The organism is Amycolatopsis sp. NPDC024027 (assembly GCF_040638975.1).
GTDB lineage: Bacteria > Actinomycetota > Actinomycetes > Mycobacteriales > Pseudonocardiaceae > Amycolatopsis.
The window spans coordinates 330,348-443,312 of record NZ_JBEZYY010000001.1 but is presented as its reverse complement, the minus strand read 5'-3'; the positions used below and the strand labels follow the sequence as shown (position 1 = coordinate 443,312).

Genomic DNA, 112,965 nt, shown 5'->3' with positions numbered 1-112,965 from the left:
GCGAGCGGCCGCAGCCGCTCCTCGGCCAGCTGCCGCACCTCGGCGGCGAACGCCTGCTGGGCGGGGTTCAAGGCGAAGGTCATGACGAAGCTCCCGGTCGCCAGCGGGCGTGGGCGGTGCCGGCCGGACCGGACCGGACGAGGTCGAGCCGCGGCTCGGGACCGTCGGAGCGGCCCGTCTGCGGCTTGCGGCTGCCCGCGGCGAACGGCTTCGGCCACGGCATCGGATAACCCTGGTCGGCCGCCGCGTGCAGCGTCCACTGTGGATCATAAAGGTGGGTCCGGCCCAGTGCGCAGAGGTCCGCGCGCCCGGCCAGGACCAGCGAATTGACGTCGTCGTAGGACGAGATGGCACCGACGGCGATCACCGCGATCCCGTACTCCTCGCCGATTTCGTTGCGGATCCGGTCGGCGTAGGGGGTCTGGTAGCTGCGGCCGTACTGCGGGCGTTCCTCGCTGACGACCTGCCCGGTCGAGACGTCGATGCCCGCGGCGCCGTGGGCGGCGAACGCGCGCGCGATCTCGACGGCGTCATCGGCGTCGATGCCGCCCTCGCACCAGTCGGTCGCCGAGATCCGGACGGTCATCGGCCGCTCCGCGGGCCACGCGGCACGGACCGCGTCGAAGACTTCCAGCGGGAAGCGCAGCCGGTTCTCGAGCGAGCCACCGTAGGCATCCGTGCGCTGGTTGGTCAGCGGCGAGAGGAACGACGACAGCAGGTAGCCGTGCGCGCAGTGCAGTTCCAGGACGTCGAACCCGGCGCGGGCCGCCGCGCGAGCGCACGCGACGAACTGTTCGCGGATCTCGTCGAGGTCCGTTGTGGACAGTTCGCGGGGGACCTGGTTGCGTTCGGAGTACGGCAAGGGCGAAGGGGCGCAGACTTCCCAGTTGCCGGCCGGGAGCGGCTCGTCGATGCCGTCCCACATGAGCTTCGTCGAACCCTTGCGCCCGGAGTGTCCCAATTGGACGCCGATCCGGGCCGGCGTCCGCGTGTGCACGAAGTCGACGATCCGCTGCCAGGCTGCTTCCTGTTCCGGCGTGTACAGCCCGCCGCAGCCGGGCGTGATCCGGCCTTCGGGGGAGACGCAGACCATCTCGGTCATCACCAGCCCGGCCCCGCCGAGGGCCTTGCCGCCCAGGTGCACCAGGTGGAAGTCGCCCGGCACGCCGTCTTCCGCCGAGTACATGTCCATCGGGGACACGATGATCCGGTTCGGCAGCTCCAGTTCGCCGAGCCGGAACGGCTGGAACATCGGCGGCCGCGACGTCGTCCCGAGCGAGCGCGCGAACCAGTGGTCGAGCTCGGCCGCGAACTCGGGGTCGCGCAGGCGGAGGTTGTCGTAGGTCACGCGGCGGCTGCGGGTGAGGATGTTGAACGCGAACTGCGACGGTTCCTGGTGGGCGTACTGCGCGATGTTTTCGAACCACTCCAGGCTGGCCTGCGCGGCGCGCTGCGTCGACGTGACGACCGGCCGCCGTTCCAGCTCGTACGCCTTGAGCGCTTCCGCGACACCGTCGTTTTCGTGTAGGCACGCGGCCAGCGCGAGCGCGTCCTCCATCGCCAGCTTCGTGCCGGAGCCGATCGAGAAGTGCGCGGTGTGCGCGGCGTCGCCGAGCAGGACGACGTTCTCGTGCACCCAGGTCTCGCAGCGGACCGTCCCGAACGAGACCCACTTCGAGTTGTTCGCCATGACCTGGTGGCCGTCTAGGACGTCGGCGCACAGCTCGCGGATCAGCGCGATCGACTTCTCGTCGCTCTCGCCGGGCTTCAGCGACGTCGCCGCGATCGGCCCGAACGTCCGCTGCCAGACGTCCTCCTGGACCTCGAGGATGAACGTGCTGCCGTCGCGGCCGTACGGGTAGCCGTGGATCTGCATGATTCCGGCCGGCGTCTCGAGGACGTAGAACTTGAAGGCGTCGAACACCAGGTCCGTGCCCAGCCAGATGTACCGGCACCGGCGCGTCTCGACGCTCGGCCGGAAGGACTCGGCGTACCGGGCGCGCATCGCCGAGTTGACGCCGTCGGCCGCGATGACCAGGTCGTAGCCCGAAAGGTCGGCCGGCGCCTCCTCCCGGAAGTGCAGCCCGACGCCGAGTTCGCCGCAGCGGCTCTGGAGGATGCCGAGCAGGCGCTTGCGGCTCATCGCGGCGAAGCCGTGGCCGCCCGAGGTGGTGACCGTGCCGCGGTAGTGCACGTCGATGTCGTCCCAGCGGGCGAATTCGGCCGTCATCGCCTCGTGCACCGCCGCGTCGGCGTGCTCGATCCCGCCGAGCGTCTCGTCGGAGAACACGACGCCGAAGCCGAAGGTGTCGTCCGGCGCGTTGCGCTCCCAGACGGTGATTTCGTGGCCGGGACCGAGCTGTTTCGCGAGCGCGGCGAAGTACAGACCCGCCGGGCCGCCACCGATGACCGCGATTCGCACGCCGTCCAGGGTATGTCGTGACGACTACGACCGTCAATAACGCGAAAGATGGCGTACGGTGTCCCGCATGGAACGCATCAACCCGCCGGAGCTGGGCAAGCCGTCCGGGTTCTCGCACGCGGTGGTGGCCGAGGGGCGCGTCGTCTTCCTCGCCGGCCAGACCGCACTGGACGCGTCGAACAAGATCGTCGGCGACGGCGTCGTCGCGCAGTTCGAACGCGCGCTCGCCAACCTGCTGGCGTCGCTGCGCGCGGCCGGCGGCTCCCCGGCGGACCTCTGCAGCGTGACGATCTACATCGTCGACATGGTCGATTACCAGGCCCACGCGCGCGAAATCGGCGCGGTCTGGCGGCGGCTCGCGGGCTCGGAGTACCCGGCGATGGCGGGCATCGGCGTGTCCCGGCTGTGGGACGACGAGGCGCTGGTCGAGGTCCAGGGGTTCGCGGTGCTCAGCCGAGGTTGATCGCCTTCGCCGGATCCGGAGGGCCGGGAACGCGCGTCAGGCGGCTGCCATACCGGCCATGATCGAATCCAAGGTCCGCGCAGCGTCGGCGCGGCTCTTGAGGTGGATTCCGCGGTGCTGGACCGTCGCGCAGAGGCGGTTGATCACGTGGTGCATGGCGAGCATCGCCGCCTCTTGTGGCTGAATCGGGCGGTCGTTCAGCCGGAACTGCTCGGAGTAGTGCGGCTCGCCGGCCGAACTGTCGAAGGCGGCCTCCTGGAGGTACCCGGTCGGGTCAAGCTCGCGACAGCGTGAATGACACCACGAACCGTCATTTCACTTCCCCGCGTGGCGCACTCCGAGATTGCCGATGGCCGCCGATCGAGGGCCAGGTCACCCGAAGTTGATCGCCTTCGCGACGAACGCCCGGGCCGGCGTCTCCAGCTTTGCGTGCAGCTGGAAGAACAGCTCGGCCGCGCGGATTCCGGACCACCCGGCGGGCAGGAATTCCGCGGGCAAACCCGGGTCGAGGTAGGGCATCCGCCGCCAGCCGGTCAGCACGCGGACGTAGTCGGCGAAGGCCTGCTCGTCGGTCACGGACTTGCGGCGCAGCGCCGGGCCGTGCTCGTCGAGGAACGTCGTGTACAGCTCGTCCAGGCGGTCGAGGTCCCACCAGTCGCGGACCTTCGCCGCGACCTCGCCGAAGGCCAGGTGGTCGGCTCGGAACAGGTCCGCGTACCCGGCCAGGCCGAGCCGGGTGAGCGCTTCCTCGGTCGCCGCGTGGAGGTGGGCCGGGGCGATCCAGACGCCGGACGCCGCGGTGCCGAAGCCCATCCGGGCGAGCTGGGTGCGCAGGAGGTGGCGCTTGTGGCGCTCGGTCTCGGGCACCGAGAACACCGCGAGCAGCCAGCCGTCGGCCGCGGTCGCGCGCCCGCGGCGGAAGATGCGCTCGTCGCCCTCGCGCAGGATCTCCCGGGCTTCGTCGGACAGTTCGTACCCCGCCGTCGCGTCCCGCCGGACCGCTTCGAGGATTCCGCGGCGCTTCAGCCGGGAGATCGACGAGCGCACCGCGGGCTCGTCGACGCCGACGGCGGCGAGCAGGTCGATCAGCGAGGCGACCGAGAGCCACCCGCCTTCGGTGCGCGAATAGAGGCCGTACACCGTCACGATGAGCTGGCGAGGCTGGGCGGACCGGCCGGAGCCGTCCAGTTCGGTTGCCTCGGGTACGGCCGTCATCGCGCCACGATAGCAACTCCCGCCCGGATCGCTCCGCTACGATTTCGCCGCGATGCTGCCAGCCACCAAGGGGATCTTCGACCGGCTCACCCGCCGCGGCCGCCTGATGTCCAAGCGGACCTGCGACCGGCAGGGCCACGTGCTGCGCAGCGGGCGCTTCCTCTTCCGCACCCCGACCGCGTGGGAGTACGCCGCCGCCGTGGCCGGGGGCAGTGATCCGGCCGCGCAGCGGTGGCTCGGCTGGCAGCGCGATTCGATCGTCGCCGAACCCGTGCGCGCGGACGCGCTGCGGGTCGTGCCCGGTACCGGCCCGGACTGGACGTCCCCCGACCCGCAGTCCGTCGACCTGGTGATGATCGACGTCGAGGCCAACCGCTGCATCGGCCTGGTGAGCGTGCACACCGGCGAGGACGGCGGCCCGGAGACCGGCGGCTACCTCGCCCCGGGCTACCGCGGCCGCGGGCACGGGCGGGTGCTCTTCGCGGCCGGGCTGACGCTGGCGCACGAGCACCTCGGCCTGGCGCGGGTGCGGGCCGGCGCGGAAGTCGGCAACGTCGCCAGCGCGCGGTCGCTGCAGGCCGCCGGGCTCGCCCGGGTGGCCGGCCCGCCGACGTACCGGCTGCCGGACGGCCGGATCACCGAGGCGTGGTGGTTCCAGCACGACGTCCCGCGCCCGACGCGCTGCGGTGGGCCGCAAGCGACGTGGTTCCCGGTGTCTTCCGCGTGGTGAAACTTCGGCCGTCGCCGACGCTTTCCGCGGCTAACTTCGCCGCATGACTTCGCTTTCCGCTCCGGTTCCGCCCGTGCCCCTCGACGTTCCGCCGGGGAGCGTCGCCTGGCTGCGTGCGTCCGTGGCCCGCTTCAGCAACGGTGCCGACCACGTCCGGCGGCGCGCGCTGGCCGTGGACGCGCTGGCCTCGGTCGACGCGGATTCCCTGCAGGAGAAGGCTTTTCTCCGCACTCAGGGGATCGTCTCCGGCCTCGACGTCGTCGACGTGATGGCCGAGATCGCGCGGCCGGTGCCGGTCGGGGTGCTGGCCGAGGCGCTGGGCCTGCCGGACGTGTCGGCCGACGTCGTCCCGGTCGCGGCGGCTTACCACCCGCACGTGGAGCCGGGCGAGGCCGCCGAAGCGGCGTTGGGGCGGCTGGTCGCGGCCTGCGGCGGGCCGGCCGAACTCGCGGCGGCCCGGATCGGCCTGCTCGTCCAGGCCTGCGACGCCACGGCCGGCCTCATCGGCAACGGGCTTTTCGCGTCGCTGACCGGAAAACCCGCCGAGCAGCCGGTGCTCGCCACGCGCCGCCGGATCGGCGGCGAGGACGTCACGGTGTCCCTCGCCGGGACGCCGTTCGGGGCCGGGACGCGCGCGTGCCCGGGGTCGCGGCACGCCCTCGCGCTCTCGGCCGGCGTTCTCGAGGCGCTGCGCGGTTTTCGCCTGACAGAACCGGAAACGAGCTGGGTTTCGTCGCCGAATCTCCGGATGCCCTCGGTGCTGAGGGTGACCCGCGGTCGAACCGCCGGTGGGTTCTGCTAAGACTTACCGCGTCCATTCCTGGGGGAAGGCGGGGAATTGCTGTACTTCGACGGCCTGCTCGGCATCGTCACGTTCGGGTTGTGGATCTTCTGCTTGGTCGACGTGATCACGACGGACGAATCGTCCTGCCGCAACCTGCCCAAGGGACTGTGGTTGCTGCTCGTGCTGGTGGTGCCGCTGGTCGGCTCGATCATCTGGCTGGTGGCGGGCCGTCCGGACCAGGTGGCGCGGGCGCGCGGCCGGTACGAGCGGCACGCGCCGGCGTTTCCGGAGTACGACCGGCCGGGCCGGTTCGCGGCGACGAGCCCGGAGGACGACGAGGAATTCCTCCGCAGGTGCCGGGAACGCGCGGAAGCCCAACGCAAGCTGGCCCGCGAAAAGCGCGGCGACGAATAACGCGCGATCAGCAGGCGGGGCCTTCGCAGGTGCCGCGTTCGTAGGCTTCCAGCGTCGCGATCACCAGCTGCCGCTCGGCGGGGGTCAACGGCGTCAGTGCGTCGCTCCAGGCCTTCGCGCCGCGGGCCAGCCAGGCGTCGACCGCCGGGCGCTTGTCCGGGGCGATGCTGACGATCGTGCGGCGGCGGTCGGCGGGGTCCTCTTCGCGGTTCAGCACGCCTTGGCGACTGAGGTCGCCGACCATCAGGCTCGCCGTCGTCGGCGCCACCTGGAGGCGGGTGGCCAGCTCGGTGACCGTCATCGGGCCGTCGAAGAGCAGGTACGACAGCAGCGAAAGGTGCCTCGGCGCGAGCGCGCAGCCGTCCAGCTCCGCCGGCACCGGGGTGCGCTTCGCCCGGCCGACCAGCCGTGGCATGAGCAGCAGGAGCTGCCGCACGCCGTCCTCGACACTCGGTCCGGCCTCCGTTGACACCACTCACCTCCCATCGGTAGCTTTGCTTGCAAAGCAAACTCTTCGCCCGAGCGTACTCGCGCCCGGTCGAGCGTACCGGCCAGAAACAGGGGATCCCCATGACCGCGCCAGCCGACATGAACGACTTCAACAACCAGGTCGTAGCGGAATTCCGCGCCAACGAAGGCAAGGTGGGCAACTACTTCGAGGGCAAGAACGTGCTGTTGCTCACCACCACCGGCGCGAAGAGCGGAGCGGAGCGCCTGTCCCCGCTCGTCTACACGCGGGACGGTGACCGCTACGTCGTCGCCGCGTCCATGGGCGGCGCGCCGAAGAACCCGGCCTGGTACCACAACCTGGTCGCCAACCCGAAGGTCACGGTCGAGGTCGGCACCGAGAAGTTCGAGGCCACGGCCACGGTGATCGCCGACCGCGCCGAGCGCGACCGCCTGTACGCGGGCATGGTGGCGCACGCCGAGGGCTTCGCTGAGTACGAGACGAAGACCGACCGGGTCATCCCGATCGTGGTCCTGGAGCGCTAGGAAGCCACCGGCGCGGGCTCGGCGCGCGTCTCGGCGGGGCGTTCCGCTTCCCGCCGTTCCGCGCGCCGGGCTTCCTTGCGGGTGATGAGCTGCTTGCCGACGTCGATCAACGGCTTCTCGACCCAGCGGTGGATCAGGTCGGCGATCGCCAGGCCGACCAGGAACACCGTCAGCGCCGAGACCGTCCGGTGCGTCCCGAGCCCGGGCACCGCCTGCACGACGACGAAGTGCACCGGCCCCTGGAGCAGGTACAGCGAGTACGACCGCTCGCCCACGAACCGCATCGGGGCCGTGCTGAGCAGCCACCGCAGGGGGCCCGGGCTGACCAGCACGATCAGCAGGAGCATCGTCAGCGCCGCGTACGCGACCAGCAGCCACAGGTTGTTGCGGGTCTCGTGCCAGAGGTCGTCGAAGTTCGTGTGCAGCAGCGCGAACGCCACGACGATCGGGATCGCCGCCAGCGGGTGCGTCAGCGGCTTCAGCAGCGCGTACCCGCGGCGGTAGTGCAGCAGGATCGCCAGCAGGCAGCCGCCCGCCAGGATGAAGTAGTGGATCGTCGAGCGGTAGATCGCCGTCTGCGAGTACTCGAGGACCCAGCCGCCGGTGGTCAGCGGGACCAGCGCCAGCAGCGCGACCATCGCCGCGCCGACCAGCAGGAACTTGCGCTTCGCCGCGCCGATCCCGATCGCCACCAGCAGGAACGGCCAGACCAGGTAGAACTTCTCCTCGATCCCGAGCGTCCACGAGCCGCTGAAGAAGTTGTCCGCGCCGTGGGTGGCCGCCGGCAGGAATTCGTTGAGGAACGTCAGGTAGTACTTCAGTGCCTGCGGGAAATCGCGCGAGTAGAACTCGCCGCGCAGGACGACGAACGCGACGATCCCGCCGAGGATCACCAGGTACGGCGGGAGGATCCGGAACACGCGCCGGATGTAGAAGTTCGACAGCGAGATCCGGCCGGTGCGGTCCTGCTCGCGCAGCAGCAGCGTCGTGATCAGGAACCCGGACAGCACGAAGAAGAGGTAGACGCCGACCCAGCCGGAAAGCCACGTCCAGTTCGGGCCGCCGAAGTGGAAGAAGATGACCATCGTCGCGGCGAGCGCGCGCAGGCCGTCGAGCCCCGGGAACCGCCGCATGCCGAGGTAGTCCTCGTGGCTCATGGTGCGCAAGACGGTCCCCTATCGGTGCGGTGGCCGGCCGAGTATATGGCCACGATTTGCGCTCCTTTTCCCCGGCCGGTGCGCGTATCACCAGGCCCGGAACACGTTCCCGGCGTCGTACCGGGACCTCAGCTCCCGGAGCCGCCGCAGGTCGGCGGCCGGAAAAACGCTCTCCGCGAGCTCCTCCGGTGCGTGCTCGCCGTAGACGAACGGCAGCAGCCGGCCGGCCGTCCACGGCGCCAGCGCGTCGAACAGCTTCGCGTGCGCGCTCCGGATGGCCGCGACGCCGTCGTCGCCGACCATCGACAGCGCCCGGACGACGAACTCGGCCGAGGAGTCCCAGCCCACGCCCGGGGTCTCCGGCGTCCGGGCGAGTGCGCCGCCCAGCCGGTCGATGATGAGCACCGGCGGCGCGGCCGCGCCCGGGCCGGCGTGCTCGACGATCGCGTCGAGCATGGCGTCGTTCAGCTGGGCGACGGTCGCATTGGTGCCGTGGTAGCCGTGCGGCTGCCGCGGCTCGGCCGCGATCGAGCCCGACTCGGTGAACGGCATCGGCCGCAGCGTGTCCGCCAGTGCGGGGGCGACCGCGCGCAGCGGCGCGACGAGGTCGTCGCCGTCCTCGCCGAGGTAGGCGATCCGGACCTGGGCGATGTGCCGGCCGCGTACGGGCTCGGGCACCATCGGCAGGTCGGGGTACTGGATCACGGCCAATGACGTGGTCAGCGTGTCCGGCGCAGCCGCCGACCACGTCCGCCACGCCCGCAGCACGGCCGGCACGTCGGCGCTGTCGAAGGTGAGGCTGCCGCCGTAGAGGTCACTGACCGGCAGGAGGTCGAACTCCATCGCCGTGACGACGCCGAGGCCGGCGCGGCCGCCGCGCAGGGCCCAGAACAGGTCCGAGCCGGGCTCGGCACGCCGGATTTCGCCGTCGGCGGTCACGACGTCGAGGGCGCGGACGTGGTCGGCGGCGCGGCCGTACCGGCGGGCCATCAGCCCGAAGCCGCCGCTGAGCGTGTAGCCGACGACGCCGACGTCCGGGGACGAGCCGCTGAGCGGCGCCAGGCCGGACCGGCCGGCGGCTTCGATCACGGCCTCCCACCGGACACCGGCTTCGACGCGGGCGGTGCGGGCCGCGACGTCGATCTCCACGCCGGTCATCCGCCGGGTGCTGATCAAGACGCCGTCGGTCCCCGCCGTCAGGCCGTGCCCGGTCGCCTGGACTGCGACGGGCAGCCGGTGCTCGGCCGCGTACCGCACGGCGGCGGCGACGTCCGCGGCGCTTTCGGCGGCGACGACGGCCGCCGGCGAGGTGGGCACCGCCGTCTGGAATCCGGCGGCTTCTTCGGTGTAACCGTCTTGGCCGGGGTGGAGGAGGTTCATCTCGGGTCCTTTCGTTCGCTGCTTCCAGCTTCGGACGATCTCGGTCAGAAGTCCAAGATCTGGTTTGTCTACTGGCTAGAATCAGTGCTTATGGAACTGCATCAACTCGCCTACTTCGTCACCGTGGCGGAGGAAGGGAACTTCACGCGCGCGGCCGAGCGGCTGCACGTGGCCCAGCCCGGGGTGAGTGCGCAGGTCAAACGCCTGGAGCGGGAGCTCGGGCAGGAGCTGCTGGACCGCTCCGGCCGGACGGTCCGGCTCACCGACGTCGGCGCCGCGGCCCTGCCCCACGCCCGGGCCGCGCTGGCGGCGGTGCAGGGCGTGCGCGAAGCCGTCGACGAGCTGGCCGGGCTGGTCCGCGGGCAGGTGGCGATCGGCATGGTGACCTCGGTGGGCCCGGTCGGGCTGCCCGACCTGCTGGCCGGCTTCCACGACCGGTACCCGGCGGTCGAAATCACGCTCTCGGAGGCCGATTCCGACACCATGCTCGGCGCGCTGCGCGAGGGACGGCTCGATCTCGCCGTCGTCGGCATCTCGACGGCCCCGCCGTCCGGCATCGCGACGCAGGTGCTGATCGAGGAGCCGTTCCTGGCCGTCACCGCGCCGTCCGGTCTGCTGGCCGGGCGGGACGAGGTCGAGATCCCCGAACTCGACGGCCTGCCGCTGATGGCCCTGCCGAAGGGGACGGGCCTGCGCACGGCGTTGGACGCGGCCTTCGCGCGGGCCGGGCTGACCCCGCGGATCGCGTTCGAGGCGGCCGACCCGAACGTCCTGGTGCAGCTGGCGATGCGGGGGCTCGGCGTCGCGATCGTGCCGGAGTCGCTGGCCCGGTACCACCAGGCGGAGCTGGCCGTCGTCGGGCTCCGCGGGCCGGGGCTGCGGGGGATGCTGGCGCTGGCGTGGCGGACGAAGGGGCCGTTGAGCCCGGCCGCGCGGGCGTTGATCGCGTTCGCCCGGGCGGCTTACCACTCTTGACGTGTGGTCAACAACCGCGTTCCCTGGAGGCCGAGGAGGTGCGCCGATGACCGAATCCGCCCTTCGCGACGCCGTCGTGGGCGCCGGGCTGCTGGCCGGCAGCGCGAACGTGATCATGCAGCTGTCCCGCGCGCCCGTCGGGCACGGCGTCCTGGAGAGCCGCGTCGACAGCGGCAACCTCTTCCGCCACCCGGTGAAGCGGACGCGGACCACGCTGACCTACCTCGCGGTCGCGACGATGGGCACCGACGCCGAGCGCGCGGCCTTCCGGAAGGGCGTCAACCGAGTCCACGCCCAGGTGCACTCGACCGCGTCGAGCCCGGTCGCCTACGACGCCTTCGACACCGACCTCCAGCTGTGGGTCGCGGCCTGCCTGTACAAGGGCATCGAAGACGTCCTCCTCGCCTTCGCCGGGGGTGAGCCGGAGCGGTTCTACGCCGACGCCGCCGCCCTCGGGACCACGCTGCAAGTGCCTCCCGAAAGGTGGCCCGGCGACCGGGCGGCCTTCGAGGAGTACTGGGCCGGCGGGCTGGCCGAGGTGAGCATCGACGACACCGTCCGCCGCTACCTCACCCGGATCGTCGACCTGGAGTTCCTGCCGCCGGTCGTCGCCCTGCCCGGACGGCGGTTCCACCGGTTTGTCACCACCGGGTTCCTCCCGCAGCGCTTCCGCGACGAAATGCGGCTGCCCTGGACCGCCGCCGACCAGCGCCGCTTCGAGGCGCTCCTCGCCGCGCTGGGCCTGGTCGTCCGCGTCCTGCCCGGGCCGCTGCGGCGGTTCCCGTTCAACGTCTGCCTCGCCGATCTCCGGTGGCGGTTGCGCACCGGGCGTCCGCTCGTGGGGAGTTGACCGCCTCGCGCGGGACCGCGAGGGTGGGCGGATGAGCGGCGATGAGATGAGGCACGGCGTCAAGCTGAGCAGTCTCGACCAGGAGGTCTTTCCCGACGCGGGAGTCACCAAGCGCGAGCTGCTCGACTACCTCGAAGCGGTGTCCGGCCGGATGCTGCCGGAGCTGCACGACCGGCTGCTGAGCGTGGTGCGGGTGCTGCGCGGCCAGGGGCCGTTCATGCAGAAGAACCTGCCGAAGTACACGCCGGAATGGGTGGAGCGCCGGGCGCTGTGGGCCGATCGCTCGCGGCGCGAAGTCACCTACGCGCTCTGCAACGACCTGCGCACGCTGCTGTGGTTCGGCAACCAGCGCGCGATCGAGTACCACACGTCGCTGTTCCGCGGCGAGCCCGCGAGCGGGCCGACGCACCTGATCCTCGACCTCGACCCGCCCCCGGACGCCCCGTTCTCGCTGGCCGTCGGCGCCGCGAAGCTGGTGCGGCAGGCATTGCGCGACGACGGCCTCGACGGCGCGGTGAAGACCAGCGGTTCCAAGGGCGTCCACGTCTTCGTGCCGCTCGCGGCGGGCCAGCCGACCGAGGACATCGCGGCGGCGACCCGCGCGGTGGCGGCCCGCGCCGAGCGGATCGACCCGGCGCTGGGCACGACGGAGTTCGTGGTCGAGCGCCGCGAAGGCAAGGTGTTCCTCGATTCGACGCGAGCCGGCGGCGCGACGGTCGTCTCGGTCTACAGCCCGCGCCACCGCCCGGGCGCGCCGGTGTCGTTCCCGGTCCGCTGGGCCGGCCTCGACGACGTCAAGCCGGCCGACTTCACCGTGCACACGGTCCCGGACCTGCTGGCCGACGGTGACCCGTGGACCGAAGAGATGCCCGAGCCGTTCATGCTGCCCGCGGACCTGGTCGAGGAGGGCCACACGATCCCGATCGCCCGGGTGGTCGCGATGCACGAGGGCAAACGCCGCGCCCGCGCGGCCCGCGAGTCCGGCTCCTGATGGCTGCTGGTCAGGCGGCCTGGTTGTGGCCGTAGCCCAGCGGCCGGCGCAGGGACGCGCGGGTGATCGCGACGATCCGGGCCGGCCGGTGCGAGACCGCGACGCGGTGGCGGGCCAGCCAGACGACGTCCCGGCCGAACGACCACGCCAGCGAGGCCAAGGCGACCGCGACCAAAACCCACGTCACCGACGCCGGCAGCAGCTCCGAGACCGCGACGACCAGGACGACCCCCTGCACGGCCGCGACCGTCTTGCGGGCCATGCTCGGGTACAGCGGCGCGGTCAGCCAGGGCATGGTCCACGAGGCGGCGACGAACACGTACCGCATCAGGCCGATCGCGAGCACCCACAGCCCGAGCGTGCGGGACACCTGGATGCACAGCAGCAAGATCAAGAACGCGTCGACCTCCATGTCGAAGCGCGCGCCGAACTCCGATGACGTCCCGGTGCGGCGGGCCACCTGGCCGTCGAGACCGTCCAGGAGCAGCGCCACGCCGACCAGCCCGACCAGCCACCAGAGGGAAAAATCACCCTCGGCGATCAGCGCCGCGGCGCAGCCGACCAAGATCGCGCGGGCGAAGGTGATCCAGTCCGCCGGTCCGAAGGCGCCGCGGCCGCTGCGGCGCAGCCCCCACTCGGTGAGCAGCACCAGCGCGAGCACGTAGACGACGCCGGTCGCCCAGGCGAGCGGGGTGAAACCGCTCGTGACGACCCCCGCGGCGAACACCGGCGCCGGCACCGCCGCGCGCAGGAGAAGGTCCTGTTTGATCATCGTCGACTCCGCGAATTGCTCATAGGGTGGCGACACCAGCCTCCGGTCGCCCGCTGAGGAGAAACACGTGGAACAGGCTTTCTGGGTTCAAAGTCCCGGCTCGGGACAGCTGTGCGAGGTGCGGCTGCCCGCGCCCGGACCGGACGACGTGCTCGTCCGCACGCTGTGCTCCGGGGTGAGCCGCGGCACCGAAACCCTCGTCTTCCGCGGTGGTGTCCCGGCGAGCCAGCACGACGTCATGCGCGCGCCCTTCCAGGAGGGCGAGTTCCCCGGCCCGGTGAAGTACGGCTACCTCAACGTCGGTGTCGTCGAACAGGGCCCGGCGCACCTCGAGGGCAAGACGGTCTTCTGCCTCTACCCGCACCAGACCGCGTACGTCGTCCCGGCGACCGCGGTGACGCCGGTGCCGGACGCCGTCCCGCCCGGCCGGGCGATCCTCGCCGGCACGGTCGAGACGGCGGTGAACGCCGTGTGGGACGCGCGCCCGCGGCTCGGCGACCGGATCGCCGTCATCGGCGCCGGGATGGTCGGCTGCAGCGTCGCGAAGCTCCTCACCGGCTTCCCGGCCGCGCGGGTGCAGCTGATCGACGTCGATCCGGCCAAAGCGGACATCGCCGCCGCGCTCGGGGTCGAGTTCTCGACGCCGGACGAGGCGCTCGGCGACTGCGACCTCGTCGTGCACGCGAGCGCGTCCGAGGCAGGCCTCACCAAAGCCCTGGAACTGCTCGCGCCGGGAGGGGAGGTCGTCGAGCTGTCCTGGTACGGCGACCGCCGGGTCAGCGTCCCGCTCGGGGAGAACTTCCACTCGCGACGGCTGGTGATCCGCAGCAGCCAGGTCGGGACGGTCGCGCGGCCCGACCGCAGCTACGCCCAGCGCCTCGGCGTCGCCCTGGATCTGCTGGCCGATCCGGCGTTCGAAGCGCTGGTCAGCGGCGAGTGCATGTTTAACGATCTTCCGTCCGTGCTACCCCGGCTGGTCGCCGATGAACTTTCCGCCCTGTGCCTCCGTGTCATGTATCAGCCGCAGTGACCACGTCCACCCGAACGCATCGGAGGTCTTGGTGTTCAGCATCACCGTCCGTGACCACGTGATGGTCGCCCACAGCTTCCGCGGGGAAGTCTTCGGTCCCGCGCAACGCCTGCACGGGGCGACTTTCGTGGTGGATGCGACGTTCCGCCGGGCCGAGCTCGACGAGGACAACATCGTCGTCGACATCGGCAAGGCCACAGAGGAACTCGGGGCGGTGCTGAGCGACCTGAACTACCGCAACCTCGACGACGAGCCGGAGTTCAAGGGCATCAACACCTCGACCGAGTACCTCGCGAAGGTCGTCGCCGACCGCCTGGCCGACGCCGTCCACGCCGGCCGCCTCGGCGAAGGCGCGCGCGGCCTCGACGGGATCACCGTCTCGCTGCACGAATCGCACCTCGCCTGGGCGAGTTACGAGCGTGCCCTGTGAACTCCCTTTACGTGATCCTCCCCGGGGACGTCGACGACTCGACCGTCCCCAGTGGCGGCAACACCTACGACCGCCGGATGTGCGACCGGCTCGCCGCCGCCGGTTTCGACGTGCACGAGATCGCCGTCTCCGGCAGCTGGCCGCGGCCGGACACCGAGGCCCGCGCGGTCCTCGGCCACCTGCTCTCCGCGCTGCCCACCGGCTCGGCCGTGCTGCTCGACGGCCTGGTCGCCTGCGGCGTGCCCGAGGTCGTCGTCCCGCAGGCGCGCCGGCTGTCGGTGTCGGTGCTGGTGCACCTGCCGCTGGCCGACGAGACGGGCCTGCCGCCCGCCCTCGCCGCCGAACTCGACGCGCTGGAGCGCGAGACGCTGCGGGCCGTCGGCTCGGTCGTCGCGACCAGCGAGTGGGCCGCGCGCCGCCTGATCGGCCACCACGGCCTGGCCCCGCACCGCGTGCACTCGGTGACGCCGGGCGTCGACCCCGCGCCGCTCGCCGTCGGCACTGACGGCGTGTCCCGCCTGGTCTGCGTGGCCAACGTGACCCCGCGCAAGGGCCAGGGCGTGCTCGCCCAGGCCCTCGAAACCGTCGCCGACCTGCGCTGGACCTGCGAATGCGTCGGCGGGATCCGCCGCGAGACCAAGTACGTCGAGCGGCTGCGCGAGCACCGGCTCGGCGCCCGGTTCACACTCACCGGCCCGCGCACCGGCGCGGCGCTCGAGGCGACCTACCACACCGCCGACCTGCTCGTGCTGCCCTCGCGCGCCGAGACCTTCGGCATGGTCGTCACCGAGGCCCTCGCCCGCGGCGTGCCGGTGCTGACCACCGACGTCGACGCGCTGCCCGACACGGTCGGCGTCGCCCCGGACGGCTCGGTGCCCGGGATGCTCGTCCCCGGTGACGACGTCGAGGCACTCGGCGCCGCCCTGCGCCGCTGGCTCACCGAGCCCGCGCTGCGGAACCGGCTGCGCGCGTCGGCGAAGCTGCGCCGCGAGACCCTGACCGGCTGGGACCACACCGCCCGCCGGATCGCCGAGATCCTGCACCGGCAGGAGGCGGCGGCATGACCGCGTTCGCCCCCGACTGGCTCTACCTGCGCGAACCCGCCGACGCCGCGGCCCGCGCCACCGAGCTCCTCGACCCGCTCCGCGCGTTCCTCCCGGCCGGCGAGGAGCTCGTCGTCCGCGACCTCGGCTGCGGCACCGGCTCGCTCGGCCGCTGGCTGGCCGCCCGCCTGCCCGGCAGCCAGCACTGGATCCTGCACGACCACGACACCGACCTGCTGGCCCACGCCCAGGCGAGCCTCCCGGGCACCGCGCTCGACGGCAGCCCGGTCGACGCCGTCGCCGAGCAGCGCGACATCACCGCGCTGCGGGCCGCCGACCTCGCCGGGACGTCGCTGGTCACCGCGTCCGCCCTGCTCGACCTGCTGACCAGGGACGAAGTCACGGCCCTGGCCACCGCGGTCGTCGAAGCGGGCTGCGCGGCGCTGCTCATGCTGTCGGTCACCGGCAAGGTGGAGTTCTCGCCCGCCGACCCGCTCGACCCCGCGCTCGCCGCCGCGTTCAATGCCCACCAGCGCCGGGTCACCGAAGACGGCCGCCGGCTGCTCGGCCCGAACGCCGTGGACGTCGCCGCGACCGCGTTCGGCAGGCTCGGCGCGACGGTCGTCCGCGCGGACAGCGCCTGGCGGCTCGGCCCGGACCAGGCCGAACTGCAGCGGCAGTGGCTCGAAGGCTGGGTCGGCGCCGCCGTCGAGCAGCTGCCGGAGCTGCGCCCGGTCGCCGACGTCTACCTGCAGCGGCGGCTGGAGATGGCCCGGTCCGGCGAGCTGCACGCGGTGATCCACCACGGTGACCTGCTGGTCCTGCCGCCGAGCCGGGAGGTGGCGGCGTGAAGCGCGCACTGGCCTGGCTGCGGATCCTCGGCGCGGTCGGCATCCTGGCCGTCCTCGTCTGGCAGCTCGGCAGCGCCGCCTTCCTCGACGGGCTCGGCCGGATCAGCGCCCCCGGCGTGCTGGCCGCCCTCGTCATCGGTTTCGCGACGACGCTGTTCAGCGCGGGCCGCTGGCAGATCGTCGCCACCCGGCTCGGCCTGCGGCTTTCGCTGCGCACCGCCGTCGCCGACTACTACCGCGCGCTGTTCTTCAACGGCGTGCTGCCCGCCGGAGTCCTCGGTGACGTCCACCGCGCGGTCCAGCACGGCCGCGACAGCGGGGACGTGCCGCGCGGCGTGCGAGCCGTCGTCCTGGAACGCACCGCGGGCCAGGTCGTGCTGATCGCGTCCGCGGTCACCGTCGTGCTCGCGTCGCCGGACGTCGTGCCCGGCGCGTTCCGCGAGGTCGTCGTGGTGGCCGGGGTGGTCGTCGTGCTCGCCGCCGTCGCCGCGCTGGTCGTCGGCCGCCTGCTGGGTGGCCGCTGGATCCACAGCCCGTCGAAGTGGCGCCGCGGCTTCGCCGCCACCCTCGCCGACGTCCGGCTCGGCCTGCTGACCCGCGAGACGTGGCCCAGCGTGGGCTTCCTGTCCGTGGCGACCCTGGCCGGGCACCTGGCGCTGTTCGTCGTCGCCGCCCGCGTGGCCGGGGTCGGCGCGCCGGTGTGGCAGCTCGTGCCCCTGATGGTCCTCGCGCTGCTCGCGATGGGCCTCCCGCTCAACGTCGGTGGCTTCGGCCCGCGCGAGGGCGTCTGCGCCCTGCTCTTCGGCGCGGCCGGTCTGGGAGCCGCCCAAGGTGTCACCGTCGCCGTGGTCTACGGCGTGCTCACGCTCGTCGCGAGCCTGCCCGGCGCCGGTGTCCTGTTCGTCCGGAGTGTCGCCGGGTTCCGCGAGACCCGCGCTCCGCACACCGGTGTCGTGCCCGCGCCGCGCACGGCGGCCGACACCGGGATCGAATCGGAAGTGGGGTTGAAGTCATGACCGCAAGTGACGTCAGTGATCTTGCCGGAGGTCTACCGCGCCGGGCGGTGGTCGAGCGGGTCGTCGAGACCCGGCTGCCGACCCGGCACGGGACGTTCCGCGCGTTCGGGTACCTCGATCGCACCGGCACCGAGCAGGTCGCGCTGGTCTACGGCGACGTCGCCCCGCTGGGCGCACTGGTCCGGGTGCACAGCGAATGCCTGACCGGCGACGTCTTCGGCTCGACGCACTGCGAGTGCGGCGACCAGCTGGCGGTGGCGCTGGACCGGATCGTCGAGGAGGGCTCGGGCGTGCTCGTCTACGTCCAGGGCCACGAGGGCCGCGGGATCGGCCTGTTGGCGAAGCTGGAGGCGATGCGGCTGCAGCAGGACGAGGGGCTCGACACGGTCGACGCGAACGTGGCCCAGGGCCTCCCGGTCGACGCCCGCGACTACCACGCGGCGGCGGGCATCCTGACCGACCTCGGCATCCGCTCGGTGCGGCTGCTGTCGAACAACCCGGCGAAGGTCGAACAGCTCACCCGTTACGGAATCCGGATCAGCGAGCAGGTTCCACTGCTGGTTCCGCCGAATCCGGAGAACCTGCGGTACCTGCGGACGAAGGCCGAGCGGATGGCCCACCTGCTGCCGCACCTGGGCCAGGCGTTCTCAGGCGCCTAGGACCTCGAGGACGCCGGCGAAGCGCTGGACCAGCGTGTCCAGCACGACGTGCCCCTTGGCCGCGCTCGCCAGCGAAGGACGGCCGACCACCCCCGACTCCGTGTACGCCCGCAGGCCCAGCGTCAGCAGGTGCTCCCGGTCGGTGACGTGGTCGGCCGCCTCGTACTCCGGGCGGACCAGGTGCGGGTGGGCGTGCAGCAGGATCGACGTCTCCAGCTCGCCCGCGTGCATGTCGTCGTCCAAAGACGTCCGCAGGCCGGCCGCGGTGTGCGCCGCCTGCCAGTCCGCGACCCCCGGGAACAGCGCCATCGCGCCCGCCGCCTCCTGGACCACATTGGACAGTACGTAGTTGCCGCCGTGCCCGTTGACCAGCACGAGCCGGTCCACCCCGGACGCTTTCAGGGACGCGGCGACGTCGGTGACCACGGCGTGCAGGGTGCGCGCCGAAATGCTCACCGTGCCCGCCCACCCCGCGTGCTCCTGCGAGCACGAGATCGTGATCGGCGGCAGGTGGAGGACGGGGTACGCCTCGGCCACCGCGCCGGCGAGGGTGGCCGCGATCACCGTGTCGGTGGCCAGGGGGAGGTGCGTGCCGTGCTGCTCGAAGCTGCCGACCGGCAGCACCGCGACCGACGCCCGCCGCTCCTGCTCGTCGGCGGTGGTGGCGAGCGGGAACAGATCGGTCATGCGCGCGTCCCTTCTCTAGGGTTGGTGGCATGACCGAGCATGCCGCACTACTGGACGTCGCGCGCGAGGCCGTGGCGAAGGCGACGGAGATCGTCCGGTCGCGCCCGAGTTTTTCCGTTTCCGCGAAAGGCGATCGCGACCTGGTGACCGACGTCGACACCGCGGTCGAGGACGCGCTGCGGGAGTTCCTCACCGCCGAGACGCCGGAGATCGGGATCCTCGGCGAGGAGCGCGGCCGCAGCGGGGACGGCGGTGGCCGCTGGTGGGCGCTCGACCCCATCGACGGGACCGCGAACTTCGCCCGCGGAATTCCGCTCTGCGGGATTTCCCTGGCGCTGGTGGACGGCGAGCACAGCACGGTCGCCGCGATCACGCTGCCGTACCTCGGCGTCACGTACACCGCCGCGCGCGGCGAAGGCGCCTTCGCGAACGGAACGCGCGTCGGCGCTTCCACCGCGACGGAAATCTCCGACGCGATGATCGCCGTCGGGGATTTCGCGATCGGCGAGCTCGCCGAGGAGAAGAACCGCGCGCGACTGACGTTGCTGTCGGACCTCGGCGCGCGGGCGCAGAAGATCCGGATGCTCGGCACCGCGGCCATCGACCTCGCCTGGGTGGCGGACGGAAAGCTCGACGCCGCACTGATCCTGTCCAACAACCCGTGGGACACCATGGCCGGCGTGCTGCTCGTGCGCGAGGCCGGTGGTGCCGTCGTGGACCGCGACGGCAGCGAGCACACGGTCGGTTCGGCGGCGACGATCGCGGTCGGCGCCGGGCTGCGCAAGGAGATCGTGGACGCACTTGATCGGGCGTACGGGGTTGTTCGTTAGGATTCCTGGGTACACCGTGGGCGGCGCCACAGCGCTCGTTTGCGCTGTCCGCGCAAGGTTTTCGGTTACGTTGGTACCGGTCGGCCGCGCAGGCTGGCATGCTGACCGGATCTCGTCGGCCACATCGGAGAATGGTGGATGCTCGTGGAAAGTCGCCGGATCCGCGATCGGTACCGGCTGCTCGAGCCGATCGGCGGCGGCGCGATGGGCACGGTGTGGCGAGCCCAGGACGAAAAGCTCGACCGCACCGTGGCGATCAAGGAACTCCTGCTGCCGCACGACCACGACGAGCAACGCACCCAGGAGGCGAAGAACCGCGCGATGCGCGAGGCGCGGATCGCCGCCCGGCTGCAGCATTCCCACGCGATCACCGTGTTCGCCGTCCTCGAGGAGGAGGACCGGCCGTGGCTGGTGATGGAGTACCTGCCGTCGAAGAGCTTGGCCGTGGTGCTCGGCGAGGAGCCGGCCACGGTGGACGACGCCATCCGCGTCGGCGTCCAGATCAGCTCGGCGCTGGCCGGCGCGCACCGCGCCGGGGTCGTGCACCGCGACGTGAAGCCGGCCAACATCCTGGTCTCCGAGGACGGCACGGCGAAGATCACCGACTTCGGCATCTCGCGCGCGATCGGTGACGTCAAGCTGACGGCCACCGGGGAGATCGCCGGAACGCCCGCGTACCTGGCGCCCGAAGTGGCCCGCGGCGAGGACGCGGACTTCGCCGCCGACGTCTTCTCGCTCGGCGCCACGCTGTACGCCGCCGTCGAGGGGCAGTCGCCGTACGGCACCGCCGACAACCCGATCGCCTTGCTCTACAAGGCCTCCAGCGGCGAGATCGTGCCGCCGGAGAAGGCGGGCCGGCTGACGCCGCTGCTGCTGCGGATGCTCGCCTCCGAGCCGGCCGAACGCCCGTCGATGGACGAGGTCGAGCAGGAGCTGCTGGCGTTGCTGCCGGACGCGGAGCCCGGTGACTCGGTGCTCGCGGCGACGGTGCCGGAAACCGAGCCGCCCGCGGTCCCGACCGTGCCGGCCGCCGTCTCCGTGCCCGTGGGCGAGGTCACCACGGTGTCGCCGGGCGCGCGCAAGGGCCTGATCGCCGTCGGGGCGGGCGCGGCGCTGCTGTGCGTGGCGGTCGTCGTGGCGATCCTGCTCGTCGTGCGGCAGCGAGCACCGCAGGACAACAACGTGGCCGCACCGCCGTCGCAGACGCCGTCCACCTCGGCGTCCGCGACCCCCTCGGCGTCATCGCCGGCGCCGTCGTCTTCCCCGTCGCCGACGCCGCCGACCTCGGCCACCTCGGCTCCGCCGACTTCGCCGACGGTTTCGACGGTGTCTTCGTCCAAGACGGCGGCGCAGGCCCTGAGCGACTACTACTCGCTGCTCCCGAACAATCCGCAGGCGGCGTGGAACCTGCTTACGGACAAGTTCAGGGCCTCGCGCAACCAGACGTACGAGAGGTACAAGAGCTTCTGGGGCCAATACCGGAAGGTGGAGGCGTCCAGCGTCAAGGAGGTCGGGACCAACCAGGTCACGGCGCACGTCACCTACGACGGGGCCAAGGGCGAGAACGACACCTTCACGATGGTCCAGGTGAACGGAATCTGGATGATTGACTCGCAGAGCTGAACCTTCCCGGCTCGGGGTGCGTGTGACGTATGAGCCGTCACCGCCGTCGATCCACGCTGGAGGTAGCCGTGTCTGTTTCCGAACCCGACCTGCTCCGGCGTGCGCGATGAGGCCCGCCGACCCGATGGTGTTCATCCTCCCGGCCGCGCCGCCGGGCAGCGACACCTACGACAAGCGGATGTGCCAGAACCTGCCCGCCGTCGGGCAGCCGGTGCTGGAGCTGCCGATCGCCGGCGACTGGCCGGAGCCGGACGCGACGTCGAGACGGAGGCTGGCGCGGTCGCTCGCCGCGCTGCCGGACCGGACGGTCGTGCTGCTCGACGGCATGATCGCCTCCGGCGTCCCCGAGATCGTCGTCCCGCACGCGCGGCGGCTGCGCCTCGCCGTGCTGGTGCACCAGGCCCTGGCCGACGAGCCGGGGCTCACCCCGTCGCACGCCGCGGAGCTGGACGCGTGCGAGCGCGAGACGCTGCGGATGGCCGGCATGGTCGTCGCGACCAGCCCGTGGCTCGCCCGGCTGCTGATCGACCGCCACGACCTGGACCCGGGTCGCGTCTACGTCGCCAAGCCCGGCACGGACGCGGCCCCGCTCGCGGCGGGCGCGGACGGCGTGTCCCGGCTCCTCTGCGTGGGCGACGTGACCCGCCGCAACGGCCACGACGTGCTGGTCCAGGCCCTCGGCGAGGTCGACCACCTGGCCCTGTCGTGCGTCTTCGCCGGCTCGCTGGAGGCGGACCCGGCGTACGTCAGCGAGCTCGGCTGGTCGATCGAGCGCCTCGGCCTCGGCAACCGCATCACGTTGGCGGGCGACGCGGTCGACCTCGGCGCGGCGTACAACGCGGCGGACCTCCTGGTCATCCCGGCCCGCGCGGCGACATCCGGCATGTTCGTGGCCCAGGCGCTGGCCCGGGGCATCCCGGTACTGGCCGCCGAGGTCGGCGGGGTGTACGACGCACTGGGCGTCGACGCCGACGGCGAGATGCCGGGCCTGCTGGTCGAGCCGGACGACCCGTTCGCCCTGGCCGACGCGCTGCACCGCTGGTACGCGGACCCGGAGTTGCGCCGCTCGTTGCGTACCGCAGCCTTGGGCCGGGGAAGCGCACTGGAGGAGTGGGAAGTGGCGGCCCGGCGGCTGACCCACGTCCTGTCGCGGCTGGCGTCGGAACCGCGGATCGTCGCCTGACGGCCTCGCCAGGACGCCCTTGACCCTCGCCCTGACCTGGCGGAACGGTTCGCCGGGAAGCAGGCCGCCGGCGAACCGGACCGTCACGCCAAGGTGAGCGCGTAGATCTCCACCCGCGGGTCGTTCGGCAGGCTCACCGACTGCACGGTCTTCCCGCCGTCCAGCTCACCGGAAATCCCGAACAGCCGGACCGGCGGCCCGTCCACCCCGCTCCCGGCCTTGATCCGGTGCGGCATCTCGAGCACCACCGGGCTCCCGGATCCCGCCCAGTCGCCGAAGGTCACGGCCAGGTCGGCGCTCGTGCCGTCGGTGTAGTGCGCCGTCAGCGTCGTCGACACCGGCCCGTTGTGCGACGCCCCGGCCAGCTTCAACGCCGCGTGCTGACCCGCCGGGAGCAGCAGCGACTGCCCGCGGGCCTCCACGAAGTTCGCCGCCGTCCCCGAGGCGTCCGGCGCCGCGTACGTGACGCCGTCCCAGACCACCGGCCCGGCCGCCGGGAGCAGCGAAGCGTCGTAGCTCCAGCCGCCGCCGTCGAAGTTGCCTTCCGTGGACGCCGACACCGTGGCCGTGCCGTCGTGGTTGCGGTCGCGGCCCAAGTCCACCGCGCACTGCGGGCCCGGAGACACGCACGCCGACGGCGTCCGGACCTCGATCGTCGCCGAGCGGGTCACCGTGTTCGCGCCCAGGCCCGACACCGTCACCTGCACCGGGTACGTCCCGAGGGCCGCGCCCGCCGGCACGGTCACCGTGATCGGCACCGTCCGCTGCACCGGCAGCCGTCCCGACCAGATCAACTCCCACGGCTGGACCCGGGCCTTCCACGGCGACGTGACCGACACCGTCACCGGCTGCAACACCGGGTTCTGGGCCACCACGTCCAGGTCGAGGTGGACCTGCTGCGCGGCGCCGGCCGGGATCACCACGGACGTCTGCCGCAGCGAAGCGTCGACGTGCCGTCGCGAGTCGCCCGGCGCGTTGTTCACCGAAGGCGGTGCCGCGGCCGGCGAAGTTCCCCAAGAAGACGGCCGGGAGCCGAGCTGGTGGGCCAGCGTCCCGCCGTGCGCCAGGGAAGCCCAGTCCAGGGACGTCTGCCGGACGTCCCGGCCGTTGAGCGACACGCGCTGGATGTACCGGTTCGCGTCGCTCGCGCCCGGCGCCGACACCGTGAGCGTCCCGCCCTGCGCGGACCCGTACTGTCCGATCCGGACGGTCGCCGACTCGAACTGCGGGCTCGACAGCGCGAGGAAGTTCGCGCCGCTCATCGTCGGGTACAGGCCGAGCGACGAGAAGACGTACCAGGCCGACATGGTGCCGAGGTCGTCGTTGCCGGTCATGCCGTCGGGGCCGGTGGTGAACAGCGTCATCGCCGCGCGGACGACGGTCGCCGTCTTCGCCGGCGCGCCGACCCAGTTGTACGTGTACGGCGCCAGCAGGTCGGGCTCGTTGTTCGGGTTGTACGTCGCCTTGCCGTAGTAGTCGTACGGGCTGGCGATCCAGTCCTTCCGCGCCGTACCCGCGGGATCGGTCAGCAGCTTGTCGTAGGCGAAGAAGGAGTCAAGCCGCTTCTCGGTCGGCTTCTTGCCGCCCATCAGCGAGACGAGCCCGCTCGGGTCCTGCGGCACGAGCCACTGGTACTGGTAGGCGCCACCCTCGTGGAACTGGTGGCCGGCGTCGACCGGGTTGTACGGCGTGACGAAGGTGCCCTCGGTCGTGCGCGGGCGGAACTGCTGGATCGAGGAGTCCCACAGGTTCTTGTACCACTGGCCGCGGTCGGCGAACAGTTTCGCGTCGGCGCCGTGGCCCAGCCCGCGGGCCATCAACGCCAGCGCCGCGTCGGCCGCCGAGTACTCCATGGTCGCCGACGCCGGGTGCTCGCAGTCGTTGTCGCCGCCCTTGGCCGCGCAGTCCTTGCCGAGCTCCAGCCCGCTCGGGATGTACCCACGCTCGTTGTAGTAGTTGACGCCGGAGCGGCCGTTGTACGGCGAATCGGCGGGCGGCGTGCTCGTCGCGTTCTTCTTGAGCAGCGCGTACGCCTCTTCCTCGTGCCCGGCGAGCAGGCCCTTCGACCACGCCTCGACGAGGAACGGCGTCACCGGGTCGCCGGTCATGATGTTCGTTTCGCTCTCGGCCAGCGCCCACCGCGGCAGCCACCCGCCGTCGCGCCCGGTGGCGACGACCGACAGCGCCACGTCCCGGGCGACCTGTGGTTCCAGCAGCTCCAGCAGCTGGTTCTGCGGCCGGTAGGTGTCCCACAGCGAGAAGTTCTGGTACGGCGTGTAGCCGCTCGCGGTGTGCACCTTGCCGTCGAAGCCGGTGTACGCGCCGTCGGTGTCGCCGGCCAGGTTCGGGTGCAGCTGAGCGTGGTAGAGCGCCGTGTAGAACGCCGTCTGCCGCTCGGTCGTGCCGCCGGCGATCTTGACCGCGCCGAGCCGGTCCGCCCACTGCTGGTGCAGCGCGGCCCGCGTCGCATCGAAGTCGAAGTTCGACGTCTCCGCCGCCAGGTTCTTCCGGGCGCCGTCGAGACCGGTGTAGGACAGGCCGACCTTGAGCACGACGTCGCGGTCGGTGGTCGCGTCGAAGCTCGCCCAGGCGCCGTTGCCGCCGGTGCCCGCGGCGTCGCGGCTGCCCGGCGTGCGCGTCGAGTCGCGCCAGGTGCCGAACGAGCTGAACGGCCGGTCGAACGTCGCGGTGAAGTAGACGGTGTGTTCGTCGTGCCCGGCGCAGAACCCGCCGGCCTTCACCCGCCCTTCGAGCGTCCGGTCGCCGACGACGTGGATCTCGGAGTCCTTCACGGACTGGTTGGCCTGGCCGGTGTTGAACAGGACGTTCGCCGCGCCGGTCGACGGGAACGTGTAGCGCTGCCACCCGGTGCGCGCGGTCGCCGTCAGTTCCGCGTCGACGCCGTACTTCTTGAGGCCGACGCGGTAGTAGCCGGGCTCGGCGTGCTCGTCGTCGTGGCTGTACTCGGACCGGTAGGCGTTCTTGTCAACGTTGTCCACGGCGCCGGTGGTCGGCATGATCGGCAGCTCGCCCATCACGCCGCAGCCGACGCCGGACAGGTGCGTCTGGCTGAAGCCGTAGATCGCGTTCTGCAGGTAGTCGTAGCCGCCCTGCCCGCCGGTGTCCGGGCTGACCTGCACCATTCCGAAGGGCGCACTGGCGCCGGGGAACGTGTTCCCGAAGTTCTGCGTGCCGACGAACGGGTTGACCAGGCTCACCGGATCGACCGGCGTGGCGGCGGCCGCGGTGGCCTGGGTCGTGGCGGCGACCACGAGCACGGCGGCCGCGGCGGCGATCAGTGGTCTGCTTGGCGACCCCATGGGGCGCGCACCTCCCAGGTGACAACGTTGTCAGAAGCGGACTGTCCAGCAGCTTTTCACATCGGGGGGCATTTGAGAAGGCGGCAAGCAGGTCAAGCCGTTGTCATCGCTTGCCGGAGCAGCCACGCGGCGGCTTCGACGCCGGAGTCGGCGAGGTTGCCGTAGCCGAGGACGAGCGCGGGCTCGCCGGGCGCCGACCGGTAGCCGTCGAGATCGGCCACCTTGACACCGGCCGCCTTCGCCTTCCGGACGACGGCCGCGGCGTCCCGGTCGAGGTGGAGCAGAAGGTGCAGCCCGGCGGCGGCACCGGAAAGCCGCGCGGGCCCGAGCGCGGCGACGAGCCGGTCGCGCCGGGCGCGGTACCGCAGCCGGGCGCCGCGCAGGTGCCGGTCGTAGCCGCCGCTTTCGACGAAGCCGGCGAGCGCGAGCTGGTCGACCACGGGTGGCGGGTGTGCCTGCACCGTCCACTGTGGAGGCAGGACGGCCCAGCCCAGCCCGAGCGCGGGGCTGAGCGTCTTGCTCACCGACCCGAAGAGCGCGACCCGCGCCGGGTCGGTGCCCTGGACGGTGCCGACGGGCCGCCGGTCGTACCGGAACTCCGCGTCGTAGTCGTCTTCGAGGATCAGCCCGTCGACGTCCCGCGCCCAGCCGAGGAGTTCGGCCCGCCGCCGCGGCGAGAGGACGGAACCGGCGGGGAACTGGTGCGCGGGTGTGACGAGCACGGCGCGGACGCCCGCCGGAATGCGCCCGACGTCGATGCCTTCGTCGTCGACCGGCACCGGGTCGACGGTCATCCCGGCGCTCTCGGCCGCCCGCCACAGCCGCGTCCACCCGGGATCTTCGACGGCCAGCCGCGTGCAGCCGCGCTCGACCGGCGTTGGTGCTCGAGGAGCCGTGCGTGTTCGAGCAGCACCGCGTGGTGGCGGACCAGGACAGTCTCCGGTCGTTCGACCTAGCAGTGCCGGCGGGTGACGGGTTGGTGCTGTACGGAGGGACGCTGTCGGAGGGCAAGGTGGAACTGCCATCCCCTACCCCGCGGCGAGTCGTGGGAGTGCCCGGCGAAGCCGAAACGCGGCTGGTCTACGTCCCGCGGCACCGGTGTGAGGTGTTCGACCTGCGGCTGCGGTTCGGCAAGAAGGGGCCACCGGAGGTGCTGGTGCTGGATGGCGCGTTCGAGAGGGACATCGCGGACCCGGGCTATCGGGGGCGGACGCTGCAGCCGGACGCGGCGGGGGAGGTCCACGTGCAGTTCCGCCACCTCACACCCGGGCTGGTGTACGGGGCCCGCTGGGCGGATCAGCCCTGACGCCCGGGTGCGGACGATCCGGCTCCTTTCACTACCTTGCCGGTAGGCGACAGAAGGGGACCGGGTGCGTACCTACTACGACCAGGACGACCGCCAAGGCTTCGAAGCGGGGCAGGACCTCCTGGTCCGGCGCTTCACGAAGTGGGCTGCTGCGCAGGGCCGCGATGTCGACCCGCATGCCGTGGTTTCGGCACTCGATTTCCGGCACGCGTCCGTTGACGGGCGGCTGACCTGGTGGACCACCGCGCAGGTCCGGGAGTTCCTGCTGTCTTACGTGCCGCGCACGCTGTCGGCTACCGCCGACGAGGCCGTCCTCGTGCCCGAAACACTGCGGATGTTCTTCCGGTACCTCCACCAGATCGGGCTGGCCGACCCCACGGGCGAGCCGGTGGCGGATCTCGAGAGCGCAGTCACGAAGGCATCGGCCGATTTTCCGGCCGTGATGGCCGACGAAGGCAATTTCGGCGTCGCCAAGTACTGGGTGATGACCGCGGCCCGCAAGGGGATCGACCGCTCGGACCACGAGGCGTTGAACGCGTTCTTCGCCGAGGTGCGCGAGGGACGGCACAGTTACGACGCCGAACTCCTGGACGAACTCGTCGCCAGGCAGTTCACCGAGCAGACCGAACGCGCTTTTCCCCAGCCGGCGGTGTCGCTGCCGGCCGACTCGGAACTCGCGGACGCCGCCGAAGCTTCACCGATCGTGGCCCAGCTGCGGAAGCTCGTCGACTGGGTGGGTGAGGGCCGTGCGTTGACCAGCACCGGGAACCTGAAGCTCGCCGACGCCCGCGAGCTGGTGTCGCTGCTGGGTACCGGCGATGTGCTCGAATGGGACGGCGGCGACAAGATGTACCCCGTCCGCAGCAGCGCCGACCTGCCGCACCTCGCCACCCTGTTCGAAATCGCCAAGCGGACCCGGATCGTGCGAGTGGTCAAGGGCAAGCTGGTGCGCGTGGCGAAGGCGACGTCGCTGGTGAAGAACGCTCTCGCGCTGTGGACGGAGGCGTTCGACTCGCTTCCTTCGCGGGGCCTGCTGGTCAAGCAGAGTGGTTGGGCTCCGGGGTACGCGCAGCTGCTCGACGAGAACCTCGACATCGTGCTTCCGGACGTGCTCAACACGATTTATGGCATGCCGGAGCCGGTCCCGGTGGTTCGGCTCGCTGAAAGCGTCTGGCTGGCCTGTGTCGAACACACCTACTTCGATCTGGAACCGTCGACTGAGCCGCTGTGGCGGGACGGCCTCGCACTGGAGTTCCGCCGGTTGCTCGGCAAGCTGGCCGAATTCGGTGCGGTCGAGCTGACCGCGGGGCCGCCCGACCCGATGTACCGCAGTGATCTGGTACCGGAGAACCCCGAGCTCCCGCCGGATGTGCAGGACCGGCTGCGGGACGCGCTCGATGCCCCGGCGGTCGACCTGGTCGCCCTCACGCCCCTGGGCAGCCGGGCGGTGCGGGAGCGGCTGCTGCGCGAGGGCCGGGTCGCACCGCTGGTGGGCGACCTCGCCGACGCCCCGCCGGCCGCCATGCTGAGCACGCTCGTGGGCCACTACACCGCGGAGACAGCCGCGGCGGAGATTTCCGGCTGGCTGGCCGCACATGGTGGCCGGGAGGCCGGCCTTCCCCTTCTGCTGGACGCCATCCGCGAAAGCCCGTTCCGCACGCTGGCGTCGGACATGCTCGAGGTCCTCGTCGATTCCCTTCCGGACGGCGATGCGTTGCTGGGCGACCTGCGCACCGACCCGGCCCTCGGCCCGATCGCGACGCGCGTGCTGATCGACAGCGGCGAACTGGACCTCGGCGAAGTCGACGACCGGGAACGCCTGCTCGGCATGACCGAGCAGTTCCTCGTCCTGCTGGAGGCGGCCGGCCCGGAAGGAGCGTCCGAGGCACTGAGCGCATTGCCCGCCGGCGAACTCACGGGGCTGCGTGAAGCGATCCTCGAATCGGGACATCCGGACCAGGTGGGGCTCGCGGAGCTGGCCGAGATGTTCGAGCCGAGCCGCAAAGTGCATCCGTTGGGCGGTCTGCGCCGATCCAGGACGACCAAGGGAAAGAAGCGCCGCCGTTGAGTACCGTCTGCACAACGCGTCAACGCCGGGAACCGCCGCGTTCCCACCAGTCGACCATGACACCGTCCTCCGCCATGCGACGGATCGTGTATGCGGCCAGTTCCACCTCGGTCCCGGACTGGCCGCAGAACGTCCAGAGTTGCCGCGCCGCTCGTTGGTATTGGTGAATCACCTTGTCCACCTCGAAGGCGTCCAGCTCGCCCGCGCGGTGCCGGTCGACGGCATCGGCGACGTGCGCGACCAGCTCGTTCAGCCGCGCTTCGTGGTAGGCGGAAACCAGCGTGGCAGCGGCACGGCGTTCGGCTTTGGTACCCACTTCGGCACGGTACCGAACCGGCGGCTTCGAAGAAGCTGATGAGCAGGTAGAGGCCATAGTTAACGCTGTTGCCTGCTCTCCTAAAGCAGGTGTCGCAGCAACTTTGTCCTCACGGTTCTCTGTGGTGCCCTCCTGAATACCACCAGGCAGCAGCTTTTCGGGTCATGATGCGGGTCATGAGATCCCGGCCTGCTGCCAGGCCTTCCGGTTTCCATGCCGGTGGGTGCCGTTCGCGTTCAGCATCGCCGCAGCTTCGCCGACGCGGTAGAACCGTGGCTGGCCAAGTTTGCGCGCTATTCGATGATTCACGGCGCCGGCTTTCCGGCGTGAGGGACTGAGGAGATGTCATCGCTGGTGGTGTCGGCGTCCAGACTTGGCCGCCGACACACCAGGGGGTTCATGCTGCGGCGGAATGGCGAGTGAGGGACTCTGTCAGTCGTCGCTCGGCCCGTGACAGCTGTTGCGGAACTGGTAGGAGGAGACCCCGCGTTCGTGGGCGACGGATGCGGCGCCCTCGCCGTCGAGCCGTACCCGTCCGATGAGACTGGCTTCGTCTTCGGTCAGGGTGTCGTCCTTGACGGCTTGCGCCAGGACGAGGTCCGGATGTCCGGTCGTCCGGGCTCGGTACCTGACGCACGTGCTCTCGTCGTAGGTGGAGCGTGTTCCGTTGATTTGGCCTTCCTTGCCGCGAGCCTCCAGTCCGTAGCGGCGGGCCATGAACCGCAGCGACGAGTAGAGCATCGGCTTGTCGGGGTCCAGTGAGTTCAGTGCCTGGAGAAAACCTTCGACGATCTCGGCGTCGAAATCGGCGATGTCGCCGCGGAAGTTGCGGGCGATGCTGCCGGCGACCTTCTTCAGACCCGGCATCATCAACCCGAGCGCCGCAGTGGTCCAGGGGCCGCCCTGTTCCTGCGCCCGTCGCACGACCTCGCTCCAGACGGCGTTCTTCACCTGGTTGCTGGTCTGACGCTTCAGGAGGGTGATCCGGAGTTCGTCCAAGGTGATCGGCCGGTCGGGGAGGCCGAATCCGATGGCGCGCCCGTCGAGCGACAGCGACGTCGGCTGCGCGGTCAACTCGTTGAATCGTCGTTCGATGATCTCGAGCGAGGTGAGCGACCACTGATGGTCAGGCATTGCGTTGCCTTCCTTGTCGGGGGAGTCGACACCCCTAATACTGAATCTCTGGCGTGATCATGAAAGGAACCGCTCGATTGTGCGACGCCTGCGCGGCGTGTCGCTCCGCCTGTATCGGCTGATCATCTGTCTACGGGCTCTGCGTTGAAGGAGAACGGTATGGAGAACAAGGCTCTGTTGGGCAAACGTCCCCGGGGGTGATCTGAGCGCGCTCGATACGCCGCAGAGTGGAGGGCATACCTGCGTCCGCTGCGGACGCGTTCCGCTTCATCGAGCTGACCTGACGCAGGTCGACGCGTCAGATCTGATCGCCTGCTCCGGTGAGGATGCGGCAATCTGCTCACGGCCCGTGTTCTGGCTGGTGAAACCGTGCCCGCGGTGGTGCAACGGTCTACACGACGATCACGATGCCGGCCCGGATCGTCGTCACTTCTCGAGCTGGGAGGAACGGGGTGCCCTTGACCTTGGAGGACGCTGAGGAGATGGGGCCGGGGTTGGGGAGGCAGCCCGAGCACGTGGTCGTTAGCCTTGACCAGGGCGCCCGCGAGGATGCCCTGCGGATCTGGTGCGGCAAGGGAGAGACCGATCAGGGCTGGCACCTGACCGAGGACGAGGCCCGTCGCTTCGCTGCGACACTGACGGCTGCTGCGGGCTTGGCTGCGGGTGAGCCGGCCGATCAGTTGCAACTGCCGTTCGACATCGTCGCGCCTTAGGACGACGAGCAGTTCGGCACGTCGCCCGGCATGCGGAACTGCTCGTGTGCCGGCGCTGTCTGAAAGTCGCCAGCGCGCTAGCGAAGCGAGGAGGAGCCCGCCGACCAGGGCAACCGTGTCCGGCGTGGTGTCGGAGTCGCTGGGCGTTGGTTCTGATGAGCGCAAGCTCCGCTCAGCGGCTGTCCTGAACCACCGTTCGACGTACAGAGATGCGTCCTGTTTCCGCTGGACATCGGCGGCTGTCAGTTGCGCGCGGACGATCGGTCCGGACGGTGTGTTCGCATGTGGTGCCGCCACTGACGGTGCGGATGTGCAGTGGTGTAGCTGAACGCAGAGCCCAGTCGTGACCGAGCAGGTAGAGCCGGTCGGTCGAGTTGCTCCTCGCTGACTTCGAGCACATCCACGCGGACATCGCCGGTCGGAGTAGTGACCATCGCGCCTGCGCCATCGATCGCGGTTGCCCCGGTGGCTAGCTGCCACGATGCGATCTGCGACGAGTGAGAGGGCAAGGGTGGCTTGGGGACGCGTGACCGACCATCGACGAAGTTGGTTCACGAGTGAGTCTGGCGTCACGGTCGCGGCAACTTCGACGTCGATGTCCAACCGCGCGCCGTTATCTCAAGAGTTAGGCTGCCTACGACGTCCTCCCGCCGCAGTCGCGGCCGTGATGTCAACAGCGGTGAACGCGGCGATCGCGGCATCGATGGCGCGGCGACGCTCGACGGGCATGGCGCGATCATCTCCGGTGTTCGGTCAATCGAGAACGCCGGACAGTGCCTGTGGTGGCGCAGGTGAAGTAGTTGCCTGGATACCATAAGTGACAGAGGTCGTCTATTTCGGTACTCGACGAAGGTTTGTACAGGGGGCAGCGGAGACGGGGCGATCCCCGCTCAACCGGTGACGGCACCACCCTGACGAGACAGATCACTCGTTGCTGTGCACCAAAGTCTTTTTGCGGCCGAGCCACGCTAGGACAGCCACAGCGGCGACGGTCATCCACGCCTTTCCGATGATCTGCCCGGGCAGGAACTCGAAGGAACCGAAGGCGATCTTGAGGAAGATCAAGCTGTCCGCTAGCAGACCGACGATGTTCGAGCCGACCACGGCAACGATGAGTCCGCGTCTCCGCAGCGGTTCGTACACCGCGAAGTCGAGGAGTTCCGCCACTATGAACGCGACGGTCGACGCCGTGGCGAGCGCGGGGTCGGCCAAGAGGTAGGACAGGACGGTGCCCACCACGATGGCGCCCAGAACTGCGCCGCGGCCAACGCTCTCACGTGCTAGGTCTCGCAGGACCAGAGCCAAACCGACGAGGTAGACGGCTGCTGGAGCGAGGAATCCGAACCCGACCGGGATGGCGCCGAAGTGGGTTACGACGAGATTTGCCAAGGGGATGGTGGCGATGTATGCGACGAGCAGAATCACCCCGCTCGGAGTGATCTTCTTCACGGAAGCCTTCCTTCGGAGCAGACTGACTTCTGAGAACGGCTGTACGTTCGTCCTGGTCACGCGAAGCGCTTGAGGGTATGCCGTCACCCTGTGATCAGAGCCACCGCGTCGTGGCTGTGGATGCTTTCGAGGTTGCGCACTCTAACCTCGTGGGCCAACCCGCGGGTGCGGCATGTGAGCGAGATGTCGCGCGCGATGTCCTCGACGAATACGGGATGGTCATAAGCCTGCATCGTGAGCGTGCGCTCATCGGCGCGCTTGACCAACGGAATCACCGGAGCCGACCCGCTGTCGCGGATGATCTTAGTCGCATCCAGCACCGGCAGGGGATATAGGTGGTCCTCACTGCCCGTGACCGACAAGGTGACCTTGCTGCGCTGGTTGTGGGCACCATAGTCGGAGATGCTCTTCGAGCAGGGGCATAGACTCGTGACCTCTGACGTCACTGCTGCGGTCACGCGGCAGGAGCCGTTCTGCCAGGTGCCGGTCACCTCCACGTCGTGGACGGACACGGACTCCAGCCCGCTCGTCGGCGCGGTCATCACCTCTGAGATCGGCATGCTGATGACCACCGAGATACCAGGGGCATCCAGGTCAGCCGCACCGGTTTTCAGCACCTGGGCCATGTCTCGGGGGTCGAACGCCTGCAAGCGCTCGTGGACGAGGGCGACCATTCGACTCATGTGTGTGCCTCGGCGATCCGCCTGCAACTGGACGGTGACCGAAATTTCGGCGATGCCCCGCTGGGTTGTGATGCCGTCATCGAACACCACCGGGTACCGCAGCCCGGCGATGCCGACCTGGTTGACCTCGATGCCCCGAGAGTCCACTTCCGCTTGGATGTCGTGCACGTCACCGCCCTCGATAAGTGCACCCGGAAGTGCAAGTCTCCCGGACCGTCACCGCGGACAAGTCGGGCAACCGCGGCACCAGGCGGTCCCAGATCCACACGGCCAGGTTTTCACTGGTGGGGTTCTCCAACCCCTCGATCTCGTTGAGGTAGTGGTGGTCGAGTTGCTCCTGGAGAGGCTTGAACGCGGCTTTCACGTCACCGAAGTCCATGACCCAGCCGGCGTGCGGGTCGACGCTACCGTCCACGTGCACCGTCACGCGGTAGGAGTGGCCGTGCAGGCGAGCGCACTTGTGTCCTTCCGGCACCTCGGGGAGCCGGTGAGCAGCCTCGAAGGTGAACTCTCGGAAGATCTCCATCAGCGGATTCCCAGGTACTTGTGCGTTTGCAAGGACAGTGACCAGCGCGGATTCTTCATGCAGTACTCCACTGCCGCCTCGGTGTGGCTATCCCGCTCTTGGTCGTCGAGGGGTTGAAGCCGGAATGAGCGGAAGTCCAGGTGTTCGAACTGCGCAGGGTCGCCACCTGCCTGGGGATAGACCAACTTCAGTTCGTCGCCGGAAGTCACCACCAGATCGGCGCCGATTTTCGGGCTGACGCAGAGCCAGTCCACTCCTGCTGGGGGAACACGGGTGCCATTCGTCTCCACGGCGACCTCGAACCCGCGGTGGTGAAGGGCATCGACAGCCGCTGCGTCCAACTGCAGCAACGGTTCGCCCCCCGTGCACACTACGAAGCGATTATCCTTGGCCTCCGACGGCCACGCCGCTTCCACTGCGTCAGCGAGTTCGTCGGGCGTGGCGAACCGCCCACCTCCCGTACCGTCGGTACCAACGAAATCCGTGTCGCAGAACTTGCAGATTGCCCGGGACCGATCTTTCTCCAGGCCGGTCCAGAGGTTGCATCGAGAGAAGCGGCAGAAGACGGCAGGCCGTCCGGCGTGGCTGCCCTCGCCCTGCAAGGTGTAGAAAACTTCCTTGATGAAGTAGGTCATGCGTTCACGTTTCGGTACGTCACGGGATCGGTGACACCGGCTTCAGAGAAACCCTTGAGCCGCAACAGGCAGGTATCGCAGCCACCACATGCCCGTCCCCGCTCGTCGGGGTCGTAGCAGCTCGATGTGATCGAGTAGTCGACTCCGAGGCGGAGGCCCTCGCGAATGATGTCCGCCTTGGACATCTCGATGAGCGGCGAGTGGAGGCGGAGCGGGGTTCCCCCTTCGACACCGGCCCTGGTGGCGAGGTTGGCCATCTTCTCGTACGCCGCCATGTACTCAGGTCGACAGTCTGGGTAGCCGCTGTAGTCGACCGCGGTCACGCCGGTAAAGATGTCTGTCGCGCCGACGACCTCGGCATAGGCGAGCGCGAAAGACAGGAAGATGGTGTTACGCGCCGGTACATAGGTCACCGGGATGCTGCTCGCGTCGATCTCGTTGACGTTGTCGTGTTTGGGCACCGAGATGTCCGACGTGAGCGCTGAACCACCGAAGGCGCGAAGGTCGATGTCGACGGTCTTGTGCCCGGCTGCCCCCAGCGTCTGGGTGACTCGTCGAGCTGCCTCCAACTCGACGCTGTGGCGCTGCCCGTATCGGAAGCTGAGTGCGTACGGGGTGAACCCCCGGTCCTTCGCGATGGCCAGTACCGTCGTCGAGTCGAGACCGCCGCTGAGCAGTACGATCGCCGGTCGTTCCATCGACGTCACCCCTTCAATTGGTGGATAGTGGGTCAAGATCATAACTGGCTAACTAAGCTGTAGAGTAAACCGCATTGGAAGTGAGTTACGGTCCAAGGGAGCCGGCGAGGCGTGAAGAAACTATCCGTGGTAGTGACCTGCACGGACCGTAAGATGCTCGTGCCACCTCCGGCTCTTCGTGTGGGCTCTCTCCCAGCGGGCACGGTGAGCAGCCGACTCAGCACTTGGACGGACCGGATCCGCGTCAGCACACACCGCACCCCGTTGAGCGGCCTGTACAAGGGCGAGCACTGGAAGCAAGCGCACACTGTGGTCGATGCAGCCACCCGAGCGGGGTTCGAACCAGAACTGTGGGTCGTGTCTGCAGGTCTGGGCTTGCAGTCCACTGTTGCCTCATTCCCGGCGTACGCCGCTACCTTCAGTCCCGGCCACGAAGACAGCGTCGCGTCGACGGGGGTCGACCGCCGGCTGTGGTGGAAGGGCGTCCAGGAGCGCCTCGGCGCGTCGACTCTCGCCGAATTGGGCTCCCGTAGCTCCATGCTCCTGGTGTTGTCCGAGGTCTATGGGAGTGTCTTGACGGCGGAGTTGCGCGAACTCGGTCAGGTTAGCAGTGACGCACTGCTCATCGGCGGGAGCGAGGACATACCCGGTGTGCAGCGCATACGGGCCAATGGATCGCTTCGCAAGGCGCTGGGCGGTACCCTCACCGGGCTGAATGCGCGGATGGCCAGTTCCTGGCTGACCCACTGCGAGGACGGTAGGTTGACCTCACCCACCACGACTGAGAAGTGGACACGGTGGGTTGAGCGCTCAACCCACCGCGAGACCTACAACCGCACGCCGATGACAGATGCAGAGGTCAAAGAGTTCATCCGTGCGTCGGCAGCTGAGCAACTCGGCATCTCGCGAACCAGGTTGCACCGGATGCTCAGGGAGAGCGGCAGGGCTTGCGAGCAGAAGAGGTTCGCCAACCTCTACTCCGAGACGATGGGAGAGCGGTGAACCTCAAGCGCAGGGCGTTGAAGGTGCATCAGCACCCGACAATCCCTCTGTACATCTTCACCCTTGCGGCCGAGGAAGTCTCGCTGATCTCCGACGTGGCGCGGATCTCCCGGGACGACGCTGGTCGGCTCCTCGGTTACCAGCGGCCCGAGAAGAAGCAGCACGTGAATCAAATCCTCGAGTACCTCGACGGCGATGAGGTGCTGTTTCCCAATGGGTTGATCATGGCGTTGCCCGACTCCGTCCGCTTTCGTTCCAGTCCTGGGCCTTCGGCCACCGACGGCCTGGCCACCAGTGGCACGCTCGAGATCCCACTCGCACAGACCCCCGATGAGCCCCGGCCAGCATGGATCGTGGACGGCCAGCAGCGGAGCCTAGCCCTCGCACGGACGAAGCGTGCGCGTCTGCCCGTGACGGTCGCCGGATTCGTGGCCGAGGACATCGCCACTCAGCGTGACCAGTTTCTGCGGGTGAACACGGTATCACCGCTGCCCGCCAACCTCGTGGCGGAACTGCTGCCCGAGGTGGGTACTGCTTTACCTGCGAAGCTGTCTGCCCGCAAGTTGCCGTCCGCCCTGGTCACGATGCTCAACCAGGATTCGGACTCGCCCTTCCGAGGGTTGATCAAGCGGCCGTCGACCAGTCCGGAACAGCGCGGCACCGCGGTCGTCACCGATAACAGCCTCACCGCCGCGGTCGAGGAGTCTCTGAACTCCTCCGCAGGTATCTTGTTCCTCTACCGCAACCTGTCGAACAGCACCATCGACACGGGTGCGATACGCAAGATCCTGGTCTCCTACTGGACCGCCGTGCAGTACACGTTCCCCGAAGCGTGGGGGCTGCCGCCGACCAAGAGCAGGCTGATGCACGGTGTCGGCATCAGGGCCATGGGGCGGCTTATGGACAAGATCGTCCCGAACGTGGACGTGGAAGCATCAGATGTTGTCGAGCGGATGAAGAAGGAACTGGCCTTGATCGCGGACCACTGTCACTGGACCAAGGGGCGGTGGGGTGAGTTGAACATCGCCTGGAACGAGCTCCAGAACACCCCGCGACACATCAGCGTCCTGTCCAACTTCATCATCCGTGTCTACGTCAAGTCACGGGTGAACGCGTCGTGAAGTTCTACTTCCCGGACAGTCAAGACCTCGTCAGCCCAACGTACGACTTCATCAACGACGAGTACCTACCTACCAGGGTCCGTCAGCGCGACGACGTATATGCGCACGAAGTGGTTACACCGTCTCCTTATGACGGTGTACTCGTCAGCAAGGCGATCGTCGATGGCTCGGTGAAGGGAGCGGGCAAGTACGCCGCACCCCAACGCGCACGGCTCTACCGTCTCGGGGTGCGCAAGTTCTTCAGGTTGCCCTCGGGCACCGCGAGCCTCGGCGACTGCGGCGCCTTCAACTACGTCGAGGAGGAGTACCCGCCGTACTCGGTCGACGAGGTGCTCGACTTCTACGACGAATGCGGCTTCGACTCGGGCGTTAGCATCGATCACGTCATCTTCGGCTACGTTCCCGGTGCGGGCGAGGGTGAAGCAGACCCCGCTTGGGTCAAGCGTCGGCATATTTCCCTGGACCTGGCCGAGAAGTTCCTGGCTGCCGTACAGGACCGCGACAGCCCGTTCGAACCGGTCGGTGCCGCGCAGGGGTGGAGCCCCGCCAGTTACGCGGACAGCGTGGCCCGGCTGCAGGAGATGGGGTACCTCAGGATCGCGCTCGGAGGCATGGTGCCGCTGAAGACCCACGAGATCGTGGCGTGTTTGGAAGAGATCTCGACCGTCCTGCGGCCGGGAACGCAGTTGCACCTGCTCGGGATCACCCGGTTGGAAAGCATGGAGCGCTTCGCCGATCTGGGCGTGACCAGCTTCGACAGCACGTCGGCTTTCCGGCAGTCGTTCATGGACGATCGGAACAACTACCACACTGCGGACGGCGCCTACACGGCCGTGCGCGTCCCCCAGGTCGACGGTAATCCTGCTTTGAAGCGAGCGATCCTGTCAGGAGCGGTGTCACAACGCGACGCCATACTCGCCGAACGAGAGTGCCTGAGCGCTCTGCGGGGCTACGACCAAGGTGTCGTCGACCTCGAGGACGTCATGGCAGCCTTGGCTGCTTACGAAGCGCTAGTGCTGGGCGAAAACCAGGCGAAGAAAAAGAGCTACCTCGTCCAGTATCGCAGGACGCTGGAGGCGCGCCCCTGGAAGTCCTGTTTCTGTGCGTTGTGCAAGGAGCACGGTATCGAGATAGCGATCTTCCGAGGTACGGAGCGGAACAAGCGGCGTGGGTTCCACAACCTGGCCGTCCTGGAAGCCAAGATGCGCAAGGTCGCCCCGCGACCGGTTCGCGGTGAGATCGTCCCCTCAACTAGGAGAGAAAGTGGCTGACAGGTACACCCTGCGACTCCCGGCCCTCGAGGTCCGGCAGGGGCGGCGACGGATCTACTGCTTCGCCGTCGACGGTAAGAAGCTACACAGCTTCGCGGCAGTGTCGCGCATCCGTCGTGACGATAGTGAGCAGTTGCAGGGCTACCAGCGTCCTGAGGTACTCAGCCACATCCGAGGTATCCGCAAGTACCTCGAGTCGGGCGGGGCGATGCTGCCCAACGCGATCGTCGTCGCCTTCGACGAGCGCGTGCAGTTCATCCCTTCCTTGATGGTTCCCTCTGACACGGTCGACTACTCAGTGCCGGGAGAGCTCGTCATCCCGGTGGACGAGAGCCTGCCCGAGGCGGAGAAACCGGCCTGGTTGGTCGACGGTCAGCAGCGCAGCGCCGCGATCCGTGACGCCGATGTCGCCGAGTTTCCTGTAGCAGTCGTTGGCTTCATCACCGACTCTGAGGAGGAGCAGCGTTCACAGTTCATCCTGGTCAACTCCACGAGGGCGTTGCCCAAGGGCCTCATCCATGAGTTGCTCCCCGACACCACCGGCCACTTGCCTGACGCGTACGTGCGTCGCCGGCTGCCGGCGCAGTTGATGACGCGCTTGAACGGCAAGCGCGAGAGTCCATTCTTTCGCATCATCGCGTCACCGACCGCTCCTGACGGCTACATCAAGGACAACAGCGTTCTTAAGATGGTCGAGCACAGCCTCTTCGAAGGAGCGCTGTACCAGTATCGCAACCCTGTTGACGGCACTGGTGATGTGGACCGGATGCTCACGCACTTGATAGGCTTTTGGTCTCTCGTGCGCGACGTTTTCCCTGAGGAGTGGAGCAAGCCTCCGCGTAGTTCACGACTCACCCATGGCGTAGGCATCCAGTCGCTCGGGTTTGTGATGGACACGTTGACGGAAGACGTGCCGGCCGAAGGGGTGAAGACCGTAGAGCTTCGGAGAAATCTCGAGAGCCTGCGTTCCCATGTGGCATGGACATCCGGCGTCTGGAAATTTAGCGACGGCGAGCGGCGTTGGAACAATCTGCAGAACACGCCGAATGATGTCCGACAATTGACCACCTATCTCTTGAAATTGGTGCGTAAATCACGGCGCTAATCTTCATGGCCTGGTGTAAAGACGCTGCATTGAGGAATGTGAATAGTTTGCTGCTAGTAGTCACGCTCATGTAGTCGACGAATGGCGTGCTCGACTGAATTGAAAGGCTGGTGGTGCAACTACTCTGGCTACCTGCTTCGAAGCGCGTCGTCTATCAATGGGTGGGTTCCGCTCGTCGCTCGTTGGTGCTTCCTCGGGCAACGCTGGGTAGGTAATCTGAGCAGTGGACCTTGGAGTTGACGGCGAAGTGGCGTTTAAGGTGGCAGTGGTGGTTGCGCCAGTGGAGGTAGTTGGCGATCGCTGTCTCGTGGAGCTGCGTGGTGGGGTAGCCGCTGTCGTCGAAGGTGAAGTAGTGGAGTGCGGTGAACTCGCACTCGATCCTGAAGTCTGAGTTCGATCGTCCGGGTCGCTTGCAGGTCTCGTCTTGCTAACTTCACCGCCTGCCCGTAACGCAAGCGCCCAGAAAGACGATCGTCTTCATATGGGCGTAGTAGTCCACCATGAACAGTGCTTAGGGTCGACATCGATTACGCTCGGTAACATGTTCTGGTGGCGGATGGCTGTGTGACGCGGGAGGGCGTAAACACGATGAGCATCGGCGGCAGAAGAATGTCCTGGCGCTTGTCTGATGGTCAGCGCGGGTGGTGGGCCTCTTGCACGGGGGCGCTGATCCTGCTGAGCGCGGGATGAACGCATGAATCAGTCCTTCGCTATTGGCGACCTCGTCACTTATCCCAATAGTCCCGGTGTCGGGACTATTGGCGAGATTTCAGGAACGCGGATAAAGGTGGACTTCTTCGCATCGGTGGCAATGCCGGTGGTGGAGTCTGTGTGGATCACTTCAAGCCGCTGTGTTCCCGCATTGCTCAACTCTGAAACTCGTGTGTACTGGCGCAATCCGGATAATGCCCGTTGGCTGCCGGGCAGAGTGACGGGCCGGGCGGGCAATAGGTACTTCGTCGCCTTTCCGAACCATCGGTTCGACTTTCCGATTCCGCAGGCCCAGTTGCGTATCAGGTGGGATGGCGGCCGAACGGACCCCGCTGCGGTCCTGGGTGTTGGTGCGCACGAATCTGGCTACTTCCGCAACACGCGCTTGCCGTTCCTGAGAGGGCTGATCGCCCAACGAGGGGCAAGTGTGAGCACCTCCAGCTTTCTGTCCTCTGCTGTCGAAATCTACCCCCATCAAGTGGATGCCGCACTTACGGTCCTGTCCGACCCCGTGCAACGTTACCTCTTGGCGGACGAGGTCGGCTTGGGCAAGACCGTCGAGGCCGGGTACGTCGTGCGACAGACGTTGATCGACAACCCGCGCGCCCGCGTTATCGTGCTTACGCCAGACAGTCTCCGCAGGCAGTGGGTAGAGGAGCTTCTCTCCAAGTTCTTCATCGACGACTTCCGCGAAGCGTCGGTTAAGTTCCGCTCGCACGAGGACCCGGCGACCTGGTCGGATTACCGCGGGTGGGACCTGCTCGTCGTGGATGAAGCGCATCGCTTGAGTCAAGTGGAAGCTCCGTCCGAAGGCGCTTATCCTGAATTGCAGGCCTTGGCGCATTCCGTTGAGAAATTGCTCCTCATCTCGGCGACGCCGACGACGTCCCACTACAAGACACACTTGGGCCTGCTCCACCTGCTAGACCCCACGCTCTACTCCTGGGACGACGTGGACCGGTTTGAGAAAATGTACGAGTGCAGGCGCGCGCTGGCCGACAGTGTCTACTCCCTCGACGCTCAATACCCCGTCTACCTGGCCACGTCGATCGACCACATCCGTGAGGTGCTGGTTGTAGCCGACCCCCAGTTCGAAGAGTTGTGTACGCGGGTCCTCGAACTGATAGGCGATGACTACGAGTTGCGTGAGGGCGTCGCGCAAACGGAGTTGGAGACGCGGGTGGAGGAACTCCGCGCCCACGTGAGCGAAACCTACCGACTGCACCGGAGGGTCATCCGACATCGGCGAGCGAATGTGCTAGTGGAACAGCCAGATGCGGAATTTCCCAGTTATGAGGTCCGGGGAAGGCAGTCGCCCACTGTGCTGACCCTCGATTCGGAGGTGCACGACACCGCGGAGAACGCAGTGCTCGACTGGTGCTATCAGACAACGGACCATCTGCCGCAAACCGAGCCCAGCGGTGGGAACCAGGAATCCGGTGGCGTTCTGAGGATTCTGGTCTCGCGCAGTGGGATCATGTTGGATGACCTTCTCGACACCTTGCGCTGGAGGATTCGCGCCGACCGGCGCGCTGCCGACCGCGCTCAACTCTCCTACGGGGAGCAGCGCGCCCTTCGTGCGGCGCCCGTCCTGCCGTTCGAGCCGCGGTTGCTGGCAGACCTCGACGGGCAGTACACCGCCGAAGTGCGGGAGTCCGCACTCAATCTACTTTGCCGACCTTTGTTGGACGTGTTGCGCAAGTACCGGCGGACGGTCGTGTTCTGCGGCCCCGGACAACTCGGACCGATGTTCGCGGACCACCTGCGCAAGCGATTCCCGAAAATCGTGCTTGCCGAGCATACGAGTCGCGTGAGCCCTGAAGAAGCCCACGAGGCGGTATGCGCGTGGGCCGCCCCGCTTGAGCCTCGGAGTCCTGCTCGGCTCCTGGTCGTGGACGGTTCCGGTGAGGACGGGCTGAACCTCCAACTCGCCGAAGCCGCTTTCCATCTGAGGGCGCCCTGGTCGCCGAACCAGTTCGAGCAACGACTCGGGAGGCTCGACCGCTATCGGAGCGTGGACGCGGTTCGCCAATCTCGTCCCGCTGACCAGTACCGTCTCACCTCAGCGCAGGGCGAGGTGACCTTCCTGGACGCGTGGGTCGAGTTGTTGCTCGATGGATACGGGCTCTTCCGAGAGTCGGTGTCCACCCTCCAAGACGCCATCGCCGACAGCATTGACAACGTCTGGGCACACGGGCTGGCGAGAGGTCCCGCAGGGCTCCACGCTCGGAAGGAGGCAGTGCGCTCGGCGCTCACCGAGGCGCGCGAGGAGATAGAGAAGATGGACCTGCTCGAATCCATCCACCACGTCGCGATCCAGGAGACGAGCGTTGCGGTCGAGTTGAATCGGTTCGAGACGGACTGGCGAACCTGGGACGCGGCACTGTCCGGGTTCACCTCCGAGACCGACGGCGGCATCCGGCTGCGCCGCCGGCCCAGCAAGGGCACGCAGGTGGCGTTTGACCTGCCCGGTTCTCGACCGCTCGTTGATCCGCGCCATTGGCAACGGGCTGTCTCTCGCCTGAGTCGACCGAGCGTCGAAGGCGTGTTCAACAGGTCTACCGCTCTCAAACAACCCGGTACCCGACTCTTCCGTTCGGGCAATCCGCTGACGGACGCCCTTGCGTACTGGGCCTGGAGCGACGACCGTGGACAGGCGACGGCATTTAGCAGGCCGTACGTCCATCTGAGGGGCGGCGCCGATCCGTACTTCGGCTTCGACTATCTCGTGGAGGCCGACATCGCCTCTGCCACAGCGTTGGTGGCCGAGCACGCGCAGGCGAAGCAGGCTTTACGGCGCCAGGCAGATAGGGTCCTCGCCCCGTTCACGGTCCGAGTGTGGATCCACGCGTTCAGTGGCGAACCGGTCGTCGCCGACGCCCAGCGGCAGTGGTTGGACCAGCCCTACGACAAGGACAGATTACGAGATCGCAACTACAGCGGTGAGCGGCTGCGCGAACTGTTCGACATCTTTGGCGGTCCGCACGAATACCAGGTCGCAACAGCGGCTGCGGAGAAGGCGAGCCGTGAGCACATGGCCGCCGTGACTGACTTGCGCAGGCTCTGCGACGAAGCACGAGCCACTGCTGAGCAGCGGGTGGCCATTGCCCAGGCCCAGGCCCAGGCGCGTAGCGCCGCCGGCCACCTTGTGGGTGACTTGGAGAGTTATCTCGTCGACACGGCCGTCACGGCAGCGCTCGTGGGCGGTTTGTCGCACCCGGCGACCCGACTGATCGCGGCGGTGTGCCTGGTGCGCGTTCCGGGGGTGCTCCGTGCCCGATGACAGTTGGTACGCCGCACAGCGGATGCTTCAAAGTTGGCCTAAGTTGCACGAGGCGGCCGCATTCACCGGGACATCACGGCGGTTGGCTGATGCCCTGCGGGGCGTCGCCGATGGCTCAGCGGGGCGCCTGGACGTGGTCGTGCTTGTCCGCCAGGTTCTGTTGGAGGCCGCAGCGGGGAGCAATGGATCTCCGCTCGCGGTTCCTCTCGATGAACGTCTGCCGAGTAAGCGTGAGTGGGAGAGGGCTGGGTGCAGCGTACTGTCCGGCCCGGGCGATGAACTGCGAGTCTGGGCAGAGGAGTGGACGCCGGAGTCCGAGAAGTCGTCGAAGGAGGCGCGGAACGCCGCTCTCGATGATATGCGCGAAGTTTACCGCGGACTCCAGTCGGAAACGCGGCGAACTTTGAATGGCCCCCCTGCCGACCCTTTTTGGACGGCGGCGCTGGGGCCGGACTACACCCATTACCGGTCTCCGGGGCAGCAGCAGGCAGCACGGTCGGTCTTGTCGGCACCGGCCGGCAGCACGACCGTGGTTTGCCTGCCGACCGGACACGGCAAGACGGAGACGGTGCTCGCCACGGCGTTTCTGGGGCAGCGGCCCGGGTTGACGCTGGTCGTCGTTCCCACGGTGGTGCTGGCTCTCGACCTCGAGCGGCGCGTGCAGTGGATGACCGGCACGACCGATCCCTGTGCTTACAGTGGGGGCTTGAGCCTGGAGGAGAAGCAGCGGATCACCGAGAACATCCGCGCCGGGCGTCAGCGAGTACTGTTCACCTCGCCGGAAGCGGTCGCTACCGGCCTTGCGCTCCATCTGGAGGCGGCTGCCGAGGCGGGCATGTTCCGAACGCTGGTGCTCGACGAGGCGCACCTCGTGGAGCAGTGGGGCAACAACTTCAGACCGCAGTTCCAGACGATCGCAAGCCAGTTGCGCACCTGGCGCCTCCAAGCCCCGGAGGGCTTGGCGCCTCGCTTGGTGGCGCTCAGCGCCACCCTCACCGGGCCGCAACTGGAGGCGATCACCCAGCTGTTCGGCGGCTTGGGTCGGACGAGCATCGTCTGGGCCGCTCAGATCCGCACCGAGCCCAGCTTCTACGTCGACCGGTTCCGTAGGGCCGCCGATCGTGATGCCGCGGTGCTGACGGCAGTGTCGAGGCTCCCGCGCCCCTTGGCGCTATACGTCTCCACTAAGCAAGATGCGCGCGAATGGGTTCTCAAGCTGCGGTCGGTGGGTTTCTCCCGGGTTATCTCCGTCACAGGCGACTCCGGTACGGAAGAGCGGCGCGACGCCTTGGAGGGATGGGGCGGGACGACTGCCACCGGGACTTGCCCCACTAGGTTCGATGTCGTCGTGGGCACCTCGGCCTTCGGTTTGGGGATCGACCTCCCGGATGTGCGGACCGTGGTGCATGCGTGCTTGCCGGAGACGGTCGACCGCTACTACCAGGAGGTTGGCAGAGGGGGACGGGATGGGAGGCCGTCGACCGCCTACATGGCCACTGCCGAGCGCGACGAATCGATCGCGAGAAAGTTGAACGCCCAGACGATCATCGGCTCGACCAAGGCGTGGAGCCGGTGGGACGCGATGTTCCGCCAATGCAGGCACGACGACGGCCAGGTGGTTTTCGACTTGGACCTCGACAGCCGCCCGCCCCACGTCTCGGAAACAGGGGAGAAGAACCGAATCTGGAACGTGCGGACGCTCAACCTGATGGTTCGCTCAGGACTGATCGAGTTGCACCCGCCCACTCGCCTTGTCCGCGACGCGGAGGAGGATGATGCTCAGTGGGAGATCCGCCTGCGTGACCATTTCTCGGAGCTCGCCATGCGGGCACGGGTCTCGATTCACGGGCAGACGAACGATCGGGCGCACTTCGACCTGCGAATCGAGGAAGTGCGTCAGGTGATCATGAAAGGTCAATGGGCCGCGCTGCAGCGGTTGCGAAACGCTATGTCCGGTGATCGCTGCACAGGTAAGGAGTTGGCGGACTACTACACGACCACCTATCGCGGGACCGAATTCGGCACGGCAGCGGCGTGTCGGGGGTGCCCGCACTGCAGGCGCAGTGGTCCTGCAGACAATGGTTTCTACTGCACCCCTTGGGAACCAATCCCTGGCGTCGCCTGGCCTCTCAACGAGAAGGATGACCCTCTCTCCAGATTCCGTTCGGCACGAACTTCGCTGCTTAGCATCTGGTGGAGCAGTGAAACTGAACGCAAGAACCTCGTTCCCGGCGTGGTGAGCGGCTTGTGCAAGCGGGGAATGGTCGTTGTGGGAGGCCCCGGGTTCACCGATGCCGAGGCGGCCGATATTCAGCGCATGGCGCTACCGCACCCGGTGATCTTCGACGCCGACGGACTTCTCCTGATGGCTGGCGACATCTCTCTCGTCTGGGTGACTGACGGCGGTGGAGGTTGGGATCCACTGGTCGAAGCGCGTCTCGACGGACCAGCGATCACCTATCTGATCCACCCACGTGACTTGCCGCACCCCTACAAACCAGGTTCGTTTAGTGATATCCATCCGGCCGCTATCCCGGTCGAAGTAGCAGGAAGGGCTCTGTGAAGTGAGCCTGTTGAACGTCGAAGCTCCACTGCCTCAGTACCTCATAGTGGCTCTGCGGTTTCTCGCGCATGTGGGCAAGTCCATTGGTGAGGACCAGGCGCGGGCGTTGCTCTGCCCACCGGGCGTCAGTGGTCAGAAGGTTGTCGACTCCGCGCTGTCCACCCTGGTGTCACTTGAACTGATCAGCCGCGAGAACGGCGCGCTGGATTTGGCGGTCGCGGTCACACCGCAGCACGACAGCGTCGTCGACGCGCTGCGCAAGGCGATCCTCGCCCCGGAAAACAACACCGGCCTCGGTGAGGATGCAGGGCAATCCGGCCCCCGTGACCTGGTCCGAGCCCTGTGTTGGTTCTTGACAATCGATCCGACGACTGAGGCGTTGGGGTGGTCAGAGGTGCAACGCCGGCAGGGTCACAGCCTCAAAGCAGACTTGGGGGATCCCATCAAGAATGACACCCGATGGAATCCCTTTTGCTCGTGGGCAAGTGTCCTTGGCTTCTGCACACCGGCACTGATTAGTGCCGCAGACGGTTTGACGGGGGCCCGGCTCACTCCCGATTGCACTACTGCCGTGCGCCGCGCCGCGTCGACTCACTGGAAACCGGGAGAGTCGCTGGAACCGGAGGTCGCGTTGAGGGAACTGCGCGAGGCATTACCTGTGCTCCCTGGCGGTTTGTACTCGACGTCGGTGGGGTTGGAGTCCCCTCGAGCCAACCACGCTGGTGCTGCCCTCTCATTCGCGTTGCTGCGCGCGCATGACGAGAAGTGGTTGCGGCTGGAGCAGAACGACGACGCTCGATCGCTGCTCTACCTTGAAGACCCCGACCAACCTGGCTACCCCCGGACGTTCAGTTCGGTTACCGTTCTGGAGGTGCCCCGTGGGTGACCTGGCGGGCTACCTGTGCTGGACTCCCGATTCCGCGGCCTCGCGCATCAGCACTGAGGCGGTGATTCCGTCGTCGTCGTTGTTCCTCGCCACGCACACCCCCCTACGCATCAGCCGTGCGCGGCTTGTTCAACGCGGTCTAGTAGAGTCTGGTGACTTCGTCGATGAGCATGTCGTCCTCGAGGAATTCACGAACCGCAAGGCAGACAGCGGCGCCTTGATGATGCCACTGGTTGGCGAGTCGGGCTCGGGCAAGTCGCACCTGGTGCGCTGGGTACGTGAGCACTTGAAGCCGGCTTCGCATCAGAAGGTCATCTACCTGGAGAAGACGCAGACCAGCCTCAGGGCGGTCATCACCGCGTTGCTCTCGGATGTCGACGACGCCTCGCTCGACGCGCTGAAGCGGGAAGTTCACTCGTTCAGTACGCAGGTCGACTCAGCCGCTTTAGCGCGTAGAATCGTTAATTCGCTGAACGAGTCTTTGGCCAACACCAAACCCGTCGGTCTTCCAACGCTGGAGCGTGGGCTGGTCGGACCCAATGGGCTGGCGCTCATCCTGCAGGATCCCCTGTTTCAGAGTTATTTGCTGGATCCTGCGGGATTTATTGCCCAACTCGCGGAACAGTTGCTCCGCGATCGCGAGGGCGAGTCCGTGGAACGTCCCCGGGGCTTCACAGTCGAAGACCTGCCTCTCAAGGTCAACGACGTGCGGTCGGCGGCCGACAAGTCCAGGAGGCTCGTCGGGATGATCAACACCATGCCCGGGCTGAAGGGCGCCGCCGTCGGGCTGCTGAACAGCCACTTGGAGGCGGCGCTCCGCTCGGCGGCTAATCTCACCACAGGCCGTCTCACCGACGCGTTCTTGAAGGTGCGCAAGGCGTACGCCGCCCAGGGGCGGGAGATTCTTCTGCTCATCGAGGACTTCGCTCTGATCCAAGGTGTGCAGGGGGAACTACTCGACGCCCTTACCGAGCCCGCCGTGCGCGAGGGTGACGTGCGTCTGGCACCCATCAGGACGCTCATGGCCGTAACTACCGGCTATTTCACCGACGTGCTACCCGAGACGGCCTTGACCAGGATCGGTGCCGCCAGCGGCGGGCACGTCTTCCGGTTGGACGTGACCTTTAGCAGGCGTGAGGACGAGGCCTCGCAGGTAGCGTCGTTCGTAGGCCGCTACCTCAATGTGGCCCGCGTCGGCGGCGCGACGCAGGAACTCGGTATAGCGGAATTGCAGAAGAACCAGTGCGAAAAATGTATGTATCGCGCCGAGTGTCACGAGCGGTTCGGCGTGTCGCCGGAAGGATACGGTCTCTACCCCTTCAACCGTTCGGCCCTGGTTCGCATGGTCCACTCCACGGCGGACAAACCGGACTCATTCGTTCCGCGCGCAGTGCTGGGCAAGGTTGTTCGACCGGTTCTTATCGAGCATGCGCGGTCGATCGAGGAAGGTACGTTCCCCGACGACGGCGCGCGCTTGCGGTTCCCCCGCGCAGTGCAAGACGCCGCTCTCGGCACGGAGGTGTCGAGCGTGGTCGAGTTGGATGACGAGTCCGACACCGACCGCCACAAGTTCGTTCTGGAGTTCTGGGGAAACGCGCCGTCTGCGCTCCAGGAGATGAACGACGGCATCCTGCGGACGTTCCGGTTGCGCCCGATCACCACGCTGACGCCGAAGCCAGATGAGGATGGATCGAGGAAGCGTCCGCAGCCCGACTGGATTCCCGCGGAAGGCGCCAACGATGAGTCCGAACTCCGCCCGTCGCCGAAGAGGCAACCGAAGATTGATGCGATCGAGCTCTGGGCCGGCCGCGGCGAGAAGCTTGAGCAGCGAGTGGCCAACGACTTGCGCAAGCTCATCGTCGAAGCGGTCTACCGGCGGTTCCTGTGGACCGACCCGCCGATGCGCGAGTGGAACAAGACGGTCGTCGATAAGGCTTGGCCTGCCAGTTCGAGAACGGTCTCGATTGAAGATGCCTACGGCGAGAAAATCGGTGATTCTGCGCCGATCCGCTTCGAGCGCAAAGCGGTGATCGGCCAGTTTTTCCAAGGACTGGTGCGGCTGCGGGACTCTGGTCGGACTCGTGCGGTCGACCTCCGCAGGCTTGCGCGCATCGCCGAATCCGGAGCGTCACAGTTCGCGGGCGCAGTGGAGAGGTACGGCGACATCTCCGACGACCACCTGGTCATCGGTATGCGGGCCGCCCTACTGGGTGGTGTGCTTGCCGGCCGCGCCTGGCCCGGCATGGGCGAAACGGAGTTGTTCGCGGTCGTTTTCGACGAAGGGCGCGATTGGACGCGAACGGATTCCGATTCGCGGACTGCTGCGTGGAAAGAGTCGTTGGAAGGGCACAGGGCGATGCGTCCTGGGTTGGTTCAAGTTTTGCGCAATAGCTTGGGAGTGGCCCAGGGTAACACTGGCGAGATCCGCATGATCGACGCCGCCCGCGCGTTGCCGCTGCTCAGGCAGGCCGTCTCGGAGTGGCGATGGCGGCCGGAGACGACGCCGAACTGGCTCCAGGGCGTTGTCGGGTTCTCCAACCTCGACGCTTGGGTGACAGCACAAGTCGTGGCTCTGCAGGCGAAGATCGAACGAATTCGGACATTTCTACCGGAGCGTACGAGTGGTCCAGAAACAATAGAGGCGGTTCGAGTGGCGCTGGACGAAGCTCCTCGGGTGGGGCTTGGTCCCACGAGTCGGGAGGAGGACACCCGCCTTCGTGAGCTGATCAGAAGGGCGCAGGAAGCAGACTGGCGCGTAGTGAATGTGCTCGAGAAGGAGTTCGATCGCCTGTCGAGTGCCAATGTGACCGATGACAAGCGGTACACATCGGCTCTCAAGGTCGCCGCAGTAGACCGGGGCCCGTTCTTGGAAATCATCCTCGAGTTCCTGACCGTGGCGGACCGCTGGCTGTCGGTCAAGCTCCCGGAAGCGAGGAATCGGACCTCGACCGCGGGGGATGCCGCGGTGCGCGCCGTGCAGGAAGCATTGACGACCTGGTCTGCCGTCGGTATGGAGGGTGCTTGAGATGGCCACCGATGGATCAGTCCTCGGGCGGGCGCTCGATATGCAGGCTCAAGTTCGTCGCCTCGACGCGGATGCCAGCCTGGAGCAGGCGGCAAAAAGCACGGCCCAGCGCGTGCGTGAACTCGAATCCGCGCTGGCTGACCTCGCTTCCGCGGTTCGGCTCGCGCGGGCGCTGACCAGGTACTCCGGAACAGAGGTGGCCCTCGGTGACATTCATGGCGGCCTGCCCGAACTACAGCGGCAGGCGTCCGCCGGCCTGCCGAAGGATCGAACTGTCGACACGGCGAGGAGACGGGTGTCCGCGTCCGTTACCGGCTTGGCGGACCGATGTCAAGAGGCATGGCGGGCTTGGACGGCTGCGGCATTCGCCGACATCCCCACGAATCAGATAGCCGGGCTGGACTCCGCGCACCAACGGGCAGTCCGGGTCATGATCGACGAACTCGGTCGTCTGCGCAAGAAGCCGAGGCCCATGTTGGTGGACGTAGTGGACTTCGGCACTAAACATGCTGACGTGCTGGAGGAACTGGCTGCCGCAGCCGATACATCGGACGAGTTGTTGGCGCTCTTGGCGCGAGTTGACAACCAGCCGGTCACACTTCGCGATATAACCGATGAGGACATCGCTCTGCTGCGAGAACACGGCATGGATGGCGAGATCGAGATGAGGAGGAAGCAGGGGTGACCCTCGATCCCGGCGGCACGTTCGTCGGAGAACTGCTCAACGGCCTTGAAAACCTCGAACTCCCCCTCCTCTCCTGGGGCGTCACCAGCGGGGCGTTGTCCGAGGACGAGGTTCTTAACACGGTCGGAACCGCCTTGGCGCGACGTCCGGACGCTCCGCACGGCCTCGCCACCTCGGAAGTCGTGCAAGGGCTTATCAACGCCGGTTTGCTTTTCCCCATCCCCAAGAGCAACCCGCCGACTTACCGGACGCGCATGGCGGAGTCCCTTCGTCTGTTGGCGCAACTGCGGCAGCTCTTCCCCCCTCGAGACACGGACTTCGACCGGGATCCCTGGTGGCAGCGGTACAAGCCATTGGTGGCCGACTACCGCTTACACGTGGCCGATCGTCGGTACCCGAAGCGAAACATCCCTTTAGCTTCGGCGTTGGCGGAGCTGACGCGGGCACCGGGGTGGGATGCGGTCGCGCATGCGACGGTTTCGGCTCAAGTGGGGGACCGGGATCTCGCCCAGTTCCAAGTCGACGCCACCTCGGCTGTGCTGTCCGCGCTGCGGTCCCAGAGGCATCGCGGCGTTGTGGTCGGCGCGGGTACCGGAAGTGGCAAGACGCTGGCGTTTTACCTTCCGGCCTTCACCGCGATTCGCCAGTGGATGATGAGGGGCGGCGGTGGGGTCCATACGCTCGCGTTGTACCCCAGGACGGAACTGCTTCGCGACCAGTTGCGGGATGCCCTCCAAAGCGTCGAAAACGTCGAGTCTGCAGATGTCCCAGCGGGGCGTCGTCCACTGCGGGTCGGAGTGCTGTACGGCGACACCCCGCAGTCGGGTGAGCAGTTGGAGCAGCGTCTGGACACCTGGTACAAGAACTGGGAGAAGCAGCGCGACGGTTTAATCTGTCCATTCCTCTCCTGCCCGGCGTGCGAGCGAGGCAAGCTCAAGTGGGCCGACCGCGATCGCACGCGAGGCGTCGAGCAGCTTGTCTGCGTCACTTGCAGGCACAGGGTGGAGGACGGCCGCTTGGCTCTCACCCGCAGGTCGTTGCTGGACAACCCGCCGGACCTGCTGTTCACCACGACCGAGATGCTGAATCGCACGAGCACGGATCCCGGACTCGGCCGACTCCTCGGATGGACCGGACGAGGTCCTGCGCTGGTGCTGCTCGACGAGGTCCACACCTATTCCGGGACGCACGGGGCGCAGACGGGTCTGCTGCTTCGCCGGTGGCGCCACGCGGTCGGCAGGGCCATGACGTTCGTTGGGCTGAGCGCAACCCTGCGTGATGCCGGAGCGTTCTTCGCCGAATTGGTCGGGCTGCCGGTCGACAGCGTCACGCATATCGAGCCACATTCCGCCGACATGGAGGAGGAAGGACGAGAGTACGCGATCGCCGTGCGCAGCGATCCCGTGTCCGGAGCAAGTGTGCTGTCCACGTCCATTCAGACTGCCATGCTGTTCGGTCGCGTCCTGCAAGCAGATGACCGACAGAGCTCACCCTTCGGCTCGACGGGCTTCCTGTTCACCGACGACTTGGACGTCTCCAACCGCTTGTTCAACGACTTGCGCGAAGCCGAAGGTGGGCAGCGCCGCTCCGGCACTCCGGGGCGGAGGCCGGTTTTGGCCGGTTTGCGGGCCTCGGACTACGCCCAGCCGGATGCTCGCTACGCCGACGGGCAGTCATGGGACGTGGTGGAGCGGATCGGACACGTTCTCGGCCGTCATCAGGGAGCTACGCGGCCGCTATCCATTGCCCGCACGACCTCGCAAGACACCGGTGTCGACTCCCACGCTTCGCTCATCGTCGCGACCGCCGCCCTGGAAGTCGGATTCAACGATCCGCGGGTCGGGTTGGTGCTGCAGCACAAGGCACCGCACGACGCGGCTTCGTTCGTCCAGCGACGTGGTCGGGCGGGCAGGCGCCGCGGAACCCGACCGATCACCGTGGTGGTGCTGTCCGAGTATGGGCGGGACCGGCTCATGTACCAGGGATACGACACTCTCTTCGATCCAGAGATCGCGGCACGCGGCCTTCCCGTCACGAATCGGCACGTCCAAAAGATCCAGGCGACACAGTCGATGTTCGACTGGCTCTCGCGCTCCTACCGCGAACGATTCCCGTGGTCGGACCTACGTCGGACACTCCAACCGCCGCGATCACGTGAGGACGCGGAAGCGAACGCAGCGCAATGGTCTTGGCTGGTAGAGCGGCTGACGTCGTTGTTGACGGAGGACAGCAACCAGGACGCCTTGGCGCAGCACCTCAGGAAGGCCCTTCAACTCGACAGCGACTCCGTACAAGCGCTGCTATGGGAGCAGCCCAGGTCACTGCTACTTGCGGTTGTGCCCACCGTCTTGCGAAGGTTGGAGAGCCGTTGGGAGTCGATGCGCGCAGACCCCGGCAAGGTGCCTGGTAGCTTCCTTCCCGAGTTCGTGACCAAGGCGCTGTTCGAGCCGCTCAACCTTCCCGAGGTGGCGCTCGACTTGCCATTCTCCGCTGAGCGAGACGAGTATTTGCCCATTGGGAAGGCCCTACGCGAGGCGGTGCCGGGTCGGGTCAGCATGCGGTACGGCTACCAGCAAGACGATCACCGTACGTGGATCCCGCTGCCTGTCGAGGGCGATTCGACCGTCGACCTGGACACAATTGCTCCGGATGCCCCGGTCGTCGGCCAGTGGCAGCCGTGGGGGGACGCCGGCGAGTCGTATCGCGTGCTGCGGCCAACTACGCTGAAGCTGAGCGAACCGCCTCCGGAGATCAAGGACAGCTCGCAAGGCTACCCGCGCTGGATGTCGCAGGTGGTGGTCTCACCGCACGGCCTCCTCCTGGCCGACACGCCGAAGTCCTCCCCGTGGGGTGAACGTATTCGGTCGGTCGGTTTCGCGACGCACGCCGCCGGAAACTCAGTCATGATGCGAAGGTGGACGCCGGGCGCGCAGTGCGACGTCAGCACGGCGTCCGGCACAGAACGCCGGAACGTTACCTACATCCATAACGAGATGCCTGCGGCCCTCGGCTTCGAGCTCGATGTCGACGGTATGTGCATCGAGGTGGCGCCATTGGACACGGCGGATGCCACCGTCCTCCGCCACCTTCGTTCGCCGCAGTGGCGCTCGCTAGCTTTCCAACGGGCCGTGACGGAGAACCCCGAACTTTTCGATTCGACGAACCACTTCCAGCGCACCTGGCTGGCGCTCGTGTACTTCACTACCTACTCACTGGCGGGCGCCGGCTCCGAGGCCGTCCCGCAGGAGTTATGGAACCAGCTTCGGGACGGGTCCTGGCGTGACAACCTCCAACAAGTATTGGCGGTTCTCTACCGCAACGACGCGTTGACTGCGAGCGGACAACCTAAGGTGACCGACCGTCTGCTTCACGACCTGACCGAACTGAGCCGGGAACCGGCCGTCATTGACGCCCTCAACGACGCAGGGAAGTTGCTGTTTGTCGAGGACGTGGACAACCGCACCCTCCATCTCGCCCGTCGCGCCTACCTGGACACCGTGGCCTCGGCGATCCTCGGCGCCGCGTTCCGGGCCTGCCGCGACGCGGCAGAACAAGATCTGGTCGTCGATATCGTCCCTGGTCTGGACGAGAACGCCGGCGCAACGGTGTGGTTGACCGAGACCGGCGTCGGAGGTGTCGGCGTCGTTGAGCGCCTGGCCGAGTTCTACGCCAAGGACCCGGGCCGGTTCTGGTCGATGGTGTCGGGGATGCTCCGACCGGGTGAGTTCGAGAACACCGACGCGGCGCTTACCCACCTTGTTGAGCACGTGACCTCCGATCCCCGAAGCACCGCGACGCGGGCGGTGGCGGACATGCGGGCCGCGAAGTCGGCCTATGACAGCGAGAAGGCCTTACGCGACCTGCGCACCGCCTGGGCGGATTTGGACGGGCCAGTCACACGGGCGTCGATGGCTGCACTGTCCATCCGGCTGCTGCGACCGGGCAGTTCCCCGCAGACCGACCGCACCGCGGCCGACCTGATCTCCACCTGGTCGGCCCTGGAAGAGCGGTTAGGCGTGGAGATCGATGCGCGTGTCCTGGCCTACGCCGTGGGCTCCGGACGCCTAGAGGTCGGCTCGGCAGGAACCCGGCTCAACGCCGACCAGGTCTTCGGCATTCTGTGGCCGCGCGGAGCCCACGTGCGCAACCAACACCTAGAGAACTACCAACCCTATCTTCCTTATGACACCCCAGTGATCCACGACCGACTCCTGGTCGCTGCGGCGCACGACGAGCACCTCCCGGTGATCCCGCTCGACTCGCCAGCCTGGCAACAGCGCTACCGCGTCGAGTTGCCGCAGTTCGGGGCGGTGTGGCTCAGTTGCTCGACGGACGACCGACGCACCCTCGGCCGCGCGATGGCGATGATCCCTGCGCTGCCTGTCGACACCGACGTCCTCCGGGTGTACGGCACGATCACCGAGACGGTCCGACACGGCCGGGAGTCCCGGGTCCGGGTGGAATTGCGCGAGAGTGGGCGATGAGCGGACTCGAGAGAACTGTGCGGACGGGACCGAAGCTGCGGTTGAGCGCCGATACCATCCTGGCGGACGCCCTGCTCTCCGAGTTGGTCGCACCTGGACCCGTGCTCTGGGTCGTCTCGGCGTGGATCAGCAACGTCGAAGTGCTCGACAATACCCTCGGCGCGTTCTCCGCCGTGCTGGGGGACGAGCGGGTCAGCCGATACCGGCTCGCGGACGTCCTTGCCCGGGTCGCCCGAGCTGGGAGCCAGGTACGCGTCGTAACGCGCCCGACTCCGCACAACCAACTGTTTGTCGACCAGGTGAGGACCATCGTGGGCATCGACGCTGACCTGGCGGTCGTCTTCGACCCCGTCGAGCACGAGAAAACCGTGTGCGGACGTGACTGGATGATCAGCGGCTCGATGAACTTCACCGCCAGCGGAATCGGAACCAACGAGGAGTCCGTCCGGTACGTAATCGACGATGCGGAGGTTGCCCAAGCGCGGTTGGACTTCGCCGCCAGGTGGGGTGGAAACCGGTGATTCCATCGTCGACCGGTTCCGCGACACGGCTCCGCGACATTGAGACTTTTCTCCAGGCATTCTTCGGCTCGGGTAACGATGCGGACGACTATCCAGGGGCGACCGAAAGCTTCAAGCGGGTCGTGCGCCTCGACGACGGCACCCCCATCGTCCTGCCGCGTTTCGTGGCCAGCAGCCAGGAAGCCACGATGTACGTGATCGCGGACAACCCGGAACTCGCTCCTCACGTCCCCGACCTGATCAACGCGTTCGCCGGCCCGACGTACTGCAAAACAGCGGAACTGGTTCCGGTCAACCTCGATCCAGCCGATCCGGTCGAGGCGGCGATTCTGGAGCACTACGGCTCGGTCGCCGACACTTATGTCATCACCGCAGGCACGAACCCTCGACATCGCCGGAACCTGCGCAACGCCCTTCAGCGGATGCAGTCAACTGTGTCGAGGCGTCCGAGGCGTCACTGGCAGTTGGACAAGCCACTCGGGCGTCTGCTCGGGGAATTCGACGCGGCGCTGGCCGCGGGCGGCGAGGCGACGTCCGCGCACATCTTGGCCCAGATTGTGGCGAAGGGCGGCTTGACCGCCAGCAATCTGGCTCACCTGCGGATCAAGCGCCTCGACCGGCTGGGGCGTAGCAGCGAGTTGCTGGCGCTACCTGAGTTGCCCGGGGTGCTCCTTCAAGACCCGCCTGTGCGCGTTCGAGAAGCAGTCCTCAACGCCGTCCACCAAACCGTTCTGGCAGAGTTGCTGGACCTCGGCAACATCACTGCAGCTTGGGAGAACCTACGCGACCTCGAACCGGTATTGCCCCTGCCGGTGCATGATCCGCCAACTCTTTATGGTGGCCAAGCGGCGGCGGTTCTGCTCGTGGCCGCGATCGGCCGGCGCGACCACGACGTACTGGCGACCGCGATCGCAACGCGTGGCTCATGGCCTGACGAAGAGTTGCCGGGTGTTCTGTGGAGCCACATCCAGGGCATTCTCGATGCGTCGACACCGCCCTCCCCTGCCTCGCACGAGAAGAGAGCAGGTGTCACCCCCACGATTCCGGACGACCAGCAGTTGGCCGGCTGGGTGGACTTCCTGACCGCCGTCGTCCGGCTCGATGCACGTGTGCCGAAGGTGATCAGCGACGGTAGATGGTATTCGTGGCCGCCACTCGAACAGGAAGACGCACGTGTGCGGGACCTGTTGGTGACGCTGAAGGACCACGAGTGGCTGGAAGTCTGGCAGGTGGTCAGCGTCATCATCGACGCGGTCGGAGATGATGGTGTCGCGCCGGACAGTTCGGCAGAGTTGATCGGCGCGGCGCTTACGCTCGACCGCTTGAGCCGTAGTGATCTGCTCTCGCTCTACGCATTGACCGAGATCTTCCTTCGATCGGCCCCGAACCGGTCACGGTACGTCGACCTGCTCGACGGGCTGCGGGCGTCGGCGACGCAATGGGCAGGGGTGCAAACCAGCGACATCGTTCTGGACTTCGCCGATCGGTTGGTCGTCGCGGCCTGCCCTGATAGTGGCGCTCGAACCGACGCCGCCATCGCCCTGCTCGAGCCCTTGCATCGCAATCAGCGAAGGCTCGCCTCGGAGGACACCGCGCTCGTACGGCAACTTTGCGACGAGTTGGCCGTGCCGCTGGAGTGGCTCGATACCGCGGAGGACGACACCGAGTTCTCCCTCTCCGACGTGCCCCCACTTTCAGTGTTGCTCTACTCTCTCGACGAGGCCGTGCTTGCTAGGAGCGCCGACCAACTGCATAGGCAGTCAGCCAACATCAAGGTCGTGACTTCGCACGCCAAAGTCGGCACTGACTCGCTGAAGCAAAAAGCTCGCAACGCGGACGTGATTGTCGTTGCGACGCGTTGCGCCAAGCATGCCGCCACGGGCTTTATCGCCGAGAACGCAAGCAGCAACGCGCGTACTGAGTACGCGGACGGAAGCGGTTCGGCGTCCTTACTGCGAGCCGCCGTCAAGGGAATCCGTGGCTACCTCGAGTGACCGACGCGGATTACTCTGCTGCGTTGGTGCTGGTGAGCTCGTTTCATGCTGCTGGAACGTTGTGCCCCCGGCAGGATTCGAACCTGCGACACCCGCTTTAGGAGAGCGGTGCTCTATCCCCTGAGCTACGAGGGCCTGCTACTGCCGGGTCAGCTTAGCTTGCCGAAGGGACCCGCAGCAGCAGGGGCACGGATGGAGCAACCCGACGGACGTAGTCACCCAGGTGAGTGGTTCTCCGGGTCTTGGGAACCCGGCGATACACCCTGGCGCACCGCCCACCGCACCTGACCTGGACGGACCAGTGCCTCACCTGGTCGTGTCTGGTTTCGAACTGCTGAACAACAGTAGGTAACCTTCGTTAACGGGACGCGGGGAGCCGCCTCCTACTGGCTGTTGCGGAGGGCTTCGTTGATCAAGCTCATGTTCGCCGACGACGAGGAACTGGTGCGCTCGGGGTTGCGCGCGATGATGTCCGGGGCCCAGGACATCGAGATCGTGGGCGAGGCGAGCGACGGCAGATCCGCCGTGGAAGTTGCCCGGCGGTATCACCCCGATGTGGCCCTGCTCGACATCAAGATGCGGGCCCCTGACGACGGCATTCGCGCTCTCCGGGCCATCCTCGCCCTCCCCGATCCGCCCACCGTGGCCATGCTGACCACCTTCGACATCGACGAATACGTCAGCCTCGCGCTGCGGCTCGGGGCCAACGGCTTCCTGCTCAAGGACATCGACCCCGCCGCGCTGCTGCGGGCCGTGCGGGATCTGAGCCGGGGTGGGGCCGTGCTGGATCCGGGTGTGGCCGCTCGGATGGTTCAGTCGCACCGGGATGAACAACGCGCTGCTCAGCCCGCCCGGAAGCTGCTCGCCTCGCTGTCCGAACGGGAGCGTGAAGTCGTTGCGCTGATCGGTCAGGGCCTGTCCAACGCCGAGATCGGCGGGCGGCTGCACCTCTCCGAAGCCACCGTCAAGGGGTACGTCTCCGCCGTGCTCTCCAAGATCGGCGCGGCCAACCGGGTGCAGGCCGCGCTGCTGGCCTACCGCGGTGGGCTGCTCGACCAGTAGATGCTGCTCACGGCGCTGGAGTTCGTCGGGCTCGTCGCCTTCGCCGCGTCCGGGGCGCTCGCCGCGGTGCGGGCGCGGCTCGATGTCTTCGGCGTCGTCGTGGTGGGGCTCACCACCGCGCTCGGCGGCGGCGTCATCCGGGACGTCCTGCTCGGCATCCACCCGCCCACGACGCTGCGGAACTGGCCCTACCTCGCCGTCTGCGCCGGGACCGCCCTGGTCGTCTTCGTCTTCCACCCGCAGGTCGCGCGGCTGCGGCGCGGCGTTCTCCTGGCGGACGCGCTCGGGCTCGGCGTCTTCGCCACCGCCGGGACGACCATCGCGCTCAACGCCGGCGCCACCGTCTACGCCGCGTGTCTGATCGGGATGACGACCGGTATCGGCGGCGGGGCCGTGCGCGATCTGCTGCTCCGGGAAATCCCGCTCGTCCTGCGGAAGGAGATCTACGCCGTGGCCGCGCTCGCCGGCTCGGCGCTCGTCGCTTCCGGTCACTCTCTGCAACTTCCGGAAGGGCTCGTGACCGTCCTCGCGGCCGCTGTCGTGGTTTCCATCAGGATGGTCGCCCTCTGGCGGCACTGGAACGCGCCGGTCGCGCGCGGTCCCGAGTGAGAAATCCTTTGTGAGTTCTGCGTGTGTTCTTAGGCGGGTCTCAGCACGCTGCGTAAAACTAGCGCCATGCGCATCCTTGTGGTGGACGACGACCGCGCCGTCCGTGAGTCGCTCCGGCGGTCCCTGGAGTTCAACGGCTACCAGGTCCAGCTGGCCAGTGACGGTGCGCAGGCCCTGGAGGCGATCATCGCCGACCGGCCGGACGCGATGGTGCTGGACGTCATGATGCCCCGGCTCGACGGCCTGGAGGTCGCCCGCCGCCTGCGCAGCACCGGTGACGACCTGCCGATCCTGGTGCTCACCGCCCGCGACACCGTCTCCGACCGGGTCTCCGGCCTGGACGCCGGCGCCGACGACTACCTGCCGAAGCCCTTCGCGCTCGAGGAGCTGCTCGCCCGGCTGCGGGCGCTGCTGCGCCGCGCCGTCCCCGAAGGCCAGAACGGCCAGGCCTCGGAGTCGCTGGCCTTCGCGGACCTGACGCTGGACCCCGGCACGCGGGAGGTCCGCCGCGGTGACCGCGAGATCAGCCTGACCCGGACCGAATTCGCCCTGCTGGAACTGTTCCTTTCCTACCCGAAGCACGTCCTCACGCGTGGCCGGATCCTGGAGGAAGTATGGGGTTACGACTTCCCGACGTCGGGCAACGCGCTGGAGGTCTACGTCGGCTACTTGCGCCGCAAGACGGAGGCCGAGGGGGAACCGAGGCTGATCCACACGGTGCGGGGAGTGGGGTACGTCCTGAGGGAAACCCCGCCGTGACCGAACCGGGCGATCCCCGCGGCACGCGCTGGGGCGCCCGCCGGTTCTCGCTGCGCGGCCGGGTGACGCTGCTCGCGGCCGCCTGCGTCGCCGGCGCCGTCGCGCTGGTGTCGATCGGCGCCTACATGGTCGTGCGCAGCAACCTCTACCAGCAGCTCGACGACAGCTTGCTGGCGCGCGCGCAGGCGGCGGCCAACTCGCCGCAGGTGCAGACCGAGCTGCGGCAGGTGCCCGGCGCGTTCCTGGCCAGCGCCGACCTGCAGATCGGGCAGCTCAACGCGGCGCCCGACGTCCAGCACGCCGTGATGACCTACCCGCTGTCGAGCTCGCCGCCGCCGTTCGGGCCGGACGAGCTGGCCGTCGCGAACGGCGATTCGGCGGAGTCGCTGCGGACGGACTTCCGCTCCGATAGCCGCGTGGTCGCCCTGCCGACCGGGCACGGCGAGGCCATCGTGCTGGCCCAGTCGATGGGCCCGACCAAGCGCACGCTGAACGAGCTCGCGCTGGTGCTCTTCCTGATCGGCGGCGCCGGCATCCTGGTCGCCGCCGCGGCGGGCACCGCGGTGGCGCGCACCGGCCTGCGCCCGGTCGACCGGCTGACGTCGGCCGCCGAGCGCGTCGCCAGGACCGGCGACCTGCGGCCCATCCCGGTCAGCGGCGACGACGAACTCGCACGGCTCACCCAGACCTTCAACACCATGCTCGGCACGGTCGCGGACTCACAGGAACGCCAGCGCCAGCTGGTCGCGGACGCGGGGCACGAGCTCCGGACGCCGTTGACGTCGCTGCGCACCAACCTCGAGCTGCTGCTCGCCGCGAGCAAACCGGGCGCGCCGCCACTGCGGAACGAGGACCGCGTCGACATCATCGCGGACATCAGCGGCCAGCTCGACGAGCTGACGCAGCTCATCGGCGACCTGGTCGAGCTCGCGCGCCAGGACGAGCCGCGCGAGCGCTTCGAGCGCGTCGAGCTGCTGGAGGTCGTCGAGCGGGCGCTCGACCGGGCGCGGCGGCGCGCGGGCGAGATCAACTTCGACGTCTCGCTGCAGCCGTGGGTGCTCACCGGCGACAACAGCTCGCTCGAACGCGCGGTGCTGAACCTGCTCGACAACGCGGTCAAGTTCTCGCCGCCCGATGCGACGGTCTGGGTGCGGCTGTACCCGCTCGGCGACGGCACCGCCGTGGTCGAGGTCGCGGACGCCGGGCCGGGCATCGCCGAAGAGGACCTGCCCAAGGTGTTCGACCGCTTCTACCGGTCGTCGGAGGCCCGGACGCTGCCGGGTTCGGGCCTGGGGCTGGCGATCGTCAAGCACGCGGCCGAGCGGCACGGCGGAGCGGTGTACGCCTCGCAGGCGCCCGAAGGCGGCGCGTTGATGACGATCCGGCTGCCGGGGGCGCCCGGCTGATCCGGACCCGTCGCGAGCCGGCCGGCCGTTGCCTGCTCGCGGCGGTCGCCGGTGCGCTCATGACCCGGCTCGTCCGCCGCCGTTGTTCGGCTGGGGCAGGGGACGTCCGTTCCTGCCACGTCATGACCTGGTGTTTCGAAGTTCACCCTCGCTGGCCCTGCGGATCTCATGTTGAATCGTGTAGGATTTTGTGTGGTTGAGGTCCGACGGACGGAGTGAACGGTGCTGGCGCGTCAGCGACAGGCGGTGATCCTGGAAGAGGCACGCCGGACCGGTGCGGTCCGCGTCAGCGACCTCGTGACCAGGCTGGGCGTGTCCGACATGACGGTGCGTCGCGACCTCGACGTCCTCGCCGGCCGCGGACTCGTCGAAAAGGTGTACGGCGGCGCCACTTCGGTCGTCGGCAAGAGCACCGACGAACCCGGCTTCGAGGCCAAGTCCGTGCGCCAGCGGGCGCAGAAGGAAGCCATCGCCGAACTCGCCGCGACGCTGATCCGGCCCGGCACCGCGATCGGCATCTCCGCCGGCACCACCACGTGGACGCTGGCGCGGGCGCTCGACGCCATCCCCGGGCTCACCATCGTGACCAACTCGATCCAGGTCGCCGACGTGCTCCGCGGGTCGACGCAGCCGGACCGCACGGTCGTGCTCACCGGCGGGGTGCGGACCCCGTCGGACGCGCTGGTCGGGCCGGTCGCCGTGCACAGCCTGCGGTCGCTGCACCTGGACGCGGTCTTCCTCGGCGTGCACGGGATGTTCGACGGCCCGGGGTTCACGACCCCGAACCTCACCGAGAGCGAGACCGACCGCGCGCTGGTCGAGGCCGGGCGCAAGCTGGTCGTGCTCGCCGACCACACGAAGTGGGGCACCGTCGGGATCTCGACGATCGCCGACCTGGACGAGGCCGACGTCGTCGTCACCGATGACGGAATTTCCGACGAGGCCAAGGAAATTCTCGCCGAACGGGCGGGAGAACTCATGATCGCCGAGACGGCGGAGACGGACGAGGCCCAAGAAGCGTGAAGCGCACCGTACGACACCTGGCCGACGGCCGGGAGATCATCTACTTCGACCAGCCCGGCGCGCCCGACCGCGTCGCCGAGGACACCCGTGACCTGCCGCCGGTTTCGGCCGCGTCGGAGATCCGGCTGGACCCGCTGACCGGCGAGTGGGTCGCGATGGCCGCGCACCGGCAGACGCGGACCTACAAGCCGCCGGCGGACCTCTGCCCGCTGTGCCCGAGCAAGCCCGGCAAACCGAGCGAGATCCCCGAAAGCGACTACGACGTCGTCGTCTTCGAGAACCGGTTCCCGTCCTTCGCCGAGGACGTCGTCGGCGAGCCGTCCACTGTGGATGGTTTCGGGCTGGTGCCGGTGCGGCCCGGCCGCGGCCGCTGCGAGGTCGTCTGCTTCACGAGCAACCACGACGGATCCTTCGCGCAGTTGAGTGCCGAGCAGGTGCGGGCCGTGGTGGACGCGTGGGCGGACCGCACGACCGGGTTGTCCGCGGTCCCCGGCGTCGAGCAGGTCTTCCCGTTCGAGAACCGCGGCGAGGAAATCGGCGTCACGCTGTCGCACCCGCACGGGCAGATCTACGGCTACCCGTTCGTCACCCCGAAGACCGAGCGGATGCTCGACGTCGCCCGCGCCTACCAGGCCGAACACGGCCGCCCGGTGCTCGGGGACGTGCTCGCCGCCGAACGCAAGTCCGGCGCGCGCGTGGTGACCTCGGGCGAGCACTGGACGGCGTACGTGCCGCCGGCGGCGCGCTGGCCGGTCCAGGTGCAGATCGTGCCGCACCGGCAGGTCCCGGACATCCCGGCGCTGACCGATGCCGAGCGCGACGACTTCGCGAGCGTCTACCTCGACGTGCTGCGCCGCTGCGACACGCTGTACGACCGGCCGCTGCCGTACATCGCGGCGTGGCACCAGGCGCCGGTGCACCGCGACCGGGAGCTCGGCTGGCTGCACCTGGAGCTGTTCTCCGTGCTGCGCGCGAAGGACAAGCTGAAGTACCTGGCGGGGTCCGAGTCGGGCATGGCGGTGTGGATCAACGACGCGACGCCGGAGCAGATCGCGGAACGGCTCCGCGCGGCGGGCTGATCCCGGCATACTCATCTCCGATGCACAGGTTCGGCTCAGGAACCTCTCAGGACCATCGCGCAAGGTGAGGACATGACCGAGAACGACCCCAGCGCGCACGACCCCGCGACCCCGCGGCACCCCGAAACCGGCCAGCAGCCGGCCCAGGGCGGTTGGGCGGGGCACCCGTACGGTGAGCAGGCCCAGCCCGAGTCCGGCGGTGCGCCGCAGTACTCCGAGCCGTCCTACCACGCGGTGACCGGGGCCGATCCGGCGTACGGCGGGCAGGCCTCGAACCCGTGGTCCGCCCAGGGTGCGCAGATGCCGTCCGGCCCGACCCAGCAGAGCGTCTACCCGCCGCCGAACCCGTACGGGCAGCCCGGCACGTCCGGCTACCCCGTGGCCGCGCCGGAGCCCAAGCGGTCCGGCGGGAAGCTGCTCGCCGGCGTCGCGCTGGTCGCGCTGCTGGTCGGCGGCATCGCGGGCGGGACGGTCGGGTACTTCACCGCCGGGTCGTCCGGCCCGGCCGGCAACGCGCTCAACGCGCCGAAGCCGGCCCAGCAGACGGGCAACGCGCCCGCCGGCTCGGTCGAGGCCGTCGCGCAGAAGCTGTCGCCGAGCGTCGTCGAGCTGCAGGTCAGCGGGCAGCAGGGGGCCGGCGAAGGCTCCGGGTTCGTCATCAGCACCGACGGCTACATCCTGACGAACAACCACGTCGTCGAGGTCGCCGCGAACGGCGGGCAGATCCAGGCGGTGTTCCAGGACGGCAAGAAGGCCGCCGCCAAGGTCGTCGGCCGCGACCCGACGACCGACATCGCGGTCGTCAAGGTCACCGGTGTCGGCAACCTGACCCCGGTCGAGCTCGGCCGCTCCGACGACCTGCGGGTCGGCCAGTCGGTGGTGGCCATCGGCTCGCCGTTCGAGCTGGCCGGCACGGTCACCTCGGGCATCGTCAGCTCGCTGCACCGGCCGGTGCGCGCGGGCGGCAGCAGCGGCGACCAGACCACGGTGATGGACGCGGTCCAGACCGACGCGGCGATCAACCCGGGCAACTCGGGTGGGCCACTGGCGAACATGTCCGGCCAGGTCATCGGCATCAACTCCGCGATCTACAGCCCGCAGTCGGCGTCCGGTGGCCAGGGCCAGGGCGCGTCCGAAGGCGGCAACGTCGGCATCGGCTTCGCCATCCCGATCGACCAGGCCCGCCGCACCGCGGACACGATCATCAAGACCGGCCAGGCGGTGCAGACCTACATCGGCGCGGAGGTCAAGGACGCCCCGCAGGGCGGCGCCGAGCTCGGCGCCATCAAGCCCGGCAGCCCGGCGGAGAAGGCCGGCCTGAAGGCGGGCGACGTCGTCACCAAGATCGACGAGCGGCCGATCGACTCGGCCGACACACTGGTCGCGGCGGTCCGCACCCGGGCCCCGGACGAGAAGGCGACGTTCACGCTCGCCGACGGCCGCACGGCCGAGGTGACGTTCGGCGGGCAACCCGTCCAGCCCAACTGACCCGGTTCAGACGCTCGGCCGCCCTGGCGCGGCCGAGACCAACTTCGGCTCGACCCCCGACTTCGGGGCCGGACCCACAAGGCCACGCGCGACCAGGCACTCGATGCCGGTCGCGCGTGGCCGCATTTGTGCCCGGGGTCAGGGGCCGGGACGGTCGGCCGGCGTACCGGGGAGGTCGGCCGGCGTGCCTGGGGGGTCGGTTGGCGTGCTGGGATGGGCATCTTGCGTGCCTGGAGGGGTATCTCGCGTGATTGGGGAGGCATCTCGCGTGATTGGAGGGGCATCACGCGTGATTGGGGGGACGACACGGGTGGGGCGGGGGATGAGACGGTGGCGGAGGGCGGTCAGGAGCACCGCCAGCCAGACCGCGGCCAGGGTGAGGGCCAGGGCGGGGGCCGGATTGGTGTCGTGGAGGCCGGGCATTGGTGCGGTTCCGTACGGGCGCCAGAAGAGCGGGAAGGCCAGGATCGCCAGGACCCCGGTGATGACCGTGCCGGCCACCACCGGGGTCCTCCACGGGTGCCGCAGGACGCGGGACAGGACGATGCCGAGCAGGGCCGTCAGCGGGGCGATGACCGCGTCGTTGAGGATCGGGCCGCCGATGATCCAGCCGACCGTCCCGAAGACGTCCGGACGCAAGGGCAGCGCGTACTCGGCGAACAGCACCACACCCCACGCCAGGGCCGCGAGCCCCGGCAACGCGAGGAGCACTCGGGCGGACTTCACAGCGCCTCCAGCTTCGTGACCCACTTCGTCTGCAGCACGCCGGGGCGGTTCGGGGCGATGATCCGGCAGGGGAAGCCGTGGTCGGGGGCGAGGACCTCGCCGTTCAGCTCCAAGGCCAGCAACGTCAGCTCGTCGGCCGTGTGTTCGCCGGGGAGCACGCTGACGCCGTACAGCCCGCCACGCTCCGCAGAGGACACCCGGACCGCCGTGCCCGGTGCCGCGCCGGCGGCCTTCAGGAGCGTGGGCAGGGAGATTCCGCGCCAGATGGCCGACTGGCTCCAGCCCTCCACGCACGCGATCGGGAGCTCCGCCGTCGTTTGCGGGAGGGCGCGCAGCTCGTCGAGCGAGAACTTCATCGTGCCGCGCGGGGTCACCACCGAAAGCCGCCAGGCCGGCGACCACGTGACACCCGCGGCCGCCGCCGTGCGGTTCACCGGCAGGTCCTGCGTGCCCTTGCCGGACCTCCAGGACAGGGCGGAGACGCCGCGCAGGAACGGGACCGTCGCGCCCGCGGTGGCGACGACCGCGACACCGGTCGCCAGCCCGGTGGTCACCAGGAAACCCCGCCGGGACAGCCCCTCGGCCGGCGCCTCCGCCGCGGTGGCGGTCCGGCTCAGGGCGCGGCGGATGATCGGCAGCTTCACCGCGACGTGCACCAGGATCGAGCCGATCGCCAGCCACGCGACCGCGTAGTGCACCTGGGGGAAGTAAAAGCCCCAAGGGTAGTTCTGCGCGACGTTCAGCAGCCCGGTCGTCAGCTCGAAGAACGCCGCACCGGACAGCACCAGGATCGACAGCCGCTCCAGGGCGTGCGGCAGCGAGCGGACGAGCGGCCGGCCGAACAGCTTCGGGTAGACACTCCACAGTTTCGCCAGCAGCAACGGGATCGACGCCACGCCGGAGATCACGTGCAGCCCCTGGGTGACGCGGTAGAGCCCGATCGGGCGGCTGGGCCAGGAGAACCACCCCGGCGGGTGCTGGATCAGGTGGCTGATCAGTCCCGTCACGAAGCACGTCGTGAACGTGATCGCCAGCGCCAGGCCGATCCTCGACGTCACGCGTTCGTGGTGCGCCGGGGCCTGGAACTGTTCTTCTGCCGGAACCGGGAGCTTCACGGCCGCTCCAATCGCGCGAACCAGCGGTGTCCGTGCCGGGCGGTCCAGTCGACGCGCAACCCGGCGCGCGCGGCGACCTCGGCGATCGCTTCGACCCCGACCCAGGCCCAGGTGAACCAGGCGACGTCGGCGTGGCCGGGCCGGAGCCGGACCCGCTCGTGCCGCAGGCCTCGCCCGGGCGGCTCCAGCTCGACGAGGATGTCGCCGCCCGGTGCGACCAGCCGCGCCGTGCGCCGCAACAGCGCGGCCGGGTCGCCGCCGATGCCGATGTTGCCGTCCGCGAGCAGGGCGTGCCGCCACCGCCCTTCGCCGGGCAGGCGGTCGAAGAGGTTGCGCTGCAAGGCGCTTCCACCGCGGCGCCGGGTCAGCCTGACGGCCGTGCGCGAGCTGTCCACGCCCAGCGCGACGACTCCGCGCCCGGCCAGCGCCGCGGTGAGCCTGCCGGGCCCGCACCCGAGGTCGATCGTGGGGCCGGAGCAGGCGTCGAGCAGGACATCGTCGCCTTCGGACGGTTCCGCCCAGCGTTCCACCGCCAGCTCGATCCGCTCGCCGCTGGCCAGCTCGAGCCAGCACTGGTGGCCGAGCAGGCCGCGGTCGAACTCGTGGCCGGTGCTCACCGGAGCCGTCATCACGCCACCGCCCGTCCGACGACCGCCGCGACGGCCCGGGCGAACCGGCCGCCCGGGCACGCCGCCGCCACCGACCGGGCGTCCGCCATGGTGTCCACATCGGACAGCAGGGCGGCGCGGCGCGGCCGCAACCCGCACGCCGTGAGGGCGCGCAGGGTGCGCTCGCCGGTGTCTTCGCGGGACATCGGGACGTCCGCGAGGGCCTGCGCGTGCCGCGGCTCGGCGAGGCCCAGCGCCCACCAGCCGCCGTCCGCGGCCGGCCCGAGCACCGAGTCGTGGCCGCCGTGCAGGACCGGTGCGGCGGCCGCGGCGAGCGACTCCGGCGTGACCTGCGGGGTGTCCATGCCGATCTGGAGTACCGGCAGGCCGGCGTGCACCTGGGCGGCGTCCGCGTGGGCGTTCGCCAGCCGGGCGCCGAAATCGTGGCCACGCTGCGGGATCGTGGTGACGTGGCGGAGCGCCATGCCGATTTCGATGGGCCGGGCGGCCGCGCCGAGGTCGCCGGTCATCGCGACGACGGGCTCGGCGCCGGGCACCGCGCAGACGGCGTCGAGCGTGTCGAGCAACGCGGCCGCGGCGATCTCGGCCGCCTGAGCCGGGGTGGCGGGCGGGCACAGCCGGGTCTTGGCCAGTCCCGGGACGGGCGCCTTGGCCACCACCAGCAGGATGAACGGACGGGTCATCGGGCCAGCACCCGCCCGAAGTCGCGGACCGCGCGCAGCGTGCCCCGCACCGACCCGGACACCTTCGACTTCGTCCCTTTGGCGCGCTCGCCGTAGCGGACGTCGAACTCGCTGACCCGCCACCCGGCGCGCTGGGCCTTGATCAGCAGCTCCAGGGGGTAGCCGAACGCGCGGTCGGTGACGTCCAGGCGGAGCAGGGCGAGCCGGTCCGCGGCGCGCAGGGGCGCGATGTCCCGCACCGGCAGCCCGCGGCTGCGCAACAGCGTCGCCAGCACGACGTTGCCCAGCCGCGCGTGCCACGGCCACACCCCGGGGCCGGTCGGCACCCGGCGTCCGACGGCCAGGTCCGCGCCGCGTTCGACCGCGGTCACCAGGCGCGGCAGGTCGGCGAGGTCCAGGGACCCGTCGGCGTCGGCGAAGCACACGATGTCCGCGGTGGCGGCTTCCAGCCCCGCGTGCACGGCCGCGCCGTAGCCGCGGCGCGGCTCGTGGACGACCTTCGCGCCGAGCGAGGCCGCCACTTCCGGCGAGCCGTCGGCCGAGCCGTTGTCGACCACGATCGCGCGGTAGCCCGGCGGCAAGCCGGCCAGTACGGCGGGGAGGGCACCCGCTTCGTCGAGGCAAGGGAGGACGACGTCCACTTCCAAGTCAGTCACGGCGCCGACCGTAAGGCCGTCCGAAACGTCGCAGAACCCTTGCGGGGCTTACCGAATCATGACATCGGACGAGTTCTTACCGCGTCGTTACGGCTCCGGTTCCCCGGGCGCGGATCACCCGCCGTGACCCTAGGGTGGACGACGATGAGCGAGCCGACCTCGGCAGCCCGGCTCGCCGAGCCGCCTGCCCGCGAATCCGAAGCCCCGGTCTCCGGCCGCCGCGCCGACCTCCTTGCCGTCGCCGCGGCGGTGGTGCTCGTCGCCGCGGCCACCGCGGTCGGCCTCTACTACAACCGGCCGCACTCCGGCGTGATCATCTTCGTGTCCGCGCCGCCGCTGTTCGCCGACTGGCTGCCGCACGTCGGCCCGGGCTCGGTGTTCGCCGTGCTCGTCGCGGTCGCGGTGGTGCTCCACGGCCCGGCGCTGGCCGCCCGCCTCCCGTGGCGCCGCGCGCTCGCCGCCGGCTATCTCGCCTCGCTCACCTGGATCTTCTCGCTGACCATGGTCGACGGCTGGGCGCGGGGGTTCGCCGGGCACCTGACCATTCCCCAGGAGTACCTCCACGAGGTCCCGGGGATCACCGACATCCCGCTGATGCTGCGCGAGTTCTCCTCCCGCATCCTCGACTTCCGGCCCGAATCGTGGACGACGCACGTGTCCGGCCACCCGCCGGGCGCGACGCTCGTCTTCGTCTGGCTGGACCGGCTCGGGCTGCACGGCGGCGCGTGGGCGGCCACGGCCGTGGTCCTCGCAGGCAGCCTGGTCGCGGTGGCCGTGCCGGCCACGGTCGCCCTGCTCGGCCGGCCCGAGGCGGCCCGCGCGGTGCTGCCGTTCGCCGTCCTCACCCCGGGCGCGGTGTGGATCGGCGTCTCGGCGGACGGTCTTTTCGCCGGGGTGACCGCCACCGGGCTGGCGCTGCTCGCGCTGTCCGCGACGGGGTTCACCCACGGCCGCCGGTACGCCGTTCCGGCCGGGCTGGCCGCCGGGGTGCTGCTCGGCTTCGGGATCTTCCTGTCGTACGGCCTGGTGCTGCTCGGCCTGCTCGCCCTGGCCGTCGCCGTCCTCGGCCGGCAGTGGCGGGCGGCGGCACTGGCGATCGTCGCGGCCCTCGCCGTCGTCGGCGTCTTCGCCTGGGCGGGTTTCTGGTGGCTCGACGGCTATCACCTGGTCGTCGAGCGCTACTACCAGGGGGTGGCGCTGGTCCGGCCCTACTCGTACTGGGTGTGGGCCGACCTCGCCGCGGTGACCGTCGCGCTCGGCCCCGCCGTCGTGGCCGCCGTCCGGCGAGGGTTCGGGGCTCCGCGCCGGGCCTTGCTCACCGATCCGGTGCTCCTGCTCGGCCTCGCCGCCCTGGCCGCCATCCTCTTCGCCGACGTCTCGGGCCTGTCGAAAGCCGAGACCGAACGGATCTGGCTACCGTTCGGGGTGTGGTTGCTGCCGTTGACGGCGCTGTTGCCGCGACCCGGGCGCCAATGGTGGCTGGCCGCGCAGGCGGCGACGGCGCTGGCGGTCAACCACCTGCTGCTGACGGGCTGGTGAGGGAGACGTGATGAGCGATCAGGCCGGACGCGTGCTCGTGGTCGACGACGACGAGACGGTCCGCGACGTCGTCCGCCGCTACCTCGAGGTGGCCGGGTTCACCGTCGACATGGCCGGCAACGGCGCCGAGGGGCTGGCGAAGTTCGCCGCCCACGAGCCCGACCTGGTCGTGCTCGACGTCATGATGCCCGGGATCAACGGCCTGGAGGTGTGCAAGCGGCTGCGCCAGGTCAGCCAGGTGCCGATCGTCATGCTCACCGCCCTCGGCGAGGAGGAGAACCGCATCGCCGGCCTCCAGCTCGGCGCCGACGACTACGTGACGAAACCGTTCAGTCCCAAGGAACTCGCCCTCCGCGTGGCCTCGGTGCTGCGCCGGGCCCGGATGCCACGCCCGGAGCCGGCCGCCGCCGAGCTCGTGGACGGCGACCTGCGCCTGCAGATGAAAGCGCGCACCGCGACCCTCCGCGGCCGTGAACTGCCGCTGACCACCCGGGAGTTCGACCTGCTGGCGTTCTTCCTGGCCCATCCCGGCGTGGCGTACTCGCGCGCGGACCTGCTCGAAAAGGTGTGGAGCTGGGACTTCGGCGATCAGTCCACTGTGACCGTCCACGTGCGACGGTTGCGCGAGAAGATCGAGCGCGACCCGGCCAAGCCGACCCGGGTGGCGACCGTGTGGGGTGTCGGCTACCGCTACGACCGGGAGCAGCCATGATCGGTTCGGGCGAGCCCTTGCCCGAGATGCTGACGCACCTCTGGCACATCCTGCCGTTCGCGTTGATGTTCTCGCTGCCGGTCGCGGCGCTGGGCGGCGTGGCGTTGTACGTCCTGCGCCGCGGTTCGCTGGCCACCACGCTCACGGTGCTGGTGCTGATCCCGGTGCTCGCCACGCTGGTCGGCGTCCTGGGGATCAGCGGGTTCATGTTCACCCCGGCGCTGACCACGATGCTCCTGGTCTGCCTGCTCGTCGGGCTGGTCACCGTGCCCGCGGCGATCATCCTCGGCCGGGCCATCGCGCGCCGCAGCGTGTGGGAACGCGAGGCACGCGAGCGCGAACGCGCCGCCGAGGCGTCGCGGCGCGAACTGGTGGCCTGGATCAGCCACGACCTGCGCAGCCCGCTGGCCGGGATCCAGGCGATGGCCGAAGCACTGGCCGACGGCGTGGTGTCCGAACGCGACGAGGTCGCCGATTACGCCCAGCGGATCAGCGGCGAGACCCGGCGGCTGTCCGCGATGGTCGGCGACCTGTTCGAGCTTTCGCGGATCACCGCGGGGGCCCTGGAGCTCACGATGTCCGCGGTGCCGCTGCGGGACGTCGTGAGCGACGCCGTGGCCGCCCAGGCGCCGGTGGCCCACCGGAAGCGGGTCCGGGTTCTCGCGAGGGCGTCGACCTGGCCGGTGGTGACCGGCAGCGACCCGGAACTGGCCCGGATCGTGCGGAACCTGGTCTCCAACGCGATCCGGCACACCCCGCCCGACGGGACGGTGGCGGTGCAGATCGGCGTCGACGGTGACGAGGCTCTGCTCGCCGTGGACGACTCCTGCGGCGGCATTCCGGACGACGAGATCACCCGGGTCTTCGACGTGGCTTTCCGCGGGACGCAGGCGCGGACGCCCGAACGCGGCGGGACGACCAGTGGGGGCGGGCTCGGCCTGGCCATCGCCAAGGGGCTGGTCGAGGCGCACCGCGGGCGGATCGGGGTGCACAACCACGGGCCGGGGTGCCGCTTCGAGGTGCGACTGCCGCTCGCGATGCCCTAGACGCCTTAGACCACATCTCATTTGGGGTTCTTGTGGGCTAGAAGATCCAGCTTGATCGCCCGGCGGCAGCAGATCATTGCGCAGGCCAGCTGGGCGAAGCCCAGGAAGTGGGCAGCCTTGCGCTCGTAGCGACGTGCCAGCCGACGGAACCGGGAAACCCACTCCAAGGTCCGCTCGATGACGTACCGATAACGTCCCAGCCGCTTGGCCGACTCGATACCCCGGCGGGCGATCCGGGCGACGATGCCCCGCGCGCGCAGGGCCTTCCAGCAGGCCGGGTAGTCGTAGCCCTTGTCCGCGTGCAGCTTGTGCGGCCGGCGCCGCGGCCGTCCGACCGGCCCGGCGATCGGCGCGACCGCATCGACCACCGCCTCGAACGTCAGGTGGTCATTGCGGTTGGCCGCGGAGATGACCACCGCCAACGGGATGCCACCACGCTCGCTCATCGCGTGAATCTTCGAACCCGGCTTGCCCCGGTCAACCGGGCTGGGGCCGGTCAGATCCCCCCTTTTACCGCCCTGACCTGCATCGCGTCCACCGACGCTCGTGACCAGTCGATCGCCCCGGCAGAACCGAGCAAGTCCAGCATCATCTGGTGCAGCCGGGCGAACACCTCCGCCTCGACCCATTCGGTGAACCGGCGATGCGCGGTCGCAGCGCTGACCCCGAACGAGGCTGGCAGTGCTGACCAGGCACAACCGGTCTGCAGCACGTACAGGATCGCGGCCAGCACCGCACGATCGTCGAGGCGACGTCGACCTCCGCCCTGGTGGCGTTGCGGCGCATCGGGCAACAGCGGGTACGCCAGCAGCCACAACGGCTCTGGACACCACTTCTCCACATCGGTCATCGTTGATCAAGATATCGCCCACCCAGCAACACAACCAAATGAGATGCGGTCTTAGGTGTGGCTCATCGCGCGCAGGGTCCGGACGAGCGCCGTCCGGAGTTCGATGTCCGCGCCGAGCTTCAGGAGTTCGGGCACGGCCGCTTCGACCGACCCGATGGGGTTTCGACCTCGGTCCAGCCCTTCGCGGCCGGTTTCAGCAGGGGTGACAGCCGGGCGAGACCGCGACGGGAGAGCCGGACGACCGCGGTGCCCCGGTGCCGTCGCCGGTCGAAGGGCGCGAGGTAGCTCTCTCCATGGCCGGCCAGGTCGAACCCTTTGGCACGGTCGAACGCGCAGGATGGCCACGTCGACGATCCCGTAGATGCGGAACCGCTCGTCGCCGCGTGCCACGAGGTACCAGTTGCCGGCCTTCAGGACCAGGCCGTGTGGCTGCACGACCCGGCTGATCTCGTGCGGCTGTGCCCAGCGCAGGTAGCCGAGCACCGGGGACACGACGCCCTCACGGCCTGGATCGCCGGCGCGTACGCGGCCGGATCCGGCGCGATTGCCAGTTTCACCGGTGCGGAAGCGAGCGTGCCGCCGTGACCGAGTCCTCGGCCGCTTGGCCGAGGAGGATCCGGACCGGATCGCCGGCCACTTCCGCGCGCTCGCCGCCTTCCACGGGGAGCGGGGCGGGGTGACACCGCGGGTCCTGGTCGACGGCCGCGACGCCGTGGTGCTCGGTGACATCCGCCAGACGGTGCAGGCCACCGGCCGGCCCTACACCGCCCGCTGTGCTCTCCACCTGACCGTCGACCACCGGGTGATCACCCGGTACCACTTCTACGAAGACAGCCTGACCGTCTTGCCGGCGTTCACCGGCTGAAGTCAGACCGGGTCACGCAGTTCCGCCGTGGCGAAGTCCGCGATGCCCTTGGTGAACCCGATTTCCGCCGTGAAACCCAGCAGCTCGCGGGCACGGGCCGGGTCCGCGACGACGTGGCGGACGTCGGCCGGGCGGGCGCCGCCGATCACCTCCGGGGCCGGGCCCCCGCTGGCTCGGGCCAGCTCCGTGGCCAGGTCGCCCACCGTGTGCGGGGTGCCGGAGCAGATGTTCAGCGGAGCTATTTCGGCTGCCGGGCCTTCCGTGTGCAGGGCCAGGACGTTGGCCCTCGCCACGTCGTGGACGTGGACGAAGTCGCGCTGCTGGCCGCCGTCTTCCAGCACCCGGGGCGCCTCGCCGCGGGCCAAGGACGAGCGGAAGAGGGACGCGACTCCCGCGTACGGCGTGTTCTGGGGCATCCGCGGGCCGTACACGTTGTGGTAGCGCATCGCCCACACCGTGCCGCCCGTCTGCCGGGCCCAGGCGCCGGCCAGGTGTTCCTGGGCCAGCTTCGTCGCCGCGTACGTGCTGCGGGGGTTCAGCGGCGCGTCCTCGGGCACCAGCTGCCAGCTCAGCTCCGCTTCGCACGACGGGCAGCGTAGCTCGAACCGGCCGGCGTCCACATCGGACCGGCGGCGTGGCGAAGGCGTCACCACGCCGTGGTCCGGGCACGCGTAGCGGCCTTCGCCGTAGACGACCATCGACGAGGCCAGCACCAGCTTCCGGACGCCGGCCGCGTGCATTCCGGCCAGCAGCACCGCCGTGCCGTAGTCGTTGTGCATGGCGTACGAGGGTGCGTCCGACGGGTCGATCCCGTGGCCGACCACTGCCGCCTGGTGGCAGACCGCGTCGACGCCGTCCAGCAGCTCCGCGACGATCTCGGTGTCGGTGACGTCGCCGCGCAGGAACCGGTGCCTGCCCGTGTACGGCGGTGGGGAGCTGGAGCCGTGGGCCGTGGGGAGGAGGTTGTCCAGCACCACGACGTCGTCACCGCCGTCGGCCAGGAGGTCGGCGATGTGAGACCCGATGAACCCGGCTCCGCCGGTGACCAGTACGCGCACCCCGGCCACGCTAGGGGCCTTCGCCGGGGCTCGCCGGAGCCTGCGGCCTCACGTCACCGAATCGTCAGAACTCACCCGGCACCTCCCGGCGCCCGCCCGCCGAAACCGGCTACGGTGGGCGCCATGGAACGGAGTGCACAACGGCTGGGCCGGGCCCTCGTGGTCATCGTGGACGATCGCGTGGCGCACGGCGAGCACGAGGACACCACTGGCCCGCTGGTCACGGAGCTGCTCGAAGAAGCGGGCTTCATCGTCGACGGTGTCGTGGTCGTGGAGGCCGAGACCGCGGGTATCCGCAACGCGCTCAACACCGCCGTCATCGGCGGCGCCGACCTGGTGATCACCGTCGGCGGCACCGGTGTGCTGCCGCGTGACCGGACTCCGGACGCCACCGCCGGTGTGCTCGACCGGCCCATCCCGGGCATCAGCGAGGCCATCCGCGCGTCCGGGCTGGCCGCCGGCGCCGTCGACGCCGGGATCTCGCGCGGGCTCGCCGGGGTGTCGGGCAGCACGCTCGTGGTCAACCTGGCCGGGTCGCGGTCCGCGGTCCGCGACGGGATGGCGACACTGACCTCGCTCGTTCCGCACGTGATCGACGAACTTTCGGGCCTCGAAGAAGTCTGATCTCCCGCGGGCTGGAGCGGCGCCTCTCCGGCCGGAGGGGCGCTCGCGCGGCCCGGCTTCACCGCGGACCGGCGCCGCGGCCGTGCCGTTGGCATTCGCTCTGGAGTTGTCAAACACCGTGTCGTGGGAGACTGGGGGTATGGCAGGCCAGGAACGCGATCCCAAGACCAGCAGCGAGCAGCGCCGCCGGGTCGATGAGATCTTCGGGGACGTCCTGCCCGAGACGACCTCCGACGAGCGCGATCCCGGGCGGCGCACCGGTCTCCCGGACGACTGGTACCGGGAGAACCGGCCACCGCACCACGACCGCTGACCTCGGTCAGTCGCGGTCGGTGCCGCGCTGGGTCTGCTGGGCACGCAGCAGGTCGCGGATCTCCATCAGCAGCTCCACGTCCGTCGGCTCCGACGGGCCCGGCTCCTGGCCGCGCTTGCGGCGCTCCTGCACCTTCTTGACCGGCATCACGATCACGAAGTAGACCACCGCCGCGACCAGCACGAAGTTGACCGCCGCGTTGATCACGCCGCCGAAGTCCAGGAACGTGGCTTTGTTGTTGTCGAAGATCTGGTACCCGAGACCGTTCGCGGCGTCCGTGCCGCCGATCGTGCTGATCAGCGGCTTGATCAGGCCGTTGGTGAACGCCGTGACGATCGCCGTGAACGCCGAGCCGATGACCACCGCCACGGCGAGGTCGACGACGTTGCCGCGCATCAGGAAGTCCTTGAAACCTTTGAGCACCTTGCTCTCCTCACGAACCGGAACGGGGACGCCCGCGCCCGTCTCGGCGGGCGTGGGCTAGCGGAGAGTAACCGTTACCGGACGCTCCAGTGAAATCGCCGCCACCCTCGTCGCGGCTGCTTCCGGCAGCCGGAGCAGCACCAGCGGCCCCTTGGGCGCGGCAGGCTCCTGGTGCCCGACCGTCACGACCGTCGCCCCAGCGGCGAGCACGGAGGCCGGCGCGGCCGGCTCCGGCGCCGCGATGACGTCGACGCGTTGGCCGGGCCGGAGCAGAGCGGCGACGGCCACGTCGGCCAGCCGGACCGGCACGGTCGCGGTGCCGGGATCACCCGGGGCGGGGACCGTCGCCAGCCGGACGTCGGTCAGCGGTTCACCGGCCCGGACGGCGCCCGCCAGCAGGCGCCCGTCGACGGCGTCGAGGGTGCTCAACACGCCCATCGGGCGTGCTTCGTCGGAGAGGTCGGCCAGCCGGACATCGGCGGCCCGCAGGGTCGCGCCGGAAGGAAGGTCATGTGCCGCGAGGACGGTCGGTGCGCCTCGCGCGGAGCCGGGGTGGACCAGAAGCACCGCGCCCACCACGAACAAGCCGACGGCGAGCCAGCGGCGGATGAGCCGCGTCCGCCGGCTCTGCGGCCGGGTCAGATGTAGCGGGCGGAGCTTGAGCAGGATGTCCACGGGGCCCCCTCGGCCGGATCGGGTGCGGCGGTGTGCTGCACGAGATCGACGTTAGGGAAGCCGGACGGGCCGCCGGAAGGGCCACGTCCGGCATCTGTGGACAACCGGGGTGTTGTGGACAACTGGCGCGGTCAGGACGCCGCGGCGGCCGTCTTCGTCGTGGTCGAAGAGGAGGATGCCGAACTCGTGTCCGACTTCGACTCCGTCTTGGTCTCCGTCTTGCTCTCGGTCTTCGGCGGGGTGGCCGAGGTGCTCGACTTGCTCGAGTCACGCGAGTCCGTGCGGTAGAACCCGCTCCCCTTGAAGACGACGCCGACCGAGCTGAAGACCTTGCGCAGCGCCCCGGAGCACTGCGGGCAGACGGTCAGGCTGGGGTCCGAGAACGACTGCACGGCTTCGAACCGGTGGTCGCATTCTTTGCAGGCGTACTGGTACGTAGGCACTGACGGCTCCTTTGCTGGCACTCATCCGACCAGAGTGCCAACCCGATTGTGCGGGAAAACATTCCCCGAAAGCAATTCCAGGTTGCTCACACCGGCAGTTCGACCACGCCTCGACCGGGCGTCAAGGCCCCGGTCATCCGCACGTCGTGCGGCTCGCCGGGCAGTCGTTCGACGAGCTCTTCGTCCCGGACGACGGCCAGCAGCGTAGCGCCGGCCGCGGCGAACACCAGCGAGCGGTCGTAGTGGCCCGCCCCGCGCCCGAGCCGCACGCCCCGGCGATCCACGGCCAGCGCGGGCACCAGCACCAGCTCCGCGGCCCCCACGGCCCCGGTACCCAGGCGTTTCCCGCCCGGCTCCCGGATGCCGCGGAACCGGCTGGGCGCCAGGTCGGCCTCGCCCGTGTACTCGCCCCAGTCGAGCGGATCCGTCCGCGAGAGGATGATGGGAAGCAGCACCCGCGCGCCGCCGGCCACCAGCGCGTCGACGAACGCCGTCGTGCCCGGCTCGGTGCCGAAGGGCAGGTACGCGCAGACGGTGCTCGCTGTGACCTTCGCCACCGCGTTGACCAGCGCCGACGCCTCCCGGGCGTGGGAATCGGCTGCCTGCCCCGCCCGGGCGCGCGTCACCCGGTCACGCCACTCCGCCTTGCTCAGGTGCTCATTGCCCAGCGCGTGCATGACCTCACGTTAGGCTCTGCGCCCATGACGGGCGCCGCAACCACCCAGACGTTCAGAACCGCCATCGTGCCTGCCGCCGGCCTGGGGACACGGTTCCTCCCGGCGACGAAGGCCGTGCCCAAGGAGCTCCTGCCGGTGGTGGACACCCCGGGCATCGAGCTGGTCGCGGCCGAGGCCGCCGCCGCCGGCGCGGAACGCCTGGTCATCGTGACCTCGCCGGGCAAGGACGCCGTTGTCCGGTACTTCGAAAAGCAGCCCGAGCTCGAGCAGAACCTCGAGGCCAAGGGCAAGACCGAACTGCTCGCGAAGGTGCGCCGGGGCACCGATCTCCTCGCCGTCGAAACCGCCATCCAGGAGCAGGCCCTCGGCCTCGGCCACGCCGTCGCGCAGGCCGAGCCGAACCTGCGCCCGGACGACGAGGCCGTCGCCGTGCTGCTCCCGGACGACCTGGTGCTGCCCACCGGCGTGCTCGAGCGGATGGGCGCGGTCCGCGCCCAGTACGGCGGCAGCGTGCTCTGCGCGTTCGACATCCCGAAGGCCGAGATCTCGCCGTACGGCGTCTTCGACGTCACCGACACCGACGACGCGGACGTCAAGCGCGTGCACGGGATGGTCGAGAAGCCGAAGCCGGAGGACGCGCCGTCGACCTACGCCGCGGCCGGCCGGTACCTGCTCGACCGGGCGATCTTCGACGCGCTCAAGCGGATCACCCCGGGCAGCGGCGGCGAGCTGCAGCTGACCGACGCGGTCGCGCTGCTGATCAGCGAGGGACACCCGGTGCACGTCGTCGTCCACCGCGGCGGACGCCACGACCTGGGGAATCCGGGTGGTTTCCTGCGCGCCGCGGTCGATTTCGCGCTTGAAACGCCCGAGTACGGTCCATCTTTACGGGCGTGGCTGACGGAACGGATCGGGACAGAGCGCCCATGACGGAATCCCTCGACGCGGCACGGCCGGAAGCGGCCGGGGACGAGGCCGAGCTGCGCTCGGTCGACGCGCAGATCTCGATGACCTTGGACGCCGCCGTCCGGCCCCAGCCGGTGCGCGTGGCGATCTCCGAGGCCCAGGGGCTGCTCTGCGCCGAGGAAGTGGTCGCCGAGCACGCGCTGCCCGGGTTCGACCAAGCCGCGATCGACGGGTACGCGGTGCGCAGCGTCGACGTCCGCAACGCCGGGCAGGAGCCGGTGCAGCTGCCGGTCGTCGGGGAGATCGCGGCGGGCTCGCGCCAGCCGCGCCGGCTCCAGCCCGGCCAGGCCGTCCGGGTCGACACCGGCGCGCCGCTGCCGACGCTGGCCGACGCCGTCGTGCCGCTCGCCTACACCGACGGGCACCAGGCCAAGGTCACGGTGCACCGCTCGGTGCCGTCGGCGGGGTACGTGCGGCGGGCCGGCGAGGACGTCCAGATCGGGGACGTCGCGGTGCGCCGCGGCGACACGATCGGCTCGGCCCAGGTGGGCCTGCTGGCCGCGGTCGGCCGGGCGAAGGTCCTCGTCTACCCGCGCCCGCGGGTGTCGATCGTGTCCGTCGGCGACGAGCTGGTCGACGTCGACCGGACGCCGTCGGTCGGGCAGGTCTACGACGTCAACTCCTACGCCCTGTCCGCGGCCGCCCGGGACGCGGGTGCCGAGGTCAGCCGGGTCGGCATCGTGCCGAGCGAGCCGAAGCGGCTGCGGGAGGTCGTCGAGGGCCGGCTGCTGATGTCGGAGATCGTCGTGGTCGCGGGCGGCGCCGGGGGCGCCACCGGCGACGAGGTCCACGCCGCGCTGTCCGACCTCGGCCGGATCGACATGACGCGGGTGGCGATGCACCCCGGCTCGGTCCAGGGGTTCGGCAGGCTCGGCCCCGACTCGGTGCCGACGTTCCTCATCCCGGGCAACCCGATGAGCGCGCTGGTGGTGTTCGAGGTGCTGGTGCGGCCGCTGATCCGGGCGGCGCGCGGGACCCGCAACCCGCACCGGCGGATCGTCGGCGCGCGGCTGCTGTCTCCGATCACTTCGACCGCCGGCCGGCGCGGCTTCCTCCGCGGCCAGCTGCTGCGCGACGAGGCCAACGGTGAGTACCTGGTCCAGCCGCTCGGCCAGTCCGGAGCGCACTTGCTCGCGTCGCTGGCCGAGGCGAACTGCCTGATCAACGTGCCGGAAGAGGCGACCGAAGTCCCCGCCGGCGAACAGGTCCAGGTGACCTTCCTGGCGCAACGGGCCTGATGAACTCCGTGTCGGGCGTGTCCTATCCGGTCGAAAGCCGGCACCCGGGCTGGCCGGCGCGGCTCGGCCCGCTGCGGGTGCCCGCGGGCGAGGTCGCGATCCGGCCGGTCCGGCTGCGCGACGCCGGCGAGTGGAGCCGGATCCGGCTCCGGGACCGCGCGCACCTCGAAATGTGGGAGCCCACCGGCGTCGGCCCGTGGCCGGAACGCAACGCCTTCTGGTCGTGGCCGTCGCAGTGGGCGGCGCTGCGTTCGCTCGCTCGGCGTGGTCAGTGCCTCCCGTTCACCATCACCCTGGACGGTCGCCTGGCGGGGCAGATCACTGTGGGTAACGTCATCCGGGCGTCGCTGCGGTCGGCCTGGATCGGCTACTGGGTGTCGTCCGAGGTGGTCCGCGGCGGGGTGGCGACGGCCGCCGTCGCGCTCGTCACCGACCACGCCTTCGGGCCGGCCGGGCTGCATCGGCTGGAGGCCACCGTGCGGCCGGAAAACGCCGCCAGCCTGCGGGTTCTCACCAAGGCGGGCTACCGGCGGGAGGGCCTGTTCGAGCGTTATCTCGACGTCGCGGGCGGCTGGCGGGACCACTACTGCTACGCCGTGACGCGCGAGGAAACCGGGCCCGGGCTGGTGTCGCGGCTGGTCGCGACGGGCCGCGCCGACTACGCCTGAACGTGATTACCCACCCGGGTCAGTAGCCGCGTTACCACATGCTGTGAGTTTCACCTAATCCGGTGAGGCTTTTCCGTGATCCAAACCGGCGAGTCTCCGCCCGATCTGTTACTCCTGTGACTAACGTGATTCGTGGTGGAAGGATCGGGGGAGGTGACGGGAGATGCCCAGCTCCGTGATCATCGTCGCGCTCGCCGCGGCATGGCTCGTCGTACTCGTGCCCATGGTCGCGCGTCGGCGGCAGCAGGTCGCGAGAACGGCCGACTCGGCGCTCGCGGCCAGGGTCGTACGCAGTGGACGCAACGAAGACCGGGAGGAATTCGCCATGTCCGACGATCCCGGGAAGTCCCGGCCTTCGGTGGAGGACGACCTCGCCGAACTCGAGGCCGAACTCGAACTCGAAGACGACTTCGAGGAACCGGACCCAGAACCCGAGCCGCTCCCGCAGCCGGCCCGCGGCTCGCGGGCCGAGCGTGACCGGTCCGACCGGTCCGGCTACCGGCCCGGCCGCGGCGGCTTCGACCCCGAGGCCGCCGAGATCGCGGCCCGCGCCAAGTACGGCTTCCGGCAGCGCATCGTCGTCGCCCTGCTCGTGATCGCGGTGATCAGCGGGGTCGTGGCCGGCGTCGTCGTCCCGCTGGCCTGGTGGGGCCACGGCGCGATCGACGTCGTGCTCGTCGGGTACCTCGTGTACCTGCGCCGGCAGGTGCGCATCGAAGAGGAGATCCGGCAGCGCCGGCTCGCCCGCTTCAACAGCACTCGCGCGCCCCGGCGCCCCTCGACATCGGCGGCCCCTTCGGCTCCGGCTTCGTCGGCGGAAGAAGACCACGCGGAAACCGAGGACGTGGACGTCGTCGAGCCGGCCCGCCGCCAGGTCGTCGAACGCCGCCCATCCCCGACATCCCGCGTCCGCCGCAGCGCGGTCGTCGTCGACCTCGACGACGAGGACCCGGCGTTCGAGGAGCTCGACGAGCCCGGAACCGGCCCGTACCGCCGGGCCGTCGGGGAGTGACCCCCCTGCATGGGGTGCTCGTAGGGCACTGCTAAGCTCTACGAGCACAACCAAGGGGCTGTAGCGCAGTTGGTAGCGCGTCTCGTTCGCATCGAGAAGGTCAGGGGTTCGATTCCCCTCAGCTCCACAGCAGGTCAAGGGCCGTCCACAGTAGAGTGGACGGCCCTTTTCGTTGCCCTGATAGCAGCAAAGTACAGCAGTGGCGCTACTCGTCCAGGCTCTCGCCAAGCCGCTTGAGCGCGTCCCGCGTCTTCTTCGAGGACGCCTGCGAGTAGATCTCCATGGTCATCGAGAACTGCGCATGCCGGAGGATGCGCATGATCACCCGGGGGTGCACGTCCAGGTCGACCAGCAGCGTCCCGCAGGACCGGCGCCCATCGTGCACGGTGATTTTCCTGACGCCGGAGCGCGCCACTCGGTTGTCCCAGGACCGGTTGAAGTTCCGGGGGTCGATCGGGAGCCCGTACCTGGTGGTGAACACCAGGTCGGTCGGGTGCCAGGCAAGGTCAGCTTCCTGCCGGTGGGCGAGCTGGTCCCGCCGGCGCTTCTCCAGGGCCGCGACGACGATGGACGGCAGCGGCATGGTGTCGTCCGACGCGGCCGTCTTCGTCTCGCGGTGCAGCAGCTCGCCACTGGCCCGCTGGAGCTGGTGGTTGACCGCCAGCTCGCCGTTGGCGAAGTCGAGCGCGTCCCACGTGAGCCCCAGGATCTCGCCCTTGCGCAGTCCCAGGACGACAGCGAGCACGTACCCGGCGTACATCGCGTCCCGGCCGTCGCGAGCCGACTCCAGGAATCTCCGGGCCTCCTCACTCGTCCAGGCCGTCCGCTTGCGCTTGCGGACGGTCGGGAGCGTCACCAGTTCCGCGACGTTCCGCCCGATCAGCTCCTCGCGGATCGCGTGGTTCAGTGCCGCGCGCAGGCATGCACGGATGTCGGAGACCGTCCGAGCAGACGGCGCGTCCTTACAGCACAGGCGGGCACTCAGCGCGCAGCACCGCCGGCGCTTCTCGTCTCGCCGCGCGTCCTTGCCCTGCGCGCAGCACTGGCAGATCCCCGGGATGGCGTTGATCCACTTCTGAACGTCTCGCACACCGAGCTTGTCCAACCGTTGGCCGCCCAAGGTCGGGTTGATGTAGAGCCGGGTGAGCAGCTCGTAGTTGACGTACGTCAAGGGTGCGCGGTTCGGCTTGATCACCTCCGTCAGCCAGTAGTTCAGGTACTCGCGCAGGCGCGGCACCGACGTCGCGACCGGGCCGTTCTTGGCCGCCTGGTGCAGTTTGAGCCACTTCGCGTGGACCAGTTCGCGCGTCGGGCCATAGACGTACTTGCGCTTCTTCGCGCCGGTCGGAGTGGTGACCCACACGTATGCGGCGAACCCGTTGCGGAACGGGTAGATCGATCCTTCGCCGTTAGCGCGTCCCTTGCTCGCCATGTCAGGCTGCCTCTTCCACGAGTCGGGCGATGTAGTCGTCAACCCAGATAGGCAGCACCCGACGATTGCCGCCGTCCTTAATGGACCTGATCTGGCCGGTGGCAACGAGCTGCTTGGTCTTCGACAGTCCGTAGCCGAGCATCTGGGCTACTTCGGACACGGTGTGCCACTTGGGCTGAATCGGTTGGCTCAAGTGGGCACCTCCGGCGCTCTGTTGTGTCATGACTTGCCTCCGAACGCCCGGGCGAGCGGGCACAAACGCCGGCCCCCGACGTGATCGCGTCGGGGCCGGATCGGTGACGGTGTGTGGGGGTTGCCGTCGTGGCTGGCAGGTGGTGGGGCGGCGGGTTTGCCGCGGGTGTGTCCGTGTGTGCGACGGGGCAGGAAGAAACCCGCAAACCCGCAAACCCGCAAAGTGGCCTTCGACCTGCGGATCTGCTGGCGGGTTTCTCTGCGGGTTTGCGGGTTTGAACCCGCAGATCGGCGGGTTTGCGGGTTTGCGGCTTGGGCACCCGCGAGAAACCCGCAAACGATCATGACCGCGTTGGTGCTGGTCAGAGAGTTAGAACAAGATCTTTTGCGGGTTTGCGGGTTTGCGGGTTTCTTCTCGGCTGGTGTGACTACGAACTGTCCTTCTCAACCCAGTAGGTCAGGACGTTCTTGTGGCTTTCGAGCACGCTGCGTAACACGACGTCGCCGTGCCAGCGGTCCACATGCCCTGCCAGCAATCGCCCGAGCGACTTGGTGGTGAGCGGACGGCCGGCGCCGTTGGTGGGGAACGTCCCGTCCCACACGTCGGTGCCGACCATGCTGTCCTGCCCGCTGACGGTCAGCTCCTTGGCCGTCAACGGCCGGTCGCCGTAGATGTCGCGCCACGTGAGCAGGAACGAGCGCCATTCGGCGTTATCGTCGTCCAGGGCCCGGCTGGCGGCGGCGTTGGCGAGGAACCCGCCGATGCCGTGGTGTTCGAGGAACCCGCCCAGCTGGCGAGCCCACGCGGTGAACTGCCGCATCTGCGGGACCGCGGTGGCCGTCGGTGCCCCCTGCGTGGTCCAGTCGAGAATCAGGATCAGCACGTGCCGCAACACCGTCGCCCGGTTGACCGGGTCCAGGATCCAGGAGTCCAGGTTCGGGATCGTGAACCCCGTACGTGCTTCCGGGCGAGGGCAGTTCGGGTCCAGCCGCACCCACACCGTCCGCGAGGCCATGTCCGCTCCGGTGTGCAGGTTGTTGCCGGTGGCCAGCCACAGCCGGTCGTTCGGGTAGGTGGCCGCGGCGTTGGTGCCCAGCCGGCGATCCGACCACGTCCGCTCGGTCATCAGCCGCGCCAGCGTCGCCGACTTGACCACCGAGCCCTCGGTGAGGTTGTCGAACACCACCACGCCGGCGGCTTCGGCGAGCACGGTGGTGATGAGCTTGCGCAGCTCGTCTTCCGAGTCGTTCCAGGTCAGCACTTTCTGCCCGACCAGCAGCCCCACGCACCCGGTCAGGATCGTCTTGCCGGAGCCGGGCATGGACGCCTCGATCATCCCGAACGGCGACAACGCGCGGGTGTAGGGGCGGATCAGCGGCGTGACCAGCAGGGCCAGGTAGTTCGCCCGGTCAGCGTCGCTCCGCCATGGGAAGTCGCGCAGGAACCGGTCCAGTAGGAACTCTCGCGCTGCCGTCACCTCCTCCGGGCTGGGGTGGTCCGGGATCGAGGCGAGGTCGTCGTTGCGAGCCAGGTAGAAGCCGGTCGCCGGGTCGTAGCCGGGGGTCTGCAGCAGGGTGCCGTCCGGGCGGATCACCGGGGTGGAGATGATCCGCCGCAACACCGGCAGCCCGGGCCAGTGCTGCCGCGCCAGCACCGCCCCGAGCACGTCGCGGCCGGGCGTCACCTCTTCGTCGCCTCCCTTGTTCTTGGACTGGATGATCTGGGTGTGTTCGGCCAGCAGCCCGGCCAGCAGCGGCGGTTTGAGCACCGATGCGGTGATCGGCAACGCCGCGTCGTCGTCTCCGGTGGCCGGGCCGGCCGCGCCGGAGATCTCCTCCACGACGACGGGGGCGCCGTCGGAGACGTAGGTGTCGGGCACGATGCGGTCGTTGAGCGCAGCGGTCAGGACCCGGATCGCTTCGGGGTCCTCGCCGATGCGCAGCAGCGGGCGGCCTTCGCTGCCGATGGACCACAGGGGACGTGCTCGGTTCGGTGCGGGTTCCGGAGTCGTGGCCATGGGCGTGTCCTCCTCGTGCAGGTGGTGCACCGCCGCGTGACGCGGCGGCAGTTCAGTCGGTCAGGCAGCGGTGGGAGCGCCGTCTTCGTCCCACAGCGCGCCCTGCTCGGGTGCGCGGTGGCGTAGCTTCTCCGCCAGCGCGGCGCGCCAGGAGAGCAGGTAGTGCAGGTGGTTGGCGCAGTTCTTCACGTGCGGGCGGGGACAGTCGTCGGTGGGGCGACCCAGCCGGCGAGCTTCGTCGGACCACGTGAGCGAGTCGGCGGAGTTGATGTAGGCGCGGTGTTTGATCAACCCGAGGGTTTTGAACCCGAACGCGTGGGTGCTCGGCACCCCGTAGCGGCGGACCGCCCGCAGGATCTGCCCGGCCAGCTCGGTGCTTTGTAGCCGGCAGACGCTGCCGACACACACCAGCTGTTCCGCGGTGACGTCGATGCCGAAGCGGCCGTAGAGGTCGGCGTGGCGGCAGTAGTCCTCGGGTGTCTGCCCTTGCAACACGAGCCGCCACGGCAACTCCGGTGCGAGGCTGCGGAGCTCGATCGCGTTGATGACGGTCAGGTACTGGTGGCGCGGCACGGACAGCTTGGTGCCGTGGAACCACTTGCCGCCCCACCAGCCGCCGTGGATGATCGCCTGCTCGCACATCCAGTCCTGCGGAGACACCCACAGCATCTGCCCGATCTCGTCGCGGTAGCGCCGCACCCGGGCGACATAGGCCCGCGGCGGGACGTTGTCCCAGCTGCCGTGCTTCTGCAGTTGGGAGAACCCGCCGGAGTCGTAGGCGACCGGGGCGATCGCCCGCGGCAGCGTCTTGCGGTGCCGTAGCCGCGTGTCGGAGACGAACAGCGGAACCCCGGCTTGTTCCAGGTGGATGACCTCGTGCGTGCCGGTGAGGAAGTCCAGCCCGCCGAACTCCTCGCCGGGCTCAACCTCCACCGCCTACCCCCGCGCCGCCCCGGTGGCGGTTCGGCGGTCGATGGCTTCGATCCAGCACACGGCCGACGCGGCGACCTGGACCAGTTCCGCCCGCAACCGAGCAGGGTCGGTTTCGGCGAGGGCTTCGAAGGCTTCTTCGGTGAGGATCTGCGCGAAGGTCACCTCTCCGCGGGACAGCGCGCGGTCGGTGGCCTGCCGGGCGGTGTCGGCGGCGTCGCCGACGGTGTGGGCGAGTCGGACGGGGTTGTCGCGCTCGGGGCCGGTGCCGTCGGGGTGGTCCTGGCGGCCGAAGCGGGCGTCCTGGCGGGCGCATTCGGCCAGTACCTCAGCCAGCACGGGAACGGTCGCGTTGGCGTCGACAGACGTTGCGGTCATGGGCAAGATCGCTTCCTGCGAGAGGGGCAGTGGACAGGTGACGGGCCGGACACCTGATGCGGTGTCCGGCCCGTGGCTGGTGTCCGATAAGGACGGGGTGGTGCGGTGGTCAGGTGGTGGCGGTCGCCAACCGAGCAGGTCTGGTCACGGCCGCTTCCGTTCCAGGGCTTTGATGGCGCGGTCGACGGCGCGGTCGACGGCGAATTTGCCTGCGTCGCCTTCGCTTTCGTGCCGCATGCGCCGCAGCTGGTGCAGTTCCCGCTTCATGCTCCCCACGTGGATCGGCCCGTCGTAGGGATCGTCGTCGAAGTTCTCGCGCAGGATCTCTTGCAGCTTCTGGGTTTCGCGGGGGTCGCGTCGCAGCAGCGGGATCGAGTGCAGGTCGTCCATCAGCGCCTTGAGCGGCGCGGGCGCGCCGGCAGGGACCTCCGGCGGAGGGCTGGGCGGGGCGTCGATACGGGAGATGGCGAAGTCGAGGTTCTGGCGGGCAGCGCTGCCTTCGGGCAGGCGATCGCGGATCTCCTTGTACGCCTCCACCCCTTCCGCCGCGGTGCGCCGTCCGAGCGTCACGTCGGTGGCCACGCGCCCTAGCACGTTGGCCACCGGCTCGCCGTCGACGTCCATCCGGGCGTCTTCGCCCATGTACGTGATCGCCGTCCCGATCTGGCCGTCGTCGTGGAAGTGGACGGTGTCGGGTTGCGGGACCCCGCCCCAGCCATTGGGCAGCAGCGGCGCCTCCGACATCTCGCCCGAGACCGGCCCCGCTGGGGCCGGCTTCTCCACGGGGGCCTCCGGTTTCTCAGCCACCGCGGCCGGGTCAGGCTCGGGGCGAACTTGCTCGGTTTCGGGCACGGCCGGTTCCACGCGGGCCGGGCCGCCTCTGCCGCTGGAGGCGGGCGGCCGGTTGCCCTTGCCCAGGGATGACCCTCGCCCGCCCATCACCGGTCACCGCCGTTCCACCACGTCGGGTAGCACCGCACCGGCGTCCCGGCCTGGACCTGCTCGGTTGGCGGCTTGCCGTGCACCAGCACCAGGGCCGGGGTCAGGCGCTCGAGCATTTCGGCGTAGCCGGCGGCGAACAGCTCCCGGGCGACCGGGTCGCGCCACGCCCCGACCGTGGACACCGCGACCACCGAGCCGGCCGGGATTCCAGCGAAGGCGAAAGGGTAGGAGTCCGGTGTGGACCAGCTGATGGTCGGGACGACGGTGACGCCGTGGTGCCTCAGCCAGGCTCCGCACCAGCGGGCGCGGTAGACCTGCCACAGCTGCATCACCAGCGGCATGTCCCGGTACAGGCTGAAATCCGGCGTCAGTGCCGCGCCGACCGAGCGGCAGCGGGACAGGCCCCGCTCGGGCTTGGACCACACGACCTCGAACCGGTAGTCGTCCAGGAAGAAGTGCACCGCGGTGCCGGGCCCGGCGGTGGCCGTGGCGTGGCGGTCGGTGTAGGCCACCAACCGAGTAGGCTCGAACGTCGCCCGCGGCAGCAGCGGGATTCCCCACTCGTTGTCGGTGGGCCACAGGGCGCGGCAGTTGAGCTTGTCGAAGTTGCCGGGCACACCCTTCCAGCGGTGGCTGCTGCGGGTTCCGCCCAGCCCCAGTTGAGGCGCGGATCTCGCGGGCGTGTCGGTGGTGGTGAGGGTCATCGGTTTCCTCCGCGGGTCAGGACGCGGCCGGCGCGGGGTGGCCGGCCGCGTCGAGGGTGGGTTGGCTTGATCAGCTCGCGGCGTGTTGCCAGAGGGTCGGTGCGGTGCAGGAGCTGCACAGCGGGCCGGTTTTGCGGCGGCGGTCAGGCCGCGGTCGGTTTGCGGGCCGGTACGCTCCCCAGCCCCAGCGGCAGCGTTCTTCCGGGACGCCGTTGGCGCGCGCTTCCGCGGCCAACGCGTCGATGCGAGCGGCGGTGGCAGGGAACCACTGGCGGATCTGCTCCAGTTCGTCCACTTCGGCGAAGCTGCCGCACAGGCACTCGCCGGACATGTGCAGCAGATCCGACACCTGGTTGCGGGGCGTGTCGGGGTGCAGGTGCCGGTAGGTGTTGAGGTCGAGCGTGGTCCACAACGCCAGCGGCGATACCCAGATCACCGAGCGGTCCCGCTCGTGCAGTGGCACCCGGACGCGGCGTTTGGACTCCGCGCGGCGCCGGCCCGCAAGGAACACCACCCGTTGGCGATGCGGTCGTGTCACCAGCTCGCGCCTCACCTGCCGCAGGGCGCGTTCCTTGAGGCGCTGGTACATGCGGAAGTGTTGGGCTGGTCCGGGGAACCCGTGCTCCAGGACGTAGCTGCGGTAGTCCGATCCGGCCGGCGGGTGCCGTTCCAGCAGCGGCAGATCCCACGCGTCGGCGGTGTCGCGGACGAACTGGCGGGTCTCCTCGATCCCGATTCCGGTGTTGGCGTGCACTGCGTGGGTGGCGAGGGGCCGCATGAGGTGCGCCAGCACGTTGGAGTCGTTCCCGCCCGACCAGAGCAGGCAGGTGCCGACAATGGTGTGCCGGTCGGTGTGCGCGGCGAGCGCGTCGGTGAGGATCTGGTGTGCCTGCTCGATCAGCACCGCCACGCGTTGCTTGCGCTGATTCCAGGTGAGTTCGGCGACCAGTTCCACCGGCGTGGGAGTGTCGGTGCCCGGGTGCATCGGGTCCCCGGCCCACGAGTCGAGCGCGAACAGCGGCGTACTCATCAGCTCACGTCCTTCCGAGACGTCGCGAGTGCGGCGTGGCCGGCTGCGTCGAACGTCGGTTCACCGATCACGTAGTCGTGCAAGTAGGAGTCCGGGGCGAGGCCGGCGCGGTAGAGGCAGGCTTCGCAGGTGCGGTGCGCCCGCGGGAGTTCCGCCCACCCGGTCTCGCCGCATTCACGGCAGGTGCGCCGCGCGGCCATCGCCTTCGCCAGCGCGGCGGCGCGGGCCGGGGTCATCGGCCGGACCGGTTTCGCGTCGGCGATCAGGTACAGGTTGGCGTGCACGATCTTGGCGGCCTTGCGGCACCGGAAGTACAGGAACGCTACCGGGTCCTGCCCACCCGGGCGTTTCCCGAGCGCGCGCAGCTGGCGGCGCGTGGCGAGAAGGTTCCGCGGTGCGGTGTTGTGCGACAGCAGGGGTTTGCCGTGCCAGCGGCCCCGGGTGAACTCCGGGTCCGGTGACCACGGCACCGGGGCCAGCACCCACGGATACCGGCGTGCCATGACGGGTCCCTCCTTGGGTTTCAGGCGGCCCGGCGGCGGCCGGATCGCGGGGTGATGCGGCGGGGGTTGTCGGCCCCGGCCCGCAGCGCGGTGTCGATGACGCCGTCGTCCTTGGCGGCGGAGTCGGGGGTGTTCCAGGCCGCGACCGCCGCCCGCAGTTCGGCGCGGGCGTAGCTCTCCTCCAGCAGCCGCGCGCCGACCAGTTGCCCGAGGGCGTAGGCCGCGGTGGACAGGACCTTGTTGCGGGTGCCTGGTTGCGCCGTACGGACCCGGTCGGTTTCGCCCCGCACGGCGGCGGCGGTGTAGGCGTCCGGGGCGGCTACGGGCTTCTCGTTTCGCTCGGAGATGGCCGTAGGCGCGCGTTCGACGGCGACCTGGACCAACCACCCCGGCAACAGGGCAGGGTCGGTGTCGTCCAGCAGCCGGTAACTGCCTTCCGGGAGGAGGCTGCCCGGGGCGAGGGCGTAGCCGCCCCAGCCGCGGGTGTCGATGTTCGAGGCGATGTGCTTGACCGTGGACCGCAGCCGGCACCCGGCCGGCGCGGTGTAGAGCAGGTGCCGGCCACCGGTTGGGGTTTCCACCGTCCACGTGTCCGGCAGCGGCCCACCTCGTTCCACGGCAAGGGAGTGCAGTTGGGTCCAGCCGTCGGGGTCGTGCTCGCCCTTGTGGCCCGGCTTGGGCTGGTCGCAGTCGAGCAGGAACAGCCCCGAGGGCCCGGGGAACACCGCGATGTTCCACAACGGACCTTCCGACCACTTGGCCGCGACCCGGGCCGGGTCGTCGGTGGCCAGCTGCTCCGGGGTGACGTGCCCGTGCGTGCAGACGCCGGCGCCCGCGCAATCCGCGAGTTTGTGCCAGTGCGCGGCTTTGGTTCCCGGACGGCAGGGGAAGACCTTCCACCCCCTGCCAGCGATATCCAGCGCCGCCGCGCGGAGCCCGGCCAACGCGACCGAATCGGTGCTCACCATCGGTTTTCCTTCCGCCAGTCGGGCCGGGGGTCCCAGGCCGCGACGTCGTGCAGATGCACCCCGAACGCCCGCGCCAGCGCGTCGGCGAGCCGGTCGACCTCGGTCACCGGGCGCCCACCGGTGCGCAGGCACGTGATCAGCGCAGGGCAGGTGGCTGAGGCGTAGAACTCCCAGTTGTTCCAGGCGGCGGCGATCACCCGCCCGGCCCGCCGCGCCGGGTCGGAGTCGAACCCGGCGGTGTCGGTCAGCCAGGCGGTGATCTCGCCGGGCTTGTAGCGGGTCTCGCTCTTGCCCATCGCCGGCGGCGGGTCAGTGGCGCGGGCGGGTCTGGCAGCAGCGGTGGCAGACCCGCTGACGCATCCGGTTGCGGGCCCCGCAGGAGCGGCAGCCCCACCGCGTCCGCGGCGACAGCGGCACGTGGTGGCCGGGCGAGGGCAGGCGCAGAGCGTGCGAAGTCGTCATAATCGGGGCCATCCTTTTCACGGTGAGTGACTGACAGGAGCCCGGGTGAGACATCGGGCCGCAGACGCGGCCAACCGGCACAGCGACTACTCTCAGTGGCAATGAGGCGAGTCGGGCCAGGGTGCCAGGGATCCGGGTGACGAATGAGTCGGGGAATGAACCCGCGAATGAGTTTTGCAGAAGCGAATGAAGATCTTCATTCGGCGAATGAAGCGGCTGGTCAGCGGCTTGATCAGCGAAAATGAACTTGAATGAGCGGAATGAAGGGATGAAGGGGCCTCGCCGGGCCCCGCCCGGACCCCGGTTTCGGGGTGTGCGGGCGGGACCGGTGGGCATCATTCGATTCCGACGGAGTCCCGGGCCGAGAGGATGTCAGCCACGCGGGCCGGGTCGACCGGGAACTTACGATCAGTAGTCGGGACCTTGTAGCCGTGTTCCGCGAGCAGATCGGTCACCTGCTTGCTTGACCACTTACTGTAGTGATTCCACCGAGCTCCCAGGGCGGCGGCGACCGCCGTCGCGCGCGGGTGGGCGTCGCCCTCACGCGGGGTCATCTCGGTGAGCACGGCCAGGATGTCGGCCAGCGGGTCGCGGGCCACGACGATCTCCGCCGTGCGGGCGGCACCGCCGCGGGCCTCCAGCGCCCGAGCGACGATGGCGGCCTTCTGGGGCTCGGTCAGGAAGTAGCTGCGCAGCGCGCCGGGCTCATCCATGAACCCGACCGTGACCAGCGTCCCGCAGTCGTTCAGCGCGGATTTCGTCTTGGGCCGCAGGTCCAGCGCCGAAATCCCTTCCTCGTGCGCCTTCTCGCCCAGCACCGCGTTGTTGCGGGCCTTGTTGCCGTTGACCGCCCCGCACGCCCGGTTGGTCGACATCGCCACCAGGTCCCGCGGCAAGCTCTGATCCGACGGGCTGGGGGTGAGAAACGCCAGGTGGACGGCGTATTTTCGGCTCGCCATGAACAGGTTGATCACCAGGTTCACGATCCGCTTGCGGTCCTCAGCCTTGTCCTGGCGGAACAGCCGCTGGCACTCCTCCAGCACCACGATCCGCGGCCGCAACCCCGGCTCCTTCGCCACGATCTCCCGCCCGGCCTCCAACACGCTGCTGACGTTGTGCTTCTGCAGCAGCCGGCCCCGTTCGGTCAGGTCGTCGTACAGCGCCTGGAGGTGGTCCAGGGCGGCGTTGACGTTGTCCTCCCCCGCGCCCGGCGAATAGGTCTTCAGGCACGGCCTGAGGGCCTCGTAGTCGTTGTTCTCAGCGAAGACGAACACGTCCACGTCCACCAGCGGGTCCAGGACCGCCCCGGTCGCGAGGGTGATCATCAGGGTGGACTTGCCCGAGCCAGGCGCCCCGGCCATCACGAAGTTGCGCTCAGGCATATCCGCGACGACCGGCTCGCCGCGCAGGTTCACCCCGACCGGGAACCCGCTCCAGTAGTCGGTGGCACCCTCGCTGAGCAGCGGATACGCATCGACCGGGTCCCGCAACGCGCCGGGGTTGAGCCGGAACAGGTCCAGCACCGTCGGGTCGTCTTCGTCGGCGCGGATGAACAGCTCCATCGGCCGGCACCCCAGGTTGTGGGACAGCATCTCCTTGGCCTTGTCGATCGCCTTCACCGGCGCGCCCTGGGGCAGCCGGATCTTCGTTGACCAGCCCTTTCCGTCGATCATCGGCGGCTGCACCCACGCGTTGTCGGTGTCGCGGTGCGGCCATCCGTCCTTAATGGACGCGTTCAACTTGCCGTTGTTGATGTTGGCCAGCGCGGCCACCACCGCGGACTCCGACAGCTCCACGCGCAGGTTGCGGGTGGCCTCTTTCCGCAGGTGGACCGGCAGAACCTGCTCCCCGAGCCGATTGCCGTCACGCCACCAGCGCGACAGCTTCACCAGCGCCGCGGCGGCGGGGATGGCCCACCACCAGGTCACCACCAACACCCCGACCGCCCACACGAACGCCAGCGCCCCGCGCCACACGGCGAGCACGTCGGTGGCGTTGAACTCGCCCAGCCAGCGGCCCAGCCCGTTGACCAGGCCGACCACCACCGACACGACGAACAGCACCCCGAGCGCGGCGCCGGTCCGCCAGGCGACGCCCCAGACCAGTTCGGCCCACTTGCGCATCGTGTCCACGGTGACGTGCCGGCCCTCGTTGTACTGCCGGGTCAGGGCCTCCACTGCGGAGTGGTCACCGGACGCGCGGGCTTCGGCACGGGCGGCCTTGAGGTCGGTGTTGTCCCGGTCCGCGCGGCGGCGCTGCCGGGCGGCCTCCATGCCCTTGCCGATGATCGAGGCGTGCCGGCGGGTGAAGCGCCACCCGCGCCCGGCCGTCCGCAGCCCGGTCCGCGTGCCGGTTCCGATCCGGTGCCCGGCGGTGTGCGCGGCCTCCACGGTGGCCTCCGCCAGCCAGGCCCGGGTCGCATCCGACGGCCCGGCCAGCACCCGGCCCGTGCTCCGCACGACCCGGGTCCCCCAGGTCTGCCGAACCACCCCGACGGTGACGTCCGTGCCGGGTTCGATCACCTCTCCCTCGATCGTCTGCGAGTCGGTTCCGGAGTCCGGGCGGCGGAACGGGACCACCGTGCCGGACCCGTCGGGACCGCCGTCGGAACCGGTCTCCGGACCGGTCCGGGGACCGGTGTCGGCCGGGTGGTCCGGGCCGGTGGTGTTCGGGTCGGGCGTGGTGTTGTCCCCGGTCCCGGGGGGTGTGGTGGTGTCGTGCGTCATGGTTGTGGTGGTCCTTTCTTCGGTTCCGCGGCCGGGTTGGTGCGGCGGGTTCCGGTGCGGACCGGCCCCGGCCCGGACACCCCGGGTGCGGGTGTGCGGGCCGGGCCGGACCAGACCGGCGAGATGCCGGATCGGGGCGGTCAGCGCTGGGTGGGGTTGTCGAGTTCGGCGCGCAGCCGCTTCGCGGCGGGCTTGCCGCACCGGATCGTCTTCGCGATCCGGTACGGGGTGGCCGTGGCCGGGTCCAGCTCGCCCGCGGCGACGGCGTCGTCCAGCCGCTTGCGCAGCATCGCCAGGTGCGCGTCCCCGGTCGGGCGCCCCGCCGGGCGGGACCGACCGGCCCGGCCGCTGGTGCGCGGCGCCGGGCTCTGCGCGGACCGGTCCGCGCTCGCCGGGGTGGTGTCGTCGCCGGGGCCAGCGGGCTTGTCGGCGGTGGCGACCCCGCCCCCGCGCTGGGTGTCGGGCTCGCCGTCGCCGTGCCGGTCCGGACCGGTGGTCGGGCCGCTCGAATCGAGCAGGGTCGCGATCGCCGCGTCCACGGCGTCCGGGAGCCCGGGAACGTCCGGGTCCGGCGTCACCGCGATCAGCCGGCCCCGCTTCACCTGGTACGTGCCGGGGGCGAAGGTGAGGCGGGCGTTGCCGTCTGCGTCGATCTGCGCGGTGGCCATTTTCAGTGCCGCGCGCGCCGCCGCGTTCGTCTTGGCCACCTGGGCGGCGGCGAGCTTGTCCGCCGCCCGCTGCGCGCGGGAGCGGGGCGGGTCGGCGATCGCCAGCTGGTGGGCGATGACCCCGGCCACCGACACCACACCCATGATCACCATCGCGTCCCAGCCGCGGCCCAGGCCGTGCACGGCGTTGGCGACGAACGCCAGCGCCCCGAACACCCACACCCCGACCTTCAGACCCCACACCGACCGCGTCCGGTCCTTGCGGCGCACGATCTGGACCGCGACAGCGAAGGCCCACATGCCCAGCTCGGTGATCAGCGGCAGCAGCCTGCCCACGCCGGAGGCGTACACGTCGGCGCCGTAGCCGGCCATCGCGGACGCGGCCATCACGAACGACACCACCGCAATGCTGTAGATCAGCCCGTCCACCACGTGGCCCCGAGCGAACGCCGCGATCGTCACCCAACGCCGAGCGCGGGTCTGGCGGCGCCGCGCGCGCTGGGCGGCGACGGCCTCCTTCGCCTGGCGGGCGAGTTCGGCGGCCAGCTCGCGGTCGGCGCGGGCCACGTCGCTCGCGGCCTTCATCCGCGCGATGTCGTCGCCGGTGGCCGCGGCCTGATCCAGCCGCGCCTGTTCGGCCTTCGCCGCCAGGTTCGCGCGACGTTCCTCCTGCCAACTCATGGTCAACCTCTTCCGGTAAGAGGGACACCCCGCAACCATCATCCGGGCGCGGGGTGTCCACAGTGGTCAGTCATCGGGGCGGCAGGGAAAGCCGCGGTGCAGGGGCCGCAACCGAGCAGGTTCGAGGCAGCGTCGCTACGAGCGGGTCACGCGGATGACGCCGGCGCGCTCGTACTTCGTGGTGAGCGCGGTCAGGCGATCACCGAGGGCCAGGAGGCGGGCGGCGGTGCTGCTGGGTTGCTTGGCCAGCGTGTCCGCTTTGGCAGCGCTGTCGATCTGGTAGTCGCTGACCGCCGCCGCGGCGGCGGCGATACTGGCGAGTGCTCCTCGGTCGGGTTCGGACAGTAGGCCCGCGGCCCGGTTGAGTGCGGCGGCGTTGCGGATGATCTCGTCGCGCCACCGGCGGTGGTGGTGGCTCCAGTCCCTGATCTGGGAGCGCGCCGCGTCGGCCAGCGTGTCCCGCAGCCAGCCTGCCGGGTTGCTGCTGCCGGTTGTCGTCGGCGCGGTGGCGGGTGCGGGCCGGGCGCGCGTTGCTGCCGAGCGGCGCTCCGCCGGGGCCCGCCGCGGCGCGGCAGGCTTCGTTGCGGGCGCGTTGTCCTGGGAGTGGGCCCGCAGTTCGGCGGCGCACCGCCGTCGACCACAGATCCGTAGGGTCGTGTTGGTTTGGGTGCGTTCCCGGCACACCACGCACATCGCCCGCGTCTTCCGCGGCGCCGCCGCCTTCCGCACCGGGGCGGCCTTCTTCGCGCCGGTGGCCTTCCGGGTGGTTGCGCGCTTGGGCGTGGCCTTGCGGGTGGTGGACTTCTTGGCGGGCTTGGGCTTCTTCTTGCCGAAACCGAACATGGTGGTGGCCTTCCCGGTCGGAGGGTCAGGAACGGACACCCCCGAACCCGAAGCGCAGGCGTGGGAGTGTCCACAGTGGTCGGTCGCTACGTAGGTGGCCACCAACCGAGCAGGTCTGGGCCGGGCCTCACTGGTCCGCGGGCACGGCGGTGAGGGTCATGGTCGCGGTGACCGCCGGGCACGGTCACCCGCGCATCGGGCGGGCCACCACGGCCGCCCCGCCGCCGGACGGGGCCGCCGTGGTGGTCGGGGTGGGGGTGGCCGGCGGCGGGCACGTGCTCGTGGTTGGCGCCAGCGGCGACGGGGCCGGTGGCGCGGTGACGCGGTAGCCGATCAGGTACAGCGTCCACACGGCGACGAACACGATCAAGCCGATGATGATCCGCAAGCGGCATCAGTCCTTTCAGTGTGGTTCAGGTGGGCGAGGTGTAGATGAACCGGAACAGGGCCTGCTGCAGCTGGACGTGGTCGTCCCCGCCGCCGGACAACGGCGGATAGCCATGGCGGGCGAGGACGTCGGCAACGTCCAGCACCAGGCCGATGGTGAACCGCGGATCGTTCTCCGGTGGCGGGAGCGGGTAGGCGCGGGGCGGGCGATCCATTTGCAACCCTCCGGGGTGCCGGAAGTGGACGGTGGTACCGGGTTCCGGGCGGGCCGTCGGTGGGCGCCGCCCGGAACCCGGGGCTGAGTGGTGCGGGTCAGCGGGTGGTGGTGGCCTTGTCCTGGCCCGTGCCGAGCACGGCGAAGACGCCGCTGACGGCGGCGATGGTGAACAGGACCCACACCAGGCCCATGCCGTAGTGGGTCGGGTCCTTGTAGTGCAGGCTGTTGGCGCCGTAGGTCAGCCAGGCCGAGACGGCGAACACGATGTACGCGGCGATCCGCATGGTTTCTCCCAAGGGGTGTGTCGAGCGTGGTTGAGGCGAACGAGCGGCAGCGCAGGTGAGCGCGGCTTCCGGGGGTCAGCGGCGAGACTTGGCCTTGGCCTTGCCGCCGGAGAAGACGTACAGCAGCGAAATCACCGCAACCGCCCCGAGCACGACCGGCAGGATCAGGCCGTAGTGGCCGGGGTTCTTCTCGTGCAGGCTTGCCGCACCGAAGGCGAGCCAGGCGGCGACGGCGGCGATCAGGAACGCGATGAACTTGACCATGGTTTTCTCCAGAGGTGGTTGGTGTGAAACAGGAAGGCGGAGCTGGTGGAACCCCGGTATGCGGGCAGCACGAGCCACCCACACCGGGTGGTGCGGGTGAAGCGGTGGTGCAGCGGAGTGCGGCCGGAGAAGCCGGGCGCGAGAGCAGGGTTACGGTGTCGGGGTGGACGGTGGGGCCGTGCGTCTGCCTCCACCAGGGTGGCTGTCACATTTCAGGGACACCATTCCCAAATCGGGGGTTCCCGCGAGCGCCGTCCATCGGATGGCGGCGTGGGGCCCCCGAGCCGCGGGTGAGGTCACTGCACAGCGGCGACCAGGATCTGTGCGGCGTGCTCGTGTTTGGCGTAGGCCGCGGGGAAGCCGGAGCGTTGGACGGTTTGTGCGGCGTCGGTCAGGCTCATCGTCTGCCACCCGGGCACTGCGAGCAGGTGTCGGTAAAACTGGGTGGCGGTGTAGGTGGGGTTCCTGATCTGCGTTGGGGTGCCCCAGCCTTGAGAGGGGCGTTGCTGGAAGAGCCCGAGGCTGTCGCGGTCGCCGTAGTCGAGGTTGCGTAGCCCGGATTCCTGCATCGCGGTTGCGATGGCGATCACCCAGCCTCGGTTGGGGACATTCATCTTCTTGCCGACTGCGACGATCGTGCCGGCGTTCGCGACTTGGTCTGGGTCGTAGCCGGCGACACCGGTTGTTGTGGTGCCTATCGCGGCAATGCCGACGGTCGGGTCGAGCGTGCCGTCTCGGGTGTAGCCGACGGCGACCGCGGCCACCACGAACAGCGCGGCGGCGCCGACGACCTTGCCCAGCAGCGTCATGGGTATTCGCCTCCTCCCCTGCGTCTCGGGTGAACTGCGGTGCGGCGGGCGCGGGCGGTCACGAGGCGACCTCGTCCCGCTCGCGTCCGGCCCGCACCGTCACGTCGGCCGATCCCGTGCGCTCGCGCCGGCGCTGGCGGCGGCGCCACCAGCTGGTGATCGCCGCCGCCAAGGCTGTGATGAGCCGGGCGGACCGGCGGGTGACCGGCCACTCCCACCCGATCCGCACCAGCAGCCCCGCGGCGATCGGCCAGACCAGCCAGCTGATCCCGGCCCACAGGACCAGCCCGGCCAGCGCGGCGGCGACCACCGTTTCCGGCAGCCACCACCCGACCCGGGCGATCGCCCGGTCGACGACCGGGCCGCCACCGGTCTGCATCACCTCGCCGCGGTCGCGGCGACGCAACGTCTTGCCTGCCATCGTGTTTCTCCCTTCACCCGGTCTGCGGAGACGCCGGAGCCGCTCCGGCGAAGCTTGCGGTGATCCGGGCGTCCAGCCCGGACTGCAAGGCCAGCAGCAGCCGCGCGGCCTGCAGCAGCGGCCACCGCAGCAGCGACAGCGCGCAGAACAGCAGCACCGCCAGGGCGAACCCGGCCAGCCGCCACGATCCGTGCTCCTTCGCGATCTCGAACACGCTCACGACAAACGTCCTTTCCGGACAGTGGATGAGACGGAAGTTCAGGCGGCGGCGGGCCCGGCGAGGCGGCCCCACTCGATCGCCCAGTCGAGGTACTCGTGACCGGCGGGCACCAGCGCTTCGGCGGTGTCCAGGAAGCTTTCGACGTCCCCGCGCGGAACGGCCACCTCCGCTGCCCCCGTCGGCGAGGACAGCGCGACCACCACGCGGCTGAGGTCACCGCCGGTGTCCGGGCGGACCTGGACGTCGCCGTCCCCGGCCGGCTCGTTGCAACCCGAAGCGAGCAGGCCCCTGGCGAACAGCCACTCACGGCCGGCGACCAGGAGCCTCACGGCCCACGGGTCGGCGGAGTCGTAGACCAGCTCCAGCGCAAGTTTCACGTTCGGCCCCAGCAGCACGCCGATGGCCGGGTGGGTCACCGTCGTCGGCGTCATCGCCCACCGCCCATACCGGGCCCCGGGTTCATGCCGAAGCGGGCCACCGCGTCGTGCAGCATCACCGCGTGGTCGAAGGCGAACCCGGCCCCGGCGGCGATCCGCGCCGCCACCCGCAGCGGCAGCCACGCGGCCAGCCGGGCGTCATCCCCCGCAACCACCGGCGGCATGTGCTCCAGCACGGCGCCGTAGGCCACCGACACGTACCGGCCGCGGGCATCGCGGCCAGGCCCGTCGTAGATCCCGATGCGGTCCAGCGCGACGTCGGTCAGGTCCAGGCCGGTTTCCTCCGCCGCTTCCCGCCGTGCGGCCTCCGCCGACGTCTCGTGCGGGTCGACGTGCCCGCCGGGGAAGGCGAGCCGGCCGCGGTGCGGGGGCCAGCCGCGTTCGATCAGCAGCACATGCCACACCCCGTCGGCCGGGGCGAACAGCACCACGTCGGCAGCGTAGAACACCGGGTGACGGTCATCCAGCTTCGCGGCGATCTTGGCCGCGAACGAACCGAGCAGGCTCACGGGTCACTGTCCTTTCCGGATTTCGAGGGCGAGCCGGTACAGCTCGTCCGGGTGACCGACTCCCCCACCCCCGCCACCAGCGCCACGTGCCCGCACGCCTGCTCGAACCGAATCGAGCTGTAGACCCGGATCCGGACCCCTGCGGGACCGCGGCCAGCCAGGATGATGTGCAGGTGCTCGTCACTGGTGTGACGCCAGCTGCCGGTGAGGCCGGTCAGCCGGTGGGTCCAGATCAGCAGCGCCCCGAGCACCACCACCGGGTCCCGGCAGTGGGGCACGCTGGGCTGAAGGTCGATCTGGTTTTCCCGCGTGTCCAGGGTGAGGAAGCAGGGTTCGGGAGCGGGGGTGTCCCGGACGAACATCCGGGCGACCGTGGCCAGCTTGGCCACCCCGCTCAGCGTCGTGAGCGCAGCAGACATCGAGAACTCCTTAGGACAGCAAGCGAGCAGGTTCGAAACGGCAGATCGGGTCAGGCGGCGGCGAGGCCGTGCGCGGGCCCGGCGAGCAGACGAGTGACGTAGCTGACGAACGAGCGGTCGGCACACGGGTGCATGTGATCGGTCTGCGGGTCCCGCAGCGCGGCGCGCAGCCACAGCGACAGACGAGACACCGACCAGCCCCGCCCGCGCCGGGCCGCGATCGCCGCGATCAGCGGCTCCAGGAACTCCGGACGCACCCGCGGAGCCCGGACAGCGGCCGCGAGAACGATCGGGCTCAGCGGCGCGGTGTTCGACAGCGGCGGCCGGCTGGCCTGCGGCGCCATCGCCACCGCGGCCTGGCGCTCATCGGCGGCCAAGAGCCGCAGCTGAGCGGCCACGTCCCGGTAGACAACCGCCCGGCGGCGCATCACCACGTCGCCGGTGCGGCGGACCAGTAGCCGGGCGTTGGCCGCCAGCAGCCCGGCCAGCGCCTCGAACTCCCGCGCCACACCCGCCGCGACCCCGGCCGTGTCGTCGGCCACCAGCGCCACGATCAGCGGGTTGCCCGCCGTCTGCGGGTCCGTCTCGATCCACAGACGAAGCTGGGCGGCCACGTCGGTGTACACCGCGGCGCGAACAGCCGTCACGACCTCCGGCAGCCCCGCCCCGCTCAGCACCGCGGCGTTGCGGGTCAGCGTGTCGGCCAGGCCCGACAGCCGGGCCGCGATCACCTGAGCGTGAGTGCAAGACATGAGCGGAATCCCTTTCGACCAGGCGATCCGCGACCGGGAGCGGGCATAGCTCTGCCCCGGAACGAATGCCGAAGATTTGTGGATCAGGCGCGGAAACTGCGCAGAGAAGGAAGAACTGCGGTGGTCAAGCGGCCGGGTTGAGTTCGACGGTGACGTCGGCGAGCGCGGCCCGGAACACCCGAGCAAGGCGCATCGCTTCCAGCCCGTGCGGGCCGGAGAACTCCGCGCGCATCGTGCGGTAGGCGACGTCCAGCCAGTGCGCCCGGTCCTCCGGCATGGCCGACACCGGCGGCATCGTCGCCAGCAGCTCGCAGAACGCAGCCGGTACGAACAGTCGGTCCGCGGTCATGCCGCCCACCCGCTTGCCCTCTCGCTCAGCTCCAATTCGGGGTCGACCACACCGCCGCCGGTGTCCTCCGCCTGCAGGCCGCCGGCCGGACCGGTCGTGTCGGCGAGGTAGTCGAAGTCCAGGTCATCCGCGGCCGCTTCGATCCAGCGACGATTCTTCGGGCGGGTCGTGCCCATCAGGCTGTCCAGCTCCATGTTCAGGCCACCTCCGCCGGCTCGTCGTCCGCCGCTTCCGGGGACTGGCCGTCCGTGACGAAGTCCGCGTAGCCGCGCTCCGAGCAGGTGTTAATCCAGGTGTTCACGCAGTAGCCCGGTATCCGGATCGCGCCCTTGCCGATGCCGATCTTCAAGACATCCAGCTCACCGGACTCGATCGCCCGGTAGACAGTCGACCGCGAGACGTCCAGCAGCTCGGCGACGGCCTTCACGCGGAAGACGGCGTTATCCTCAACCCGCATCGTTGCTCCCAAGGTTTCGATGTAGGTCCCGGCTGGTGTTGCAGCACCGCCGGGGCCGCTTGCGTTGTGTGCGCTCTGGGCGACACCAACGACGTTAGGCAACATAGACAACATCGCCAAGTTATCTTGGCTGTTATCACCTAGACGGAGTAGTTGACTAAGTCGCGTACCCTGTCTGACATGGACAAACTCGATCCAGCCGACTCCCGAGCGCCATACCTGCAGGTGGCCAGCCGCCTTCGGGAGGCGCTCCGTGCGGAGACCTACCGGCAGGGCGACAAGCTTCCGCCGCACCAGGCGATCGCTGAGGACTTCGGCGTGTCGGTGGGGACTGTGAAACGCGCCTACACGCTCTTGCAGGACGAACAGCTGATCGTCACGCGCCAGGGACAAGGCACCTTCGTACGTGCGTCCGGCGCTGCGGTGCCAGCGGCTGAGACCTCCCCTGGCGATGCGCCGAACAGCGTGGACATCGCGGACCTTGAGAGGCGACTTCTCGCGGTCGAGCGCAAGCTGGGGCTTGCGCACTGACGGGCGATCCGGCGAGTTGTCGCATGGGTTGCCACGAACCAGGTTTGCTGACGATGCCGCATGGTCGGTTCCGGTGCACTGTTGTCGCTGGCGTCTCATGGAAGTAGCTTCGGCCCGGTCGGGTGCATGAACCCGGAAAAACCTTCCGGGGCCAACCCGGAAGAACTTTCCGGGTTGCTGGCGCGGCTGCGCGAGAGGGTGAGGACATGCGAGGAATCAGCGAGAACCTGACCATCGGAGAGCGCGTCGCGTGGTACCGGCGTCGTCGCGGCATGTCGCAAGAGGCGCTTGCCGGGCTGGTCGGCCGCACCAGCGACTGGCTGGGCAAGGCGGAGAACAATCGGATCGAGCTGGACCGTTTGTCCGTCATCCGCAGCCTCGCGGACGCGCTGGACGTCGCCCTCGGGGACCTCATCGGTGAGCCGACCTTGCTCGACTGGACCCCAGACAGCGGCACGGCGACGGTGCCAGCGCTCCGGGCCGCGCTCATGGATTACCGCCAGCTCACGCCGATCTTGAGCGCCCCGGCGTCGGATGCAGAACCGCCGGCGCTCGAGGAACTCGCCCGCGAGCTGCGCTCGGTGTTCGACGCCTACCAGGGATCGCGCTTCGGGTACGCCGCCGGCAGGGCGCCGCTTCTGCTCGCCGACGCACTGCTCGCCGCGCGCCAGTACGACGGAGACGACCGCCTGCGGGCTCACGAGTTGCTGGCATTGAGCTACCAGGCTGCTGCGTCGGTGCTGACGAAGATCGGCGAGGCTGATCTCGCGTGGATGGCGGCTGAGCGCGGCCTGGCGGCTGCGCAGCAATCGGAGAACTACGCGATCACCGGATCGCTATTCCGGTCGGTGGCTTTCGCGCTCTTGTCGACGGGTCGCCACGAACCGGCAATGTCGCTGACAGAGGCGGCCGCGGCATACCTGCAACCGCACCTGGACGACGGCGACGGCGACGTGATTTCGTCCTACGGAACACTGCTCCTGGCCGGGTCAATGGCGGCTGCACGCGCTGAGGACAGGGCAACCACGCGCGGCTACCTGGCTGAGGCTGACGAGGCTGCCCAGCGTCTTGGCGTCGACGGCAATCACCTCTGGACGGCATTTGGGCCCACGAACGTGGCAATCCACCGCGTGAACACCGCCATGGAACTGGGAGACGTGCAGGTCGCGCTCGATATCGGCCCGGAACTGGACACAGCGGCCCTGCCGGTCGAGCGGCGAGTGCGCCACATGCTGGACGTTGCCCGCGCGTTCCACGTCTCCGGACGCCACGATGCCGCGGTCGCTACGGTGCTGAACGCTGAGCGGATGGCACCCGACCAGGTCAGGCACCACTACCTGAGCAGACAACTGGTCATCACGTGGGTCCGCAACACCCACGGGAAGCCGGGCTTCGAGCTCCACCAGCTCGCCAAGCGGATGCACGTCGTAGGCTGACCCACGTGACGGATGACCCCACGGACAAGTTCGCAACGCCCCGGATCGCTGCCGGGGCGTTGTTCGTAAACGATGACCGCGTTCTGCTGGTCCGGAAGACGTACGGGAACCGCTGGGACATCCCCGGCGGCTACGTCGACCAGGGCGAGTCTCCTGCGGAGGCCTGCTCGCGGGAGCTGCGGGAGGAGATTGGTCTATCTCGGTCAGCCCGGCGGCTGCTGGTGCACGACTGGGCGCCCAACGACTCGGAGGGCGACAAGATCCTGTACGTCTTCGGGTGTGGGGATCTCGGCAGTGACGAGGACGCCATCGTCCTGGACGGCGTCGAACTCGACCGCTGGGAGTGGGTGCCGGTCGACAAGCTGGACGAGTACCTGATCCCTCGCCTCGCCCGCCGGCTGAATCGCGCGTACCAGGCTCAGGTAGCTGGCACCACTCTTTACCTTGAGCACGGGGAGCCGACTCTTGGACAGGACTGAGCCCCAGCAACCTGCTGGGGCTCGCAGCTTTAGCGGGCGTGGGCCGACCCAACACGCTGCCGCCACTCGACAGTAACCGCCAGTCAACAGCGAGTAAAAGGAGCCGCGCCGATGACTCGCCGGCACACTGAAAACAACACAATCACTATAACCGGCGCAAGCTATGAGGCTCCCGCCCTACAGCGAAACCTGCCGTTCCCAGCACCGCTCTCCGAGCATGGTCGGGATAAGAGTTGCTTCGAGTACTGGTGGAAACTCCTAACATTCGTCCACACTATTGACAATCCCGCAAAATTCCCACCCCTAGGCAGTAACGCACTCACTGCAGTCGATACAACTTCCGTTAGTCGCTTCATGCGAACTTGTCGCGATTTGGCCGGATCGACAGTTATCAACTCTAAAGCGAGAGTGAGCGTCCAACCAGGGGTTGGCAGCGCAGGAACACGCGTTGAGTTAGAAGATTTCCCCGCAAGAGACAGTGTAATCGGATTTGCCGCTCTTTTTCGACAACTATATGTCCCGAGTGAGACAGGAAGCTTTGTTTCAGTTCGCAACATTGTCGGCAAAGTCAACGCTCAAGCCAGCGACTCCGCAACGGAGCAGCGCGCAGCGATCCTTAAAAGATGGCGCACCATCGAAAACTCGTTGAAAACCACACCTCTTAAAATACAAGCCGGAATCAAGCTTCAAGGAGGTCGCGATCACTTCTTGCCCCAACATCACGACCTCAACCCCCAACAGTTGATCTCTCTCTACCTCTACGGAGACTGGCTCCACTGGGGGGAGGCACGAGAGCAACACGCCACCTTCGTTGCTGATCCCGTTATTGGTCCCCTCAGAGATTTCACCGCCCTTGAGGCCATGGCGTCGTTCACACACCTCTACATGGGCTTCACCACTCTATTGTCCGCCGCTTTCTCCGGCGTAATAGTTGGCCCCCAGAAGGAAACAATGGCGCCCAACGAGGCGTAGCTCCAATCGCCCGCGCGATCGACCACTAGGCGAAGCGTCTTGGATACTACCGTGGTAGCCAATCATCAAGCGGCACCGTCTCATACCCCAGCAGTCGAGCCCAGTTCGCATGCGCGATAGCTAACCCGACACTCGTCGGCTCCAATCGAGATAGCCAAGGGTGATCTTCCCATATGAACATTAACGTTTCCCATTCATGATCCAACTCGGTAAGACGATCGCGAACTTGGTCTAGATTCAGAACACCATTCTCCAAAAGGAAAAGATATTCCTCGACGAGTTCACGTTCTTCATCCGGACGCGCATAGGTTCTAATCAAAGTCTCAGCGTTAGCACGATTCAATGCGTTAACGCGTAATTTATTTTCATCCTGAGCACATGGCACAAATAGCGGTATGGATTGGTAATCGCGAACCATCCTGTCGCTCACAGTAAGCAAATCAGAACTAATCGCGCGTCGAAAGTGACCTTCTTGAAACAACCCCGGATATGACTTAACGAGGATGCACTGGAGCGTTTGCTCTTCTGCAAGCAAAGTCGCACAACCCACAGCCATTAGGTGATTCAGTTCCGCCTGCGCCCCAGGCTGCCATCGAGGGAGGTCCGTATCAAACAATGGAAATAGAGCCCTCTTGCACCGCGCATTCAGATCGGCCAAATCGACCACGTCCGCAAATTGGACCCTTTGTGCAACAAAGGCGACCGTCAAGGCAGCAATACCCTCCCTTGTCAGCTTCCTCACCGTACTAATTGCTTCATTGAGGACCACCGCTTGCAATCCGCCTGACTTCGCATTACATCGAGCTGCCACTAGATCCACGAGGCTTCGCTTCACATCATCTCTGCCAGTCCGCACATATGCCGTGCTGGCCTCGAAAAACGCCGCCTGAATATCCACATCACGAAACGCGACCAGAGACGCTGGGGAAGATTGACAGATCCGCTGAACCACTTCTTCACGGAAATCACGGAATCGCGCCTCAACCTCTTCGCGAACTTCATGCGAGTACACCCCAAGAGCCTGTTCTACCACCTCCTTGCTAATCGCAATCGCGTCCGTCGGCGTAACACCTACATGAATATCCCTACCCGCCAGGAAATTCTGCGAGTCATCACCCGAGTCAATTCGGTTTTTCATCGATTTTTATCTCTCGAATTCTATGCGGAATTCCTACGTTCACATCTCGAATCGCTTGAATGTTGACAGAATTGGCACCACTAGTGATTGTTTGCGTCGACCCACCACTAGCAGTTCGGCCTTTCTTTCCCGAAAGAAGAGCACTCAAGATAGTCAAAGCGCCCACAGCAGCCCACAGTGGAATATTATGAGTCCACTGTGTCGCAAAGTTGATCGACACCGCGAGCGCAGAGCCGACAAAGGCTGTAGATACGGGCAAGATCCACCGTTTCACTGCAGAGTACCGTCACTTTCCAACAGGTAGATGCAGCGCTCGCCTAGGGCCGTCGCGATCCAACGGCCTGGTCCGCCGCTGCCCATGTGCACGGCGTCGTACTCCTCAACAATAAGTCCCTTGCCGCCGAGTACCGCAAGGGGAGCCCTCCAGGAAACCGGACACCCCTTTGGCAACTGTCCTTCAAGCTAGACTCATGCCGCACTACCTCCACCCCGGAACCTGCAGGTTGCGTACGAGACTCTGCCCAATGTGTGACCAACGCGTCCACTCGTCGGTACTTGGCCTAGCCAATACGCAGGTCAGAGCACATACCGAGGCACCACCGTGTCCAGCCCCCGGAGGCTAAACGCAGTCCCTGGGCGGCGAGTTAGCCCAATGCCCCAGTGAGGACGCGCCGGAATGACGCGTCTCGTTGCCTGACCAACTGCCTGACGACGGTGCCAGACTTCGACGGACATTGACGGACGTCAGTGGACTGCTACAGTCAGGCAGCCAGCACCTCTGACCAGGTGTTTCGTGCCTGTCAAGTGCCTGGGGGTCAAGGGGTCACAGAGCTGCCGCCATTGTGGTCGGTTTGGCATTGGCGCAGGTCGAGAGCCGGGTGTCGGTATGGCATAAGCGCTGTTCATCCCGCGTCCTGACTGATTGGTGGAAGAACGAATCTTCGACAGACTGGCCGCCTCCGGGTGATGTAGCACCGAAGCCACCTGGCACGACTTGAGCGGCATGAAGCCAAAGAGCCGCAAGGCGGCGGGGCTAGCGCGATGGTGGCGCCGGCGCGGGGGAACGTGGTGGTGGGCAATCGTCGTAATCGTGGTACCGGTCGCGGTGATCGCGGCCAGTGCTGTGACAGCACTGCTGCTGTTCGTTGACGGAGGTGATCCGAAGAACCAGATCGAACTGATCAAGACCGGGCTGACCGTCGGGGCCGGCACAGGCGGAGTGGTCGCCCTGGTGCTCACCGGACGGCGGCAGTGGTCCACTGAGCACGACGCTACCCAACGCCGCCTGAACGAGCTGTACGTGAAGGCTGTCGAGCAACTCGGCTCGGACAAGGCTGCGGTCCGGCACGGCGGGCTTTACGCACTGGAACGTGTGGCCCAGGATAACCCGGACCAGCGGCAAACCGTCGTGAACGTGTTGTGCGCGTACCTGCGGACCCCTTTCCACGTTCCCGGCGAACCCCGCCCCCGCCGCCGGCCAGGTATACGCCGCCCGCTCGCCCCCTCGCCACTGCACGACCGTCGCGCCGTCAGTTCCGCACACGGCGGCTGTCGCGAGCTCCCGGCAGCCGCCGAGCTTGAGGACGGCGCCCTGCAGGAACAAGAGGTCCGCCTGACCGCCCAGCGCGTTCTCACCACCCATCTCAAGCCAGGTGACGACCCCGACCATCCAGCAGACATGTTCTGGGCGGACATCGACTTAGACCTCACCGGAGCCGCCCTGGTCGATCTCGACCTCAACGACGCTCAGCTCCGGACGGGCAACTTCAACCGAGCGAGTTTTGCCAAGGACGCCTGGTTCAACGGGGCGAGCTTCGCCGAAGACGCCTGGTTCAACGAGGCGAGCTTCGTGGGGAAGGCCGGGTTCGAAAAGGCGAACTTCGCCAAGATCGCCGGGTTCAACGAGGCGAGCTTCGCCGAAGACGCCTGGTTCAACGAGGCGAGCTTCGTGGGGAACGTCGGGTTCGAAAAGGCGAACTTCGCCAAGATCGCCGGGTTCGATCGAGCGAGCTTCGCCGGGTACGCCATGTTCGACGAAGCAACCTTCGCCGGGTACGCCAGATTGGGTGGGGCCAGCTTCGCGGAGAACGCTCTGTTTAACAGCGCGACCTTCGCCGGATACGCCAGGTTCGACGAGGCGAGCTTCGCCGGGTACGCCGTCTTCGACCAGGCGCACTTCGCCGAAGACGCCCGGTTCAACGGGGCGTGGTTCGCCGTGGACGCCGATTTCGAGGAGGCGAGCTTCGTGGGGAACGTCAGGTTCGCTAAGGCGAGCTTCGCCGAAGCCCGGTTCAACGGAGCGAGCTTCGCCGGGTACGCCCAGTTCGATCAAGTGACCTTCGCCGAAGAGGCCCGGTTCAACGGGGCGAACTTCACCGGATCCGCCGGGTTCGACGGAGCGAAGTTCATCCGAGACGCCCGGTTCAACGAGGCGAACTTCGCCGGGTACGCCCGGTTCGATCGAGTGACCTTCGCCGGAAAAGCCGGGTTCAGTGAGGTCCGTTTCACCGGGTACGCATCGTTCAACAAGGCGACCTTCGCCGGGAACGCCTGGTTCGACGAGGCGAGCTTCGCCGGAGACGCCTGGTTCGACGAGGCGAGCTTCGACGGAGACGCCTGGTTCAACGAGACGAGCTTCGCCGGAGCCGCCCGGTTCAAGGAGACAACCTTCGCCGACGACGCCTGGTTCGATGGGGCGACGTTCAACGGCGGCATCAATATGTCCGGTGCCCAGTTCAAGCGTGAAGTTCCAGATCAGATGCAGTCGCACGTTGTCCCACCTGAAGACGATGATGAGAACGGACTCGGCTGAACGCCACCGGTCGGAAGTCAGCCCCGATCGGCGGGTGTAGCCCCCATCGAGCTCGTCCAGCGTGGCACGAACCTGCCCGGCTATCGCCACCCTTGAGGGGGCGCAGTCGCTACGTTGTGCCCAATGCGTTCCCAAACGATGAAGACTTGGCGGCCACCTAGCCGTGTTTTCGCAGGTCAGTGGGCAGGCTAATACTGAGCAGCCTCCTGCCCTCCGGAGGCCGAACGCGGTTCCAGGAGAGCGAGTCACCCCGATCTCTCGATCCGGTCCCGGCCATCGCTGGTTCGAACCCGCTTCACCCGCCGAGGAAGGTCGATCCAGCCCGGCCCCTATTCGTCGATCGCAGTAACGCCGGCGCGAGTGGTAGAGACTGTTTCAGGGTGTCGGATGAGTGCGGCGCCAGCTGTTGTGAGAGAGGTGCGTGAGGTGGCGGTTGAGGCTGTGGAGTTGGTCGTGTCGGCGTTGGCGGCCGGCGCGGTGGCGGGGGTGAAGGACTCGGCGAGTGCCGCGGTGAAGGACGCGTACGCCAGCGTGCAGAGCGGTGTGCGCCAGCTCCTGAGCCGCAACGACGCGGGCGAGCAAGTGTCGTTGCTCGAGGCGTATGCGGCGGCCCCTGACGAGCACCGCAACGGCCTGGCTGCGGCGCTGAGCGCTGCTGGTGCAGGCGAAGACGCTGAGCTGGTCGCGGCCGCGCAGGCGGTCTTGGCCGCCGTGGATCCGCCCGGGACGACGGCGGGCAAGTACAACGTGCGGGTGCGGGACTCGAAGGGCGTGCAGGTCGGTGACGGCAACACGATGACGCTGAAGTTCTGACTAGGACGCGACGATGACGCCCGACAACCCGGCCGAGCAGCAGGTCCATATTTCCGGCAGTCGTGCGGTGCAGGTCGGTGACGGTAATGTCCTGCACGTGCACGAGCGGCCCGCGTGGGGTTCGCTCTGGCCGGTGCAGGCGAAGAAGCCGTCGGCTCGGCGGGTGTTTCTCAGCCACACCAGCGAGCTGCGGGAGCTGCCGCAGCCGCGGTCGTTCGTGGCGGCGGCGGAAGCGGCGGTAGCGCGGGCCGGTGACGCAGTGGCGGACATGGCCTACTTCACCGCCCGGGATGTCACGCCTGAGCAGGTCGACCGCGAGAAGCTGGCCGAAGCCGACGTGTATGTGCTCATCGCGGGCTTCTGCTATGGATCGCCGGTTCGGGACCGCCCGGAGGTCTCCTACACCGAGCAGGAGTTCCAGACCGCCACCGACGCCGGCCTGCCGCGGCTGGTGTTTCTGCTGGCCGAGGACACCGAAGGGCCGCCGGCCTTGTTCCGGGACCTGCGCTACGGGGCCCGGCAGGAAGCGTTCCGGCAACGGCTCCACGACAGCGGCGTCACCGTGACCACGGTGTCCACGCCCGACCAGCTGGAAACCAAGCTGCTGCAGGCATTGACCGATCTCGTCCGCCCCGAGCAGCAGTCGATGCCCGCGGGCCGGATCTGGAACATCCCCGCCCGCACGGTCGACTTCACCGGCCGCGAGGACCTGCTGACCGGGCTGCGCACGGCGTTGTGTTCCGGTCGGCCGGCGGTGGTGCAGGCGGTGCACGGGATGGGCGGGGTCGGCAAAACCACCACCGCGATCGAATACGCCCACCGCTACGCCGAGAATTACGACGTGGCCTGGTGGGTCCCCTCGGAAGACCCGGCCCTCATCGCCGACCGCCTGGCCGCCCTCGCCCAAGCCCTGGACCTGGCCACCGACCAAGACCCACCAGCGATCGCGTTGGCTCGACTACTCGGCATCCTGCAGGCCCGCGGCCGGTGGCTGCTGGTGTTCGACAACGCCGAGGACCACACCGCGCTGCGGCCGCTGCTGCCCGGCGGCGACGGCCACGTAATCATCACCTCCCGCAACCCCCACTGGGCCGACGTCGGCGCCCCGCTGCCGGTGCGAGAGTTCACCCGCACCGAATCGGTGCATCTGCTGCGATCGCGTCGCCGTCAGCTCGCAGAGGCCGACGCCGGCCGCATCGCCGACGCCCTTGGCGATCTGCCACTGGCTGTTGCTCAGGCCGCCGGGCTGCTGGCTGCTACGGGCTGGACCGCCAATACCTACCTCGACCTGCTCACCCAGCGCACCGACGAACTGCTGGCACGACACGCACCCAACAACGGCTACCCCCTCTCACTCACCACGGCATGGACGGTCTCATTCGATCAGCTCGCCCATGACCACCCCACCGCCCTCCGCACCCTCACCCTCCTAGCCTGGCTCGCTCCCGAACCAGTACCGCTCACCCTGCTCACCCACCAGACCGGCGAAGCCAGAGCAATCGCGCAGGACCCGCTGGCCTTTGCCGACCTCATCACCGCCCTGCGCAGCCGTGGACTGGCTGAAGTCACCACCACCACCATCCAGCTGCACCGCGTCCCCGCCGCACTGCTGCGAGCACGCACCCGCCACGACACCACCACAGACGACGACCCGGACACCACCTGGCCCGTCACAGCAGTCCGGCTCCTGGCGGCTGGCCTACCCGAGGACCCCTGGAAGAACCCGCCGAGCTGGCCGAGCTGGCGAGCACTCCTGCCGCACCTGCTCGCCGTGTGCGATCCCGAGCGCGCGTGGCAACCGGTTTCAGCAGAAGTCGCGGACCTGCTCGACCGCGCCGCGACCTATCTCCAGACCCGTGGGGACCCACACACCGCATTGCCGCTGTTCAAGCGCGCATACACCCTTTATGAAGGTCTCCTCGGCGAGGACCATCCCAACACCCTCTCCAGCGCCAACAACCTCGCCGACACTTTCAGAGCGCTGGGCGAACACCAGCAAGCCCGTGATTTGGACGAGTACATCCTCGCCCTCGGTAAACGCGTCCTCGGCGACAATCACCCCAACATCCTGACCTCTGCCAGCAACCTCGCCCTCGACCTCGTGGCGCTGGGTGAATACCAGCGAGCCCGCGAACTGAACGAGGACACCCTCGCCCGCCGCAAACGCGTCCTCGGCGACAACCACCCGGACACCCTCGGCAGCGCCCACAACCTCGCCCGCGACCTTCGGGCGCTGGGTGAATACCAGCGAGCCCGCGAACTGGACGAGGACACCCTTGCCCTCAGCAAACGCGTCCTCGGCGACAACCACCCGAACACCCTCATCAGCGCCCACAACCTCGCCGCCGACCTCTGGGCGCTGGGTGAATACCAGCGAGCCCGCGAACTGGACGAGGACACCCTTGCCCTCAGCAAACGCGTCCTCGGCGACAACCACCCGA

115 protein-coding genes, 2 tRNA genes and 1 pseudogene (1 of these 118 cut by a window edge) are annotated in these 112,965 nt (G+C 68.8%); 58 read left to right on the top strand and 60 right to left on the bottom strand.

The genetic code is table 11. The features are described from left to right. On the bottom strand, nt 1–83 hold the 5' portion of the coding sequence (locus AB0F52_RS02110) for an acyl-CoA dehydrogenase family protein (protein WP_360163621.1). 1,081 nt of this gene lie to the left of the window's left edge; 83 of the gene's 1,164 nt are visible here — the first part of the coding sequence; its start codon is at nt 81–83; its stop codon lies off the left edge, out of view. Further along, a complete protein-coding gene (locus AB0F52_RS02105) occupies nt 80–2,422 on the bottom strand; it encodes a bifunctional salicylyl-CoA 5-hydroxylase/oxidoreductase (RefSeq protein WP_360163619.1) in 2,343 nt (780 codons plus the stop codon). The genes AB0F52_RS02110 and AB0F52_RS02105 overlap by 4 nt, the downstream gene beginning before the upstream one ends. 67 nt (nt 2,423–2,489) lie before the next feature. On the opposite strand from AB0F52_RS02105, the gene AB0F52_RS02100 reads away from it, so the two are divergent. Continuing rightward, on the top strand, nt 2,490–2,885 hold the full coding sequence (locus tag AB0F52_RS02100; RefSeq protein WP_360163617.1) for a RidA family protein: 396 nt from the start codon (nt 2,490–2,492) through the stop codon (nt 2,883–2,885). Nucleotides 2,886–2,921: 36 nt separating this feature from the next. Here AB0F52_RS02100 and AB0F52_RS02095 read toward each other — a convergent pair whose 3' ends face one another. After that, a complete protein-coding gene (locus tag AB0F52_RS02095) occupies nt 2,922–3,050 on the bottom strand; it encodes a hypothetical protein (RefSeq protein ID WP_360163615.1) in 129 nt (42 codons plus the stop codon). A 207-nt stretch (nt 3,051–3,257) separates the two neighbouring features. Further along, nucleotides 3,258–4,100 (bottom strand): PaaX family transcriptional regulator C-terminal domain-containing protein, encoded by an 843-nt coding sequence (locus AB0F52_RS02090; protein ID WP_360163613.1) that lies wholly within the window; start codon nt 4,098–4,100, stop codon nt 3,258–3,260. Between the two features lie 52 nt (nt 4,101–4,152). On the opposite strand from AB0F52_RS02090, the gene AB0F52_RS02085 reads away from it, so the two are divergent. The 3 genes from AB0F52_RS02085 to AB0F52_RS02075 are packed head-to-tail and all read left to right on the top strand — an operon-like array spanning nt 4,153 to nt 6,028. Then, the gene (locus tag AB0F52_RS02085) at nt 4,153–4,830 is read left to right on the top strand and encodes a GNAT family protein (RefSeq protein ID WP_360163611.1); all 678 of its coding nucleotides are present in this window, start codon (nt 4,153–4,155) and stop codon (nt 4,828–4,830) included. 43 nt (nt 4,831–4,873) lie between these two features. Then, nucleotides 4,874–5,632, top strand: coding sequence for a hypothetical protein (locus tag AB0F52_RS02080; RefSeq protein ID WP_360163609.1), 759 nt, complete (start codon nt 4,874–4,876; stop codon nt 5,630–5,632). Between the two features lie 36 nt (nt 5,633–5,668). Continuing rightward, on the top strand, nt 5,669–6,028 hold the full coding sequence (locus tag AB0F52_RS02075) for a PLDc N-terminal domain-containing protein (protein ID WP_360163607.1): 360 nt from the start codon (nt 5,669–5,671) through the stop codon (nt 6,026–6,028). Nucleotides 6,029–6,035: 7 nt separating this feature from the next. On the opposite strand, the gene AB0F52_RS02070 is transcribed toward AB0F52_RS02075, so the two are convergent. Beyond that, on the bottom strand, nt 6,036–6,500 hold the full coding sequence (locus AB0F52_RS02070) for a MarR family winged helix-turn-helix transcriptional regulator (protein WP_360163605.1): 465 nt from the start codon (nt 6,498–6,500) through the stop codon (nt 6,036–6,038). A 98-nt stretch (nt 6,501–6,598) separates the two neighbouring features. Between AB0F52_RS02070 and AB0F52_RS02065 the strand changes: the two genes are divergently transcribed. Beyond that, a complete protein-coding gene (locus AB0F52_RS02065; RefSeq protein ID WP_360163603.1) occupies nt 6,599–7,021 on the top strand; it encodes a nitroreductase family deazaflavin-dependent oxidoreductase in 423 nt (140 codons plus the stop codon). Here the strand turns inward: AB0F52_RS02065 and AB0F52_RS02060 are convergent. After that, on the bottom strand, nt 7,018–8,178 hold the full coding sequence (locus tag AB0F52_RS02060; protein WP_360163601.1) for an acyltransferase: 1,161 nt from the start codon (nt 8,176–8,178) through the stop codon (nt 7,018–7,020). The two genes, AB0F52_RS02065 and AB0F52_RS02060, sit on opposite strands and share 4 nt — an antisense overlap. A gap of 87 nt (nt 8,179–8,265) precedes the next feature. Next, nucleotides 8,266–9,558 carry an FAD-binding oxidoreductase gene (locus tag AB0F52_RS02055; RefSeq protein ID WP_360163599.1) on the bottom strand — a complete coding sequence of 431 codons (1,293 nt, stop codon included), beginning with the start codon at nt 9,556–9,558 and terminating at the stop codon, nt 8,266–8,268. A gap of 90 nt (nt 9,559–9,648) precedes the next feature. Here AB0F52_RS02055 and AB0F52_RS02050 point away from each other — a divergent pair, with 90 nt between their 5' ends. The 3 genes from AB0F52_RS02050 to AB0F52_RS02040 are packed head-to-tail and all read left to right on the top strand — an operon-like array spanning nt 9,649 to nt 12,374. Continuing rightward, nucleotides 9,649–10,533 (top strand): LysR family transcriptional regulator, encoded by an 885-nt coding sequence (locus AB0F52_RS02050; protein WP_360163597.1) that lies wholly within the window; start codon nt 9,649–9,651, stop codon nt 10,531–10,533. A 46-nt stretch (nt 10,534–10,579) separates the two neighbouring features. Then, nucleotides 10,580–11,383 (top strand): oxygenase MpaB family protein, encoded by an 804-nt coding sequence (locus AB0F52_RS02045; protein ID WP_360163595.1) that lies wholly within the window; start codon nt 10,580–10,582, stop codon nt 11,381–11,383. Nucleotides 11,384–11,414: 31 nt separating this feature from the next. Next, the gene (locus AB0F52_RS02040; protein ID WP_360163593.1) at nt 11,415–12,374 is read left to right on the top strand and encodes an ATP-dependent DNA ligase; all 960 of its coding nucleotides are present in this window, start codon (nt 11,415–11,417) and stop codon (nt 12,372–12,374) included. A gap of 10 nt (nt 12,375–12,384) precedes the next feature. Here AB0F52_RS02040 and AB0F52_RS02035 read toward each other — a convergent pair whose 3' ends face one another. After that, nucleotides 12,385–13,146, bottom strand: coding sequence for a CDP-alcohol phosphatidyltransferase family protein (locus AB0F52_RS02035; protein ID WP_360163591.1), 762 nt, complete (start codon nt 13,144–13,146; stop codon nt 12,385–12,387). Nucleotides 13,147–13,213: 67 nt separating this feature from the next. On the opposite strand from AB0F52_RS02035, the gene AB0F52_RS02030 reads away from it, so the two are divergent. Genes AB0F52_RS02030 through ribA form a run of 6 tightly spaced genes read left to right on the top strand, consistent with a single transcriptional unit; the run spans nt 13,214 to nt 18,175 of the window. After that, nucleotides 13,214–14,176, top strand: a complete 963-nt coding sequence (locus AB0F52_RS02030; protein ID WP_360163589.1) for a zinc-binding alcohol dehydrogenase — start codon at nt 13,214–13,216, stop codon at nt 14,174–14,176. A 31-nt stretch (nt 14,177–14,207) separates the two neighbouring features. Next, the gene (locus AB0F52_RS02025) at nt 14,208–14,606 is read left to right on the top strand and encodes a 6-carboxytetrahydropterin synthase (RefSeq protein ID WP_360163587.1); all 399 of its coding nucleotides are present in this window, start codon (nt 14,208–14,210) and stop codon (nt 14,604–14,606) included. After that, nucleotides 14,603–15,670, top strand: a complete 1,068-nt coding sequence (locus tag AB0F52_RS02020; RefSeq protein WP_360163585.1) for a glycosyltransferase family 4 protein — start codon at nt 14,603–14,605, stop codon at nt 15,668–15,670. The genes AB0F52_RS02025 and AB0F52_RS02020 overlap by 4 nt, the downstream gene beginning before the upstream one ends. Further along, entirely contained in the window at nt 15,667–16,500 is an 834-nt protein-coding gene (locus AB0F52_RS02015) for a class I SAM-dependent methyltransferase (RefSeq protein WP_360163583.1), read from the top strand. Before AB0F52_RS02020 ends, AB0F52_RS02015 begins: the two co-directional genes overlap by 4 nt. After that, on the top strand, nt 16,497–17,516 hold the full coding sequence (locus tag AB0F52_RS02010) for a lysylphosphatidylglycerol synthase transmembrane domain-containing protein (RefSeq protein WP_360163581.1): 1,020 nt from the start codon (nt 16,497–16,499) through the stop codon (nt 17,514–17,516). Before AB0F52_RS02015 ends, AB0F52_RS02010 begins: the two co-directional genes overlap by 4 nt. After that, a complete protein-coding gene (gene ribA / locus AB0F52_RS02005; protein ID WP_360163579.1) occupies nt 17,513–18,175 on the top strand; it encodes a GTP cyclohydrolase II in 663 nt (220 codons plus the stop codon). The genes AB0F52_RS02010 and ribA overlap by 4 nt, the downstream gene beginning before the upstream one ends. On the opposite strand, the gene AB0F52_RS02000 is transcribed toward ribA, so the two are convergent. Further along, nucleotides 18,164–18,862 carry a creatininase family protein gene (locus AB0F52_RS02000; protein ID WP_360163577.1) on the bottom strand — a complete coding sequence of 233 codons (699 nt, stop codon included), beginning with the start codon at nt 18,860–18,862 and terminating at the stop codon, nt 18,164–18,166. The genes ribA and AB0F52_RS02000 overlap by 12 nt on opposite strands. Nucleotides 18,863–18,891: 29 nt before the next feature. Between AB0F52_RS02000 and AB0F52_RS01995 the strand changes: the two genes are divergently transcribed. The 3 genes from AB0F52_RS01995 (at nt 18,892) to AB0F52_RS01985 (ending at nt 22,498) form a co-directional block, all read left to right on the top strand. Continuing rightward, a complete protein-coding gene (locus AB0F52_RS01995) occupies nt 18,892–19,692 on the top strand; it encodes an inositol monophosphatase family protein (protein ID WP_360163575.1) in 801 nt (266 codons plus the stop codon). Between the two features lie 138 nt (nt 19,693–19,830). Continuing rightward, a complete protein-coding gene (locus AB0F52_RS01990) occupies nt 19,831–21,315 on the top strand; it encodes a serine/threonine-protein kinase (protein WP_360163573.1) in 1,485 nt (494 codons plus the stop codon). Between the two features lie 124 nt (nt 21,316–21,439). Continuing rightward, complete coding sequence (locus AB0F52_RS01985) at nt 21,440–22,498, top strand: glycosyltransferase (RefSeq protein WP_360164581.1); 1,059 nt, start codon at nt 21,440–21,442, stop codon at nt 22,496–22,498. A gap of 83 nt (nt 22,499–22,581) precedes the next feature. Here AB0F52_RS01985 and AB0F52_RS01980 read toward each other — a convergent pair whose 3' ends face one another. Both AB0F52_RS01980 and AB0F52_RS01975 read right to left on the bottom strand, forming a co-directional pair. Continuing rightward, nucleotides 22,582–25,818 carry a GH92 family glycosyl hydrolase gene (locus AB0F52_RS01980; RefSeq protein ID WP_360163571.1) on the bottom strand — a complete coding sequence of 1,079 codons (3,237 nt, stop codon included), beginning with the start codon at nt 25,816–25,818 and terminating at the stop codon, nt 22,582–22,584. Between the two features lie 92 nt (nt 25,819–25,910). Further along, nucleotides 25,911–26,612, bottom strand: coding sequence for a hypothetical protein (locus AB0F52_RS01975; protein WP_360163569.1), 702 nt, complete (start codon nt 26,610–26,612; stop codon nt 25,911–25,913). Between the two features lie 104 nt (nt 26,613–26,716). On the opposite strand from AB0F52_RS01975, the gene AB0F52_RS01970 reads away from it, so the two are divergent. Then, complete coding sequence (locus AB0F52_RS01970; RefSeq protein WP_360163567.1) at nt 26,717–27,124, top strand: hypothetical protein; 408 nt, start codon at nt 26,717–26,719, stop codon at nt 27,122–27,124. 64 nt (nt 27,125–27,188) lie between these two features. After that, nucleotides 27,189–29,192, top strand: coding sequence for a hypothetical protein (locus AB0F52_RS01965; protein WP_360163565.1), 2,004 nt, complete (start codon nt 27,189–27,191; stop codon nt 29,190–29,192). A gap of 19 nt (nt 29,193–29,211) precedes the next feature. Here AB0F52_RS01965 and AB0F52_RS01960 read toward each other — a convergent pair whose 3' ends face one another. Further along, entirely contained in the window at nt 29,212–29,508 is a 297-nt protein-coding gene (locus tag AB0F52_RS01960; protein ID WP_360163563.1) for a hypothetical protein, read from the bottom strand. A 432-nt stretch (nt 29,509–29,940) separates the two neighbouring features. After that, the gene (locus AB0F52_RS01955; protein ID WP_360163561.1) at nt 29,941–30,642 is read right to left on the bottom strand and encodes a hypothetical protein; all 702 of its coding nucleotides are present in this window, start codon (nt 30,640–30,642) and stop codon (nt 29,941–29,943) included. A 458-nt stretch (nt 30,643–31,100) separates the two neighbouring features. Between AB0F52_RS01955 and AB0F52_RS01950 the strand changes: the two genes are divergently transcribed. Then, nucleotides 31,101–31,355, top strand: coding sequence for a hypothetical protein (locus tag AB0F52_RS01950; RefSeq protein ID WP_360163559.1), 255 nt, complete (start codon nt 31,101–31,103; stop codon nt 31,353–31,355). A gap of 924 nt (nt 31,356–32,279) precedes the next feature. Here AB0F52_RS01950 and AB0F52_RS01945 read toward each other — a convergent pair. The 5 genes from AB0F52_RS01945 to queC form a co-directional block, all read right to left on the bottom strand. Further along, nucleotides 32,280–32,804 (bottom strand): VUT family protein, encoded by a 525-nt coding sequence (locus AB0F52_RS01945; RefSeq protein WP_360163557.1) that lies wholly within the window; start codon nt 32,802–32,804, stop codon nt 32,280–32,282. Nucleotides 32,805–32,887: 83 nt separating this feature from the next. Continuing rightward, nucleotides 32,888–33,655 carry a GTP cyclohydrolase, FolE2/MptA family gene (locus AB0F52_RS01940; RefSeq protein ID WP_360163555.1) on the bottom strand — a complete coding sequence of 256 codons (768 nt, stop codon included), beginning with the start codon at nt 33,653–33,655 and terminating at the stop codon, nt 32,888–32,890. A 1-nt stretch (nt 33,656) separates the two neighbouring features. After that, nucleotides 33,657–34,013, bottom strand: coding sequence for a 6-carboxytetrahydropterin synthase QueD (gene queD, locus AB0F52_RS01935; RefSeq protein ID WP_360163553.1), 357 nt, complete (start codon nt 34,011–34,013; stop codon nt 33,657–33,659). After that, complete coding sequence (gene queE, locus AB0F52_RS01930; protein WP_360163551.1) at nt 34,013–34,648, bottom strand: 7-carboxy-7-deazaguanine synthase; 636 nt, start codon at nt 34,646–34,648, stop codon at nt 34,013–34,015. Before queE ends, queD begins: the two co-directional genes overlap by 1 nt. Beyond that, nucleotides 34,645–35,346 (bottom strand): 7-cyano-7-deazaguanine synthase QueC, encoded by a 702-nt coding sequence (queC, locus tag AB0F52_RS01925; protein WP_360163549.1) that lies wholly within the window; start codon nt 35,344–35,346, stop codon nt 34,645–34,647. Before queC ends, queE begins: the two co-directional genes overlap by 4 nt. A gap of 264 nt (nt 35,347–35,610) precedes the next feature. Here queC and AB0F52_RS01920 point away from each other — a divergent pair, with 264 nt between their 5' ends. The 12 genes from AB0F52_RS01920 (at nt 35,611) to AB0F52_RS01865 (ending at nt 57,997) form a co-directional block, all read left to right on the top strand. After that, entirely contained in the window at nt 35,611–36,348 is a 738-nt protein-coding gene (locus AB0F52_RS01920) for a hypothetical protein (protein WP_360163547.1), read from the top strand. Then, on the top strand, nt 36,345–37,469 hold the full coding sequence (gene dbpB, locus AB0F52_RS01915; RefSeq protein ID WP_360163545.1) for a DGQHR domain-containing protein DpdB: 1,125 nt from the start codon (nt 36,345–36,347) through the stop codon (nt 37,467–37,469). The genes AB0F52_RS01920 and dbpB (AB0F52_RS01915) overlap by 4 nt, the downstream gene beginning before the upstream one ends. Beyond that, complete coding sequence (dpdA, locus tag AB0F52_RS01910) at nt 37,466–38,740, top strand: tRNA-guanine transglycosylase DpdA (protein ID WP_360163543.1); 1,275 nt, start codon at nt 37,466–37,468, stop codon at nt 38,738–38,740. The genes dbpB (AB0F52_RS01915) and dpdA overlap by 4 nt, the downstream gene beginning before the upstream one ends. Then, nucleotides 38,733–39,845 (top strand): DGQHR domain-containing protein DpdB, encoded by a 1,113-nt coding sequence (gene dbpB, locus AB0F52_RS01905; protein WP_360163541.1) that lies wholly within the window; start codon nt 38,733–38,735, stop codon nt 39,843–39,845. The genes dpdA and dbpB (AB0F52_RS01905) overlap by 8 nt, the downstream gene beginning before the upstream one ends. Nucleotides 39,846–40,539: 694 nt before the next feature. Continuing rightward, entirely contained in the window at nt 40,540–43,839 is a 3,300-nt protein-coding gene (gene dpdE, locus AB0F52_RS01900; protein ID WP_360163539.1) for a protein DpdE, read from the top strand. Between the two features lie 22 nt (nt 43,840–43,861). After that, nucleotides 43,862–46,402, top strand: a complete 2,541-nt coding sequence (gene dpdF / locus AB0F52_RS01895) for a protein DpdF (RefSeq protein ID WP_360164579.1) — start codon at nt 43,862–43,864, stop codon at nt 46,400–46,402. Between the two features lies 1 nt (nt 46,403). Further along, nucleotides 46,404–47,288 (top strand): protein DpdG, encoded by an 885-nt coding sequence (gene dpdG, locus AB0F52_RS01890; RefSeq protein ID WP_360163537.1) that lies wholly within the window; start codon nt 46,404–46,406, stop codon nt 47,286–47,288. Beyond that, nucleotides 47,281–50,313, top strand: a complete 3,033-nt coding sequence (gene dpdH / locus AB0F52_RS01885; protein ID WP_360163535.1) for a protein DpdH — start codon at nt 47,281–47,283, stop codon at nt 50,311–50,313. The genes dpdG and dpdH overlap by 8 nt, the downstream gene beginning before the upstream one ends. A 1-nt stretch (nt 50,314) precedes the next feature. Continuing rightward, nucleotides 50,315–50,998 (top strand): hypothetical protein, encoded by a 684-nt coding sequence (locus AB0F52_RS01880; RefSeq protein WP_360163533.1) that lies wholly within the window; start codon nt 50,315–50,317, stop codon nt 50,996–50,998. Then, on the top strand, nt 50,995–55,482 hold the full coding sequence (dpdJ, locus tag AB0F52_RS01875; RefSeq protein WP_360163531.1) for a protein DpdJ: 4,488 nt from the start codon (nt 50,995–50,997) through the stop codon (nt 55,480–55,482). The genes AB0F52_RS01880 and dpdJ overlap by 4 nt, the downstream gene beginning before the upstream one ends. After that, nucleotides 55,479–56,003: a phospholipase D-like domain-containing protein DpdK gene (gene dpdK / locus AB0F52_RS01870; RefSeq protein ID WP_360163529.1), complete on the top strand. Its 525-nt coding sequence runs from the start codon at nt 55,479–55,481 to the stop codon at nt 56,001–56,003. The genes dpdJ and dpdK overlap by 4 nt, the downstream gene beginning before the upstream one ends. After that, nucleotides 56,000–57,997, top strand: coding sequence for a hypothetical protein (locus tag AB0F52_RS01865; RefSeq protein WP_360163527.1), 1,998 nt, complete (start codon nt 56,000–56,002; stop codon nt 57,995–57,997). The genes dpdK and AB0F52_RS01865 overlap by 4 nt, the downstream gene beginning before the upstream one ends. Before the next feature lie 62 nt (nt 57,998–58,059). On the opposite strand, the gene AB0F52_RS01860 is transcribed toward AB0F52_RS01865, so the two are convergent. Beyond that, nucleotides 58,060–58,132: transfer RNA gene (locus tag AB0F52_RS01860), tRNA-Arg, on the bottom strand. Nucleotides 58,133–58,405: 273 nt separating this feature from the next. On the opposite strand from AB0F52_RS01860, the gene AB0F52_RS01855 reads away from it, so the two are divergent. The 7 genes from AB0F52_RS01855 (at nt 58,406) to AB0F52_RS01825 (ending at nt 65,423) form a co-directional block, all read left to right on the top strand. Next, complete coding sequence (locus AB0F52_RS01855; protein WP_013230063.1) at nt 58,406–59,059, top strand: response regulator transcription factor; 654 nt, start codon at nt 58,406–58,408, stop codon at nt 59,057–59,059. Next, a complete protein-coding gene (locus tag AB0F52_RS01850) occupies nt 59,060–59,668 on the top strand; it encodes a TRIC cation channel family protein (protein ID WP_360163524.1) in 609 nt (202 codons plus the stop codon). A gap of 66 nt (nt 59,669–59,734) precedes the next feature. Continuing rightward, nucleotides 59,735–60,427 (top strand): response regulator transcription factor, encoded by a 693-nt coding sequence (locus AB0F52_RS01845; RefSeq protein ID WP_103336822.1) that lies wholly within the window; start codon nt 59,735–59,737, stop codon nt 60,425–60,427. Further along, a complete protein-coding gene (locus AB0F52_RS01840; RefSeq protein WP_360163522.1) occupies nt 60,424–61,833 on the top strand; it encodes a HAMP domain-containing sensor histidine kinase in 1,410 nt (469 codons plus the stop codon). The genes AB0F52_RS01845 and AB0F52_RS01840 overlap by 4 nt, the downstream gene beginning before the upstream one ends. A 222-nt stretch (nt 61,834–62,055) precedes the next feature. Continuing rightward, nucleotides 62,056–62,856: a DeoR/GlpR family DNA-binding transcription regulator gene (locus AB0F52_RS01835; protein WP_360163520.1), complete on the top strand. Its 801-nt coding sequence runs from the start codon at nt 62,056–62,058 to the stop codon at nt 62,854–62,856. Next, nucleotides 62,853–63,935, top strand: coding sequence for a galactose-1-phosphate uridylyltransferase (galT, locus tag AB0F52_RS01830; protein ID WP_360163518.1), 1,083 nt, complete (start codon nt 62,853–62,855; stop codon nt 63,933–63,935). Before AB0F52_RS01835 ends, galT begins: the two co-directional genes overlap by 4 nt. Nucleotides 63,936–64,007: 72 nt before the next feature. Next, complete coding sequence (locus tag AB0F52_RS01825) at nt 64,008–65,423, top strand: trypsin-like peptidase domain-containing protein (RefSeq protein WP_360163516.1); 1,416 nt, start codon at nt 64,008–64,010, stop codon at nt 65,421–65,423. A gap of 138 nt (nt 65,424–65,561) precedes the next feature. Here the strand turns inward: AB0F52_RS01825 and AB0F52_RS01820 are convergent, their stop codons facing one another. The 5 genes from AB0F52_RS01820 to AB0F52_RS01800 are packed head-to-tail and all read right to left on the bottom strand — an operon-like array spanning nt 65,562 to nt 69,217. After that, nucleotides 65,562–66,149, bottom strand: coding sequence for a hypothetical protein (locus tag AB0F52_RS01820; protein ID WP_360163514.1), 588 nt, complete (start codon nt 66,147–66,149; stop codon nt 65,562–65,564). Next, nucleotides 66,146–67,264 (bottom strand): molybdopterin-dependent oxidoreductase, encoded by a 1,119-nt coding sequence (locus AB0F52_RS01815; RefSeq protein WP_360163512.1) that lies wholly within the window; start codon nt 67,262–67,264, stop codon nt 66,146–66,148. The genes AB0F52_RS01820 and AB0F52_RS01815 overlap by 4 nt, the downstream gene beginning before the upstream one ends. Next, complete coding sequence (locus tag AB0F52_RS01810) at nt 67,261–67,893, bottom strand: class I SAM-dependent methyltransferase (protein WP_360163510.1); 633 nt, start codon at nt 67,891–67,893, stop codon at nt 67,261–67,263. Before AB0F52_RS01810 ends, AB0F52_RS01815 begins: the two co-directional genes overlap by 4 nt. Next, nucleotides 67,893–68,576 carry a DUF2064 domain-containing protein gene (locus AB0F52_RS01805; protein WP_360163508.1) on the bottom strand — a complete coding sequence of 228 codons (684 nt, stop codon included), beginning with the start codon at nt 68,574–68,576 and terminating at the stop codon, nt 67,893–67,895. The genes AB0F52_RS01810 and AB0F52_RS01805 overlap by 1 nt, the downstream gene beginning before the upstream one ends. Beyond that, nucleotides 68,573–69,217: a glycosyltransferase family 2 protein gene (locus AB0F52_RS01800; RefSeq protein WP_360164577.1), complete on the bottom strand. Its 645-nt coding sequence runs from the start codon at nt 69,215–69,217 to the stop codon at nt 68,573–68,575. Before AB0F52_RS01800 ends, AB0F52_RS01805 begins: the two co-directional genes overlap by 4 nt. Nucleotides 69,218–69,376: 159 nt before the next feature. On the opposite strand from AB0F52_RS01800, the gene AB0F52_RS01795 reads away from it, so the two are divergent. Genes AB0F52_RS01795 through AB0F52_RS01785 form a run of 3 tightly spaced genes read left to right on the top strand, consistent with a single transcriptional unit; the run spans nt 69,377 to nt 72,529 of the window. Next, nucleotides 69,377–70,771 carry a hypothetical protein gene (locus AB0F52_RS01795; protein WP_360163506.1) on the top strand — a complete coding sequence of 465 codons (1,395 nt, stop codon included), beginning with the start codon at nt 69,377–69,379 and terminating at the stop codon, nt 70,769–70,771. Nucleotides 70,772–70,781: 10 nt separating this feature from the next. Continuing rightward, nucleotides 70,782–71,483, top strand: coding sequence for a response regulator transcription factor (locus AB0F52_RS01790; RefSeq protein WP_360163504.1), 702 nt, complete (start codon nt 70,782–70,784; stop codon nt 71,481–71,483). Beyond that, entirely contained in the window at nt 71,480–72,529 is a 1,050-nt protein-coding gene (locus AB0F52_RS01785) for a HAMP domain-containing sensor histidine kinase (protein WP_360163502.1), read from the top strand. The genes AB0F52_RS01790 and AB0F52_RS01785 overlap by 4 nt, the downstream gene beginning before the upstream one ends. Before the next feature lie 17 nt (nt 72,530–72,546). On the opposite strand, the gene AB0F52_RS01780 is transcribed toward AB0F52_RS01785, so the two are convergent. Then, nucleotides 72,547–73,379 (bottom strand): IS5 family transposase gene (locus AB0F52_RS01780; RefSeq protein WP_360163500.1). Its coding sequence is split into 2 segments (ribosomal slippage): nt 72,547–73,031 and nt 73,031–73,379, totalling 834 coding nucleotides; the frame shifts between segments, so codons are not numbered across the junction. A gap of 51 nt (nt 73,380–73,430) precedes the next feature. Continuing rightward, nucleotides 73,431–73,814, bottom strand: coding sequence for a hypothetical protein (locus AB0F52_RS01775; protein WP_360164575.1), 384 nt, complete (start codon nt 73,812–73,814; stop codon nt 73,431–73,433). Between AB0F52_RS01775 and AB0F52_RS01770 the strand changes: the two genes are divergently transcribed. Beyond that, the gene (locus AB0F52_RS01770; RefSeq protein ID WP_360164627.1) at nt 73,695–73,964 is read left to right on the top strand and encodes a hypothetical protein; all 270 of its coding nucleotides are present in this window, start codon (nt 73,695–73,697) and stop codon (nt 73,962–73,964) included. The genes AB0F52_RS01775 and AB0F52_RS01770 overlap by 120 nt on opposite strands. Nucleotides 73,965–73,980: 16 nt before the next feature. After that, nucleotides 73,981–74,244, top strand: coding sequence for a hypothetical protein (locus AB0F52_RS01765; RefSeq protein ID WP_360163498.1), 264 nt, complete (start codon nt 73,981–73,983; stop codon nt 74,242–74,244). Between the two features lie 2 nt (nt 74,245–74,246). Here the strand turns inward: AB0F52_RS01765 and AB0F52_RS01760 are convergent, their stop codons facing one another. Further along, complete coding sequence (locus AB0F52_RS01760) at nt 74,247–75,302, bottom strand: NAD-dependent epimerase/dehydratase family protein (RefSeq protein ID WP_360163496.1); 1,056 nt, start codon at nt 75,300–75,302, stop codon at nt 74,247–74,249. Nucleotides 75,303–75,425: 123 nt separating this feature from the next. Between AB0F52_RS01760 and AB0F52_RS01755 the strand changes: the two genes are divergently transcribed. Then, the gene (locus AB0F52_RS01755; protein WP_013230045.1) at nt 75,426–75,926 is read left to right on the top strand and encodes a molybdenum cofactor biosynthesis protein B; all 501 of its coding nucleotides are present in this window, start codon (nt 75,426–75,428) and stop codon (nt 75,924–75,926) included. Nucleotides 75,927–76,065: 139 nt separating this feature from the next. After that, nucleotides 76,066–76,239: a hypothetical protein gene (locus AB0F52_RS01750; RefSeq protein WP_360163493.1), complete on the top strand. Its 174-nt coding sequence runs from the start codon at nt 76,066–76,068 to the stop codon at nt 76,237–76,239. A gap of 6 nt (nt 76,240–76,245) precedes the next feature. Here the strand turns inward: AB0F52_RS01750 and mscL are convergent, their stop codons facing one another. From mscL to AB0F52_RS01730, 4 genes are all read right to left on the bottom strand, one after another. Then, nucleotides 76,246–76,662 (bottom strand): large-conductance mechanosensitive channel protein MscL, encoded by a 417-nt coding sequence (gene mscL, locus AB0F52_RS01745; RefSeq protein WP_360163491.1) that lies wholly within the window; start codon nt 76,660–76,662, stop codon nt 76,246–76,248. 57 nt (nt 76,663–76,719) lie between these two features. After that, the gene (locus tag AB0F52_RS01740) at nt 76,720–77,337 is read right to left on the bottom strand and encodes an SAF domain-containing protein (protein WP_360163489.1); all 618 of its coding nucleotides are present in this window, start codon (nt 77,335–77,337) and stop codon (nt 76,720–76,722) included. Nucleotides 77,338–77,468: 131 nt separating this feature from the next. Beyond that, on the bottom strand, nt 77,469–77,780 hold the full coding sequence (locus AB0F52_RS01735) for an FmdB family zinc ribbon protein (protein WP_360163487.1): 312 nt from the start codon (nt 77,778–77,780) through the stop codon (nt 77,469–77,471). A gap of 86 nt (nt 77,781–77,866) precedes the next feature. Further along, on the bottom strand, nt 77,867–78,457 hold the full coding sequence (locus tag AB0F52_RS01730) for a 5-formyltetrahydrofolate cyclo-ligase (RefSeq protein ID WP_360163485.1): 591 nt from the start codon (nt 78,455–78,457) through the stop codon (nt 77,867–77,869). Nucleotides 78,458–78,481: 24 nt separating this feature from the next. Between AB0F52_RS01730 and AB0F52_RS01725 the strand changes: the two genes are divergently transcribed. The 5 genes from AB0F52_RS01725 (at nt 78,482) to AB0F52_RS01705 (ending at nt 82,468) form a co-directional block, all read left to right on the top strand. After that, a complete protein-coding gene (locus tag AB0F52_RS01725) occupies nt 78,482–79,387 on the top strand; it encodes a UTP--glucose-1-phosphate uridylyltransferase (RefSeq protein ID WP_360163483.1) in 906 nt (301 codons plus the stop codon). After that, a complete protein-coding gene (gene glp, locus AB0F52_RS01720) occupies nt 79,384–80,661 on the top strand; it encodes a gephyrin-like molybdotransferase Glp (protein WP_103336842.1) in 1,278 nt (425 codons plus the stop codon). The genes AB0F52_RS01725 and glp overlap by 4 nt, the downstream gene beginning before the upstream one ends. After that, on the top strand, nt 80,661–81,329 hold the full coding sequence (locus tag AB0F52_RS01715; protein WP_103336843.1) for a GNAT family protein: 669 nt from the start codon (nt 80,661–80,663) through the stop codon (nt 81,327–81,329). The genes glp and AB0F52_RS01715 overlap by 1 nt, the downstream gene beginning before the upstream one ends. A gap of 163 nt (nt 81,330–81,492) precedes the next feature. Further along, nucleotides 81,493–82,341 (top strand): gephyrin-like molybdotransferase receptor GlpR, encoded by an 849-nt coding sequence (glpR, locus tag AB0F52_RS01710; protein ID WP_360163480.1) that lies wholly within the window; start codon nt 81,493–81,495, stop codon nt 82,339–82,341. Between the two features lie 54 nt (nt 82,342–82,395). After that, nucleotides 82,396–82,468: transfer RNA gene (locus AB0F52_RS01705), tRNA-Ala, on the top strand. Between the two features lie 78 nt (nt 82,469–82,546). Here the strand turns inward: AB0F52_RS01705 and AB0F52_RS01700 are convergent. The 28 genes and pseudogenes from AB0F52_RS01700 to AB0F52_RS01565 all read right to left on the bottom strand — a co-directional run bounded on the left by AB0F52_RS01700 (nt 82,547) and on the right by AB0F52_RS01565 (nt 102,343). Continuing rightward, nucleotides 82,547–83,773: a site-specific integrase gene (locus tag AB0F52_RS01700; RefSeq protein WP_360163478.1), complete on the bottom strand. Its 1,227-nt coding sequence runs from the start codon at nt 83,771–83,773 to the stop codon at nt 82,547–82,549. Nucleotide 83,774: 1 nt separating this feature from the next. Then, a complete protein-coding gene (locus AB0F52_RS01695; RefSeq protein ID WP_360163476.1) occupies nt 83,775–83,966 on the bottom strand; it encodes a helix-turn-helix domain-containing protein in 192 nt (63 codons plus the stop codon). A gap of 427 nt (nt 83,967–84,393) precedes the next feature. Then, nucleotides 84,394–85,983 (bottom strand): hypothetical protein, encoded by a 1,590-nt coding sequence (locus AB0F52_RS01690; RefSeq protein ID WP_360163474.1) that lies wholly within the window; start codon nt 85,981–85,983, stop codon nt 84,394–84,396. Between the two features lie 60 nt (nt 85,984–86,043). Next, a complete protein-coding gene (locus tag AB0F52_RS01685) occupies nt 86,044–86,916 on the bottom strand; it encodes a hypothetical protein (RefSeq protein ID WP_360163472.1) in 873 nt (290 codons plus the stop codon). Between the two features lie 3 nt (nt 86,917–86,919). Further along, nucleotides 86,920–87,291 carry a hypothetical protein gene (locus AB0F52_RS01680; protein ID WP_360163470.1) on the bottom strand — a complete coding sequence of 124 codons (372 nt, stop codon included), beginning with the start codon at nt 87,289–87,291 and terminating at the stop codon, nt 86,920–86,922. A gap of 144 nt (nt 87,292–87,435) precedes the next feature. Further along, a complete protein-coding gene (locus AB0F52_RS01675) occupies nt 87,436–88,143 on the bottom strand; it encodes a hypothetical protein (RefSeq protein ID WP_360163468.1) in 708 nt (235 codons plus the stop codon). A gap of 86 nt (nt 88,144–88,229) precedes the next feature. After that, entirely contained in the window at nt 88,230–88,937 is a 708-nt protein-coding gene (locus AB0F52_RS01670) for a DUF4417 domain-containing protein (protein WP_360163466.1), read from the bottom strand. Between the two features lie 70 nt (nt 88,938–89,007). Then, a complete protein-coding gene (locus AB0F52_RS01665) occupies nt 89,008–89,967 on the bottom strand; it encodes a phosphoadenosine phosphosulfate reductase family protein (RefSeq protein WP_360163464.1) in 960 nt (319 codons plus the stop codon). Then, nucleotides 89,967–90,470: an RRQRL motif-containing zinc-binding protein gene (locus tag AB0F52_RS01660; protein WP_360163462.1), complete on the bottom strand. Its 504-nt coding sequence runs from the start codon at nt 90,468–90,470 to the stop codon at nt 89,967–89,969. Before AB0F52_RS01660 ends, AB0F52_RS01665 begins: the two co-directional genes overlap by 1 nt. A gap of 20 nt (nt 90,471–90,490) precedes the next feature. Continuing rightward, entirely contained in the window at nt 90,491–91,438 is a 948-nt protein-coding gene (locus AB0F52_RS01655) for a bifunctional DNA primase/polymerase (protein ID WP_360163460.1), read from the bottom strand. Beyond that, nucleotides 91,432–91,734, bottom strand: a complete 303-nt coding sequence (locus AB0F52_RS01650; protein ID WP_360163458.1) for a hypothetical protein — start codon at nt 91,732–91,734, stop codon at nt 91,432–91,434. The genes AB0F52_RS01655 and AB0F52_RS01650 overlap by 7 nt, the downstream gene beginning before the upstream one ends. 501 nt (nt 91,735–92,235) lie before the next feature. After that, nucleotides 92,236–94,626: an FtsK/SpoIIIE domain-containing protein gene (locus AB0F52_RS01645; protein WP_360163456.1), complete on the bottom strand. Its 2,391-nt coding sequence runs from the start codon at nt 94,624–94,626 to the stop codon at nt 92,236–92,238. Nucleotides 94,627–94,766: 140 nt separating this feature from the next. Continuing rightward, the gene (locus AB0F52_RS01640) at nt 94,767–95,975 is read right to left on the bottom strand and encodes a hypothetical protein (RefSeq protein WP_360163454.1); all 1,209 of its coding nucleotides are present in this window, start codon (nt 95,973–95,975) and stop codon (nt 94,767–94,769) included. 135 nt (nt 95,976–96,110) lie between these two features. Continuing rightward, nucleotides 96,111–96,818 carry a hypothetical protein gene (locus AB0F52_RS01635; RefSeq protein WP_360163452.1) on the bottom strand — a complete coding sequence of 236 codons (708 nt, stop codon included), beginning with the start codon at nt 96,816–96,818 and terminating at the stop codon, nt 96,111–96,113. 184 nt (nt 96,819–97,002) lie between these two features. Next, nucleotides 97,003–97,206: a hypothetical protein gene (locus AB0F52_RS01630; RefSeq protein ID WP_360163450.1), complete on the bottom strand. Its 204-nt coding sequence runs from the start codon at nt 97,204–97,206 to the stop codon at nt 97,003–97,005. Between the two features lie 25 nt (nt 97,207–97,231). After that, entirely contained in the window at nt 97,232–97,420 is a 189-nt protein-coding gene (locus AB0F52_RS01625; protein WP_360163448.1) for a hypothetical protein, read from the bottom strand. Nucleotides 97,421–97,517: 97 nt separating this feature from the next. Further along, nucleotides 97,518–97,706 (bottom strand): hypothetical protein, encoded by a 189-nt coding sequence (locus AB0F52_RS01620; protein ID WP_360163446.1) that lies wholly within the window; start codon nt 97,704–97,706, stop codon nt 97,518–97,520. 75 nt (nt 97,707–97,781) lie between these two features. After that, entirely contained in the window at nt 97,782–97,970 is a 189-nt protein-coding gene (locus tag AB0F52_RS01615) for a hypothetical protein (protein WP_360163444.1), read from the bottom strand. Between the two features lie 305 nt (nt 97,971–98,275). Further along, a pseudogene (locus AB0F52_RS01610) lies at nt 98,276–98,644 on the bottom strand (M23 family peptidase); the annotation flags it as partial. A 193-nt stretch (nt 98,645–98,837) separates the two neighbouring features. After that, a complete protein-coding gene (locus tag AB0F52_RS01605; protein WP_360163442.1) occupies nt 98,838–99,200 on the bottom strand; it encodes a hypothetical protein in 363 nt (120 codons plus the stop codon). 13 nt (nt 99,201–99,213) lie between these two features. Continuing rightward, nucleotides 99,214–99,420, bottom strand: a complete 207-nt coding sequence (locus AB0F52_RS01600) for a hypothetical protein (RefSeq protein WP_360163440.1) — start codon at nt 99,418–99,420, stop codon at nt 99,214–99,216. A gap of 38 nt (nt 99,421–99,458) precedes the next feature. Further along, nucleotides 99,459–99,851, bottom strand: a complete 393-nt coding sequence (locus tag AB0F52_RS01595) for an SsgA family sporulation/cell division regulator (RefSeq protein WP_360163438.1) — start codon at nt 99,849–99,851, stop codon at nt 99,459–99,461. Next, the gene (locus tag AB0F52_RS01590; RefSeq protein ID WP_360163436.1) at nt 99,848–100,366 is read right to left on the bottom strand and encodes an NUDIX domain-containing protein; all 519 of its coding nucleotides are present in this window, start codon (nt 100,364–100,366) and stop codon (nt 99,848–99,850) included. Before AB0F52_RS01590 ends, AB0F52_RS01595 begins: the two co-directional genes overlap by 4 nt. Beyond that, nucleotides 100,363–100,785, bottom strand: coding sequence for a hypothetical protein (locus tag AB0F52_RS01585; protein WP_360163434.1), 423 nt, complete (start codon nt 100,783–100,785; stop codon nt 100,363–100,365). Before AB0F52_RS01585 ends, AB0F52_RS01590 begins: the two co-directional genes overlap by 4 nt. A 50-nt stretch (nt 100,786–100,835) precedes the next feature. Further along, nucleotides 100,836–101,537 carry a hypothetical protein gene (locus AB0F52_RS01580; protein ID WP_360163432.1) on the bottom strand — a complete coding sequence of 234 codons (702 nt, stop codon included), beginning with the start codon at nt 101,535–101,537 and terminating at the stop codon, nt 100,836–100,838. A 124-nt stretch (nt 101,538–101,661) separates the two neighbouring features. Next, nucleotides 101,662–101,886 (bottom strand): hypothetical protein, encoded by a 225-nt coding sequence (locus AB0F52_RS01575; RefSeq protein WP_360163430.1) that lies wholly within the window; start codon nt 101,884–101,886, stop codon nt 101,662–101,664. Beyond that, nucleotides 101,883–102,080 carry a hypothetical protein gene (locus AB0F52_RS01570; RefSeq protein WP_360163428.1) on the bottom strand — a complete coding sequence of 66 codons (198 nt, stop codon included), beginning with the start codon at nt 102,078–102,080 and terminating at the stop codon, nt 101,883–101,885. The genes AB0F52_RS01575 and AB0F52_RS01570 overlap by 4 nt, the downstream gene beginning before the upstream one ends. 2 nt (nt 102,081–102,082) lie before the next feature. Next, a complete protein-coding gene (locus AB0F52_RS01565) occupies nt 102,083–102,343 on the bottom strand; it encodes a helix-turn-helix domain-containing protein (RefSeq protein WP_360163426.1) in 261 nt (86 codons plus the stop codon). Nucleotides 102,344–102,523: 180 nt separating this feature from the next. Here AB0F52_RS01565 and AB0F52_RS01560 point away from each other — a divergent pair, with 180 nt between their 5' ends. The 4 genes from AB0F52_RS01560 to AB0F52_RS01545 all read left to right on the top strand — a co-directional run bounded on the left by AB0F52_RS01560 (nt 102,524) and on the right by AB0F52_RS01545 (nt 105,761). Then, nucleotides 102,524–102,874, top strand: coding sequence for a winged helix-turn-helix domain-containing protein (locus tag AB0F52_RS01560; protein ID WP_360163424.1), 351 nt, complete (start codon nt 102,524–102,526; stop codon nt 102,872–102,874). Nucleotides 102,875–103,080: 206 nt separating this feature from the next. Then, nucleotides 103,081–104,310 (top strand): helix-turn-helix domain-containing protein, encoded by a 1,230-nt coding sequence (locus AB0F52_RS01555; RefSeq protein ID WP_360163422.1) that lies wholly within the window; start codon nt 103,081–103,083, stop codon nt 104,308–104,310. Between the two features lie 5 nt (nt 104,311–104,315). Continuing rightward, nucleotides 104,316–104,789: an NUDIX hydrolase gene (locus AB0F52_RS01550; protein WP_360163420.1), complete on the top strand. Its 474-nt coding sequence runs from the start codon at nt 104,316–104,318 to the stop codon at nt 104,787–104,789. 408 nt (nt 104,790–105,197) lie between these two features. Further along, nucleotides 105,198–105,761, top strand: a complete 564-nt coding sequence (locus AB0F52_RS01545; protein WP_360163418.1) for a hypothetical protein — start codon at nt 105,198–105,200, stop codon at nt 105,759–105,761. A 46-nt stretch (nt 105,762–105,807) separates the two neighbouring features. Here the strand turns inward: AB0F52_RS01545 and AB0F52_RS01540 are convergent, their stop codons facing one another. Beyond that, nucleotides 105,808–106,899 (bottom strand): LPO_1073/Vpar_1526 family protein, encoded by a 1,092-nt coding sequence (locus tag AB0F52_RS01540; RefSeq protein ID WP_360163416.1) that lies wholly within the window; start codon nt 106,897–106,899, stop codon nt 105,808–105,810. A 1,090-nt stretch (nt 106,900–107,989) separates the two neighbouring features. Here AB0F52_RS01540 and AB0F52_RS01535 point away from each other — a divergent pair. The 3 genes from AB0F52_RS01535 to fxsT all read left to right on the top strand — a co-directional run. Then, nucleotides 107,990–109,711, top strand: coding sequence for a pentapeptide repeat-containing protein (locus AB0F52_RS01535; RefSeq protein WP_360163414.1), 1,722 nt, complete (start codon nt 107,990–107,992; stop codon nt 109,709–109,711). A gap of 426 nt (nt 109,712–110,137) precedes the next feature. Next, the gene (locus AB0F52_RS01530) at nt 110,138–110,524 is read left to right on the top strand and encodes a hypothetical protein (protein WP_360163412.1); all 387 of its coding nucleotides are present in this window, start codon (nt 110,138–110,140) and stop codon (nt 110,522–110,524) included. 13 nt (nt 110,525–110,537) lie between these two features. Then, a partial coding sequence (fxsT, locus tag AB0F52_RS01525) for an FxSxx-COOH system tetratricopeptide repeat protein (protein WP_360163410.1) occupies nt 110,538–112,965 on the top strand: 2,428 nt, incomplete at its 3' end.

Coding starts and splice junctions, on each gene's coding strand:
- AB0F52_RS02100 (WP_360163617.1), top strand. CDS start 2,490: ATGGAACGCATCAACCCGCCGGAGCTGGGCAAGCCGTCCGGGTTCTCG.
- AB0F52_RS02095 (WP_360163615.1), bottom strand. CDS start 3,050: ATGCTCGCCATGCACCACGTGATCAACCGCCTCTGCGCGACGGTCCAG.
- AB0F52_RS02090 (WP_360163613.1), bottom strand. CDS start 4,100: ATGACGGCCGTACCCGAGGCAACCGAACTGGACGGCTCCGGCCGGTCC.
- AB0F52_RS02085 (WP_360163611.1), top strand. CDS start 4,153: ATGCTGCCAGCCACCAAGGGGATCTTCGACCGGCTCACCCGCCGCGGC.
- AB0F52_RS02080 (WP_360163609.1), top strand. CDS start 4,874: ATGACTTCGCTTTCCGCTCCGGTTCCGCCCGTGCCCCTCGACGTTCCG.
- AB0F52_RS02065 (WP_360163603.1), top strand. CDS start 6,599: ATGACCGCGCCAGCCGACATGAACGACTTCAACAACCAGGTCGTAGCG.
- AB0F52_RS02060 (WP_360163601.1), bottom strand. CDS start 8,178: ATGAGCCACGAGGACTACCTCGGCATGCGGCGGTTCCCGGGGCTCGAC.
- AB0F52_RS02055 (WP_360163599.1), bottom strand. CDS start 9,558: ATGAACCTCCTCCACCCCGGCCAAGACGGTTACACCGAAGAAGCCGCC.
- AB0F52_RS02050 (WP_360163597.1), top strand. CDS start 9,649: ATGGAACTGCATCAACTCGCCTACTTCGTCACCGTGGCGGAGGAAGGG.
- AB0F52_RS02045 (WP_360163595.1), top strand. CDS start 10,580: ATGACCGAATCCGCCCTTCGCGACGCCGTCGTGGGCGCCGGGCTGCTG.
- AB0F52_RS02040 (WP_360163593.1), top strand. CDS start 11,415: ATGAGCGGCGATGAGATGAGGCACGGCGTCAAGCTGAGCAGTCTCGAC.
- AB0F52_RS02035 (WP_360163591.1), bottom strand. CDS start 13,146: ATGATCAAACAGGACCTTCTCCTGCGCGCGGCGGTGCCGGCGCCGGTG.
- AB0F52_RS02015 (WP_360163583.1), top strand. CDS start 15,667: ATGACCGCGTTCGCCCCCGACTGGCTCTACCTGCGCGAACCCGCCGAC.
- ribA (WP_360163579.1), top strand. CDS start 17,513: ATGACCGCAAGTGACGTCAGTGATCTTGCCGGAGGTCTACCGCGCCGG.
- AB0F52_RS02000 (WP_360163577.1), bottom strand. CDS start 18,862: ATGACCGATCTGTTCCCGCTCGCCACCACCGCCGACGAGCAGGAGCGG.
- AB0F52_RS01995 (WP_360163575.1), top strand. CDS start 18,892: ATGACCGAGCATGCCGCACTACTGGACGTCGCGCGCGAGGCCGTGGCG.
- AB0F52_RS01990 (WP_360163573.1), top strand. CDS start 19,831: ATGCTCGTGGAAAGTCGCCGGATCCGCGATCGGTACCGGCTGCTCGAG.
- AB0F52_RS01985 (WP_360164581.1), top strand. CDS start 21,440: ATGGTGTTCATCCTCCCGGCCGCGCCGCCGGGCAGCGACACCTACGAC.
- AB0F52_RS01980 (WP_360163571.1), bottom strand. CDS start 25,818: ATGGGGTCGCCAAGCAGACCACTGATCGCCGCCGCGGCCGCCGTGCTC.
- AB0F52_RS01975 (WP_360163569.1), bottom strand. CDS start 26,612: ATGACCGTCGACCCGGTGCCGGTCGACGACGAAGGCATCGACGTCGGG.
- AB0F52_RS01955 (WP_360163561.1), bottom strand. CDS start 30,642: ATGCCTGACCATCAGTGGTCGCTCACCTCGCTCGAGATCATCGAACGA.
- queD (WP_360163553.1), bottom strand. CDS start 34,013: ATGGAGATCTTCCGAGAGTTCACCTTCGAGGCTGCTCACCGGCTCCCC.
- queE (WP_360163551.1), bottom strand. CDS start 34,648: ATGACCTACTTCATCAAGGAAGTTTTCTACACCTTGCAGGGCGAGGGC.
- queC (WP_360163549.1), bottom strand. CDS start 35,346: ATGGAACGACCGGCGATCGTACTGCTCAGCGGCGGTCTCGACTCGACG.
- dpdE (WP_360163539.1), top strand. CDS start 40,540: ATGAATCAGTCCTTCGCTATTGGCGACCTCGTCACTTATCCCAATAGT.
- dpdF (WP_360164579.1), top strand. CDS start 43,862: ATGCTTCAAAGTTGGCCTAAGTTGCACGAGGCGGCCGCATTCACCGGG.
- AB0F52_RS01880 (WP_360163533.1), top strand. CDS start 50,315: ATGGCCACCGATGGATCAGTCCTCGGGCGGGCGCTCGATATGCAGGCT.
- dpdK (WP_360163529.1), top strand. CDS start 55,479: ATGAGCGGACTCGAGAGAACTGTGCGGACGGGACCGAAGCTGCGGTTG.
- AB0F52_RS01850 (WP_360163524.1), top strand. CDS start 59,060: ATGCTGCTCACGGCGCTGGAGTTCGTCGGGCTCGTCGCCTTCGCCGCG.
- AB0F52_RS01845 (WP_103336822.1), top strand. CDS start 59,735: ATGCGCATCCTTGTGGTGGACGACGACCGCGCCGTCCGTGAGTCGCTC.
- AB0F52_RS01825 (WP_360163516.1), top strand. CDS start 64,008: ATGACCGAGAACGACCCCAGCGCGCACGACCCCGCGACCCCGCGGCAC.
- AB0F52_RS01810 (WP_360163510.1), bottom strand. CDS start 67,893: ATGACGGCTCCGGTGAGCACCGGCCACGAGTTCGACCGCGGCCTGCTC.
- AB0F52_RS01805 (WP_360163508.1), bottom strand. CDS start 68,576: ATGACCCGTCCGTTCATCCTGCTGGTGGTGGCCAAGGCGCCCGTCCCG.
- AB0F52_RS01795 (WP_360163506.1), top strand. CDS start 69,377: ATGAGCGAGCCGACCTCGGCAGCCCGGCTCGCCGAGCCGCCTGCCCGC.
- AB0F52_RS01790 (WP_360163504.1), top strand. CDS start 70,782: ATGAGCGATCAGGCCGGACGCGTGCTCGTGGTCGACGACGACGAGACG.
- AB0F52_RS01785 (WP_360163502.1), top strand. CDS start 71,480: ATGATCGGTTCGGGCGAGCCCTTGCCCGAGATGCTGACGCACCTCTGG.
- AB0F52_RS01755 (WP_013230045.1), top strand. CDS start 75,426: ATGGAACGGAGTGCACAACGGCTGGGCCGGGCCCTCGTGGTCATCGTG.
- AB0F52_RS01750 (WP_360163493.1), top strand. CDS start 76,066: ATGGCAGGCCAGGAACGCGATCCCAAGACCAGCAGCGAGCAGCGCCGC.
- AB0F52_RS01730 (WP_360163485.1), bottom strand. CDS start 78,457: ATGCACGCGCTGGGCAATGAGCACCTGAGCAAGGCGGAGTGGCGTGAC.
- AB0F52_RS01725 (WP_360163483.1), top strand. CDS start 78,482: ATGACGGGCGCCGCAACCACCCAGACGTTCAGAACCGCCATCGTGCCT.
- glp (WP_103336842.1), top strand. CDS start 79,384: ATGACGGAATCCCTCGACGCGGCACGGCCGGAAGCGGCCGGGGACGAG.
- AB0F52_RS01715 (WP_103336843.1), top strand. CDS start 80,661: ATGAACTCCGTGTCGGGCGTGTCCTATCCGGTCGAAAGCCGGCACCCG.
- glpR (WP_360163480.1), top strand. CDS start 81,493: ATGCCCAGCTCCGTGATCATCGTCGCGCTCGCCGCGGCATGGCTCGTC.
- AB0F52_RS01700 (WP_360163478.1), bottom strand. CDS start 83,773: ATGGCGAGCAAGGGACGCGCTAACGGCGAAGGATCGATCTACCCGTTC.
- AB0F52_RS01690 (WP_360163474.1), bottom strand. CDS start 85,983: ATGGCCACGACTCCGGAACCCGCACCGAACCGAGCACGTCCCCTGTGG.
- AB0F52_RS01680 (WP_360163470.1), bottom strand. CDS start 87,291: ATGACCGCAACGTCTGTCGACGCCAACGCGACCGTTCCCGTGCTGGCT.
- AB0F52_RS01670 (WP_360163466.1), bottom strand. CDS start 88,937: ATGACCCTCACCACCACCGACACGCCCGCGAGATCCGCGCCTCAACTG.
- AB0F52_RS01665 (WP_360163464.1), bottom strand. CDS start 89,967: ATGAGTACGCCGCTGTTCGCGCTCGACTCGTGGGCCGGGGACCCGATG.
- AB0F52_RS01660 (WP_360163462.1), bottom strand. CDS start 90,470: ATGGCACGCCGGTATCCGTGGGTGCTGGCCCCGGTGCCGTGGTCACCG.
- AB0F52_RS01655 (WP_360163460.1), bottom strand. CDS start 91,438: ATGGTGAGCACCGATTCGGTCGCGTTGGCCGGGCTCCGCGCGGCGGCG.
- AB0F52_RS01650 (WP_360163458.1), bottom strand. CDS start 91,734: ATGGGCAAGAGCGAGACCCGCTACAAGCCCGGCGAGATCACCGCCTGG.
- AB0F52_RS01645 (WP_360163456.1), bottom strand. CDS start 94,626: ATGACGCACGACACCACCACACCCCCCGGGACCGGGGACAACACCACG.
- AB0F52_RS01640 (WP_360163454.1), bottom strand. CDS start 95,975: ATGAGTTGGCAGGAGGAACGTCGCGCGAACCTGGCGGCGAAGGCCGAA.
- AB0F52_RS01635 (WP_360163452.1), bottom strand. CDS start 96,818: ATGTTCGGTTTCGGCAAGAAGAAGCCCAAGCCCGCCAAGAAGTCCACC.
- AB0F52_RS01625 (WP_360163448.1), bottom strand. CDS start 97,420: ATGGATCGCCCGCCCCGCGCCTACCCGCTCCCGCCACCGGAGAACGAT.
- AB0F52_RS01620 (WP_360163446.1), bottom strand. CDS start 97,706: ATGCGGATCGCCGCGTACATCGTGTTCGCCGTCTCGGCCTGGCTGACC.
- AB0F52_RS01615 (WP_360163444.1), bottom strand. CDS start 97,970: ATGGTCAAGTTCATCGCGTTCCTGATCGCCGCCGTCGCCGCCTGGCTC.
- AB0F52_RS01605 (WP_360163442.1), bottom strand. CDS start 99,200: ATGGCAGGCAAGACGTTGCGTCGCCGCGACCGCGGCGAGGTGATGCAG.
- AB0F52_RS01595 (WP_360163438.1), bottom strand. CDS start 99,851: ATGACGCCGACGACGGTGACCCACCCGGCCATCGGCGTGCTGCTGGGG.
- AB0F52_RS01585 (WP_360163434.1), bottom strand. CDS start 100,785: ATGTCTGCTGCGCTCACGACGCTGAGCGGGGTGGCCAAGCTGGCCACG.
- AB0F52_RS01580 (WP_360163432.1), bottom strand. CDS start 101,537: ATGTCTTGCACTCACGCTCAGGTGATCGCGGCCCGGCTGTCGGGCCTG.
- AB0F52_RS01575 (WP_360163430.1), bottom strand. CDS start 101,886: ATGACCGCGGACCGACTGTTCGTACCGGCTGCGTTCTGCGAGCTGCTG.
- AB0F52_RS01570 (WP_360163428.1), bottom strand. CDS start 102,080: ATGGAGCTGGACAGCCTGATGGGCACGACCCGCCCGAAGAATCGTCGC.
- AB0F52_RS01565 (WP_360163426.1), bottom strand. CDS start 102,343: ATGCGGGTTGAGGATAACGCCGTCTTCCGCGTGAAGGCCGTCGCCGAG.
- AB0F52_RS01560 (WP_360163424.1), top strand. CDS start 102,524: ATGGACAAACTCGATCCAGCCGACTCCCGAGCGCCATACCTGCAGGTG.
- AB0F52_RS01555 (WP_360163422.1), top strand. CDS start 103,081: ATGCGAGGAATCAGCGAGAACCTGACCATCGGAGAGCGCGTCGCGTGG.
- AB0F52_RS01540 (WP_360163416.1), bottom strand. CDS start 106,899: ATGAAAAACCGAATTGACTCGGGTGATGACTCGCAGAATTTCCTGGCG.